The sequence below is a fragment of the Novosphingobium sp. PY1 genome, from assembly GCF_017312445.1.
GTDB lineage: Bacteria > Pseudomonadota > Alphaproteobacteria > Sphingomonadales > Sphingomonadaceae > Novosphingobium.
In genome coordinates this window covers 1-113,113 of record NZ_BLTI01000001.1, presented here as the reverse complement: position 1 = coordinate 113,113, position 113,113 = coordinate 1, and the positions used below count along the sequence as shown (strand labels likewise).

The window sequence follows — 113,113 nt, the reverse complement described above, 5'->3', positions numbered from 1 at the left end:
CTGTCATGCGCGACCGGACGCTGGCCCTCGGTGCCGAGCAGGCGCGCCTGCGACGGCCCGTAGATATCCGCATCGACGAGGCCGACCTTGCGCCCCTGCCGGGCGAGCGCGACCGCCAGATTGGTGGCCAGCGTCGACTTGCCGACGCCGCCCTTGCCCGATCCGACCGCGATGATCCGGCGCTCGACCTTGTCGGCCATCATTGCCACGCGCACCTCGGCAACGCCCTCGACGCCCGACAGGGCCTGCTTCGCTGCCGCTTCGAGCGCGCTGCGCGCCGACGAATCGAGACCGGTCGCATCGAGCACCAGCGTCGCCCGGCCGTCCGCCACCCGCAGCGACTGCAACCGCGTCGCCGCCTCCTGCGGCAGCAGCGCTTTCAGTCCCTCGGCTTGATCGTTCGACATGTCTACTCCGGCCCTAGTTCAGGGGCTCAGGTGGCAAAGGGAACGAAAAAGGGCAAGAGAGGCACTGTTTTTGTGGGGATAGGCTTCCTATAGATGGTCCCATGAAAGCAATCGGTGGTGCAATCGCACGAGCAGGCCTTGCCATGTCCGGACGCCGCAGTCCCTGGGGCGGAAGCGACAAGGGCGGCGAAGGGCCTTCGGACGAGTCCGGCAAGGACGGCGAAGACAACGACGGGGACAGTGGGCCCGAGGGCGATGGCGATCGCTCGGGGGACAAGCGCGGTCCGCGCAACCCATGGCTGCCCAGCGGCTCCACGCCGCCGCGCCGGTCCGCCAGCATCGAGGACATTTTCCGCACGCGCGATCCGCGCCGCCCCGGTGGCGGCTCTGGCGGCCCCGGCGGCGGCGGCAACTTCCCGCGCCTGCCCCAGCGCCCCGACGGCAAGTCGTGGCTGCCGCTCGGCATCGGCGCGGCGGTCGTCGCGCTGCTTGCGCTGTCCAGCGTTCACATGATCGGCCCGAAGGAACAGGCGGTCGTGACCCTGTTCGGCAAGTATGCGCGCACGATCGATTCGGGCGTGAACTTCACCCTGCCCTGGCCGATCGAGCAGGTCGACGTGGAGGACGTACGCACCTTCACCGTGGACTCGATCCCCGAGGGCGAGACCGAGAAGCTGATGCTGACGAGCGACAAGAACCTCGTCGACCTCAGCTACCTGGTGCGCTGGAACATCAAGAACCTGGTGAACTACAAGTTCCGCCTCACCGATCCGAAGGAAACCGTGCGCGAAGTGGCCGAGGCGGCGATGCGCGCTTCGATCGCGCAGATCTCGCTGAACGACGCGCTTTCGGGTGCGGGCCGCGCCCAGGTGGAGCAAGACGTTCGCGAGCGCATGCAGCGCATCCTCGACTACTACAAGGCAGGCGTTGCGGTGCAGGGCGTGGAAATCAAGAAGGCCGATCCGCCCAGCAAGGTGGTCACCGCCTTCCAGCAGGTCACCGTCGCCCAGCAGGAAGCCGAGCGCGACCGGTCCGAAGCGCGCGCATGGGCACAGCAGCTGCTGGCCCGCGCGCAAGGTGACGCGGAAGCCTTCGACAAGGTCTATCAACAGTACAAGCTGGCCCCCGAGGTCACCAAGCGGCGCATGTATTACGAAACCATGGAGCGCGTGCTGCGCGACAACGACACGGTCGTGGCAGAAGCCAAGGGTGTGACCCCCTACCTGCCGCTGTCCGAAGTGAAACGCCGCGCCGCGGACGCTGCCCCGGATGCAGCCGCGAAGGGAGGCCAGTGATGTCCAACGTCTGGCAGGACTACAAGGCGTTCTGGATCGGCGCCGGGGTCATCCTCGTCGCCATCCTGATGAGCATGATCGTCGTTCCCGAAAGCGAACAGGCCGTCGTCATCCGCACCGGCAAGCCGATTGCGGTCTACAACGGCTACGATCCCAAGGCCGCCTTCGGACAGACCGACGCAGGTGTGCATTTCCGCATCCCGCTGGTCGACAAGGTCCAGCGCATCGACAAGCGCCTGCTCTCGGTCGACATGGAGCAGCAGCAGGTGCTCTCGACCGACCAGGACCGCCTGATCGTCGATGCCTATGCGCGCTATCGCATCATCGACCCGATCAAGATGGTCGAGACCGCAGGAACGACCGAGCGCGTGACCGAGCAGCTTGAACCGATCCTCTCCTCGGTGCTGCGCCAGGAACTGGGCAAGCGCACGTTCCAGTCGCTGCTCACCGCAGAGCGCGGCAAGGCGATGGAGAACATCCGCGACGGCCTCGACCGTGAGGCGCGCGAATATGGCGCCCAGGTCGTCGACGTGCGCATCAAGCGCGCCGACCTGCCCGAAGGGGCGCTTGCCAGCGCCTTCACCCGCATGGAAGCGGCCCGGCAGGAAGAAGCCAAGACGATCACCGCCAAGGGACAGAAGGACGCGCAGATCATCCGCGCCGGAGCCGAAGGGCAGGCCGCGAAGATCTACGCCGACAGCTTCGGCCAGGACCCCGGCTTCTATGATTTCTACCGGGCCATGCAGAGCTACGACGTTTCGTTCGCCAAGAGCGAAGACGGCAAGACCATCCTGCTTGGGTCGGACAATGCTTACCTGAAGCATTTCAAGGAGCCGTGAGAGCGGCCTTCAAGGCCGCAAACTGGCGGAAAACAGGCGCCATTCAAGGTCGGTTAAGCTCATGGAGCGTCAATCGGCAGGGGGTCGATGGATGGTGTCGAACACCGTCGAAATGGAGGAATCAAAGGACGTGAAGCCCGTGCGATATGCTTATGGATTGACCACAGCCCTCCTGCTTGGAGGCGCCACCCTGTCGCTCGCAACCGGCTATCCGGCAGGAGCGCAGGTCGCCCAGAACGAAGCCGGCCAGATGGCCCATGTCGTCCCGCGGGGCGGCGCTCCGGCCAGTTTCGCCGACCTGACCGAACAGCTTGCGCCAGCCGTGGTCAACATCTCGACCCGACAGCGAATCCAGGTCCAGCAGAACAGCAATCCGTTCGCCGGGACGCCGTTCGAAGGGCTGTTCGGCGGCGGCGGCGGCGCCGGCCCGCAAACGCGTGAAGCCCAGTCTCTGGGCTCCGGCTTCATCATCAGCGCCGACGGCTACATCGTCACCAACAACCACGTCATCACCGCCGAAGGTCGCGGCGAGGTGGAATCGATCACGGTGACCACCCCCGACGGCGAGGAATATCCCGCCAAGCTGATCGGCAAGGACGCGGCTTCCGACCTCGCCGTCCTGAAGGTCGAGCGTTCCAAGCCCTTCCCCTTCGTGAAGTTCGGCGATTCCTCGCACGCCCGTGTGGGTGACTGGATCATCGCCATCGGCAACCCGTTCGGCCTTGGCGGTACGGTGACCTCGGGCATCATCTCGGCGGTCTACCGCAACACCGGCGGCGGCGGCGCCTACGACCGCTACCTGCAGACCGACGCGGCGATCAACCGCGGCAACTCGGGCGGCCCGATGTTCGACATGAACGGACAGGTCATCGGCATCAACAACGCGATCTTCTCGCCCACCGGCGGCAGCGTCGGCATCGGCTTCGCCATCCCGGCGGAAACCGCGGCGCCGATCGTGCAGAAGCTGATCAAGGGTGAAGCGATCGAGCGCGGCTACCTGGGCGTGCGTATCCAGCCGCTCAACGACGACCTTGCCGAGTCGCTGGGCCTCGAACGCAACAAGGGTGAGTTCATCCAGTCCGTCGAACCCGGCGGCGCGGCTGACAAGGCCGGGGTCAAGGCCGGCGACGTCGTCGTCAAGGTCGGCGGTAAGGAAGTGACCAAGGAGCAGACGCTCTCTTACCTCGTTGCCAACACCGAGCCGGGCAGCCGCGTGCCGGTGGAAGTGATCCGCAACGGCCGCAAGATGACTCTCAACGCCACGGTCGCCAAGCGCCCGAGCGAAGACGAACTGCAGCAGAGCTTTAACTCTGAAGACGACCAGCAGAACGCCGATCCCTTCAACAACCCGCCCAAGCAGCAGGAGCAGGGCTACATCGAGAAGTCGATCGGCCTCTCGGTCACCCCGCTCACGCCGCAGATCGCGCGCCAGCTCGGTGCGTCGGATAACGTGAAGGGCCTCGTCATCGTCGCCGTCGATCCCAGCTCGGACGCCGGCCAGAAGGGCTTCGCACGCGGCTTCATCCTGCTCCAGGCCAACGGTCAGGACGTCAACACGCAAGCCGACCTCGAAAGCGCCATCCGCGCCGCCAAGGCAGACGGGCGTTCGGCCATCCTGCTGCGTGTACAGCCACGCGGCCAGCCTTCCGCCTTCGTGCCCGTCCGCATCCGCTGACGGGCCGCAGCGCCCCGGCCGCAAGGTCGGGGCAGCGGACATACAGAAACACCCGCCGGAGCGATCCGGCGGGTGTTTCTGTATGCGCTCGCGGCGCGGGGTGCGGGGCCTGACATCGTCCCCGGCAACGCAATGTAAGGATCACCCCGATCCCCCCTTGCAGTGCCTCAGTAGTTGGGAACGGGGGTCGGCGTGCGCGTTGCGGCCGGTGCCGGAGTGCGGGTTGCGCCCGGCGCGGGCGGGGTAACGATCTTGGGCGCAAGCCCCTGTCCGGGCCGAAGACCCGGATCATTGGCCGGGGCCCGGCCAGTCGCCCGGTCGAGGAAGTCGTCATTGGCGGCGGGCGGATTGCCGTAATCTGGCACCATAGCGGCGCCGGGGCCCGGTCCCGGGCCGATCGTGCCGTCCTCGTAGATCGGGGCATCGTCGCCCGAGCCGCTGCCCGGATGCACCAGGTTGCCGTTCTCGTCGACGTAGTAGTAGTCGTCCGGGTTGCCCTGGAGGTACTCATCGTCCGGCTCGAGCTGCCACTCGGGAAGTTGCAGCTTGGTGTCGAACTCCTCCACGGGACGCTTGGCGACGGCGACCTTCATGAAGTCGGCGAAAGCACGCGCCGGAGCGTGGCCGCCCGACAGCCCGGGAACCGCCTTGGCATCGTCGCGGCCCATCCACACGCCGGTAGTCACGCCGCTCGAGAAGCCGAGGAACCAGCCGTCCTTGTTCGAGCTCGTCGTGCCGGTCTTGCCCGCAACCGGCCGGCCGATCTGCGCCGCCCGGCCGGTACCGGTGGCCACGGCCGACTGCAGGAGGTCGGTGATCCCGGCCGCAACGTAGTGAGGCACCAGAACCTGCCCGCGCACCGACTTGTGCTGGTAGAGTACTTCGCCGTCAGTCGTCGTGACCTTGGTGATGCCATAAGGCTCCACCGAAGTGCCGCCGGCGCTGACTGCAGCGAAGGCGCGGGTCATGTCGATCAGGCGCACTTCCGAAGTGCCCAGCACCATGGCCGGCTGAGTGTTGATCGGCGTGGTGATGCCGAAGCGGCGGGCCATGCTGGCCACGGTACCGAAGCCCACCTCATTGCCAAGCTGCGCCGCGATGGTGTTCTTCGAATAGGCGAAGGCGGAGCGGATATCGATCTGCCCGGCATACTTGCGCCCGGAATTATGCGGGCTCCACCCGTCAATCGTCACCGGCTCGTCGACCACCGGATCGCTCGGCGTGTAGCCCGCCTCGAGCGCGGCGAGATAGACGAACAGCTTCCAGGCCGATCCTGGCTGACGCTCCGCGCTGGTTGCACGGTTGTAGTTCGAATTGATGTAGTCCGTGCCGCCGACCAGCGCCAGCACCGCACCGTCGTTGTCGAGGCTGACCAGTGCGCCCTGCGCGCCCTTGGGTGCATTGGCGATGATCGCCGCGGTCGCCGCTTCCTGCATCCTGGGGTCGAGCGTGGTCCAGACCTCGATCGGCTCGTTGGTCTCGGGCAGCAGCATGTCGAGCTGGGGCAGCGCCCAGTCGGTGAAGTAGCGAACCGAGTTCTGCCCCTTCTCCTTGGCAAGCTTGACCTTGGTAAGGTCGGTGCCGTCCGCCTCGCTCTGGGTAATGACGCCGTTGTCGGCCATCGTACCGAGCACGACGTTGCCGCGCGCGATGGACGCCTGGACGTCGGCCGTCGGCGAATAGTTCGACGGGGCCTTGACCAGACCGGCGATGATCGCCGCTTCTCCGGTCGAAAGCTCGGTCGCGGGATGGCCGAAGAATTTGCGGCTCGCCGCGTCGATGCCATAGGCGCCGCCACCGAAATAGACCTTGTTCAGGTAAAGCTCGAGGATCTGGTCCTTGCTGAACTTGCGTTCCAGCGCCAGCGCCAGGACCATCTCGCGCGCCTTGCGCCCGAACGTGCGGGCGTTGTTCAGGAAGATGTTGCGCGCCAGCTGCTGGGTGATCGTGGAGGCGCCCTGCTTCCAGCGACCGGCCTCATAGCGGACCATGACCGAGCGCACGATGCCGATGGGATCGACGCCATAGTGATCGCGGAAGCGGCGATCCTCGACCGAGATCATCGCGTCCTTCATGATTTGCGGGATCTGGTCGTAGCCCAGCCACTTGCCGTAGCTCGGCCCGAGCGAGACCAGCTCGCTGCCGTCGCGCGCGCGCACGACGATCATCTGCCCGTTCTGGCTGCTCTTGAGCGCGCTGAAGTCGGGCAGTTCGCGCATGGTAAACGTCACGGCCGCGGCAAGGAACAGGCCGCCCAGCAATGCCAGGGCAAGACCCCAGATCATCAGTGAGCGGATTGCGCGGAACCAGAGCGGTTTCCTGGTCGGCTTGGAGGAAGGGCCGCCCGATGTGCGGCGCCGGCCGGTATTCTTGGCCATCTTCTAGATGCAAACCCCTTTGACGGACCTTCTTGTCCGAACGCGTCGTACACTTTGTACGCCGGATTTGTAACCCGACCTTAACAACGAGATGTGCATGAAACGGCGCTTTACCGGGCGCCGCGCGCCGGTTCAGTCTTCCTTCGGCTTGAAGTCGAGCGAGGCACTGTTGATGCAGTAGCGCAGGCCGTCGGGCCCCGGACCGTCCGGGAACACATGCCCGAGATGTCCCTCGCAGCGGGCACAGGTCACCTCGGTACGCACCATGCCGTGCGACACGTCGCGATGTTCGTCGACGGCATCGCCCGCAACAGGGGCCGTATAGCTCGGCCAGCCCGAGCCGGAATTATACTTCGTTTCGGACGAAAACAGCGGCGCGCCGCAACCGGCGCAAGTGTACATGCCGGCCTGCTTGTTGCTTTCGTACTTGCCGGTGAAGGCCCGCTCGGTGCCAGCCTGCCGCAGCACCTGGTACTGTTCGGGCGTCAGCCGTTCACGCCATTCTTCTTCCGTGAGGTTGAGCTTGTCGGTCATGTCTGCACTTCTCCTTGGGCGCAGATATGGGGCGGTGGGGCGCAGGTTTCCAGTGCCCATCCCCGTGCCGGGCAGCTCACACCCAGGTTCAGGCCATCGGTTCGACGACCAGCACCACGCCGTCATGGCCGACGACTTTGAGGCGCGTGCCGACGATGGCATCTGCGCCCTTGGCAAGCCATTCGCTGTCACCCAGGCGCACGCGGCCGGAACCGCCCTCGATCGCCTGGGTCACCACAACCGTTTCGCCCACCACGCGCTCGCCGCGCTGGTTCATCTTGGGATCGGCGGCCACCACCGGGTGATCCTTGAGCACGCGCTTGCCGGTGAAGACGGCGATGATCGACAGCAGCGCGAAGATCACGATCTGCAGCGGCAGCCCGATCGGCAGCAGCCACGCGACGAGCCCCGTGATGAGCGCCGCCCCGGCCATCCAGATCAGGAACACCCCCGGGATCGCCATCTCGGCAATCGCCAGCACAAGGCCGATGGCCAGCCAGGTGTAATGCACCTCCAGGTTCATCAGGTCATCCATCAGCGGTCACCGCCGGCAGAGGGCGGCACGCTGGGTGCGGCGCGGCGCGTCTGGGCAGGAGGCGGCGGGGGCGAGGACGGCGGATTGCTGTTCAACGCTTCCTTCGCCAGTTCGCCGATCCCGCCCAGCGTGCCGATCAGCTGGGTCGCCTCGACCGGGAAGAGGATCGTCTTGGCATTGGGCGAGGTCGCGAACTTGGCCACCGCCTCGGTGTACTTCTGGGCGATGAAGTAGTTGATCGCCTGCGAGCCCGATTCCGCAATCGCCTGGCTGACCATGTGCGTCGCGCGGGCTTCGGCCTCGGCTTCGCGCTCACGCGCCTCGGCGTCGCGAAAGGCGGCTTCGCGCCGGCCTTCCGCTGACAGGATCTGCGATTCCTTTTCACCCTCGGCGCGCAGGATCGCCGAAGCGCGGCTTGCCTCGGCCTCGAGGATCTCGGCGCGCTTCTCGCGCTCGGCCTTCATCTGGCGGGCCATCGCGTTGGAAATGTCGAGCGGGGGCCGGATGTCCTTGATTTCGACGCGGGTGATCTTCACGCCCCAGGGCGAAGTCGCATGGTCGACCACCGACAGCAGGCGCGCATTGATCTCGTCACGTCTGGACAGCGTCTCGTCGAGGTCCATCGAACCCATGACCGTGCGCAGGTTGGTGGTGGTGAGCGCCATGATCGAGCTGTAGAGGTTGTGGACCTCGTAAGCTGCCTTGCCGGCATCGAGCACCTGGAAGAACACCACCGCATCGACACCGACCATGGCGTTGTCCTTGGTGATGATCTCCTGCCCGGGAATGTCCAGGACCTGCTCCATCATGTTCACTTTCTGGCCGACGCGGTCGACGAAAGGAATGATGACATGAAGCCCGGGCTGCGCCGCAAGCGTGAACTTGCCGAGCCGTTCTACCGTGTAAACATAGCCCTGACGCACGACGCGAACGCCCATCATCAGGAAGACGACCACGACGACAATCAGGGCAATGAGAAATTCAGTCACGGCGCAATCCCCTCATTACATGCCGATAAAGCACGATCCTAGCGGCAGGGACGTAAGGGACAAGTAAAACCGGAACTTGTTAAATTGCACCGAAAGCCCCGCTGCCAATCCAACTGAGCCTGGCGATGCCAGAACGCACCGGCGATGCGGAAGTTGTCCTCAGAGCCGGGCGAACAGGGCCAGCATCCGGTTCCAGGCCTTGTCGGCTTCGCTCGGATCCCAGGACGGCGAGTCCGGCACGCACCAGCCGTGATCGGCTTGATAGACCTCGATCTCGGCCGGGCGGCCTGCGGCGTCCGCTGCCTTGCGCAGCTCCACCTTGGCCTGCGGGTCGCGCGCATCGTCATTGCGGGCGATTGCAAAGAGATAGGACGCCTCGGTCTTCGCAAGCAGGCGATGCGGACTGTCCGGCTCCTCGGTCACGAGCCCGCCGCCATGGAGCGAGGCCGCCGCCCCGACGCGATCGGGCACGGCCGCCGCGGTGCGCACGGTGAACGGACCGCCCATGCAATAGCCGTTGCTGCCGATCCTGCGCCCCTTGTCCACTTCGCGCTGCCCATCGAGAAACGCGACATAGGCCCCGGCATCGCTGGTGATTGCCGCCGGGGTAAGCTGTTCGCGCAAGGGCGCGATCTTGGCCTGTCCCTCAGGCGTGCGCCACTCGGCAAAACTTTTTAGAAGCGGCGCCGGGCCACCGCGGTAGTACTGGTTCACCACCAGAACCGCATAGCCTTCGGCAGCCAGCGTGCGGGCCATGATCTTCTTGGCCTCCCGCAGTCCCGCGATGTCGGGCCACATGACGATGCCGGGATGGGCACCTTCGGACGGGTGGACGAAGAAGGCATCGGCAACGCCATCAGGCGTGGTGATCGAAACCATGCGCTCGGCAACCTGGCTGCCCCCGTCAGCCTCCACCGACTTCGAGCAACTGGCCAGGGCAATGGTTGCCCCCATGGCCGCGAACTGGCGCCGGCTCAGGCCGCGCCGGGCCAGATTGGCGTCTTCGCTTGCTTGGGTGAATTCATCGCACATGGGGACAGGCCTCCCGGATTGTCGAGATTTGCCGAGAGGTTACCAAGCCGCTAGCGAGATTGCGAGCGAATGGTTTCAACACGAGAATGAGTATCCATGCCGAGCGATCCTGACGACATACCCTGCTGGCAACGCATCGACGCACGCCTGACGACTTCGGGCAAGCTCTCGCCCGCAGACCCTGAGCGGCTGCGCGCCCTTGGCTTGCGACATGTGATCAACCTCGCGCTACCGGATTCTCCGGGTGCGCTGACGGACGAGGCCATACTGCTGGCCGAGGCGGGCATTGCCTACAGTCACATCCCGGTCCCGTTCGACGCGCCCGGCGACGCGCATTTCACCGCGTTCAGCGATGCCATGGCCGCGGCGGGCGATGCGCCGGTCCACGTCCATTGCATCCTCAACTGGCGCGTTTCGGCCTTCATATACCGGTGGAACCGGCAAGCGCGCGGCATGAGCCGGGACGAAGCGCGCGCCCTGCTTCGCGTGCAATGGGACCCGGCGCAAAGCGACCACAAGGACGCCTCCGCCTGGGCCCGCTTCATCGGCGACTAGGGATCAGGGATCAGGCCGCGACGATCTGGTTGCGGCCCTGTTCCTTGGCGGAATAGAGCGCGATGTCCGCCGCCTTGAGCGCATCGCGCGTGGTGGGATAGGCGAAGACATCGGCCACGCCGCCGGAAAAGGTGATCGTGCCGATCGGCTCATCGGTGCGCCGGTTCACGAATTTGCGACGTGCGAAGACCTCGCGCACCGAGTCGAGCTTTTCCTTGGCAGCCGTCTTGCCAAGACCGCGGAACAGCATGACGAATTCTTCGCCGCCGTGGCGCGCGACGTGGCAGTTGTCGTCGGTGATCTTGGCCAGCGTCGCCGCGACAGCCTGAAGCACGCGGTCGCCCGCATCGTGTCCGTGGGTATCGTTGATCTTCTTGAAGTGATCGATGTCGCAGAAGGCCACGCTCAGAGCGTCGAGTTCCTGCTGGGCTTCACGGAAGTGGCGTTCGAGCAGACCTTCGAAGGCGCGCCGGTTGGGCAGGCCGGTCAAGTGATCGTGTTCGGCATCGCGCCGCGCCTTGGCAAGGCTCACCCGCAGCGAATCCGCCTCGCTCTCGCTGCGGCGCATTTCCTGTTCAAGATGGCGCGTGCGCTCGATCATCGCCATGGCGACGGCGGCCAGGTTGCGGATTTCCTCGCGATCATCGCCGGAATCGACCTTGTCGACCTGAGCCTGCATCTCGGTATTGTACTGCGCTGCGGTGTCGCGCGCGCTGCGGCTTGTCTCAGCGAAGCTTTCAAGGGTTCGCTCCAGCTTGTCCGAGATGCGGTTGATGGCCTCGTCGCCATTCTTGCGCTGCTCGTCGAGCCAGGCCTGATCGATCGGCAGGCCTTTCGCCCGCCGTTCAGCGACGCGGTTGGCCAGGCCGATGTCGTTGCCCGAGCAAAGGCCGAGCGCCGCGGAGAGATTGGCTTCGGAGATCTCTAGGTCGTTGCCGAGCAAAAATTCGCCGATGTCTTCCATCAACTGCTTGCGCACGAGTTCCCGCGCGGAAAGACCGCCCTCGCCTGCTTGGGACCGTTCAACGAATTTATCGGCCGACGAAGCCGATTCCGAGCGAGCGCCCGCCAGAAACCGCATGATACTCAACGAATTGCCCCCCAACTTGCCATCACCCCCGAACTACCATGCACCGTCTAATTCGAACAGTTCGTTCAATTGGGCGCACTAAGTAGCAGCCCTTATATATAGAAAGAGTGAATGAAGAATTGCAATCGATTGCTTAAACCATGCGATGAAGCGAACAGGCAGGGTTCCGCTGGGGACTTCGCGCCCGTCGCGTTCAGAGGTCGGCGAAGTTCAACTCGAGGTTGACCGCATTGGGATCGCTCAGATTGATCTGCATGAGATTGATGTGGGACAGGTCATTGACGCGATAGGCGCAGCCCAATTCGTCCAGCCGCGCACATGTCGCAGCGAAACCTTCGCAGCGCAGGGCGACGTGATGCAGCGCATTGGTCGGCTCGCCCGGCCGATAAGCGTCGTAGCGTCCCGATACGGTCCCACGGTCTATGAGGTGCACGATGGGGGCACCAGTTGCGTCGCGCATCCAGAAGCCGGCAACGCCGCTGGCGATCGCCGGATTTTCGCTGCGCGTCAGGCCGAGGACAGTCTCGTAGAACGATGCCGTCTTCTCGAGATCGTCCGTAAGAATATTGACGTGGTCGATGCCACTGACTTTCATGGCCCTGCTCCGCTGGATTTCCAACCGATCATGGCCCCGCGGCCGGGCCCGGACAAGAGGAGCGTCGATCAGCTGCGGAAAACGACCGTGCGGCTGCCGTTGAGAAGGACCCTGTCCTCGAGATGCAGGCGCACCGCCTCCGCCAGCACTCGCCGTTCGATGTCGCGCCCCTTGCGCACCATGTCATCGGGCGTGTCGGCGTGGGTCACGGCCTCCACGTCCTGGTGGATGATCGGCCCTTCGTCGAGGTCTGCTGTCACGTAATGCGCAGTCGCGCCGATCATCTTCACCCCGCGCGCGTGCGCCTGGTGATAGGGCTTGGCCCCCTTGAAGCCGGGCAGGAACGAGTGGTGGATGTTGATGCAGCGGCCGGAGAGGAACGAGGCCATTTCGTCCGAGAGGATCTGCATGTAGCGTGCGAGCACCACCAGCTCGGCACGGCTTTCCTGCACCAGCGCGCGGACCTGCGCTTCCTGCTCGGCCTTGGTTTCCTTCGACACCGGCAAGTGATGGAAGGGAATGTCGCCGATCATCTGCGCCTTGATCGCATCGCGCGGATGGTTGCTGACGATGCCGACCACGTCCATCGCGATCTCGCCGATCTGCTGGCGATAGAGCAAGTCGACGAGGCAATGGTCGAACTTGCTGACCATGAGCAGCACGCGCCGCGCCCGGTCGCGGCGCACCATCGACCAGGCCATGCCGTATTCATGCGCGATGGCGCCGAAGCCCTCGCGGATTTCCTCACGATCGGCCGCCCCCGGATCGAAGGCGACGCGCATGAAGAACTTGTCCTCATCCAGGTCGTTGAACTGCTGCGCCTCGATGATGTTGCCGCCCATCTGCGCGAGATAGCCGGTTACCCGGGCAACGATGCCCGGCCGATCGGCGCAGGACAGCGCAAGGATCAGGGGCTGGGCCACGCGCACTAACCTCAGGCTGCCGCGGCGCCGCGATTGGAAAGTGCTGCTTCGCTCTCGGTCATCAGCTCGGCGATGATGTCGACGACCGGCTCTTCCTTGGTGACCATGCCCACCGACTGGCCCGCCATGACCGAGCCGCTTTCCACGTCGCCGTCGATCACCGCGCGGCGCAGGGCTCCTGCCCAGAAGTGCTCGATCTCGAGCTGCGCCGCACCCATGTCGACGACGCCTTCATCGAGCAGCCGGGCCACTTCCAGCTGCTTGGCCGTGAATTCCTCGGTGCCCTTGTTGCGCAGCGCACGCACCGGAATGACCGGCAGGCGCGGGTCGACCTGCACGGACGCAATGGCATCGCGGGCCGAAGCGCGGAAGAAAGCCTTCTTGAAAGCGGCATGGGCGATGGATTCGCTCGCACAGGCAAAGCGGGTGCCAAGCTGGACGCCGGCTGCGCCCATCTCGAGATATCCGGCAATCAGCTCGCCGCGGCCAATGCCGCCAGCGACGAAGACGAGATTTTCGGCAGCAAGGTTGGGCAGGATTTCCTGCGCCAGCACCGAAGTCGAGACCGGACCGATGTGGCCGCCCGCTTCCATGCCCTCGATCACCAGCGCATCGGCGCCCGAACGCAGCAGCTTCTTGCCCAGCGCCAGGGTCGGCGCGAAGCAGATGACCTTGGCGCCGCCCGCCTTGATCGCTTCCACGCTGCCCTTGGGCGGAATGCCTCCGGCCAGCACGACGTGGCCGACGCCGTGCTTCTTGCAGACTTCGATCAGGTCGAAGAGCTGGGGGTGCATGGTGATCAGGTTCACGCCGAAGGGCTTCGCGGTGAGCGCCTTCGTCCCCGCGATCTCGGCATCGAGCAGCTCGGGCGTCATCGCACCGCAGGCAATCACGCCGAAACCACCGGCATTGCTGATCGCCGAAACGAGGTTGCGCTCCGACACCCAGGACATCGCACCGCACAGGATCGCGTACTCGGTGCCGAGAAATTCACATCCCCGCGCCATCAGCGCAGAGGTCTTGGTGTAGGCGGCCATCGATGCTCCCGTAACCCGCTTTGGAACCGGGCATGGGCCATAGGCGGACGTACCCCGGCGCACAAGCGTCGAGAACGCCTCGCCTGCGGCTATTTCGCGTATTCAGCGCCTGCAGCAGGACCGATGGGGCCTGTCAGGCCCGCTGCGAAGCGGGGCTACCGACTTGATCTTGTCGCATGGCGGTGCGAGCCTTGCCCGCAATGGACGTCCAGGAACTCTATCGCTCGAAGCTGATGTCCGCGCACGACGCGGCGCGGCTTCTCGTTGCCGACAGCGACGTCGCCATGGGCATGGCCGTTGCCGAACCGCCGGCACTGCTTGCCGCGATCGCACGGCGCGTGGAGACCGGAGACCTGTCGGCGCTGCGCCTGTGGTACTTCCACTCGATGACCCATGCGGCGAGCAGCGTCCTGCGGCGCGACCTGCTCGACCGGGTACGCCCGCACTGCATGTTCCTGTCCAGCGTCGAGCGCGGCCTGATGAAGAACGATCCGGCACACTGCGACGAATTGATCGAGTTCGTGCCCACCGCCTTCAGCGCCTCGCCGCAGCTCCTGCGCGAGGATGTGACGCTCGACGCCTGCGTCACGATGGTCTCGCCGATGGGCAAGCACGGCTATTTCACCTTCGGCACGGCGAACGACTACACCTCGGTTGCCGCCCGATCTGCAAGGAAGCTGATCGTCGAGGTCAATCCGCTCATGCCGCGCGTCTTCGGCGAATCGCCGCTGCACGTCTCGGAAATCGACGCCATCGTCGAGAACCGGTCCCCCCTGATCACCGTGAAGGATCACGCCGCAGCGCCAGAGGACGAGGCAATCGCGCAGATCGTTGCCGAAATGATCGATGACGGGGCCTGCCTGCAAATGGGCATCGGCAACCTGCCCGCCGCCGTCTGCAGCCGCCTGAGGAGCCGCCGTGACCTTGGGATCCACACGGAACTGCTCACCCCCGCACTCGCCGGGCTGATGCAGCGCGGAGCCGTCACCAACCGCCGCAAGGCCACCTTCCCGGGCCGCACCGTCTTCACGTTCGCGATGGGCGATACCGCGTTCTATGAATGGCTGGACGACAACCAGGCGATCTACTCGCTGCCGGTCGACATCGTGAACGACCCGCGCCACATCGCCAAGAACGACAATGTCGTCTCGGTCAACGCAACGCTGCAGGTCGACCTGTCGGGCGCGTGCAATTCCGAGCACATGATGGGCCACCAGTACTCGGGATCGGGGGGGCAGCTCGATTTTGTGCGCGGCGCAAATGCCTCGAAGGGCGGTATCTCGATCATCGCCTGCCGCTCCACCGCCAAGGACGGAACCGTCAGCCGCATCGTCCCGTCCCTCGAAGGCCCGGTGACGACGCCGCGCAACGACGTCCACTGGATCGTCACCGAATTCGGCGCGGCCAACTTGCGCGGCAAATCGCTGAGACAGCGGGCCGAAGCGATGATCGCCCTCGCCCATCCACGCTTTCGGGACGAACTGGCAAGGTCACTCTAGCCATCCATGCTGCCGAGTGCGCGACGCGAGCGAGGCCGATTGAGCGCATCACGGCCACCCCGGGTCCGCGCCAGCGCGCGAAGCCGGGTCTGGCGGGAAATCAGGCCGCGGCGTCGAGCCCGTAGGCGGTGTGCAGGACGCGCACGGCCAGTTCGGTTTCGTCCGAGTCGATCAGCACCGATACCTTGATCTCGCTGGTCGAGATCGCCTGGATGTTGATGCCGCGGTCGGCCAGCGTCTTGAACATCGTCGAGGCTACGCCGGCGTGACTGCGCATGCCCACGCCCACGACGCTGATCTTCGCGACCTTGTCGTCCGCGATCAGGCGGAAGAAGCCGATCGTGTCCTTGCGTTCCTCGAGCATCGCCTGCGCGCGGGCGAGGTCCGCCTGCGGCACGGTGAAGGTCACGTCGGTCTCGCCCTTGTCCTTGGGGACGTTCTGGATGATCATGTCGACGTTGATGTTCGCTTCGGCAAGCGGCGCGAAGATCGCGGCAACGGCGCCCGGGTGATCGGGCACACGGGTCAGGGTGATCTTCGCTTCATTCTTGTCGGCGGCGATGCCGGTGATCAGCTGGCGTTCCATGTCGCTTCCTTCCAATTCCTCATCGCTGACGATCATCGTTCCGGGCAGGTCGTCGGCCGGCGGGGCGTTCTCGTCGATGAACGAGGAGAGCACCTGGACGCGGACGTTCTCCTTCATAGCAAGGGAGACCGAACGGGTCTGCAGAACCTTCGAGCCGACCGAAGCTAGTTCGAGCATTTCCTCATAGGTGACGAGCGGCAGCTTGCGCGCCCTGGCGACGATGCGCGGATCGGTGGTGTAGACGCCGTCGACGTCGGTGTAGATATCGCAGCGGTCGGCCTTGACCGCTGCGGCCACGGCAACGGCCGAAGTGTCGGAACCGCCGCGGCCCAGCGTGGTGACGCGGCCATCGGGCGAAATGCCCTGGAAGCCCGGGAAGACCGCGATTTCGCCGCCCGCCATCGAGGCCAGCACGGCTTCGGAATCCATTTCCTCGATGCGCGCCTTGGCGTGAGCATCGTCGGTGCGGATCGGCAGCTGCCAGCCCAGCCACGAACGGGCCTTGCAGCCCATCGACTGCAAGGTCAGCGCCAGGAGGCCGGCCGTGACCTGCTCGCCGCTGGCGACGACGACGTCATATTCGGCCGGATCGTAAAGCGCGTTGGCCTCGCGGCAGAAGTTCACGAGGCGATCGGTCTCGCCCGCCATCGCGGAAACCACCACGGCAACCTCGTGCCCGGCTTCCTGCTGGCGTTTGACGATGCCCGCCACGCGACGAATGCGCTCGGTCCCGGCCATAGAAGTGCCGCCGAATTTCATCACGATACGTGCCAAGGTGCCGGTGCTCCCGTCAAATTGCGCGAGTAGATAAGAGTTCGGCGCGCTGTTAGGGATGGTCCATGAACAATGCAACTGCCACGAGCACGGACGTGAACAAGCCTTCCGCAAGTGCCACGATTCGCCCGGAAGAAGCCGCACATTTCGGGGCTTTGGCGGCAGAGTGGTGGGACCCGAAAGGCTCCTCCGCGATGCTGCACAAGCTCAATCCGGTGCGCCTTTCGTTCATCCGCGAGGCGATCGACCTGCATTTCGGGAGTGATTCGCACGCGCTGCGTCCACTTTCGGGAAAACGCGTGCTCGATGCCGGGTGCGGCGCGGGGCTGCTGTGCGAACCGCTCGCCCGGCTGGGCGGACAGGTCACCGGCGTCGATGCCGCGGCCGAGAACGTCGCGACCGCCAGCGCCCATGCCGCGGCCATGGGCCTTGCCATCGACTATCGTCACGGCGAACTCGGCGCGCTGGGCCTGAAGGACCATGACCTCGTCTGCTCGCTGGAAGTGATCGAACACGTCGCCGACAAGGCGCAGTTCGTGGGCGAGCTGGCAGGAGCGCTGGCAGCTGAGGGGCTGATGATCCTCTCGTGCCCCAATCGTACACCTGCCTCGCGCCTGCTGCTGGTCGAGGCCGCCGAGCGTCTCGGCAAGGTGCCGCGCGGCACGCATGACTGGAGCCAGTTCGTCACGCCCGAAGAACTGCACGATCTGCTGGCAGCAGCCGGTCTTGTCATGGGCGAGCCGAAAGGGATTTCGTGGTCGCCGGTGAGCGGCATGCACCTCTCGTCGGACATGTCCCTCAACTACATCGTCATCGCGCGCGCGGCCTGATCCTTCCACCCGGAACCCGAAACCGATGATCGCCGGCATGATCGACATCGCCATGGCCGTGGCCGGCATCGCCGTGGCAGCCCTGCTGTTCTGGCCGCGGCTTGCCAAGGCCAAGCTGTGGCGGGCCACGGTGACGCCGCTCGCCTCGATCATCGGCAGCGGCTTCCTCATTCTCGGCCCGATCCTCACCGATACTTTCGGCACCTGGGGCATCGTCGCCATGGCGCTGCTGTGTTTCGCCGGTTACGCCTTCGGCTCGGCGATCCGCTACAACATCGCCCGCCTCGACGAGCCGGACCGCGACACCGATCTCGCCAATCGCGTCGAAGGGATCGCCAGCTGGGCGCTGGCCTTCGCCTACGTCATTTCGGTTGCCTATTACCTCAACCTGTTCGGCGCCTTCGCCGCGCGCATCTTCGGTGCGCCTTCGGACATCCTGGGACGCGCCATCACCACCGGCGTGTACCTGGTGATCCTGGCGGCGGGGCTGACCAAGGGCTTCTCGCTGCTCGAGCGGATGGAGCAGGTCACGGTATCGATCAAGCTGGTGGTCATCGCCGCCCTGATCGCCGCCCTCGCCGTCCATGCAGGGGTCGAATGGAACGGCCATCACCTCGAAACCAGCGGGATGAAGCTGGGCTTCATCGGCTCAGTCCAGCTGATGTTCGGCCTGATCGTGACGGTGCAGGGCTTCGAGACATCGCGCTATCTCGGCTCGCACTACTCGCCAGACGAGCGGCAGCGGTCCATGCGCCTGTCGCAGTGGATCGCGACCGGCATCTACCTCGCCTATGTCGCCCTGCTCGCCGTCAGCTTCGAAAGCGGTTCGTTCACGCTGGAGGAAACCGCGATCATCGACATGATGCGCGGCGTTTCGGTCGTCCTCGGCCCGCTGCTGATCCTGGCCGCGCTCAGCGCCCAGTTCAGCGCCGCCGTGGCAGACACCAACGGATCGGGCGGCCTCGTGCGCGAACTGACGCAAGGCAAGGTCGGCGGCAAGACGACTTACCTGATCCTGGTCGGCGTCGGCCTCGCCATGACCTGGCTTGCCAATGTCTTCGAGATCATCGCCTATGCATCGCGCGCCTTCGCCTTCTATTACGCGGCGCAATCGCTGCTGGCCGCCTTGCGCGCCTGGTATGGCGGCGCCAGGGATGGCCGCGACCGGCGGGTCTTGCTGTTCGGCGCGCTGGCCGTTCTCGGTGCCGCGGCCGCGGTGTTCGGCACCTCCGCCGAAGGGTGAGCCGGGGCCGCCTCAGCCCAGCGCGCTTTCCCACTCGGGCTGCTTGAAACCGACGAGAATGCCACCAGAATGCTCGACGATGGGCCGCTTGATGCAGCTCGGATTGGCCTCCATGATGCGCACGGCCTTGGCCGCATCGAGATCGGCCTTGTCCTCTTCGGGCAGCTTGCGGAAGGTCGTGCCTGCGCGGTTCAGGACCTTTTCCCAACCGGCTTCTGCAACCCACTTCTCCAGCCTGGCGGCATCCGCACCTTCCTTCTTGTAGTCATGGAAGGCGTAGTCGAGCCCCTGCCCCTCCAGCCACTTGCGCGCTTTCTTGACGGTGTCGCAGTTGGGAATGCCGTAGAATTCGAGGCTCAATGTCAGCTCCTTTCAAAGCGGTGGATGCGCGGCGAATCGCACGCGAAGAGGGTATAGTCCCGATAGTAGTCGTCGCGGCCGCGGCCCTGGACGATGGCGTGCTCGGCCTGGCGGCCCCAGTCGCGGGCGCTGGCTTCGTCCTCCCATTCGGACAGCGCGATCACCTCGCCGTCTTCGCTGGTGTAGCTCTTGAACGAGAGGAAGCCCGGCTGGCTGCGGGCGAGCGCTTCCATCGCCTCGGCATCGCGGGAATAGGCCCGCGCATCGATGTCGGCGCGCTTGCGGTTGCGGAAGACGACGAGAAACATCCTTGCCCCCTATCCCACTCGCCAACTTCGCGAAAGCTCGCAGGACGCAGTACAGGCATATGAGCGCGCCGCCAGACCCTGCGAAACGCTGGACAAACCGTACTTGTCGCGACAAAGCGCAACCCATGAGCGTCAACACCTTCGGCCATATCCTGCGTTTCACCACCTGGGGCGAAAGCCACGGGCCCGCGATCGGCGCCGTCGTCGACGGGTGCCCTCCGGGCATCGAGATCGACGAAGCACTCATCCAGCCCTTCCTCGATGCGCGCCGCCCCGGCCAGTCCAAGTTCACGACCCAGCGCCAGGAACCGGACCAGGTCCGCATCCTGTCCGGCGTGTTCGAGGCTCCCGACGGCGTGCGCCGCACCACCGGAACGCCGATCAGCCTGATGATCGAGAACGTCGACCAGCGCTCCAAGGACTATTCGGACGTCGCCAGGGCCTATCGCCCCGGCCATGCCGACTATGCCTACGACGCCAAGTACGGCTTTCGCGACTATCGTGGCGGTGGCCGCAGCTCCGCGCGCGAAACCGCAAGCCGCGTTGCAGCGGGAGCAGTCGCGCGGCTGGTCATCGACGATGTCTCGATCCTGGGCTACGTCGCCGAGATCGGCGGCGATGCCATCGACATGGCGAATTTCGATCCCGCCGAGATCGGCCGCAATCCCTTCTTCTGCCCCGATCCCCAAGCGGTCCCTCGCTGGGAGAAGATCGTCGACGATGCCCGCAAGTCCGGCTCCTCGGTCGGTGCAGTGGTGGAATGCGTGGCCACCAATGTCCCTGCTGGCTGGGGTGCCCCGCTCTACGGCAAGCTCGATGCCGATCTCGCTGCGGCGATGATGGGCATCAATGCGGTCAAGGGCGTGGAAATCGGCGACGGCTTCGCAGCCGCGCGCCTGACCGGCGAGCAGAACGCCGACCCGATGCGCCCCGGTGAGCACGGCCCCGACTTCCTCGCCAACCACGCCGGCGGCATTGCCGGAGGCATCTCGACCGGCCAGCCGGTGACCGTGCGCGTCGCCTTCAAGCCGACCAGCTCAATCCTCACACCGCAACCGACGGTCACGCGCGAAGGCGAAGCTACCGAGCTGTTCACCAAGGGCCGCCACGACCCCTGCGTCGGCATTCGCGGCGTCCCGGTAGTCGAAGCGATGATGGCGCTGGTGCTGGCGGACCACAAGCTCCTGCACCGGGGCCAGTGCGGCTGAACGAGGCCGCTTCGGCGCCGCGCGAAAGTGCGGCGCGGTCTAGATCACGCGGTTCCTGACCAGCGTCTTTTCGATCGTCTTGCGCTCGACGGCAGGCATGCAGATTCCCTGGCTGGCTTCGAAAGCGGGGGGCACCCGGCTCATCGTGGATCGCCACTCAAGCTCCAGACCGTGCCCCGAAGCGAATTGCTCGAACTGTGCCAGCACGTCCCGCGGCTCGGCGCAGAAGTCCACATAGTCGATTTCGTGGAAGCGGTTCCCCGACAGACTTTCCAGAGCTTCGCGCATGGCAATTTCGGTCATGGCGACCTGCTGGGCGACATACTCAACCGGGGGTAGATCGCCGAGATCCTCAAGCCCTCGCGGAATGACGGAATAATGCCCGCGCGCGTTTCCGCAGCGTTCACGGCGCGCCTTGAGCAGCGATTGCGCCACATCCATCAGGTCGCGCCGGACGACGACGAAGAGCGCATCCGGGAAGATCGCCTCCAGCGCGGAAATCCGCAGACTGTTGCAGGGGACCTTGGACAGGAAGGGCGCATCGAACTGTTCGCTCAGGCTTGCCACGGAGTTCACCAGCCAGCGCTCACGCTCCGGATCCACTTCCTCCGGCTCAACCGCCTCGTGCGTCTCGCTCGGGAAGGCGTGCTGCCAGAAGGCGATGCCCTCGCTCGGTCCGGACGGACCTGGCGTCCTGCCGACGTAGCTGGTGAATTCGGGCGGCACGCGCCAGGCATGCGCACGCAAGAGCCTGGAAACGCGCGCATTGCTGCAGGGGAAGCGCTCGGTGATGTTATTGATGTAGGCGAAGCGCCAGACCGTCGTCATTGCCTGGTAGACAACCGTGGTTCCGGATCGTGGCAGGCCAACGATGAAGATGGGGGGATGCTGCGACCGGGCCGAGCGGACGGGCACGAATGGCGCGAGCGAGGCATCCAGCAGCCTGATGGCCGAACCGGCAGCCCCGCGCGCGAAACGCCCCAACCTGGCGCGCATGTTCAGTTCCTCATCCCCATTCACACCGCGACTCCGAAACCGCTTTTTTAATCTATAGTTACAGGGAACAGGACCGGGGCACGGAGAGTCAATTACCCGTTCGGGATAGCGGATCGGTGCCGGACGCGGCGACAGGGTAACCCTTCCGGCATGATCGCAGCGGCCGTTTTCGAGGCCCGCGAAGCGCGGGGACACGCCTTATCGATGAAATCGGTCAACTTGACTGCGACTAATCGAGCAATCCGATCAAGCCAATCGAATCATCGCGCTACAAATCGTCATGCGCAGCGCCTATCTCCGTCTCGTCCATTCAACACCCAATCTAGAGGGAAACACGACCATGGGTATCATCGGCAGCACCATCAAGCCGTTCAAGAACACCGCATTCCAGGCGGGCAAGGACTTCTTCGACGTCACCGAAGCCGACATCGCGGGCAAGTGGGCCGTGTTCTTCTTCTATCCGGCCGACTTCACCTTCGTCTGCCCGACCGAACTGGAAGACCTCGCCGATCAGTACGACGTGCTGAAGGGCATGGGCGTCGAAGTGTTCGGCGTCTCGACCGACACCCACTTCAGCCACAAGGCCTGGCACGACACCTCGGAAAAGATCGGCAAGTGCGGATACGCTTTCCTGGGTGACCAGAACCACGCGCTGACCAACAACTTCGGCGTCCTGCGCGAAGATTCGGGCCTTGCCGACCGCGCCACCTTCGTCGTCGACCCGGACGGCGTGATCCAGATCATGGAAATCACCTGCGAAGGCGTTGGCCGCAACGCGTCGGAACTCGTCCGCAAGATCAAGGCCGCGCAGTACGTGCGTGCCCACCCCGGCCAGGTGTGCCCGGCCAAGTGGGAAGAAGGCAGCGAGACCCTCGCTCCCTCGCTCGACCTCGTCGGCAAGCTCTGATTTCCTCCGGGTCGTACCGGAGAACGGCGGCCTGAGGGCCGCCTGAAGGACGCGGCTCGGGGCGGATCCCTCCCCCCGAAAGCCCCGGGCCGCGGACCTTCGCAACCTCTCCCGACATTTTCACAGGACCCAACACGATGCTTGATGAAAACCTGAAGCAACAGCTTTCGCAGTATCTCGGAATGCTGCGCGAACCGATCGAACTCGTTGCCTCGCTGAGCGACGACGCGAAGTCGGCCGAAACCCGCGACCTGCTGACCCAGATCGCCGCGCTCTCCGACAAGGTCACCGCCCATTTCGACGGCGACGACGCGCGCAAGCCCAGCTTCATCATCCGTCGTGCCTCGAACACCGAGGCATGGGTCCGCTTCGCCGGCGTTCCGCTCGGCCACGAATTCACGTCCCTGGTCCTCGCTCTGCTCTGGACCGGCGGCCACCCGCCCAAGGTATCGGACGAGGTCCTTGACCAGATCCGCCAGCTTGAGGGCGACTTCGATTTCGAGATGTATTTCTCGCTCTCGTGCCACAACTGCCCGGACGTCGTTCAGGCGCTGACCCTGATGGCGCTCTACAACCCGCGCATCACCGCCACCCTGATCGAAGGCGGCGCGTTCAAGGACGAGGTCGAAGGCCGCGGCGTCCTCGCCGTGCCCGCCGTGTTCCTCAACGGTGAGATGTGGGGCTCGGGCAAGATGAGCATCGAGGAAATCCTCGGCAAGCTCGACAAGGGCGCCGACGCCAGGACCGCGGCCAAGCTTGCCGACAAGAAGCCCTTCGAGGTGCTAGTCATCGGCGGCGGTCCTGCCGGCGCCTCGGCCGCGATCTACACCGCGCGCAAGGGCTTCAGCACCGGCATCGCCGCCGAGCGCATGGGCGGCCAGGTAATGGACACCATGGGGATCGAGAACTTCATCTCTGTTCCCTACACCGAAGGTCCCAAACTTGCAGCCGCGCTGGAACAGCACGTGGGCGAGTATGACATCGACACCATGAACCTGCTTCGTGCCGAGAAGCTGATCCCGGCCAGCGAAGTCGGCGGCTATCACGAAGTGCAGTTCTCGAACGGCGCATCGCTCAAGGCCCGTTCGCTGGTTCTCACCACCGGCGCGCGCTGGCGCAACCTGGGCGTGCCCGGCGAGGCCGAGTACCGCACCAAGGGCGTGGCCTATTGCCCACACTGCGACGGCCCCCTGTTCAAGGGCAAGCGCGTGGCGGTGATCGGCGGCGGCAACTCGGGCGTCGAGGCGGCGATCGACCTGGCCAATATCGTCGGCCACGTCACCCTGATCGAGTTCGACGCCAGGCTGCGCGCCGACCAGGTCCTGCAGGACAAGCTGCGTTCGATGAAGAACGTCGACATCCTCGTCTCCGCCCAGACCACCGAGGTCACCGGCGACGGCGAGAAGGTCAACGGCCTGACCTACAAGGATCGCGACAGCGGCGAGGAACACCACGTCGAGCTCGAAGGCGTCTTCGTGCAGATCGGACTGGTGCCCAACACCGAGTGGCTCAAGGACTCGGGTCTCGAGATGACCCGCTTCGGCGAGATCGTGATCGACGGCAAGGCGGCGACCAACCTGCCCGGCGTCTTTGCCGCAGGCGATGCCACCACGGTGCCCTACAAGCAGATCATCATCGCCATGGGCGAAGGATCGAAGGCGGCGCTCTCCGCATTCGACTACCTGATCCGCAACGAGGCACCCGAAGAGATCGCGCAGGCCGCCCAGGCCGCCTGATCGCGCAGCAGCGGTGCCCGGATCATCCGGCGCACTGCACTGGATAACCGGAACGGGCGGGGATCGCAGGGTCCTCGCCCGTTCCTGCGTTCCGGCTTACATCCGGTGGAAGCGAAGGCTCGCCCGCCGGCCTGTGACTTGCAGGAAATGAGCATAGGGACCGGCGAAAAAAATGACGCTGAAATCGCGCAGGTCACATAAAAATAATGCAAACCGCTCCGGTTGAAAATTTCGCAATCTTCGTATATACTTCGCCACATGACCAACAATATATCGGACTTTCACCGCTTTACGTATAGAGAAGACAAATTCCATGAACTTCGCGACTATTGCGAAGACCATGGCATCTGGATTTGCCAGTCCCTGAGAAGATCTGGCCCCATGACTTACGCGCTCGCAAGAACTGACGCAGTCGCGTCGGATCTGCACAGTCGATTCGGATGAATTTGACTGGACCCTTTCGGGTTCAGCGCCTTCTTTTCAACACCACGTAGATAGCCCCCTGCCCGCCATGGCGGCGATGCGCGCCGCGAATGGCGACGATGTCGGAGGCATGTTCACTGGCGGCCAACCAGTCATTGATCTTGGCCCTGATAGCCCCGCGCCGCTCACCGCGATCCATCGCGTCGACCGGGCGGGGTTTTCCCGTCACCACCAGAACCACGCGCGCGCCCATGGCCTTGGCCTGTCCCAGCCCATGCATGAGGCGATGATAGGCGCTGTCGAGCGTGGAGCCGTGCAGGTCCAGACTGAAGTCGGGCACCAGCGTGCCCTTGGCGATGCGCTTCTCCCATGAACCGTCGAGGTGGAGCTGCGTCTCCCCCTTCGGTTTGGGCGGCAGAGGTTTCGGCGGGAGCGGCGCTGGCACCCGCCCCTTGATCTTCTTCGGCGGCGGCACTGGCGAAGACGAGATGCTGGGCCGTTCCGCAGGCGCGGGCGATGCGACCGGCAGCGGCTTGCGCTTCTCCAGCGGCGTGACCGTGCGCGCGACGCGGGCCCACACTTCCGCCTCGTCGGGCGACAGCTTGCGGCTGGGACGCCTCATTGCGCGCCAAGTCGCTTCAGCGTCCCCTTGGGCAGGAAGATCAGCGCACTGCCCCGGCCGCTCATGCCGCCAGCGGTGAGCCGGGCCTGCTCACCTGCCCCCCAGAACGTATCGAAGCGGTTGGCGCCCTTGATCGCGCCGCCGGTGTCCTGCGCAATCCAGAGCCCGCCAGCCTCGCGGCGATCAAGGTCCAGCCAGACCGGGGCACCGAGGGGCACGAAGCGCGGATCGGCAGCAACGGAGCTGAGCGGTCGTACAGGCACGTTCAGCGCGCCAAGCGGTCCGTCGCCCGTGAGCTCCCTGAAGAAGACCCAGGAGCGGTTCTCGCGCATGAGCGCTGCGCCCTCGGCCGGGTGATCGCGGATGTACTGGATGATGCCCTGCATCGAGCCGGGATACTGCCCGGGCCCGGAACCGATCAGCCCGCGCTCGCGCATGAGGCCGCCGATACCGGTGTAGGGCTGGCCGTTCTGCCCGGCATAGCCGATCCGCACCACCGATCCGTCCGGCGCACGCAGCCGTCCCGAACCCTGGACCTGCAGGAAGAACACTTCGACCGGGTCGGCCGCCCAGCCGATTTCCAGCCCGCGGCCCATGAGCGCACCCTGCTCGATCTCGGCGCGGTCGAAATAGGGCACGAAACGGCCGTCGCGATCGTACCGCCCCAGCGGCATGCGACCGTTCTCAAGCGGCTGCGCATCGCCGGGGTTCGCCCGCACGAGGTCCGTCGGCAGGCCGTAGATCGGCACATCGTAGCCGGGACGGCGAATGCGCGAGCCCGCGATCTCCGGTTCGTAGTATCCGGTCGCGAAGGCCGATCCGTCGCCGACGCGCGCGGCCTCGAAGAACGTGGTGAAGAATTGCGGCGCGGTCGCAGGCGCCCAGCTCGCCGCAGCGACGCAGGCCTGACGCCAGTCCTCTGGCCGGGTAAGCCCGCTGCCGTCGGCGCGCACCGTCACGCGCGGGCAGCTTTCGCGGAACGAGGCCAGCGCGGAAACCGCATCGGACTGTCCGAGTCGCAGTGCGGCGATGGCGGGCCCCTGCCGCACGCCGAGGGCAAGCGCCGATTCGGCGGTCGGTAGCGCGACAGGCGGCGTCACCGGACCACTGACGCTGCCGCCCGGGATCAGTCGCACGCACGAGGCCAGCAGAAAGGCGAGCGAGAGAGCGGCGATCTTGCGCGCGGGAACGCCAGTGTTGCCCAATGCGCACTTGCCCTCTGGCGCTCTACCTGCCGTTTGAAGTCCCTGCCCCAAGACCATGCTCCCAGACGGAACGGGGCCGGTAAACCGGCCCCGCGTAGTTCAGTTTCGAATGGTCATCATTCGAGCTGCCGCGATCCTGATCCTCAGGCCGCGTCGGTCTCGTCGAGCAGCCAGTCGGGATCGGGCGAATTGACGGCGCGCGAGAAGGTCCACACGTCGACAGCTTCGATCGCATCGTCGAGCGAGCCTGCCACGACATGCCCATCCGCGTCGCGCGTAACCGCGGCGATATCCGAACGGAAGCGCAGCGTGATGCGGGCAAGACCATTGTCGATGCCGGCTGCCGTGACGGCGCATTCCTCAATGCGGATCAGGCGGTTATCCATCGTTTCGCCAGCCTCGACGCGGGCGTCGATCGCTGCCGAGAAACTCTCGTAGACGTCATCGTCGCACAGGGCGCGAAGCTCTGCCTTGTCGGCCTTCCAGAAGGCCTCGAGGATCATGCGGTAGGCACTGCGCGCGCCTTCGAGGAAGGCAAGCGCATCGAACCGGCGATCGACTTGCGCGATTTCGGCGAGGCCCCGCTCGACCGAAGGCGGGGCCAACGGCATTTCACGCAGGCGCTGGGCCTGGCGGGCGGGGTTGCGATCGTCCGTTTTGGCGTCGGGCTTGGGAGCCGGAACGCGCGCTGCACCCGGCTGCCCCTGGCGGCCTTCGAAGCGCCCCTGAATGGGCTCTTCTTCGTGCTCGGCACGACGCCCAAGCACGGAATAGAGCCGCAAGCCCAGGAAGGCTGCGATCATGGCCAGGATCACGATTTCCGGTGTCACGTTCCTTATTCCATCCCTTCTTCGCTTTGAGGGAAACCTGTAAAACAGCGATTGCGCCATGTTCCGGCAAACAACCCTTCAGGCATTCAACTCGAAGGACGAGCCCCTGTTCCAGCGATTCAACATAACCTGAGATAGGTAGCCTTTACAAATGAACAACGCGTGAGTGGCCCGGTCGGGGCATTTTTTCGCCCGTCCGTTGCCCGATAGCCCGCCGGCGACACCGATCTTCACGAAAATCCCCTGCGCGAATCCGTTCCGGAAGGCAAATTCACGCGCTTCGGGTGTTCCACAGGGGGGCAAAATGCTTTAGGCGCGCCGCCAGAGTTCATTTCAGACCTACTTGCGGGAAGACAGCAAAATGGCCGACGACGGCAACATCATCTCCGATCTCAATCTCGGCAATGGCGAGGACACCGGTCCGTCCGCGGGCATCATCACCCAGTACGTCAAGGATCTCTCGGTCGAGAACCCGAATTCGCCGCAGAGCTTCCAGTGGCAGGACCAGCCGCAGGTCGACATCCAGTTCAACATCGGCGCACGCCCGATCGACGGCGAAGTCCATGAAGTCGAACTGAAGATCACCTGCACCTCGAAGGCCGAGGCCGGCACCGCCTATGTCGTCGACCTGTCCTATTGCGCGCTCGTGGGCATGCGCAATCTCGACGAGGGCCAGGCGCACGCCTTCCTGTTCGCCGAAGCGCCGCGCATCCTGTTCCCCTTCGCGCGCCGCGTGGTTTCCGACGCCGTCCGCGATGCCGGCTTCGCGCCGCTGATGCTCGAGCCGATCGACTTCAACGGGCTCTACGTCCAGCAGCTTCAGGCTCAGCAGCAGGCTGCCGAAACCCAGCCCGCAGGCAACGCCTGACCCCTGCCGAAGCGCGGCTAACGGGCCGGATGCCGAAGGGCTGATGCCATGAGTCTCGTCCGCAACGTCGGCACGATCGGCGGCCTCACAGCCCTCAGCCGCGTCTTCGGTTTTGCCCGCGACATGCTGCTGGCCCGCGTCCTTGGCGCCGGGCTGGCCGCGGACGCGTTCCAGCTTGCCTTCGTCCTGCCCAACACCTTCCGGCGCCTGTTCGCCGAGGGCGCCTTCTCGGTCGCCTTCGTGCCGATGTACACCCGGACGCTGGCCGGCGAAGGCGGCGAGGATGCCGCCGACCGTTTCGCCAGCGACGTCCTTGCGGTCTTTGTCTGGGTCCTTCTGGGCTTTTCGGCAATCGCCATGCTGGCGATGCCGCTGATCGTCTGGCTGCTCGCGGGCGAATACCAGGCGATCCCAGGCAAGTTCGAGCTCGCGGTCACGCTCAGCCGCGTGACTTTCCCCTATCTCGGCCTCGTCAGCCTGGTGGCGATGCTCTCGGGCCTGCTCAACGCGCACTCGAAGTTCGCGCCCGGCGCCTTCGTGCCGGTGCTGCTCAACATCGTGCTGATCACCGGCATCCTCACCGGCTATTTCCTGCGCGAACACGGCGGCAGCGACGTGACGGTCGCCTGGTCGATCGCAGTCGCAGTGACGGCATCGGGCGTGGCGCAGCTCGCCTACATGGCCTGGGCCACGCGCAAGGCCGGCGTGAAGCTGAAGCTCACGACGCCCAGGTTCACTCCCGAAGTGAAGCGCCTGGGCATGCTGATCCTGCCTGCCACCTTTGGCGCGGGCGTCTACCAGATCAGCCAGTTCGTCGATACCTTCTTCGCCACTTCGCTGGCGCAGGGTTCGCTCACGCTGCTCAAGTACGCCGACCGCCTCAACCAGATGCCGCTCGGCATCGTCGGCATTGCCCTGGGCACCGCGATCCTGCCGATGCTGGCGCGCCACATCCAGAGCGATGACAGGGCCGGAGCCCAGCGCCTTCAGGCCAATGCGGTCGAAATCGCAACCCTGCTCACGCTGCCCGCGGCCACTGCGCTGGCAATCTGCGCGCCCGCCTTCGTCACGGCCTTCTTCGTGGGCGGCAAGATGACCGGCGCGAACGGGGCGATCATGGCCGACATCGTCGTGGCACTGGTCATCGGCCTGCCCTCCTACGTGCTGGTCAAGGTGTTCCAGCCCGCCTTCTTCAGCCGCGAGGACACCCGCACCCCGGTCTGGATCGCGGCCGGCGCGCTGATCGTGAACATCGCCATCAACATCGTCGTCGTGCCGATCTACGGCATCATCGGCCTTGCAGCGGCCACTGCGTTCACTTCCACGCTCAACGTGATCACGCTCTACACGATCCTGCAACTGCGCGGCTGGTTCCACTTCACCGGCAAGCTCGGCTCGCGCATCGTGCGCCAGATCATCGCCAGCGCGGCGATGGGCGCGGTCCTGTGGCTGCTCGTGCCGACGATGGCCTCGCGCTATGGGGGCAACGTGTTCGAGAAGATCTGGTCGCTCGGCGCCCTGTGCACGGCGGGCCTCGTGGTCTTCTTCGGCGTCGCCTATGTCGTCGGCGCTCTCGACAAGGACCTGCTTGCCCAGCTACGGCGTCGCCGGCCGGCCGCGAAGGCGGAACCGGTCGATCTTTCGGAATAACATCAGGCTTCATCCATCATGCGTATCGTCTCCGGCATCCAGCCCACCGGCAACCTGCACCTCGGCAATTACCTGGGCGCGATCCGCAACTGGGTGAAGATGCAGGACGACATGGCCGCGCAGGGCGGGCAGAGCCTGTATTTCCTGGCCGACCTCCACGCGATCTCGATGCCCTTCGAGCCCGAAACGCTGTCGTCAAACACCCGCGAGATGGTCGCCGCGCTGGTCGCCTGCGGCATCGACCCGGACCGCTCGATCCTGTTCAATCAGGCGCAGGTTCCCCACCATGCCGAGCTGCAGTGGCTGCTCAACGGCACGGCCCGCATGGGCTGGCTGAACCGCATGACGCAGTGGAAGGACAAGGCCGGCAAGAACCGCGAAGGCGCCTCGGTCGCGCTGTTCACCTACCCGGTGCTGCAGGCCGCAGACGTGCTGCTCTACCAGGCGACCCACGTTCCGGTGGGCGAGGACCAGAAGCAGCACCTCGAGCTTGCCCGCGACATCGCGCAGAAGTTCAACAACGACTTCGCCTCGGAAGAGAACCCGGTGTTCACCCTGCCCGAACCGATCATCCCGCCCGAGGCGGCGCGCATCATGTCCCTGCGCGACGGCACGGCCAAGATGAGCAAGTCCGACCCCTCGGACATGGCGCGCATCAACCTGACCGACGATGCCGACACGATCATGAAGAAGGTCAAGAAGGCCAAGACCGATCCCGAACCGCTGCCTTCCGAGAAGGCCGGGCTTGTGGGCCGCGCGGAAGCCGCGAACCTCGTCGGGATCTACGCGGTGATGACCGGAAGCACGGTCGATGGCGTGCTAGCCGATTTCGGCGGCGAGGGCTTCGGCAAGTTCAAGCCTGCACTGGGCGAACTGCTGGTCGAGAAACTGGCGCCGATCAATGCGCGCTTTGTCGAACTGCGCCAGGACCGCGGCGCACTCGACGCGATCCTGCACAAGGGTGCCGAGAAGGCCCGCGCCCTGGCCGTGCCGACGCTCGATGCGACCTACAAGGCGCTCGGCCTCGTCAGGGGCTGAGCGCCCCCCAGCGGAAAGGCCGTCAGCCCAGGAGTTGCGTACGCCGCCGGGCCCAGGGTTCGGCGAGCGGCGCGACATCGCCCAGTGCTTCCAGGCTCGCCCGGTCGCGCTTGTGATCGCCTGCGATGAGTAGGCCGAAGACGCGCAGCACCGTCCAGTCCGGATAGGGCCGCTGCTCGAGTGCCATGAGGTCGCCGGCAGCGACCTCGCCCTCTTCGATCACCCGGTAGTACCAGCCCGGCCGCCGGGCCCTGACGGTGCCGGCGTTGACCCGCGCACCGTCGAAGCGGTGGTCGAGCTTCCAGCATGGCTGGCGCCCCTGGCTGACCTCGACGAGTGCAGTGCCGAGCCGCCATCGGTCGCCGATGCAGACCATGTCCTCGGTCAATCCCCGGGTCGACACGTTCTCGCCAAAAGCGCCGAAGTCGTCGAGAAGCGGGTGCGCGCCGATTTCACCCCGCCAGTAGGCGTAGTGGTCGTGCGGATAGTGGTGGATCGCCTTGTCCGGCCCGCCATGCACGGCAAGGTCGGCCTGCTCGTCGCCGTCGAGGCCGAGGCGGCCGACACCCACCCTCCCTGCAACCGGACGCTTGCCGATTGCGCTCGGCTCGTCCGCGCCGCGAAAGCTGCGCACCTTGCCGCGCTGGACGGAAAGAACCGGAATGGTCAACGGGGACATCAGACTCGCCATTTGCCTTTGTCTTCCTACATATAGACCGAAGCGCGCACGCCAAGGCGGTTTGAACAAGGCCAACGGCCCGTCGCGGCTGCGCCTCCATTCAACAGCTATTCAGGCCGTTGAATCTAGTACAGTATCGCAAGGAATCGCGGGTCGCGTCAGGCGGGGCAAGACAGACCCCGCATGGATCGTGGAGAAAACCAGGATGTCACATCAATCCGGATCATTTTTAGGCAGATTGCGCTTCGTCGCCGCTGCCATGCTGCTGATGGCGGTCGCCGCCTGCGCCACGCCGTTCAAGGCGGACGTCTCGCGCTTCCAGTCCCAGCTTCCGGCCCCCTCGGGCCAGACTTTCGCCGTCGTCGCAGACGATCCCAAGCTGGCCGGCGGTCTCGAATTCGCCCAGTATGCTGGCCTCGTGCGCGATCGCATGGCCAACCTGGGCTATGTTCCGACCGAAGACCCGGCAAAGGCGGACATGATCGTGCGCTTCGACTACGGCGTCGACAATGGGCGCGAACGCATCCGTTCGACCGGCATCGGCCCGTCGTCCTACTGGGGCCCGTGGTATGGCTACAACCGCTTCGGCTACTGGGGCCCGTCGCGCTTCGGCTATTGGGGCGGACCGTGGCGCTATGGCTTCTACGACCCGTTCTTCGATGGCGGCGTCGACAGCTACACCGTCTATACCAGCGGCATCAGCCTGAAGATCGACCGCGCGGCCGACGGCCAGCGGCTGTTCGAAGGCAAGGCAGAGGCCCTCTCGACCTCCAATCGCCTGCAGTATCTCGTACCCAATCTCGTCGAATCGATGTTTACCGGATTCCCCGGGAACTCAGGCGAGACCGTGCGCATTACAGTCGCACCGGAAAAGAAGTGATCTGACAGGCTCCCTGCGAAAAGAGGGAGACACCGAGGGGCGGGTCCGCTGCGACATGCGGGCCCGTCCTTTTTTGCATCCGCTGGCTTGCCATTTGCCCACCCCCGGAGGGTGAGCTTGCTCCAGCCGATTTGCATGCCCAGTAAGACCTGCCCGCGCGGTTCATGCGTTCAGGCAGCTTGACGCGCCCGCCGCGAACCCGGACAAGCCTGAGCCATGAACACGTTCATGGCCATCATGTCGCAGCTCTTCTGGGGCGTGACCGTCGGCGCGCTTTCGGCAGCCTTCTCCTCGCTCGCCAAGGGGTTCGCGACTGTGGGCACGCTCGGCCTTGTCGGCTGGTATGGCATGAAGCGCCGCCGGGCCAGACGCGAAAGCTCCGGCAGCAACGACTGACGCAGGTCAGTTGCCGAGGGCGACGACCCCGCCGGTCGAACCGAAACCGCCTTCACCGCGCTCGGTCTCGTCGAGTTCCTCCACCGGCAGCCACGAGGCCAGCGTGACCGGCGCAAGAACAAGCTGGGCGACGCGGTCGCCGCGCCGGATTTCGAAAGGCGCGTTGCCGTGGTTGATGAGGATAGCCTTCACTTCGCCGCGATAGTCCGAATCGACCGTGCCGGGCGCATTGGCCACAGTGATGCCGTGCTTGAGCGCAAGGCCGGAGCGCGGACGCACCTGAATCTCGAATCCGTGCGGGATCGCCACGGCAATGCCCGTCGCCACGGCATGACGCGCGCCCGGCGCGATCGTCACGTCCTCGGCCGAGACGACGTCCATGCCGGCAGCGCCCGACGTCGCATAAGCGGGGAGCGGCAGCCCCTCGCCATGCGGCAGGACCTTGATCGGCACGGGAACGTTACTGGGCGAGTGCATCTGCAAACCTTTCTACGAGGATGCGCGCGACATCCTCCTTGGGCATTTCGGGGAGGCTGACGACGTCGCTGCCGGTAACGATGTGCACGGCATTTGCATCGCCGCCCATCACATCGCCAGACACGTCGTTGGCAATGATCCAGTCCGCGCCCTTCCGCTTGCGCTTCTCCTTGGCATACTGGAGCACGTTGTCGGTCTCTGCAGCGAAGCCGATCAGAAGCGGCGGCCGGTCGGGCCGCGCGGCAACGGTGGCCAGAATATCGGGGTTCTCGGTCAGCAGCAGCGCCGGCGGGGCCGAACCGCGCTTCTTGAGCTTTTCCTTGGCGGTATTGACCGTACGCCAGTCCGCGACCGCCGCGACCATTACGGCGATGTCGGCCGGGAGCGCGTTCTTCACGGCATCGGCCATTTCCAGCGCGCTCTCTACGTCGACGCGGTCGACGCCCGGCGGAGTGGGCAGGTGTACCGGCCCGGCGACCAGCGTTACGCGCGCGCCCGCTTCCGCCGCAGCGGCGGCGATCGAGAAGCCCTGCTTGCCCGAAGAGCGATTGGCGATGTAGCGCACCGGGTCGATCGGCTCCCAGGTCGGACCGGCCGTGACCAGCACGTGGCGACCGGTCAGCGGCCCTTCGACAGGGAAAGCCTGCTCCGGCGTCCCGGCCCCGCGGTGATTGTGAACCTCGCCCATGTCGGCGACCATCTCGACGCCGCCATCGAACGGTTCGGGGCGTGCAAAATCCGAGGCGCCGGTGACAAGGTGATTGATCGCGTCCGGGTCGGTCGGCGGCGCGGCGCGGGCAGCGCCCTTCCTCGATACCAGGAGCGAGGACGCAGGCGACGGCGCAACTGGCCGCGTGGCTGCGGGGTCCTCGTCATGGTGCCCGAAGGAAATCGCCTTCTTGGCCTTCTTCAGCCCGCGCGAGATCATCGAACCCGACAGTCCGCCCAGTCCCTGTCCTTCACCTTCGGAAAGATCCGCTTCAGACTCATGGAACTGCGGCTGCCACTGAAGCGGATCTTCCTGCGGTTCGGGCAGGGCCCGGCTTGGCATGTCGCCGGGCAGCGGCGCGACTTCGACGGGACCGAGGCCAAGCGCCCAGGCGATACGCTGCCAGATCGCGATCGGATCGGGCAGCCGCCCGGGTCCGAATTCGCCGCAAGCCATAGTGCCCTCGTCTGGCTCCATGACATCGACACCCGCCTCGCGCAGGGCCTGGACGTTGCGCACCGTGGCGGCATGCTGCCACATGCGCACGTTCATCGCAGGCACGGCCATCACCGGCTTGTCCGTCGCCAGCATCATCGTCGTGGCAAGATCGTCGGCAATGCCCGAGGCCATCTTGGCGAGCAGGTCGGCCGTAGCCGGGCAAACCACCACGAGGTCCGCCTCGCGGCTGAGCTGGATGTGTCCCATCTCGGCCTCGTTCTTGAGGTCCCAGAGCGTGGTATAGACCGGCTTCTCGGACAGCGCTGCGAGCGCCATCGGCGTCACGAACTTCGATCCGCCTTCGGTCAGAACACAGGTAACCTCGCCACCCTCCTTGCGGATGTGGCGGACTAACTCACAGGCCTTGTAGGCAGCAATGCCGCCGCCAATGACCAGAAGAATCCTGGGTCCACTCATCGTCGGCGCTTGTGCAACAGCATCGAAGTTCACGCAATTACTTTACCGCGACTAACCGCGGCCTTTCCCCTGATCCGGCTGCTTCCAACAAGGCGGCAATGGCACGCGGAGCGAAAACGATGCCAGCGAACATCGCCGGCGCGATCATCGCGCCCCAGTAGAAGTTGTCCCAGCGTCCGGCGAGCATGAAGGCGAAACCATACCCCGCGCTGAGCAGGAACCCGAAGGTCCCGGCCCGCGAATTCCAGCCCAGCCAGCCAAATGCCATGAGCACCACGGCGGGCCCCGCCAACCAGTGCGGCAGGAACCGCAGGTTGCTGGCCTGCACGATATTGGCAAGCCAGCCCGACAGCCCGCGCATCACCAGCCATGGGGCGGAATGCGGGTCGCTGGGCAGGACATCGCGCGAGACGATGGCAAGGTGCCAAGACAGCGCGGCGAGGAAGACCGAGACCAGAGCGATCCATGCCGCGGCCTCGCGCCAGTTACGATAGTAAAGCGCAGTGGCCGCCATCAGCAGTACGAACGGCAAGCTGTGCTCCCGGATCGCCAGAGCCAGCGCCGCGGCAAGGAAGGCCCCTCCCCAGCGTCCGCCCTGCCCGCCTGTGCCGATGCGGTGCAGTCCGAAGGAAAGCGCAACGAGCATGCCTGCCCACAGCTCATGCAGCGGGAAATAGTGGCGGTTCAGCCCCAGCGATGCGCCGACGAAGACCATGGTCGTTGCCATGCGCGGCAGGCGGCCGAGCGAGGCGTCCTCGCGGAACCGCGACCACCACGCGGCGATCACTGCGAGCATCAGCGCAATCGCGGCGACGATCTGTCCCGCCTCGCCCAGCCAGGCATCGAGATAGGCCAGCGTCGGCAGGCGCACGGCAAGGCCCGGGTTCACCGGATAGTTGCGCGCCCGCTGCTCGGGAACGATGAAATCGTAATAGTTCTCGCCATGCCGAATGCGGTCGATGGCCGCTTCGTACAGAGCGATGTCCTCGTCGTACGGCTCATCCGCAGTGTCGACCGGCTTCGTGTGCGAGGCCACGATGGCCCCCGGCGTGCCTTGCGGTCGGCCGACCGGCACCACGGCCGAGGCAACGAGCAACAGGCCAAGGATCGCCAGCACGAGCCGGGCGAGCATCGGCGACCAATCGGAAAAACGCGGCGCAGCAGGAGCACGAGCCGCGGCGGGCGCAAGCCCCCCGGCTCTCGGGTCTAGCCCAGAATGCTCCAGTACGTGACGGCCCATGCAGCAATGCCCCCAGCAAGCGCTGCCACAACATAGCCACCCCAATGGTTAACATCAGGTTTGCCTGAAGCCTCACGCGCCGATCTCCCGGCCCAGATCAGGTCCACTTCGGGCAGGGGCGCCTGTTCGGGCGCGCCGCCCTTGGGCGGGAACTTCTCCTCGATCCGGCGGACCAGGTCGGGCAGACGCGCGAGTGTACCGAGGTCTTCGCGCAGGCGGTCGGCGATCTTGGCTTCCGGGCCCAGTTCGTCGCGCAGCCAGTCCTTCACGAAAGGCCCGGAGACGTCCCACATGTTGATCTGCGGATCGAGCGCGGTCGCGAGACCTTCGACCATGACCATCGTCTTCTGCAACAGCAGGAGGTGCGGCTGGACCTGCATGTCGAAGTCGCGGGTGATGGCGAAGAGCCCGTCGAGCATCTGCCCGACCGAAAGCTCGGACACCGGCTTGCCGCGCATCGGCTCGCCCACCGCGCGCAGCGCCGTCGCGAACTCCTCTACCGTGTGATAGCTCGGCACGTACTGGGCTTCGAAGTGGATCTCGGCGACGCGGCGATAATTGCCGGTGGTCAGGCCGTAGAGGATTTCCGCCAGCCACAGGCGCGCCTGCCGATTGATCCGGCCCATGATCCCGAAATCGATGGCGACGATAGTGCCGTCATCGCGCACGAACAGGTTCCCCTGGTGCATGTCTGCATGGAAGAAACCGCTGGAGATCGCCTGGGTCAGGAAAGTCAGCACCAGCTTGCGGGCGAGCCTGGGCAAGTCGTGCCCGGCGGCGCGCAGCGCTGCGAGGTCGCTCATCTTGACGCCGTCGACCCATTCGACCGTCAGCACCGAACCATTGGTGCGGTCCCAGTCGATGTCGGGAATCGCGTAGCCTTCGATGCCCTTCATCGCTTCGGCCAGCTCCGAAGCCGAAGCCGCCTCGCGGCGCAAGTCCAGCTCGCGCAGGGTCCAGCGCTTGAGGTTGTCGATCACCGCGCGCGGACGCAGGCGCATCGCCTCGCCGCCCAGCGCCTCGAGGTGCGCCGCGGCCCATTCGTAGGTGCCTACGTCCTGGGCGAACTTCTCGCGGATACGCGGGCGCAGCACCTTGACCGCGACGTGGCGGCCGTCTGTGGTCACGGCGCGATGCACCTGGGCAATCGAAGCCGCACCGATGGGTTCTTCATCGAATGAGGAGAACAGGGCCTCTATGGGCCTGCCGAAGCTTTCCTCTACGCGTTCGCGAATCAGCGCAAAGGCGACGGGCGGAAGGCTGTCCTGCAAGGTAAGCAGATTGCGCGCCGGACCTTCACCGACAAGATCGGGCCGCGTTGCCAGCGCCTGGCCGAGCTTGATCGCCGCGGGGCCGATTTCCTGGAAGGCACCGGCATAGTCCGGCTCCCTGGGCTGGCGCGTCCCGAAACGGGCGATGCGGCACAGGCGCTTGACCGGCGCCGGGGCATTGCGGTCCTTCTCGATGCCGCGCAGCGCACCGTGGCGCGCCAGCACCCGCCCCCATTTGAGCAGGCGGGCGATATGGGTCACCTTGCTGGTCACGCGGCGGCATCCGACTGCCGCGTGCCGTCGGCCCGCACCGTGGCTTTGCTCATCGCAACCATGGCTGGCTTACACCTTCCAGCCCGAGTGAATCGCGACGAGACCGCCCATGATCGGCTCGACCTTGGTGTGCCGGAAACCCGCACCTCGGATCATCGCCTCGAATTCGGGCATCGGCGGGAAGCGCCGGATCGATTCGATCAGGTAACGATAGGAATCCGCGTCGCCGGCAATCGCCTGCCCGATCCGGGGGACGAGATGATGCGAATAGGCATCGTACACTTCCTTGAAGCCCGGCCATTCGGTCGTCGAGAATTCGAGGCAGAAGAAACGCCCGCCGAACTTGAGCACCCGGTGCGCCTCGGCCAGTGCCTTGTCGATATGCGTGACGTTCCGGATGCCGAAGGCAATCGTATAGGCATCGAAGAAGCGGTCGGGGAACGACAGTTCCTCGGCGTTCTGGCGTGACCAGACGAGACTGTCGATGCCGCGCTCCATGGCGCGCTCGATGCCGACGTCGAGCATGTCCTGGTTGATGTCGGAAACCGTGATCGCCGCGCCCGAAGGCTCCATACGGAAGGCGATGTCACCGGTGCCGCCCGCCATGTCGAGGATCTGCTCGCCCGCCTGCGGCTTCACGCGGCGCACGAACTTGTCCTTCCACAAACGGTGCATGCCGGCGGACATGGCATCGTTCATGACGTCGTACTTGCGCGCGACGCTGGAGAAGACCGCACCGACGCGGCCCTCCTTGTCCTCGGGGGCGACTTCTTCGTAGCCGAAGGAAACCTTATCGTTCATGCGCCGTCCTCTAGCGTCGTGCCGGCCCGGGCGCCACCGGAGTTTTGCCCGCCGCCCCGCTGCGCAACGCGAGGGCCGAGAGAATGATCCCGGCGAGAATCAGGACGATACCGGCGAAGTGGTAGCCATGAAGCCGCTCGCCCAGGAGCAGCGCCGAAAGCAGGGCCCCGAACAAGGGCATGAGCGTGATGCCCTGCCCGGCGCGCGCCGGTCCGATCGTGGCGGTCGCGGCATTGTAGATGAAGTAAGCGATAATCGAGGGAAACACGCCGACATAGGCAAAGGCACCCAGCACCGGCAGGCCCCAGTTCACCCGCTGCCCCTGCAGCCATTCCATCGCGGCCAGGGGCGCAAGCACTACCGAGCCCAGCGTAAAGGTCAGCAGCAGGAAGACCGGCGCACTGACCGGCGGCTTCTTGCGCAAGAGTACGGTGTAGAGCGACCAGGCGGTGACCGCGCACAGGATCAGCGCATCGCCCTTCCCGCCGATCTCCAGGTTGAGGACCGCGGAAAGCTCACCGCGAAAGACGATCGCCGCCACCCCCAGGGTCGATACGATAACGCCAATCGCCTGCATCTTCTCGGGCCGCGACTTGAAGATGATTCGGTCCAGCAGAAGTACCACAGCCGGGACCGAGGCCTGCAGCAGCAGGGCATTGGCCGCCGTCGTGTAATGAAGCCCGGAATAGACCAGCGAATTGAAGCACACGATGCCCAGCACGCCCAGCGCGACGATCCAGCGCCAGCCCGCCCGTACCGCCTCACGCTCCAGCAGCAGCTGGCGCCAGGCGATGGGCAGCAGGATCAGCACCGCGATAGTCCAGCGCCCGAAGGCCAGCGTGAGCGGCGGGATATCGTCGCGCACCGCGCGCCCGATGATCGAATTGCCTGCCCAGCAAAGCATGACGATGCCCAGCATCAGGAATGCGCGAAGGTGCGACCGGTCGTTGCCCATGCCCGCGGCCTTAGCCGGGACATGCCGGATTGGCGAGCGCGGCCCTGCCGAACGATCACGAAGCGATGACAGGAGCGCATCGCGCGCCTATCTGCATGGTGATGCCAGAGCTACCCGAAGTCGAAACGACCGTGCGCGGCCTTGCCCGCTTTCTCGAGGGCGAGAGGATTGCCCGCATTGCGGTCAACCGCCCCGACTTGCGCCGCCCATTCCCGCCCGATCTCGTGCAGGTAATGACCGGCGCGACGGTGACCGCGATGGGACGCCGGGCGAAATACGGGTTGATCCATAGCGACCGCGGCCAGACCATGGTCTTCCATCTCGGCATGTCGGGGCGCTGGCGGATCGAGCCGGAGCGGCCGGAAAAGCACGACCACCTGGTGATCGAAACGGGCTCCGGCCATGTCCTTGCACTCAACGACGCCCGGCGTTTCGGCTCGGTCGACCTTGTCGCCACGGATGGGCTGGAAACATGGGGCCCGTTTGCCGACATGGGTCCGGAACCGCTGGGAGACGCGCTCACGGCCGCGCACCTTCGCGCTGCCTTCAAGGACCGGACCGCGCCGATCAAGCAGCTCCTGCTCGACCAGTCGATCGTGGCCGGTCTGGGCAACATCTATGTATGTGAGGCGCTGTTCCGGTCCGGCATCCGCCCTGACAAGGCAGCGGGCCGGGTTTCTCTGGCCGCCCTCGCCCGCCTCGTCCCGGCGATCCGCGAAGTGCTGACCGAATCGATCGCGGCCGGCGGGTCGACCATTCGCGACTATGCGCAGCCGACCGGCGAACTGGGTTACTTCGCCACTTCCTGGCAAGTCTACGGCCGCGAGGGGCTAGCCTGCACCTGCGGCGCGCCGGTCCTGCGCTTTGTGCAAGGCGGGCGCAGCACCTTCTGGTGCAGGCGCTGCCAGAAGTAGAGCGGGGCCGCATGCCATTGCGAGTCTGCGTCGAGTCCGCGGACATCAGGCATGGCCATGTTCGCCGGAAGGGCCGATATTGGGCCAAAGCTGCAGAATCGGGCGGTTTGCAGCCATGCCTGCGGCTTGACGCAAGCACCGCCTGCCGCTAAGGGGCGCGCTTTCCGGCGAGTCCGCTCGCCAGCAGCAGATTCGACAGGCAATTGGGCCGCCCGGCGGCCAGACAGAGGAAAGTTCATGGCCAACACGCCGCAAGCCCGCAAGCGCATCCGTCGCAATGAGCGCCGCGCCGAGATCAACATCAACCGCGTCAGCCGCATCCGTACCTTCGTCAAGAAGGTCGAAAGCGCCATCGCCGGTGGTGACAAGACTGCAGCTGCGGAAGCCCTGAAGGCTGCCCAGCCCGAGCTGGCCCGTGGCGTCGCCCGTGGCGTGCTCCACAAGAATACCGCTGCGCGCAAGATGTCGCGCCTCAGCAAGCGCGTCGCCGCTCTCTGAGTCGCCGCGAATCGCCTGAGACTGGAGTCGCGACTCCAAACGCAGGGTGAAGCAGGCACGAAACAAGAACGGAGCCGGAGAGATAATCTCCGGCTCCGTTCTTGTTTGCGCTGCTGCAATGCGGAAGAATCTGCAAGTGCGCGGAATAGCTGCGATTCGTCATAGGCATCTTGTTAAGATACTGAAATTGCAGAATTAAAATTCTTCATGACGCTTTTCCGGCAGTCTTCCGTGAGTCAAGCCGAGATAATTTTATTTATTTGGAGCGACCGTCTTGCCTGTCGGGCCAAGGCCTCCTTATGAAGGTCCTCGGCCGTTGCGGAACTGGCCGGGGAATATCGAAAGCATGTAAGACAATTGCCGCAAACACGCGTTTGCGGTGACGGGGTCGTTTTGCCTTGCAATCGTGTGAGACCAGTTCCGTTTCCGGCCCGAATATCGGGGGTTGGTTGCGGGCAAGGGGAGTTCGACCAAGTGACAGGTAATTCGGCGGGTCAGGGCGCTAATCAGACAGTGAAGAAATCGAAGGCAGGAAAAGTGGTGATGGAAGAGGATCAGGAAGCCGTGAATTTGGCGGCGGACTGGGCAGACATCAGCCAGGGCCTGCGCAAGGACCTGGGACACCAGGCTCACAGCCAGTGGATCAAGCCGATCCAGCCCGGCAATTATTGCAAGGAAACGGGTACGCTCGATCTGTACCTGCCGACCGAGTTCTCGGCGAATTGGGTGAATGACCGATTCGCCGATCGCCTCTCGCTGGCATGGAAGATCGCCCGTCCCGACGTGCGCCACGTGCGCATTCTCGTTCACCCGGGCCGCCGCCAGCTGCCCGAGCTGCGCCTCGGCCATGGCGGTCGTCCCAGCCACGCGCCGGCGAACGATTCGGTCGTGGGTGCAAGCGATGCCATCTCGGCGGCGTTGAACGGCGATGCCTTCGCATCGCTGGGCCAGGGCCCGGCCGGCATCGATGCCTCGCAGACTTTCTCGACTTTCGTGACCGGCACTGCAAACGTGCTCGCCTGCAATGCGGCACAGCGCATGGCAGCCGGCGAAAAGCCGCAGTTCTCGCCGCTTTATCTCAAGGCGGCGACCGGCCAGGGCAAGACGCACCTGCTCCACGCAATCGGGCATGCGTACCTTGCGAACCACCCGCATGCGCGGATCTTCTACTGCTCGGCAGAGCGCTTCATGGTCGAATTCGTCCAGGCGCTGCGCCAGAACCAGATGATCGAGTTCAAGGCGCGCCTGCGCGGCTTCGACCTTCTGCTGGTGGACGACATCCAGTTCATCATCGGCAAGGCTTCGGCACAGGAAGAGCTGCTCTACACGATCGATGCCCTGCTTCAGGAGGGCAAGCGCCTCGTCTTCGCAGCCGATCGTGCGCCCCAGGCACTCGACGGCGTCGAGCCGCGCCTGCTGTCGCGCCTGTCGATGGGTCTTGTCGCCGACATCCAGCCGGCCGACATCGAACTGCGTCGTTCGATCCTCGAGAATCGCCTTCAGCGTTTCGCCTCGATCGACGTGCCGGCCGACGTCATCGAGTTCCTTGCAAGGACGATCAACCGCAACGTGCGTGAACTCGTCGGCGGCCTCAACAAGCTGATCGCCTATGCCCAGCTTACCGGTCAGGCCGTCTCGCTGCAGCTGGCCGAGGAACAGCTGACCGACATCCTCTCGGCCAATCGACGCCGGATCACCATCGACGAGATCCAGCGCACGGTCTGCCAGTTCTACCGGATCGACCGGACCGAGATGAGCTCGAAGCGCCGCGCGCGTGCCGTGGTCCGCCCGCGTCAGGTTGCCATGTATCTCGCCAAGGTGCTGACGCCGCGCTCCTACCCGGAGATCGGCCGCAAGTTCGGTGGCCGCGATCACTCCACGGTCATCCACGCCGTGCGCCTGATCGAGGAACTGCGCACCCGCGATGCCGACATGGACGGCGACGTCCGTTCGCTGCTGCGCCAGCTGGAAAGCTGAGTTTTCCCGGGCCTGTCCCGAGAAATGCACAGGGTTCCCAACAGGGATATCCCATGAGGAGCGCGAAAGGTTCGAGCCTTTCGCGCTCCTTGCAACTGGGTAGTTGACGGTCGCATTGCGCCAATCTGTGAAAACGCCCAGCCACCTTACAAGAAGTTAATCCCTATTTTTCAGACGTTTCTGAAATTCGATTAACTATTGGCAAAGCACTTCCCGTTACCTTTCGAGTATAAAGCCCGAATTGCAACGAGAAGGCACCCCCCCATGCGCTTCTACCGAGCCACGACATTCTTGTTCCCGCGCAACTACGAATGGCGGATTCTCCTGATCTGCTTCGGCGCGGTACACGTTCCCCTGATTGCCTGCGTCAGCCTCCAGGTCGTCACCGGTGAATGGCACCCCGCCACCCTCATCACCCTGCTCCTGGCGACATTGGCCGGCACCGGCCTCGGGATCGCGGCGATCCACGGCCTGCTCTCCCCGATCACGCGCGCAACCGCGATGCTGGAGGCGATCCAGAACGGTGAGCGCATCTCGCATATTCCCGACGGCGGCGCCGATCTCGTCGGCCGCCTGCTCCACGGCGTGGCCACTGCCGCCAACGAATCCGCGACCAGGATCGAACAACTGATCACCGCCGCCGAACGCGATGCCCTGACCGGGATCCGCAATCGCAGGGGCTTCCTCGATGCGGCCGAAGGCATCCTGCAGGGCAAGACCAATGCCGTGCTCGCTATCATCGACATCGACCATTTCAAGCTGATCAACGACCAGTTCGGCCACGACGCCGGCGACTCGCTGCTGCGCGCGTTGGCCAAGCGCCTTGAGGGTGGCTTGCGCCGTACCGACATCGCGGCGCGCTGGGGCGGCGAGGAATTCGCGGTCCTGTTCCCCGACACCCAGCTCGACGAGGCCCGCCTGGTGCTTGAGCGGCTGCGCGCCTCGGTTGCGCTCGACAGCGAGCTGGGGCACGACAGCTGGCCGGTCACCTTCTCCTGCGGGCTGGCGCCGCTGCGCAGCTTCCCAGAACTGGGCGATGCGACACGACGGGCGGATGCAGCGCTCTATGTCGCCAAGGCGCGCGGGCGCAATCGCCTGCAGATCGCCGAGGAGGAACAGGTGGAGGAGAACTGATCGCCCTGCAGGCCTGCCCAGCCCCCGCGCGTTCATCCTTTCCCCGGCCTCGCTCCTGCTCTAAGCGGGCCGCATGGCTCCCGGTCTCACCCCTTCGCTACCTGCCACTTTCTGGCAGGCCGCCCTGCGCGGAATTCGCAGCAGGTGCCCCCGCTGCGGGGAAGCGCCGCTGTTTCGCAAGTGGCTCAAGCCGCTCGACGCCTGTCCGCATTGCGGAGTCGACTGGAGCCCGCAACGCGCCGACGATTTCCCTGCCTACATCGCCATCATCGTCACCGGCCACCTGATGGCGCCGCTGATCATCGCCTTGTCCAAGGACTTCGACCTGGGCCCCGCCGGCATGTTCGCGATCCTGGTGCCGCTCGCACTGGTGATGATGCTGGGCTTGCTTCAACCCTCGAAAGGCGCGGTCATCGCCGCGCAGTGGTGGTACGGACTGCACGGCTTCAGCAAGGAAAGACTGCCCGAAAATGAGGGCACAGAGGCAGGTTCGGACCAGGTATGACGCTTACACCGGATCGGCTTGAGCGGTTCGCCCGTCACATCGTGCTGCCCGAAGTGGGCGGCACGGGACAGATGGCGCTGGCCGAAGCCCACGTGGTGCTTGTCGGCTGCGGCGGGATCGGCAGTCCTGCCCTTCAGTATCTCGCCGCAGCCGGCATAGGCCGACTGACCCTGGTGGATGACGACGTCGTCGACGTCAGCAACCTCCAGCGCCAGACGATTTTCACGCCGTCTGATATCGGCAAGCCCAAGGCGGAAGCGGCGGCCGAATGGGTGCGGCGTTTTGATCTTGGCCTTGAGGTTCGTGCGATCGTCCAGCGGGTGGGAATTGAAAACGTCGCACAGATCCTCGCCGGCGCGAGCCTCGTACTGGACGGTTGTGACAACTTCGCGACTCGCTTGCTGGTGTCAGATGCCTGCGTCAAACTGGGGCTGCCGCTGACGAGCGCCGCGGTGGGACGATTTCAGGGCCAGGTCGCGAACTTCGCCGGCCACCTGTCCGACCAGCCTTGCTACCGCTGCTTCGTGGGCGATGCCTTCGATGCCGAGGATTGCGACACTTGTGCCGCCGACGGCGTACTGGGCGCGATGGTCGGCATGGTCGGCACTTTCGCAGCCATGCATGCCATGCGCGTCCTGCTTGCCGGCCGCGCCGCGCTGGGCGAGCCGCAGTTCGGTACGCTCCAGCTCATCGACGGCCTTGCCCCCTCGATGCGCCCGCTGCGAATCGCCAAGGACCCCGGTTGCAAGGGCTGCGGCACCCCAGCCTGACGCTGCGCCGCCCCCGGGCTCATTTCCGGGTCAGCAGCTCGTCCACCCAGGCCGGCACCACTTCGGTCGCCGGGCCGTGCCGCGACTCGTCGAACCAGCTGCTGCCCTGGCTCGGCTCCAGGTTGAGTTCGAGCGTCGCCGCCCCCAGCTCCCGCGCATTGCGCACGAAGCCTGCTGCAGGATAGACCGCACCCGAAGTACCGATCGAGACGAACAGGTCCGCCTCGCGCAGGGCCGCGAAGATCTCTTCCATACGATAGGGCATCTCGCCGAACCACACGACGTCGGGCCGCAGCGCGGCCACCCCGCATTCGGGGCAGGCCGGACGATCCAGCAACGGACCGGTCCAGGGCGAGCGCTCGTCGCAGGCAGTACACCAGGCGTTGAGGTGTTCCCCGTGCATGTGCAGGACCCGCGTCGCCCCGGCCCGCTCGTGCAGGTCGTCGACGTTCTGGGTGACGATCAGCAGTTCCCCCCGCCACTCGGCATCGAGCCGGGCAAGGGCGTGGTGCGCGGCATTGGGCTGCTTGGTCTGGATCGCCTCGCGCCGCATGTCGTAGAAGCGCAGGACAAGCTCGGGGTCGCGGGCAAATGCCTCGGGCGTCGCCACGTCTTCCACCCGGTGCTGCTCCCACAGCCCGCCGGCATCGCGGAAGGTGTCGATGCCGCTTTCGGCCGAAACCCCGGCACCTGTGAGGATCACGATATTGCGGATCTGGTTCATGCAAATTCCCGTAGCATCACCCCGACCTTGTTTCAGGGGCCGTTTTTCGCCATGCGCAGGACGATGTCTGGGGCACGAACCACGCCGAAACAAGTTCGGCTTGCCGCCCCCATGGAGATTGTAACGTGGCACGTATCGGAATCATCGGCAGCGAAGGTCGCATGGGACGCGCAATCGCGGAAGCGATCGGTGCGGCGGGCGAGGAACTGGCGGGCGGAGTGGACAAGGACGGCGACGTCGCCGCGCTGGCCGCCAAGGCCGATGTCCTGATCGACTTCTCCAGCCCCGGTGCGCTCGAAGGCAACCTCGAGGCGGCGATCGCGGCGGACACCCCGATCGTCGTCGGCACCACGGGGCTCGAGGAACGCCACCACTGGCTGATCGACACGGCGGCCGAATCGATTCCGGTGCTGCAGACCGGCAATACCTCGCTGGGCGTCACACTGCTGGCGCATCTCGTGCGCGAGGCCGCGAGCCGCCTGGGCGAAGACTGGGACATCGAGATCGTCGAGACCCATCACCGCATGAAGGTCGACGCGCCCTCGGGCACCGCCCTGCTGCTGGGCGAGGCTGCCGCCAAGGGCCGCGGCATTGCGCTGGCGGACAATTCCGAGCGCGGCCGCGACGGCATCACCGGCAAGCGCGAGGCCGGCACTATCGGCTTTGCCGCCCTGCGCGGCGGCACCGTGGCGGGCGATCACACGGTTCATTTCCTGGCCGAGAACGAGCGCCTCGCCCTGTCGCACATGGCCGAGAACCGCGGCATCTTCGCGCGCGGCGCGGTCAAGGCGGCGCAGTGGATGCTGGAGCGCAAGCCCGGCCGCTACACAATGCCCGAGGTCCTCGGGCTCTAGGGCGCAATCCGGTGAAGAAGGACAACGTCTTCGAGTTCTTCCGGCGCCTGGCCGAGCTGAACCCCTCGCCCGAGACGGAGCTGGAATTCGGCAATACCTACCAGCTCCTCGTCGCCGTGGTGCTCTCCGCGCAGGCGACCGACGTCGGCGTCAACAAGGCCACCCGCGCCCTGTTCCGGGAGGTGAAGACCCCCGCGCAGATGGTCGCGCTGGGGGAAGAGGGGCTAAAGGAGCACATCAAGACGATCGGCCTGTTCAACTCCAAGGCGAAGAACGTCATCGCCCTGTCCGAGATCCTGGTCGAGCGTTACGACGGCGAAGTGCCGCAGGACCGTGACGCGCTCGTCGAATTGCCGGGCGTCGGCCGCAAGACCGCGAACGTCGTCATGAACTGCGCCTTCGGAGCCGAGACCTTTGCTGTCGACACGCATATCTTCCGCGTCGGCAACCGCACCGGGCTCGCCAAGGGCAAGACCCCGCTCGCGGTCGAAAAGCAGCTTGAGAAAAAGGTGCCGGCCCCTTTTCGCGTCGGCGCGCACCACTGGCTGATCCTGCACGGCCGATACATCTGCAAGGCTCGCAGCCCCGAATGCTGGCGCTGCCCGGTCGTTGACTTGTGCGGCTACAAGCCCAAGATCATGGAGAAGGGAGCCGCGAAAAAGGCTTCCTGACAGGAGGTTGCCATGAAGCGTTCCATCGCATTGTCCATTGCCTTGCTGCCGCTGGCGCTCACCGCCTGCGCGAAGACCGCGCCGGGCGAGGCACCGCCGGCCTCACCGGCGGCAGAAGTGATCGGCAAGGCCGTGAGTTGCCTGCCGCTCACCAGTTATTCGACCACCCGCATCCGCGACGACTGGACCATCGATTTCATCGGCGGCGCCGGAAGCAAGGTCTGGCGCGTCACGCTGCCCCACAAGTGCTCTGGCCTGAAATCCGCGGACAGCTTCAGCTTCGAAACTTCGCTGACGCAGCTGTGCAGCAACGACATCATCTATCCCATCCGTCAGTACGGCGGCCAGTACCAGCGCGAAGGGGCCTGCGGGCTGGGCGACTTCGTACCGGTCAAGCTGCTCGACAAGTAAGCCGGTCCGGCAGACGCGGCGCCACGTAGCCACCTAGACGTCGTCGGCGCTGATCATTTCGGTCAGGTCGATCTCGTTCGTCATGACCGCAACCGCCGTCGTCACCGCCGAATCGCCGGTGACGTTGGTGGCAGTGCGCATCATGTCCATGATCCGGTCCACCCCGGCGACGAAGGCGATGGTCTCCAGCGGGACGCCGACGGCCCCGAACACCAATGCCATCATGATCAGTCCGGCCCCCGGAATGCCGGCCGCGCCGACCGAGCCGAGCGTCGCAAGCACGGAGATCACGATGTAGTCCGAAAAGCCGAGATGAATGCCGAAGATCTGGGCGCCGAACAGGGTGGCCAGACCCAGGTACATCGCCGTGCCGTCCATGTTGATCGTCGCCCCCAGCGAGACGACGAAGCTGGCGGTCGGACGGCTCACGCCCAGGTTGCGTTCTGCGCAGCGCAGCGTCACCGGCAGGGTCGCATTGGAAGAGGCTGTCGAATAGGCAACTGCCATGGCGTCGATGATGCCGCGGAAGAAGTGGCGTACCGGCAGACGGGCCAGGAACTTGATGATCGCGGTGTACATGACGCCGATGATCAGCAGGCAGCCCAGGTAATTGAGCGCGACGAGCTTGGCCAGCGCGACGAGGGCATCCTGCCCCAGCGTCCCTGCGACCCACGCCATCAGCGAGAAGACGCCGAACGGGGTCAACTCCATGACGATCATCGTCACCTTCTGCATGACGATCGAGCCGCTATCGAAGACGCGGACGAGCGGCTGGCCTTCCTCCTTGGCCATGACGATGCCGATGCCGATCAGCAGGGCGAAGACGATGAGCGGCAGGACCTGCGCATCGGCCATCACCTTGACCGGGCTTTCCGGCACCATCGAGAGGATCATGTCGACCGCGCTGGTTGCCACGGGCTCGGGCGTCGCGCCCGCTGCAATCGCGCTCGTATCGACGCCGATACCCGGCGCGAAGATCGTGCCGAGGGCAAGGCCAAGCCAGACGGCGATCTGGCCGGTCACCACGAACAGCACCATCGCCCGCCAGCCGACCGCGCCCAGCTTGCGCAAGTCGCCGATTGAAGCGACGCCGCCGACGATCGAGACGAAGATCAACGGCACGACCAGCATCTTGATCGACTTGATGAAGAAGTCGCCGATCCACTTGATCGATTCGGCTTCGGGGCCCCACAGCAGCCCGGTGATCACGCCCAGGACCAGTGCAGCGACCACGCGCTGCCAGAGGGGCACGGCAAACCAGAAACGCAGCATCGATTACCCCTTCCGGCACTGCGGGAGGAAACCCGCAGGCCACTGGCCGTCACCGCGAAGGGGCGACGCGATCAAGATCATCGCCCAAGGCTCGCAAGCGCAGGGCGATAATTCAAGCCTTCAGGGCGTTTTGTACCGTCCTTCGATAGATCCGGGCCAGAACCTCGAGATCTTCCAGTGCCACGGCCTCGTCGCGCTTGTGCATCGTCGCGTTGCACAGGCCGAATTCGATGACCGGCGAAATGTCCTTGAGGAAGCGCGCGTCGGACGTCCCGCCGCTGGTCGACAGTTCCGGTTCGACGCCGGTCTCTGCGCGGATCGCGTCGGCAAGGAGGTCGGAGAACGCGCCCGGCTCGGTCAGGAATGCCTCGCCAGAGATCACCGGGCGGGCGGTGCCGCCGTGCTTCTCGGCAATCTCCGTCACGCGCGCGCCCAGCTGCGCGCCCGTATGCAGGTCGTTGAAGCGGATCGAGATGCGTGCCATCGCCTTGGCGGGAATCACGTTGTGCGCGGGATTGCCGACAGTGATGTCGGTCACTTCGAGGTTCGAGGCCTGGAACCAGTCGGTCCCCTCGTCGAGCAGCAGCCCGTTGAGTTCGGCCAGCATCGCGACGAGCGGCGTGATCGGGTTATGGGCGAGGTGCGGATAGGCGACGTGGCCCTGCGTCCCTTCGACCTCGAGGAAGATGTTCACCGAGCCGCGGCGACCGATCTTCATCATGTCGCCGAGGCGATTGACGGACGTCGGCTCGCCGACAAGGCACAAGTCGGGAATGTCGCCACGCTCGCGCATCAGCTCGATCAACGCAACGGTGCCGAAACGCGCCGGGCCTTCCTCGTCGCCAGTAATGACAAAGCTGATCGTGCCCGCATCCTGCGGAATTTCACCCACGGCCGCGACCATCGCCGCGATCGAGCCCTTCATGTCGACGGCCCCGCGGCCATAGAGCAGCTCGCCGCGTCGCTCGGGCATGAAGGGCGCGCTCGTCCAGCCCTCGCCCGGCGGAACGACATCGAGATGCCCGGCGAAGGCGAAGTGACGCGAACCTTCCGGCCCCTTGCGGATCGCGAAGAGGTTCTCGACCGGACCGTCCGGCGCCTCCCCCGCGACGAAGCGCACGACTTCGAAGCCCAGCGGCTTGAGCTGGCCTTCGAGACAGTCGAACACCATCCCCGCGGCAGGGGTGACGCTGGGGCAGGCGATCAGGGCTTCGGCAAGCTCGGCAACGCTTGCAGTGGAAGGCGCGGTCTGGGACATATCGCGGCCCATCGCATATGCCTGCGGGCTTGACCATAGGTGGTAAAGAGGAAGCCATGCCGAAAATCGATCTCGATGCGATTCCGCAGTCCAATGCCACCGGCTACCCCGACCCTTTCGACAAGGCCGTAGAAGGCCGCTGGTGGAAGCGCCTTGCGCCTGCGGGCGGGCTGACCGAGATGGGCGCAAGCCATGTCGTCCTGAAGCCCGGCGCGTGGTCCAGCCAGCGCCACTGGCACGAAGGCGAGGACGAACTGCTCGTCATGCTGAGCGGCGAGGCCGTGCTGATCGAGAACGAGGGACGCACCGTACTGCGCGCGGGCGACATCTGCGCCTGGCCCAAGGGCGTCGAGAACGGGCACCACCTCGTCAACGAGAGCGGGGAAGACTGCGTCTTCGTCGCCATCGGCGCGGGCAAGGACACATGCGGCTCCTATCCGGACATCGACATGATGTGGAACGAGACAGGCTACGTCCGCAAGGACGGGACGCCTTACTGAGCGCGCGCAGGTCCGCTCCCGGGGCCGATCAGGTCGCGGGGACCTCGAACTGCTCGATCACCCAGTCCTCGGATTCGGCGGCGCTGACCCACTGCTGCATCCATTCGTGTTCCCAGACTGCCTGCATGTAGGCCTGGGCGAAGCCGGGTACGCCGACGCCGTAAGTCAGGAAACGGCTGACGACAGGGGCATAGAAGACGTCGGCGGCGCTGAACGTGCCGAACAGGAACGGCCCCCCGCCGCCGAAGCGCGCCCGCGCCTCGGCCCAGAGCGTCAGGATACGCACGATGTCGCCGCGCACCTCGTCATCCACCTGCGCGCCTTCCACCCGCGCACGCACGTTCATCGGCAGCGAGCGCCGCAGCGGCAGATAGCTGGAATGCATTTCGGCGACCATCGAGCGAGCCATCGCGCGGGCATCGTCCGGCTTGGGCCAGAAACGGTCACGGCCCACCTTGTCTGCCAAATAGTCGACGATCGCCAGGCTGTCCCACACGACCGCCTCGCCATCCCACAGGATCGGCACCTTGCCGTGCGAAGGCGCGAGTTCGCCCTCGATCTTGCGCTGGTCCCAGTCGTCGCCGTAGATCGGGACCGTCAGCTCCTCGAAATGCAGGCCGGATTGCTTGCAGGCCAACCAGCCGCGCAGCGACCAGCTCGAATAGTTCTTGTTGCCGATGATCAGCTTCACAGGCGGCGGTCCCTCTCGCTTGAAGGCCGGACCTAGAAGTTAAGGCGTGCCGTGTCGAGGGTGAAGCGGGGCGCAACGCCCCTTCCGGCGCTTCAACGGCGCGATCAGAACAGCAGCGTCAGCCAGTAGAACAGGGCGCCGACGATCGCGCTGGCGGGGATGGTGATGAACCACGCCACGATCACCCGGCTCGCCACGCTCCAGCGTACCGCGCTGGCACGACGGGCCGCGCCGGTACCGACGACCGATCCGGTGATGGCATGGGTGGTCGAGACCGGAATGCCCAGCGCGCTGGCGCCGAAAACGACGATCGAGCCCGCCGACGAGGCGCAAAAGCCCGAGTGATGGTTGAGCTTGGTCAGCTTGGAGCCCATCGTCTTGATGATCTTCCAGCCGCCCGAGAGCGTGCCCAGCGCAATCGCGGTGTAGCACGAGAGCACGACCCATTCGGGAACGTGGAAATCGCCCGAGAGGTGGCCCGTCGAGTAGAGCAATACGGCGATGATGCCCATGGTCTTCTGGGCATCGTTGCCGCCATGGCTGATCGAATAGGCCGCCGAGGACAACAGGTGCAGCCCCTTGAACACACTGTTCGATCCGCGCGGGGAAGATCCCCTGAACAGCCAGCTGGTCACCAGCATCAACGCCATGGCGATGGCAAAACCGATGATGGGCGACAGGAAGATGGCAACGATCGTCTTGGTCGTGCCCGAGCTTTCGACGACGCCGGGCCCCGCCGCTGCGATACCGGCACCCAGCAGGCCACCGATCAGCGCGTGGCTGGAGCTGGAAGGGATACCCTTGAGCCAGGTCACCACGTTCCAGAACATCGCCCCGACAAGCGCCCCGAAAACGACGGCAGGCGTTACTGCATCCTTGTCGATGATGCCCTTGCCCACTGTCTCGGCGACATGGAGGCCGACGAAGAAGTAGGCCGCGAAATTGCCCAGCGCGGCGAACAGGACGGCCACGACCGGCGAAAGCAGGCGCGTCGCCACCACCGTGGCGATCGCGTTGGCGGCATCGTGCAGCCCGTTGAGAAAGTCGAAGGCCAGCGCAAGCGCGACGAGGCCGATCAGCAGCGGCAGGGCGAGACTATGATCCATGAGGGCAGGAAATCGGCGTCAGGCGTGATCGATGACGAGACCGTCGATCTCGTTGGCGAGGTCCTCGAAACGGTCGACCACGCGCTCGAGGCGCTTGAACATCTCCTGGCGGACGATGAAGTGCAGCGGGTCCTTGCCGGTGCTCTGCTTGAACAGGCGCTTCATGCCAGCGGCGTGGATCTCGTCGGCATGGCCTTCCATGCGCACGAGGCGCTCGGTCAGCTCGTGAAGGCGATGGCCGTTATCGGCAACCTTGCGCAGCAGCGGCATGGCCTCGGCGGTGAGACGCGCCGAATCGACGATGATCGCAGCCATGTCGCGCATTTCCGGCTCGAAGTCGGTAATGTCGTAAAGATCGCAGGCGCCGGCCACCTGCTGCATCTCGTCGATGGCATCGTCCATCGTCGTGATCAGGCTGGTGATCGAGGAACGGTCGAACGGGGTCAGGAAGGTACGGCGCACCGCATGGAGCACTTCGCGGGTGATCTCGTCGGCGTCGTGCTCGCGCTCCTCGATCTCGCGGATGTGCTGGTTGCGGCCCGCGCCGCCCTGGGCAAGGCGCGCAAGAGCGTCGGCACCGGCGACCAGCGTGGCGGCCTGCTGCTCGAACAGCTCGAAGAAGTTCCCCTGCTGCGGAAGCAGCTTCTGGAACCAGGCAAACATGGCATTGACCCCTGTCTTGTCGGCAACCGTTTCGAACAGCCGGCTACCTTGGGTAGCGGCGCGAAACTCCCGGGCGCCGAAACTGCGGATGAGTGCGGCGAGGTCTTCCTCGTCCACGGCATTGGCGGCGTCTGTCAGCGAAAACCAGCGGCGATCGCGCTGGTGCTGCTCGTCCCAGGTCGGAAGCTCTTCCGTCACCGCGAAAGGAAAAACGTCGACGTCGGCCCAGACCGAGGCGCCCGAATTGCGGCGCTTGCGATAGCGATAGGACCCCAGCGGCGTCGGGCAGACCGCGCCGAGCACGCCGGCCTCTTCTTCTGCCTCGAGGGCAGCGGCGGCATGCGGCTGGAGGTTCTTCATGAGGTTGCCCTTGGGCATCACCCAGCGACGCGTCTCGCGCGAGGTGATCAACAGGATCTCGATCGGTGCATCCACCGCGGGTCCCTGTGTGCGATAAGGCAGAACGGCAATCTGGCGCAGCGGCAAGACTATCCTCCTTCCTCAACACGCACTGGCGGGCCCACTAGGGGACTCTTGAGTGTCACGCAATCGTCATATTCCGGGATTTCCCCGGAGTCGCCCTGCGGCACGGCGCGCCGGGCTGGCGGGACTATCGCACATGATAGACCGCCGAACCCGATAATTCGATGAATGTCAGTAACGTAGTCCTCGCGAGGACCCGATTCAGATCTCTGAGTCGGCCAGAACTGCCGCGCGCAATTCGGCGATGCCCATGCCCTTTTCGGAAGACGTGATATGCACTTCCGGGAAAGCGGCGGGATGCTTGCGCGCCTCGGCCACGGTCTCGGCATGGACCTTTTCCAGCTCTGTCGCCTTGATCTTGTCGGCCTTGGTCAGGACGATTCGGTAACCGACGGCAGCCTCGTCGAGCATCTTCATCATCTCGGCGTCGACGGCCTTCACGCCGTGGCGCGCATCGACGAGCAGCAGCGTGCGCTTGAGCACCACCCTGCCGCGCAGGAAGTCGCGCACGAGGCGCCGCCACTTCTCGACGACGGCGGGGGGAGCCTTGGCAAAGCCGTAGCCCGGCATGTCGACGAGGCGGAACAGCAGCGGCTCGCCGACCTCGAAGAAGTTCAGCTCCTGCGTGCGCCCCGGCGTCACCGAGGTGCGCGCGATCGCCTTGCGCCCCGTCAGCGCGTTGAGCAGCGAGGACTTGCCGACATTGGAGCGGCCGCAGAAGGCGATCTCCGGCACGTCCGGGTCAGGCAGGAACTTGAGCGCGGGCGCGCTCTTCAGGAACGTCACCGGTCCTGCAAAGAGCTTGCGCGCGCGCTCGGTCAGTTCTTCGAATTCCTCGCTCACGGGGTCAGTCCGATCAGGCCTTCACGCGCTTCTTGTCGCCCGCGTCCTTCTCGGCCTGAGCCTTGAGCTGCGGGTGACGGCTGTAGAGGAACTTCTGCTGCGCGATGGTCAGAAGGTTGGAGGTGATCCAGTAGACCAGAAGGCCCGAGGCGAAGGGTGCCATGATGAACATCATGAACCACGGCATGATCATGAAGATCTGCTGCTGGGTCGGGTCCATCTGCGCCGGGTTCAGCTTGAACTGCAGGAACATGGTGATGCCCAGCAGAAGTGCGAGCACGCCGATGGCCAGGAAGCCGGGCGGGTCAAACGGCAGCAGGCCGAACAGGTTGAGGATGTGCAGCGGGTCAGGCGCGGAAAGATCCTTGATCCACAGCACGAAGGGCTGGTGGCGCATCTCGATGGCCAGGATCAGGGTCTTGTAGAGCGCGAAGAACACCGGGATCTGAAGGAACATGGGGAGGCAGCCCGCGAGCGGGTTCACGCCTTCCTCCTTGTACAGCTTCATCACTTCCTGCTGCTGCTTCTGCTTGTCGTCCTTGTAGCGCTCCTGCAGCGCCTTCATCTTCGGCTGGATCGCGCGCATCGCGGCCATCGAGGCGAACTGGCGCTGGGCGATGGGGAACATGATGCCGCGCACGATCAGCGTGAGCAGGATGATGGCGACACCGAAGTTGCCGACAAGGCTGAACAGCTTCACCAGCAGCCAGAAGATCGGCTTTTCGAACCAGCGGAACCAGCCCCAGTCGATGGCAAGGCCGAAGTTGGTGATGCCCTGCTTTTCATAGGCGTCGAGCACGTTGTGCTCCTTGGCGCCCGCAAAGAGCTTGGTGGTGCGCGAAAGGCGCTGGCCGGGCTGCACGATGCTCTGGTCGTAGATCAGGTCGGCGCGGAACAGGTTGTTGCCGAGCGAACGGAACGTGCCTTCGGCTTTCGAACCGACCGGAGCGAGGGTCGACATCCAGTAGACGTCGGTAAAGCCGATCCAGTCGGTGTTGCCGGCTTCCTTGACCGTGCCCTTGCCGGACACGTCGCTGTAATTGGTCGAGAAGCTTACCGAGCCGTCGAAAGCGCCGATCGGACCGGAGTGGACGTTCCAGGTGTCGAGGCTGGCGGTCTGGTCGGTGCGGTTGACGAGGCCGAAGGGCTGGACCGTGATCGGCGCCGAGCCCTTGTTGTCGACCGTCTGCTCGGCCGTGATCATGTAGTTCTTGTCGATCGCGAAGCGGATCGAATAGGTCTGGCCGCTGCCGTCGTTCCAGCTCAGCGTGACCGGGCTGGACGGTGTCAGCCTTGCGCCCTTCTGCGCGGTCCACACGGTCTTGGCATTGGGCGTGGCGACGCCGCTGCCGACCCAGCCGAACTGGGCGAACTGCTGCGCGGGAGTGCCGGCGGGCGAGAAGATGCGGACCGGGCCCGAATCCTTCTTCACCGTCTCACGGTGGCGATTGATGACAAGGTCGTCGACGATTGCGCCGGTAAGGTTGATCGAGCCCGAAAGACCCGGTGCCTCGATCGGCAGGCGGCCGCCTTCGGCCAGTGCCGACTTCAGGTCCTGCTTCTCGAGCGCGACGTCGGCCGCGTCACGCAGACCACCCTCGCGAGTCGGCTTGATCGAGCTGGACGGGCTGGATGCCTGTTCGGCGCCGCCAGCCTGCTCGACCTTCGTCGGCGTCTTGGCCTGCGGGTAGAAATAGCCGACTCCGGCTTCCCACCCGAAGAGGACAAGCGCGGTCAGGAGGACCGCGAGGATGATATTACGCTGATTTTCCACGAAGACGTTTTCCTGTCGAGTTCCCGCCAGTGGCGACGCGAGACGCGCCGCCTGTATTGCATCGTTCAGTCCGGGACGGGGTCATAGCCGTGCCCACCCCACGGTTGGCAGCGCAATAGACGCTTGAACGCGAGCCAGCCACCCTTAATCGCACCATGTTTTTTCACCGCCTCGATCGCATATTGCGAACAGGACGGCGAGTAGCGGCAGGTTGGCGGCATGATCCGCGAAGGCCCCCACTGCCAGGTCCGGGCCACGGCAATGAGAATGAAGCCTGGAACCGCTGCGATAAAGGCCAGCGCCCTTTTCATGTCGTCCCTGCGCCCCCCGGCCTCGCGGCGCTCCTGTTGCCACCTCGACCTTTGCCGCCACCCTTGCGCCCCCTCGCACCGCGAGGCGGATCGCCCTTGCCCTCGCGCGCACGGCCGAGAGCGGCTACGAGTTCCTCGCGCAAGCGCGCGAATTCGCGCTCCACACCGTTATCGCGCCCGATCAGGACATGGTCGGTATCGGCAAGGCCATGATCGGGCAGCAGCTCGCGCAGCAGCGCACGAAAGCGGCGCTTCATGCGGTTGCGCACCACTGCGTTGCCGATTTTCTTGGTAACGGTGATGCCTGCGCGCTGCCCCTTGCCGCCATTGGCATTGGCCAGCAGGACGAAACCCGGCCGCGCCACCCTGATACCGCGATTGGCGGCCAGGAAGTCCGCTCGGCGGGACATCGTGGTGTAGGCGGCGCTCATGACAGGGGTCTATCGCAATCCGGGGCGCTGCGGAACCGCGTCAGGCGATTCGCGAATCCCTTCCGGTTCCAAACGGCGCCAGCTCCAAACGGCATCGGCCCGCGCCTCCGCCCGGTTCCCCGTCTAGCGGGAAGCCGGATGGAGGCGCGGGCCGGTGCGAGTCCAGCCGTGAGGCTGGATCAGGTCAGGCCGAGAGCTTCTTGCGGCCGCGGGCGCGGCGAGCGCGAAGCACCTTGCGGCCGCCAACGGTCGCCATGCGGGCGCGGAAGCCGTGACGGCGGGCGCGGACAAGGCGGCTGGGCTGGAAAGTGCGCTTCATGTCAGTCCTCGAAATTCAACAAACGGCCCCGGGAGGCCCGAACAAAATCCGATCGCCCATGCAGACGACCGCTAAACAGAAGCGCGCCGTTACTGGAGGCCCGGAACAGAGTCAAGGCAAAGGCGGCGGCAGAGGTATCGAATTCGTCGCCCGTACCTGCCCGATATACCCGGCGCACATGGCAGTCCCGGCTTTGCATGACAATACTGGCCCAAACATGATAAGTTATTAACTAACGGTTAGTCGGCACGGCGACCAGCTGCTCCATTCGGTCCGGGGGGACAAGAATTGAAAAAGTATCTTGCTCTCGCTTCCCGCGACCCCTGAACTGTGGGTGAAACAGTACCGATGCAACAGAAAGAAGACATTGGCGTCTTGGTGGGCTGGTCTTCTCAGGACCTGGGCACCAACATCGTCGTCGACCTCCAGACGTTTGAGAAGACAAGCTGGAAAGCTGGTGAAGAACCTGATCACACACGGATTTTCCTGACCAAGAGCCAGGCCGCAGTGCTGGCCAACTACCTGCTGAAAGCCTCCGGCTCGCTCACCCCGGCCAAGCGCAAGGGGTTCCTGCAATCGCTGTTCGACTAATCGCCGATTGGTCGAAGGGGCGCCGCATTCAGGAAGGTCGAATGGCTCAGGCTCCGACCCTGTCCAGCGAAACCCAAAGCCCCATTTCGTTCGCGCCGAACCAGCGGGCCGATTCGAACGGGACCGAATTGGTCATGGCATAAAAGGCCTGGGCTTCGATCGGGCTCATGCCCATCTGCTCGTAATAGACGATGTAGCGGCGATTCTCCGGCGCATTGGCGGCATAGTCGTCCGGTTCCAGTCCAGTGTCGTCCATCCACGAATGGACCGCGAATTCGGCGCCGGCATCGGCATATCGCCGCGCTCCTGCCAAAAACAGCTCGACGCCGCCCGACCTGACCGAGCCGCCCGCAGGAACATGAGTGGCAATTCCCTTGTCGCGGATCATCCGCCCCAGCCGCAGGTTGGCGAGGTCGTCTTCGGTGCCCGGGCATTCGATCATCTCGATCATGCCGATGCCCGGATAGTCCTTGAGCATGGCGGCGAACTGGGCGGGGCTGCGGGCATCGGTGACGTCGACCAGCGCGGCATGGCCATCGTCCAGCACGCGGAACGGGCCATAGGCGGCGATACCCTGCGGGATTGCGGCAACCTCGCCATGCAGTATGCGCTCGCCGCCGTCGCCGGCATGATCGGCATCCACATCGACGACCTCATAGGTGATCTCTTGTGCCGACAGGGGGGACAAGACAGTCAGAGCCACCAGGGCAAGGATCGCAGCGGTCGAGCGCATGCCCGCGAAAATGCGGCTCCGCCACTTACCCAAGCCCTGCGCGATTCGGTTAAAAGCGTGTAAGGGATAAATTCCCTGGCTGCGCCCGCCCTCCGCTTCTGCAAGGATCGCATCGTCCAACACGCGGATTTGCAAGGAAAAAGGGTAAGGGAGTGGTCTCACTCGTCGCGACGGTCGCCTACCTCGGGCTGGAGGCGCGCGCTGTCGAAGTGCAATGCCAGGTCGCTCCCGGGATGCCCGGCTTCCATCTCGTCGGCCTGCCCGACAAGGCAGTGGGCGAAAGCCGCCAGCGGGTGAACGCCGCGCTCACATCGATGGGCCTCGCGCTTCCTCCCAAGCGGATCACGATCAACCTCTCCCCTGCGGACCTGCCCAAGGAAGGCTCGCACTACGACCTGCCGATAGCGCTTTCGCTGCTGGCGGCGATGGGCGTTGTCGATGCCGAACACCTGGCCGACTTCGTGGCCGTGGGCGAACTTGCGCTCGATGGCAGGGTAATCCCCTCACCCGGGGTGCTGCTCGCCGCGCTCCATGCCAGCGAGACAGAGAAAGGACTGATCTGCCCGGCCGCGCAAGGCAGCGAGGCCAGCTGGGTGAGCGGCGGCAGCAACGGCGTGCCGGTGCTGGCAGCGCCGGATCTCGTCAGCCTGCTCAATCACCTCAAGGGCACGCAGGTCCTGCGCCCGCCCGAACCGGGCCGCGCCGACCCGGTGCCCAGCGGGCCGGACCTCAGGCAGGTGAAGGGCCAGGAAACCGCCAAGCGCGCGCTCGAGATCGCAGCGGCCGGGTCGCACAACCTGCTGATGGCAGGTCCGCCGGGTGCGGGAAAGTCGCTGCTTGCCTCGTGCCTGCCCGGCATCCTGCCCGAGCTGACCGCGGCCGAGGCGCTGGAAGTCTCGATGGTCGCCTCGGTCGCCGGGACGCTTGAGGAGGGCCGCATTTCCCGTGCCCGGCCCTATCGCGCGCCGCACCACTCCGCCTCGATCGCGGCGCTGACCGGCAGCGGGCTGAAGGTCAGGCCCGGAGAGATCTCCATGGCCCACCTTGGCGTGCTGTTCCTCGACGAACTTCCGGAATTCCAGCGCGCCGTGCTCGATTCACTGCGCCAGCCGCTGGAAACCGGCGAAGTCACCGTCGCGCGGGCCAATGCCCATGTCACCTTTCCCGCGCGCGTCCAGCACCAAATGCACGTATGCAAAATCCTAACGCACCTGACGTATGGGATTTTTTATGAGCACTACCACCGCAAAGACAGCGATCTGCTATGGACGATTCTCAACCCTAGAGCAGTCCAAAGGCTACTCGCTAGAACGGCAGAAAACCAAAGCTATTGAGTTCGCTACTCAGCAAGGCTGGACGGTAGAGAAAACGATCTTTGACGAAGGCAAGAGCGCCTATCACGCGAAGAACCGCGCTGAGGGGTCTGCCCTATACGAGTTTGAGTTAGAAGCCCGCAACGGCCTCCACCGTGGCAAGGTGCTTGTTTGCGAAAACATCGACCGTTTGAGCCGTCAGGGTGCCAAGGCAGCAGCCCAACTTATCTGGGCGCTCAACGAGGTGGGTGTTGACGTAGCCACCTTCCACGATGGCTACAGCTACAAGGCGGGCAACAATGGCGATATGATGGAGTTATTCTCGGTCATCATCAAAGCTCAGTTGGCGTTTGAGGAAAGCGACAAAAAGAGCCGCCGCGTAAAAGCTTCGTGGGATAAACGGAGGGAGGAAATTGCATCAGGTGCACAGGGTGTTCCAGTCCCCAACACTCCGCATTGGCTCAAGCGTGTCGATGGCAGATATGTTCTGGACGAATATCGAACCAAGGTGCTGAACGAGATTTTTGACCTCTACATCAACGGAATGGGCATTAGTTCAATCGCGCATATGCTGAATGAGCGCGGCGAACCCGTCTGGACCACCTACAAAAATCGAAATCAGAACGGATGGTTTTACGGCTACATCTGGCGCTTGCTGACCAAGCGGGCTGCTCTTGGCGAATATGTCACGAACGAAGGCCAGACCATTTCCACGGACTTCTATCCGCAAGCTGTTAGCACGGACAAATGGAATCAGGCACAAGCTACGCTCGCAATGCGGAAAGCCAATCAGCCTGCGCGGACACGGAACAAGAACCATAACCTGCTGGCTCAGATCGTGTTCTGTGATGAATGCGGCGGCGGTGCCAATTTCGAGCATACCCACCCTGCCTATCAGACTTACAAAAAGGTAAGCGGCGAGGTCGTCACCTATAGGCGCAAGACCTACCGCCGCCTCAGGTGCGATCGATCAAGACGGAAGCATCAATGCGATAATCCGACCATCCTCAACTATGACGTAGTTGAGAAGGTCGTTTTAGACGAACTCCTGCCGCGTCTGGTGGATAGGCAGAACGAGGATGTTGAGGCCATCAAACTTCGCGAAAAGATCGCTGAGGTTGGCCGTCAGCGTGACGCAAACCAAACCCGCCTCAACAACCTGATCGATGCAATCGCAGATGGAGGTAGCAAAGCCCTAGTTCAGCGTGTCGCGGAATTGGAAGGCGTTGTTGAACAACAGAATGCGGAAATCGACGCCTTAGAGAAGCAGCTTGCGGTGGAAACGTCCAAGCCATCCAGCGACGATGACCTTGCCTTGGTAGAGAGCCTGAGGGCTGAGCTTACCAGCGAGGATGACGACATACGAATTTATACTCGTGGGCGGGTCAATATGGCCTTGCGGCGGATGCTCAAGCGCATCGTTCTCCGCTCGACCAATACGTTCGAAATCTGGACGGACGAACACACTTGGTGGCTGTTTGATGAAGATGGGGTGATGTTGGAGGGCGAGAGCCAATTGCAGACTGGCCTGAGCGCTGAGGGCCTTGCGTTGTTGAAGCAGGGTGTCAGCGGCTAATCAAACATGGCCGCGAACTCGCGCTCATAAACTGGCGAATAGCCTTCGCCACACGATCCAAGATAGTCACGATAATACACCCACCATTGTTGGTAGAGCCTGTCCCAATCCATAGGCAAAGCGTGTTCGCATTTCTCATAGCTTGGGAAAATGCCGCGAGCCGCATTCTCTGCTATCATGTGTCCACGGTTCAGCGCGCGGCTGGCAGCCTCTTTCAAAGCTATGCGGTCCTCAGTCTGATCGTAGCCAGGTTGCTTGCGACTTTTACGATATAGGTTGCTACGAGCCACACTTAGGTTGGCCAAAACGCCAATCTGCCAGTTTTTCAGGCTCTTCCGCCTCTGCTTGTATCGCAGCGCATCCAGATAACGCTCAACACTGCTGAGATCGACGCGCTTGTCGAGAATCTGGTATTTGGGCGAACCATCAGACGTAAGATGGCTGTCAGGCGGGAATTTATCCAACATGGCGGTTATCCGCTTGATTAGCTCAGCGCGCGGCATCCCAATGGGGATAGCTGCAATTACGGCAGTTGGTTGGCCTTCAATAATCCACTGCTTGGTCATGTAAGCTTCCAGCCCGTCCATGACGTCAGTGTTCTTTGCATCGTTGCCAACTCGAACAACACCCAATTCCGCAGGCTGTGACAGCTTTCCAAAATGCCCCATCCAGCGAAACTGTGCCTCTTGCACCTCGTCGTGATCGCGACTTGTCACAGAGCCAAGGTCGTCAAAGACCTCAAGCACACGCCCTATGTCTGCTGGAACAACCGCCCCCTCAGGCAACGTCCCTGCCCTGATTTGGCGAGCGACCTCAAAGCTGGGGCTAAAATCAAGGACGCTGAACCAAGCGTCAGCCGCCCGCGTTTCAGTCGTATCCATCCAGCGACCAACTGATTGGTGCTGCCAGATTTCGTCAAGGTCAGGCTCTCGTCGCTTCCGTCTACCAATGGTGGTCATAGGGTTGTATCGATAATCTCAAAACATCAATGCAATCACATATCGACGCAACCCTGCCGTATCAACTCCTCACGGCGCCGCAATTCAGCCTCGCCGCTTTAGGAGAAGTCGTAATGGAATTTGGAAATCAGCAGCCTGCAACCGCAGGTAACTACACCTCGCGCTGGGATCGCGAGGAGCGTCGTATTGGGTTTACGCTGTCTAAGCTCACGGCAAATGCCAAGCTCAGCAATCTCAACAACACGGAGCGCTTGCTTGCTTGCCTTGGTCAGGAAAGTGCGGGTCTCAACGGCATCAAAGTCGCCGCCGCCGCCCGCTGGTGCAGCACTGTCTACACCAACCTCACTATGCAGCAGCTTAACTCAGTGGTTGCTGCTTGCCGCACCGACGAAAATCTCGCTGCTCTTGTCGCCGATCCTATCGCGTATTTTGACGCAATCGCCGGCTACAAGCACGTAAAGCCTACCAGCAAAACTCACCAGCCTATCAACACTGGTGTGTTCGCTAATCTCAACGCTGCTGCCATCTAACAGCACTCACCAACATTAGCACCAATCCCAAGCGTAGGGACGGCCGCCTTACGCAAGGGATAGGTGCGTCCAATTAAAAGGTCTTTTTTATGCAGTTAAGTTCGTTTCCCACCCTTTCCAACACAGTCGCTTGGATGGCCCCGCTGATCCGCCATCTACAAGAGTCTGACGTTCAGCAGCGCCCTTTTCAAAAGCACGTTGACTATCGTCGTCTTCATCAGCCCGTTGTTATGACTCTAACTGACGAGCCAATCAAAGCGGTAACTAAGGTAATGCCGCTTTACGCCACTCGTGAAAAGCAACTCGCAGATGCCCTAACTACAGCCCTTGGTGCTGAGTGGTTGGTTCAACCAGTCTTAGATCGCACTGCTCAGCGGAACCAAGCAGTCAATTACATCGGCGGTAACGTTGCAGACGGTGACGTAGTCGTCTGCCCCTACATGACTGCATTTATATACGACCTTCAAAACGGCTTTTTCGTTCCGGGTAAATCCAAAAAATCCGGCGCTCAGTTCGAAATGCGGCTTCACGCACGGCGATTTGAATCTCCGTCAGACAAACTCGCATATCTCATCTGCAAGTAAGGACAATATCGTGCAAATTATCAAAACTGCGACCCAATACCACTACACATCGTTCATATTGAGAGAGGAAGACGTTAGACAACTAACAATGCGACATAACACACTGGACGAGGCAATGCGTCAGACCCTCAGGGCAAGATTCGCAACTTGTGCCGTCGCTCAAACAGATCAGCAATTAACCAGCGACGCGAGCTTTCAAATATCATCTATTTGTGATTTAGGAAAACAGGTCGGCCTAAATCACCGCATCGAAATGCACATAATTGATTTCGAAACAATCCAAGATGAGGATGAATATAATTTCATATTCGAATTCATCGGTAGATATCGCCTGCTGGTAATCAAGTGGGATGACCCATTTGAAGCAGCCTTACATCAGCTCAACCACTTTATTCTATTTGAGGCCTAAAATCATGGAGGTAACTGAAATTATAAAGCCATATACTGAAGTTAAATGCATCCTGACCAAACAGCAAATGACAACGTTCTACGGCAAGATGCCCGCGCACCAAGGCAACGTATCTGTCATTGAGGCCGCGTTACCAAATCGCACACTGCTGATGGCCCATTTGGATAGCGATATCGATGAGCACAGTCTCAAATACAAATGTCCTGACGGTTTTGCCCAACGTCTAACGTATACCTCCGAGCGCGTTCACATTAGGATTTACGATCCGTCATTCAACGAAATTTATGACGACGTTGTAGATGCTGTTGAGTGGAGCGATCTTGTCGCTGCCGCCATATTAGGTCTGCACGGCTACAAGCACTGACGCTATGACCAAACAAAAAGCCCCGCTGGTTTCCCAACGGGGCTTTTGTGCGCCTCAGGCAGCCTCAGCTTATTTTGCGGCAGCTTTGGACGCTGCCATACGCTGACCGCGTTCCTTTGCCTTCTTCTCCAAGGGGGCAAGCTGATCGTCAAACTCACCTGCCAGAACGGCACCCTTGATAGCGAGGTAGATTTCCTCGAACTTTGCTGCTGGCACAACGAACTCGCTGTCCTTGCCATCCAGCTTGAGGGCCTGATTGGCGTAGCGCACGGTGAACTTCACCTCATCGCCCTTCTTGACGATGGTAGGGCGCTTCACATCCTTGTTACCCGCTTTGTATGCGGCAAGAGCCTTATCCATACCCAGCGCAGCACGAGCGCTTGCAGACATTGCACCAGCAGAGCCAGGCTTGAATTCCTTGCTCTGAGAAACGGGCTTGATTGCGGCTTTCCAGTTGACTGCCATATCGTAAACTCCTTCTGTGTCGTTGGTATCAAGCTGATATATAGGTCGATCAAAGGGTCAAGCTGCTTTCTGCATCCACTTGCTTACCATACTGTCAGTGACCCCAATATAGTGCATTGTTGAAGTAAGGTTCTTATGCCCGAGAATGCGCTGAACCACTGGCAAAGGCGCACCTTCATCAACAAGTCTCGTAGCCAATCCACGACGCCCGCTATACGCGCTGCCCTTTATCCCTGCACCTGCATAGAGCTTCTTAAAGCGCTCAGAGAGAGAATGCGGCGTGTAGGGCTTATTTTGACGCCCCAACACGAGAGCACCAGAAACACGATCCTCTGCAAGAACCTTAACAGCCTGCAATGCAGCTTCCGTTAGAGGAAGCTCACGCGCTTCTCTCGTTTTGGAAATAGCAGCGCGCACAACTAGCTTGGGATTATCTGAGTAGATAACGTCCGTCACGAGCAGGCCTGCAATCTCAGCACAACGCAAGCCAGTCGTCCAAGAAAGCTGCAACAGCGCTCTCGCCTGCTCAGGTTTATGGCCCTTGATGCGCTCAAGGATGAGTGCGCGTTCTGCATCACTATGGATAACGGCTTTCATCTATGCCTCCTGCGTTACAGAAGGAACGATAAAGCCTGACTTTCCTATTGCGATACTGAAAGCGAACAATCTGCCACCTTTTTCAGCACCAAACGCTAAATACAAATGGATGCTAAAAGAGGAATATAAGCATGGAAGAAAGCAAATTAGAATCGGCTCTTACCGAAATGGAAGCGCGTATGGCCCAATTGGAGAACACAATCGCGGTCCTGACCTACCAAATTCAATGCGTGATGGACGAAGCCCGCAAATGGAATGGCCCTGACCTGTTCACCAAGGAGGGCTGATGACCGAACGGATAGAATACAGGAAGGCCACGGAAGACGAAAAGAAGCTCATTGAGCAATTGGCCGCAAACGGAAAGACTCTCGCTCAGATAGCCCGGGAAGTCGGCTTCTCAGAAACCTACGTGGGCAAGATCGTCCGCCAGAGCAAACAGCGCCTCTGGATCGAACACAGGCGAGCAATCGACAGCCACGAGCGGTCCTTAGGCAAACTGGCCGACGCAATCGACCGCAACACACGTGCCATCGAGCGTCAAACGAAATATCTGAAGCTGGTAATGGGCCGCGTATCGATGGCCATCAACGGTGTCGCGAAGACCCGCAATGTGCTGAAGAACATTCAAGGACGCATCACGAAGCTCATCCAGAACGAGGAAAAGCAGCAGACTCTCAGGCAGAGCATATGGGGGAAGAAGGGGTGAGAAAACTCATTAAGGCCTTAAGCTATTCTAACCCCTCAAACCGTCGCTGCTGACGGCTGCACTCCCTTATGATCTGAAATTGAGCGTCATCGCTCAGGTCTTCCATAGCGACCTGAGAGCCATATCGCGCCTCAGTCTCCCGCCACCAGCATTCGTGTAACTTGAACTTTGGCCTATCATAGCTTGGCGGAGTGTATGTAGAAGGTGGCAATATCCCAACTGCCCGCAAACCGCCCATCGCAAAGGCCACAGCCAGAAACAGTAGGCCCGGCGTCATGAACAGCAAGAACCCTCGCTCAAAGCCCGATAGCTTGCCCCACCACGCCTTCATTGGACCTCCGTGAATTCACCCAGCCAGATTGCTAAATGCGGGTAAAAATGGCCCTAAGACAGTGGCATAATCCGCCAGATACCCCACCCATTTCTGGAAGAGCGGCTTGTAGTCTGCCGTCCCTTGAGCACTCTGCATCGCCTCAACGAGTTCAACAATCTCCCTACGGTCATTCTCGTTGCCGATGCTGCTGTTTACGGCATCGATGACCTGCTGAAAGACGTTTTCCGTCGAGATGGTGTTGGTTGAGTTATCCGTTGAACCGATGACGGTCTTGTTCTGGTGGCCGTGCGTATCGCCCTGATGGAAATGGCCATAGTTGTTGATAGTCAGATGCGACTCTTTCGCTAGTTTTTTCTCCTCTTTTGAGAAGCTGATTCCTTCACCAAGGATCCCCTCCTGCTCCAATGCCAAGGACCATTCCAGCACGAGATTTCTGACATGATCAATCACAGCAACAACAGATGATTTTGTTATGTGATTGTTTATGTCACAATGATAACCGCCATTGCTGTTATTGATCTTTTCCACGATACCACGAGGTAGAGGAACCATGAGATCAGAGTTTTCTCCAGACGTCACTTCCTCCAGAGCGCTTATCGACTCTCGGAGCGGCGCTTTTCCTAATTTATCTATAATTCTGCTATTACCAGCCAGAGGGTATAGACCCTTATATGGATCATGCACCATTACACGGCCAGTGATGTGCCTATAGCTAGGAATGCTATCTACGGCAACGTATCCATTAAGTTCGCTGTCCACCCACTCAATCGCGTCTTGCAGATTGAGCTTCACAGCGGCCAGCTTCACGCGGCGCAACAGGTCCGCGACGTTGACCGTAGGATCAAGCGCCAACGCCTGAATTTCTTCAACTAAACCAGCCATAGGCCCCTCAAATCGTCGCGCTTAAATTGAGGAACAAAAACGCAACAATCAATGCGAAAGAACGATACCCTCTTCACTTCCCGTGGACAAATCAGCGATACAAGACCTCGAACCGACAACCGAAAGTTGACTGAGTGGTAGACGAACATCCCCAAATCACATTGGCGTCTCCAAATGCGACTACGCCACTTACCGAATTCGCCCAGCAAGTCCCTGCCTTCATTGATGGACTGAAAAAGCTCGGCACCGCCATCGTGCAGGGTCTGACCACTCTCTATGAGCACGTAACAACCGGGGAACTGATCGAGAGCGCTGGATGGCTACCGCATTACACATCGCCATTCGATCAGATCACTCTCGATGACGATCCAAGCGCTGTCCACGACCTCCTTGATCGCCATTACCGGGAAAACTGGGATGCTGTGAAAGCTCAGTTTCTGACTAAACTGGCCACCTATGACGTCGATGACGAAGCCAAAGAGACATTCACGGAAGCTCTCGAACTCCACGAACTTGGCCACTATCGCGCAGTAGTCCGCCTTCTTTTCCCTGAAATCGAACGCGTGGCTCGCATCGAACTCTATGAAGGCAAATTGAATATAGCGAGCCTCAAAGAGCTTAGAGAGGCAGCGGGAAGGAACCTTGGATTAAGCAGCTTTGGCTCCACGCGCTATTCGTTCAATCTCTATCGCCGGGTATCTGAGCATCTTTATGAATATGTGACCAGTCCAGACGCCATAGAGAAATATACCAACGATCCAGTGCCCAACAGACACGCGAGCCTACACGGCGTCGTCATCTACAAGAATGTAAACAGCTCCTTGAATGCCATCATTATGGCCGAAATGATGCTCGCGCTCATAAGCGACCTCAAGGAATTGATTAGAAATGACGACCTTGAAAATGAGAGCGCTAAGGAAAGCTAAGACAACAAAGCGGACAAGCTAAACTGAAGCAGCGTGACTTAGCGGTAGGTTTCGTCGATCTGGGCGGCCCTTTCCGCGAACCTGTCAACCAGAAAAGGCATCTTTTTTGCCTTCTTTCCAGCCTTGAAACCACGATTCCATATCCTGTCTACCACGGTAGGGGTTCTTGGATTCTGGTAGCCCCTCAGCACCAGCCCGCTTACCTTCTAACCACGCTTTAGAATTCACCATTGAAGCACCTTAACTAACCGACACATCTGTGTCATTGTAGTTAGTAAAATATGGCAATTAATTCAATCACATTGTCTGTTTCTGGATCGACTGCCATCAGGTTCCACTATAATGGAAGTGATGCCTTCACGGTCCTGACTGCCATTCAGGCTCTTGATTGATGGTCAGACTTCCACACATAATGTCTACACTGGCCTTTTGTCGAATCGACCACAAACAGACAGATTTATCTTTTTTCTGTCTAATTAATCGATTGACACGGTTCTCGTGGAGATTCCGACCATCATTCAGGTCATTCTCTGGAGGTCATTCCTCCATATCTTCTACCTATATTCTGATATGTCAAAGTCGAGCCATACGGGCAAAATATCAGGCATTGACTTCTGATTGTTTGCTATATGGTTGCGTAAGGCTGCGGTATGACAAGCCTGATACCTATGGCAAAGTCAGGCTTCTTCTGATTTAGATTGACAGGGTTTGGTATGGTGGAGGGAGAAGACATAGGCTGCGCCGGGCAATTGGATGGGGAGGACATCCTGTCTGACACACGCCAAGGTTCAGCCTTTTGGGGTTGATCGCAGGCCTTCACCGTAGAGAATTGCTAATCCTCCTTGGACTTTTCTTTCGTTTTTTTGAGAAGATTGATTTCCTCTCTTATACATCTCTGACAATACCAGATCAATTTAGCGTATAAACCGCGCTCCCGAGCGTTCATTCTACTCTTACCACGATGCACGATGTGACTTCGAACATCATAAATCTCCTTAAAATCTCGCAGTATTTCAGCTCGCTCGGTGGATGTCTTGCCGATAAGGTAGGCGCATCGATTCCTTAGTAGCTCACCCAGGCCAATTTCTCCGATGAGCGATGCATCGCCGAGGATGATCTCCAAACAGACCATTGCCTGAACATACGCGAGAAGCTCATTATCCGTGGCATAAGAATCAAACAACCACCTCGATGCTAACCTGAGCCTTGTAGCCTCTTCGCTCTCCCCGAATATCAGATCAATCTCATTAAGATAGAGCTTATAAACCTCCACTTTAGTTTCCATAGGATGCCCAGCAGGAAGCCAGTCGTTGAACGCAATTTGGTCTACCAAGCTACTTGTCGCTCCATCGAGCTCAAGCCGCATCTGGAGTCTTAATGAATCTCCCGTTGATTGGTGAACAATAAGTTTCCTTTTAACAGGATAGGCGCTCCAGGAGTTGCGGCGTTTTGCAATTCCTAAGGCGAGTTGAACACCCCATAGCGCCTTAAAATCTCCCACGACCTCGTGCGACGTGTTCGTTTCGATAAACCTCCCGATATAACCTTGTTTTATGATTTGGAGATACCCGCCTTCCCACTTGTAGTTATTATCGGGCGACGACACCAAGCTCAGAAGGGAATGCTCCCATATACTTCTATCGCGAACATCGTCTCCCGTTGTAACAGGATGATGTTCCACAAATTCATCATCAGCTAAGACAATCCGTGCGCGATTAGCCAGACGCATTTGGCCTTCTGTTGCACGGAGGAATTCGTCCATACCGCTCGGCGCCGAGATGGACACGAAATAGGTCTTCGGCAGCCTTTCGAACTCCTCGACTATAATGGCTGCTTGGGCGTTTGCGTCTTCCCAGCCAGGAACGGACATCAGCGGAACAACGCTGCCATCAACATAGCTGTCCGCCATCAAGGCGTCGTTGATATATCCGGCTACGAAGTCTGAGAGAGGTTGGTCCGAGACCCACGCAGTCAGCTTATCTCGAATATCGCCGTGCCCGGGCAAACTGGAGTTCAATTCCACAAGTCTCGATATGGATGGACTACTGAGTGCAATGCCTCGGGTAACTTCAAGATAAGGTATCACTTGAGCGAGATCGTTGATCAGCTTGGTCTGCAAATTCTGATGGAGACCGACAGGCATTGGCAACGTAACTCCTAAGGCGTGGACAAGTTTGCCATCTTTCGCTGCGGCTTAGTGTGCCGTCAAATCCCGATCTTAATAAATATGGGATGACAGACAAAGACAATCCCCGCGCCATCGAGCGCCGAGAGCGCCGCAATAGCCCAAAATCGCCCTTCGCAGCGCCAAACGAGCGCGATCCCTTGCACACATACATTCCTGACGAGGAAAGCGGTCGTGAGCTTGTCAGGGCGATAATCGAAGACCCTGTTGCGCCTGTGGTGCCCCACGTGCGCCTGCATACGCCAGCAGCGTGGAAGAACGAGGCGGAAGATATCGTTGTCTCAGTCAGGAAGAAGATCAAAGCCGCCTACGTGCAGGGCTTAAGCCGTGAGGAATTCGCTGAGAAGCACGTTGAAACCAGCCTCGATATCGCGCTGATGGAACTGCTCTACGGGGATATGAAGGCCAAGGATCGTGCTGCCAACGCCATCAAGGTCGAAGAGGCCATTCTCAAGAAATACGAAGCTGAAGAAAAGCGCATTCAGCATCTTGAGAAGATGGAAATAGCCAAGGCCAAAACCCTCACCAAAGCACTTAACGTTATTGATGCTCAGATTGCTGAGTTTGACAAGGAGAACCCTATCGATTGAGTCAATTTGAACAACGAAGGAAAGTTAAGGAGTGGATTAAGGGACATATACGAAACGGGCGAACAGGCAATCAGATACTCGCCTTAGCCTATGATCTATCACCAGACTTACACCAAGCAGTCCTCTACGAACTTGAAGACCCAGCTTTCACCCTGCGACCAAAGCAGGAAATGCCAGACGGTGACTGGTATATCTGGTTCCTCAGGACTGGCCGTGGATTTGGCAAGAACCACGCAGCATCAGCAGGTATCAACCGCCTCGCCAGATACGAATTCCCCGGTCAACAAGGCCTGATCGTCGCTGCCACGCACAAGGACTTCTGGGCAACAATCTTCAACGGGCCGTCAGGGCTAAAGGCTCTCGCTCCACCAGATTTCCAGCCAGTTTACAGCGAACGAAAGCTCGAAGTTCAGTGGCCAAATGGCTCAACGGCTGTGGTCCGCACTGGTGACAACCCAGAGGATATTCGCGGTCTATCCGTGCCGTGGGCTTACGCGGATGAGCTTATCAAATGGCCAAAGGGCGAAATCAGTTGGGGGAATATCCAGAACTGTGTTCGTGAAGGCACAAACCCCAAGATCATCCTCACTTCGACCCCGCTTCGTGGCGCTGAATGGCTCAAGAAGGTCGAAGAGCTACCAGATACCATCGTCACCACAGGAAGCAGTGGCGAAAACAAGAACCTGCCAGACACGTTCTTTCGCGGTCAAAAGGCCAACCTCTCGATCAAGAAATTCGAGGAAGAGAGCCTTGGTGAATGGACTGGCGCAGACGATTATCTCTGGACGCAGGACCAGCTTGAACAGGTAACGCGCGAACCACGAGTATCCTTGCTCAAGTTCGCTGAGACAATGGACGAGCGGATGATTTCGATCGACCCGTCTGGCGGCGGTCGAGACGAAAACGGCATCATCCTGCTTGGTCGCAAGGGGGATGATTTGTGGGTTCTCGCGGACCTCACCTGCAAGGGGAAGGCGTCCATATGGCGGCAGGTCGTGATTGATGCTTGGCGCACCTACTGCACTGCTGGCGACCGCGTTTTGGTGGAAACCAACGCGAACCAAGGCATCGACGAATATCTGCGCGATGGCGAGCCTCAGATGTGGGTTGAAGGCATCCAGCAAACTGCCAAAGCGAGCAAGAAGGATCGCGCTGAGCAAGCACAGGCCCTCTACGAACAAGGCCGCGTCCAGCACTTCACGCGCTTCCCCGAACTAATGCAACAGATGGTCGATTTCTATGATGTTTTGGGTGATCGCAATGCCTCACCAGACCGTGTTGACGCACTTTCAACAGGACTTCGTGAGTTAGCAAAGCCAAGGCCGTTCTATGGATTGGGTTTCTCTCTGCCAAACTACAGGTTCTAATCGAAGCATAATCCCTTTGCCCAGCTAAATACTGAAAAGATATTTCAGGGCTAAGTGATGGGATTATTAAACGCACTCATAGGAGCATATGAGGGATTTACAAAAGAGACTCTGGCAGACCTTGACGTCGAGCAAAAGAGCTATGACTATTCACAATACGAGCCGCAAAACGATCTTGCCTACGATCTAAGCTCTCTCACGCTACCAAATGTCACCAAACAAAACTGGACCACTGCCAAGACGTTCGCAGAACGCGCAGACAGGTTCTATTTCAAGTGCAGTGTCAGCCGTGCTTGCATCGACAAGCGCGCTCAGGGCGTCGCCAACATTGATGTGCTGACCGAGGGCAACGAAGCAACTCAAAAGCTGCTCAAATCCCCGAATCCCACGGATAAGACGCTCTCCAACGCGCTTCGCGTATGGGAAACCAGCTTGTCGATCGGTGGCGACGTTTACCTGTTCTACGACCTCAGAAACCCATTTGATCCATATATCTGGGCGCTCCGTCAGGACCTCATCGTCAACAACGTCAAGGAACAGCGATACGAGTATCGACCTGCTGCATTGAGCGGGAAATCCTCCCTCCCCCAGCTTATTTTCAAGTATGACAGCTTGGGCAACACCACGAGCTGCCTCGAACTCAATGGCAAGAGCTACAAGCCCGCTGAAGGCTACCTACAGCGCATTTCCTATCACAACCCGCTCTCAGCAAGCGAAGGCGCTGGCGCAGGCGATAGCGCTCTCCGTTCCGTCGATATCTGGCTCACCATCGAGGAACTGATTGCCACCAAGTTTGGCAACGGCGGCACCAAGAACGGATTACTCACTGCGCCCGCGATCAGGTCAGAGAAAGACCTCGCAGAGTCGAAGCACTTCATCCAACAGCTTAACGATCACAGGAATATCAACGTGCTGGCCAACGGTATGGATTTCATCAGCACACAGCTATCGTTCACTGAGTTGGACCTCATCAACGTCCGCGCCGCCGTAGCTGCATCCATCCAAGACGCATTCAAGGTGCCAGGCGTGCTGCTCAACAGCACGACGCAGACCACCTACGCAAATATGCGCGCCGGCGACAAGATATTCTACCGCACCTTCATTGGTCCTGAGGCGCATTGGCTCATCGGCCAGCTTGAGTGGGGCATCCGTAAATACGTCGATCCAACGGCGAAGCTCGCTGTCGATGAGACGCAGATAGACCACATCCAAGACGACCAGCTTCAAATGGCCAAAGATATGGCCTCGATGGGCTGCTTCACCGCGAACGAAGTGCGCGCCGTGCTTGGCAAAGCCGAAGTGGCAGACGGCAATGAGCTTATGAAGCCAGCCGCAGTGCAGAATGGTCAACCAGAAACAAAACCAAAGGGACCAGTAGGTTTCAACGCAGATTCAGGAAACAGGGGAGACGCGAACACGAATGACTAATGGACTTAGATTTAAGGAGTTCAAGATTGACTCCTACAATGACGAGAAAGGAACCGTAGAAGGCTACGCAAGCAAGTTTGGTAACATCGATCAGGTTGGCGACGTTGTAGAGAAAGGTGCCTTCACAAAGAGCATCCAACAAGGCGCACAGCGCGTTCGTTTCCTTTGGCAGCATAATAAGCAAGAGCCAATTGGTATCATCCAAGAGATACGCGAAGACGAACACGGCCTTTTCATCAAGGCTCAGTTCGCAAACACCCAACGCGCTCAAGAAACCCGCGAACTTATGAAGATGGGTGCGCTTGATTCCTTCTCCATTGGTTATCGCGTGCCCAAAGACAAGATCGTCGTCGAGCAAACCAAAGACGGCCAAATCCAGCGCTTGAAGGAAATTCACCTCTTTGAGGTCAGCGTTGTCACCTTCCCTTGCAACGTCGAAGCTCGCCTGACTGGCATCAAGAGCAGCTTGGAAGGCCGCTTTGGCGACCTCAGCCTTGAGCACCAGAAGGCTGTTTCAGACTATATGGATTTTCTCATCGCCAAGCAGGTTGATGACGCTGCCAACGACGATGAGATTGGCCTTGTGGACCTCTCATCGGAGGAACCCGCCCAAGAAGCGCCAGACGCGCCCGTAGACACCCAAAACGACGACGAGGCAGCAAAGGCCGCCGCTAAGGCAATCCAGAACGAGTTGGGCCGCCTGTTCAGGATATTGGGCAAATAGCCGCATAACAAAACGAAAGAAATAAATAATCCTGTAACCCACTCAATAAGTTTGAGCAGGGAGAAGGACTCTTATGTGAACAGCCTCGCGCATTCCGTGAGTCACCAAAAACATAATAATAATCGGAGACTCAAATATGAGCGATTTAACACCAGAACAAGTTAAAGCACTTGCTGACAGCGTAGAGGCTTTACGCACTGAAACAGAAAACCAAATTAAGAGCTACGATACCGTAACTCAAGAAAAAATCACCAGAATCGAAACCTCAGTTTCCGAGTTGCTTGCAGCTAAGAATGCTCCAGTAGCAATCGACGCAGAAGAACTCGTAGACCAAGCAAAGGAATTGGTTGGAGAGTATTTTGCAAAGGGCGACAGCACTTTTGAACGTCAAGGTATGGAGCTTTATAGCAAGGCAGTAGGCGATCAAATGTCACTTACAGTTTCCTCAGAAGGCGGCAACTTGCTTCCTAAGGTTATTGGTTCATTGGTTGACGGTTACATTCGTCAATCTGCCCCGATCCGTAACGTTGCTCGCGTTATCTCACAAGGTATGAACTACGTCCAACCAGTTAAGTTCACTGGTGGAACAGCAGACATTCGTGGTGAATTTGACGCAATCCACACCTCAGCAGCACCACAAATCGACACCATCACATTCACTCCAAAAGAAGTGAACGCAGAAGAAAAGCTCACAGTTTGGGCAACCGAAGGTGACGCAGTTGTTGATTTAGTGAACATCGTTTTGACCGATATCGCATCTGCTATCGGTGAAAAGGAATCAGAGATTTTCCTTACTGGCACGATCCAGAACCCATTAGCAGAAGGTGGTTCAATTAAGAACGGCCTCTTGGCTCAGACCAAGTTGGTCTCTGGCGTTACAAACCGCACTGCGACCTTAGGTTCAATGGCAGGTGCTGAAACCGGCACTGCAAGCGTGATTGATTTCACCGACTTCGCCACAGTCCGTTCATTGCTTCCAACCCGTCACACCGGCTCTTGGATGTTCTCAAAGGACGTTGAATTGAAGTTGATGACCTTAAAGGATGATATGGGTAACTATATCTGGTCAATGGGCAACGTTGCATCAGGCGGTAAGTCAACAATCTTCGGCGATTCCTACATCACCTCAGATTTCTTTCCAACTGTAGCCGCTGCTGGTGATGTTCCAGTCGCTATCTACGGCGACTTTAGCAAGTTCGTCATTGCGGACGCTTCACCACTTCGTTGGTTGGCTGACCCATACACCAGCAAGGGCTTTGTCAACTACTGGGCACGCCGCAGAACTTCCAGCTCAATCGTAGATTTCAGCGCATTCCGCGCCCTCTACGTCAAGGCTGCTTAATCTACTGCAAATCACGGAAATCAGGGGCTTTGGAGGCAACTCCAAGGCCCTTTTCCTTTGGGCAACACCCCTCTCCGCTAAATACTGAAAACAATCACAGGAACGCGCGGGGATGCCTATCGAAACCACGGGAACTAACCAAAATTCATACATCACTATCGCAGAGGCAAACGCCATTCTGCTCAATGTCCACGCCAGCTTTATGGCCAAGGGCACTCAGTTGGCCACGGACGAAACTGATGATGTATACCTGATCGAAGCTGCCCGCGATCTGGATCAGCTATTCTCGTGGACAGGCAAGCCAGCGACGGTTGAGCAAAATCTCGCTTGGCCGCGCAAGGAAGTCGTCAAACCGGGCTACAAGCGCGGTTACGATGCAACCTGGGACTTGAATGCATCAGACAGTGAAGTCCTGCTCTACAAAGCTCAGTATCTCTCAGGTTCCAGTGCTGCGCCAACCATCCCCGACGATGTTGTTCCCCTTGAGATAAAGGAGGCGCAGGCTCTTATCGCCGTGCTGCGCAAGCAGGGCTTGAACCTGATTTCAGACACACAGGGCGACAGTCAGGGCCTACAATTGCCGGGCGGCTTGAAGATCGCATACGTCAACGCAATCCGCGAGGCAGCCGACATTCTCAAGCGCACCGCGCAATACGGCGTGTTCGTTGGACAGCCAATCGTGGGGGCCTGAGTATGAGCCTCCAGCGAACGATAGAAAGGGCGATCAAGCTCAACAGCAAGCCAGCAAGGATCACGTGGCAAGCCACCACAGACTTGGGCAAAAAAGCACCCAAACCCAGCTACACTGATACCTTTGCCTACGAGGCGACCGTTCGCGTTGCCACACAGTCTGGTGCCCCTTCATACGAGAAGCGCATTTATCTCCCTGTGTTGGATCGCTCCATCGTCGGCGCCACCATCAAGATCGGCAACGCCACTTGGAAGGTGACAGCATCAAACACCTATGAGGCAGGTTCTCGCGGCGCGCTCTTACAGGAGGCGACCGTTGTATGAGCATCAGGGGGATAAACGTCCTCATTCGCCGTGCGAAGGACATCAAGCGGGCGATGGAGCGAGACGCCTTTCTTGGTGCTGCTCAGGATTGGGTGGACCAAGACGTTGTGCCCTACGCTCAATCAATCGCCCCTGTTGATACGGGCGAATTTCGTGACGGTATCGGCGGTGCCGTCAATCCAAATCAAATCCGTATTTACGCCAGCGCACCTCACTCAACGGAAGTCGAGGAAGGCACGATCAATATGCCTGCGCGTCCCACAATTGCACCAGCCATCCAGAAGATGCGCCGCAAGCTGCTGGCGAGAGTGCGCGCCAAGCTCAAGGAGTTCCTATGACGTTAGACGAGTTCATCACGACCATTACAGATACCATCCTCGCTGACCCAGAGGTCAAAGCGGTAGGAGCCTCCTTCCATCTGGGCATTCCCCCTGTCGATGACAGCGGCAAGCCGCTTCTGCCCTGTATCACATTGGATGGAGTTTACTGCCTCGACGACAAGATTGGTTCTTGGAGGGCTAACATTAACCTATGGTCAGATGACCTTAGCTTTGAGTTTATCAAGCTAAGCAAGCGCTTTCTCGCGATCCTCGACAGCACCCTCATCATCGAAACCAACGGGTTCATTCACAGACCATCACCCGAGCGAGGAAACAACCGATCTATCTATCCCATCAGGTTCTACATCAACTCCTAATCTAAGGGGCAACACAATTCCTCCATAAATAATCAAAACAATATATTGGAGGATTCCAGAAATGGCTCTTTTTAAGGGTAAGAACCTAAAGTTATTCATTTTGATCGAACGAGAAGATGCTGATACAGTTCCATACACCGATGATGACTACAAGATGATCGGCACTGAAAACGAAATCACCATCTCGTTGAAATCAGATAACGAAACATATAACACCAAATCCTATGGTAACGTCGTTGACGCTGGCCCGCGTCAGATGACCATCAAAGGCACCGCTGAAACTGTCGTCGAAAACGACGCTGGCCACGCTGCGCTCATCGCTGCTGACGGAACCACAATTGGCTTCCAAGTTCGTGACGTTAGCGGTCGTTCAGAAGCAAATCTCGCAGCCGCAACAGATGCAACTGACAAGGTCTACATCGAAGGCAACTTCCTCGTTTCAGAAACAGAAGAAAAAGCATCTGCAACAGGCTTGGTTGAATTCACCTTCACCCTTGAAAGCTCAGGTATCTTCACTCGTAACTTGCCTGCAAGAGCATACGAACCAGCAGCATAATTATAAATAAGTGAGAATGGGCGGCACTGGAATTCCTCTTCGCCGCCCAAAACTCAAAGGAACTTCTCACTTATGTTCAAAGATAGAATTGGGACTGCTACGTTCTCATTAACAGACAAAGAGACAGGCAAGACCTACACCATCAAACTACAATCGAACTTCATCAATCTCAAGAAGTTTGAAGCAGCTACAGGCACAGACAATCCGCTCTATTACGCTGCCTTAAATGCCAACTCGATGACAGCACCAGTCGAAATCCTCTACAGTTTTATGATCGATTTCTACGACGCCGCAGAACCAAAGAAATCCCTCGCCGACCAAATGGATCGAGACGCAATAATGGGTTGGTTGAAAGGCGCAGACGACCTCAATGAAACGACCCTAAAAGAGCTTCAAGAAGCCATCTGCACCATTATGGGCGTAGAGTATGAGGCCTTGCTTGCCGAGACTGAGAAGAAAACTAAAAAAAAGGTAGTCGCAAAAGCAAGCTAACATCAGGCAGTGATATCGCTTACGCGAGCCTGATTGAGTGGGGCATACCTCCCGGCGACATTTGGGAAATGACTGTTCCTGAATACCTCCTAATCATCATCAACAAACTTGAGATTATGGAGGAAGTCGAAAGAGAGCAATCAGGCATCGTTGAATTCGATGATTTGTCCGAGCTTGATGCTGCATTGAGCAAACTGGACAAGCAGTTAGCGGAAGGGGTTCCAGACAACGCGCATCCATAAATAAAAGAAAAAGGAGCGCGGCTTATACGTGGCAGACGAGAATCTTGAATTTAATCTGGATGGTAGCGCCTCAGGTGCCATCCAACAGCTAAACCTATTCATTTCAGCGGCTGAGAGCGCCGAGAGCAAGGCAAGCACTGCCTCCCGCACCATCAGGAATGCTCTTGGTAGCATTAATAACGTCAAGGTTAGAAACGCTCTCGTTGGCAGTCTGCCCGCTGAGGCTCAGAAATCCACCAACGCGCTAAACGGCACCCGTCAGGCGCTTCAATCCATCACTGGCGTAAAGGCTCCCAGCGATCCCCTTGGTTCGCTTCCTGAGGATGCCCGCGAAGCACAGGCGGAATTGGCTCGTCTGCGCCGTGAGCTTGAGCAGATTCGTGCTCAGAAAATCCGCAACCCGCTCGATCAGATAAAGCCAGGTCCAGTTAGGGACGTTAGCGGCTCATTGGCGACGTTGCGTGGAAACGCCGTTCAAGCTGCTGCCAGTATGACACCCCTTGGGGGTTCCATCGCGTCGTTGGGATCTGGTGCCCTTGCAAGTGGCCCTCTCCTTGTTGGCGCGGCAATTGCCGGTGTGGGAGTTGCGGCACTCAATGCTGCGGCACAGGTGCAGACCTACAAGGCCAGCCTTACAACAGTCGTTGGCGATGCTCAGAAGGCAGGCGTTGCGTTCGATGCACTGGCAAAGTTCGCTCAGGAAACGCCCTTCTCTCTCGACCAAGCCGTAGAGGGCTTCGTCAAACTCAAGGCGCTTGGCCTCACTCCGTCTGAGGCTGCCCTAACCAGCTACGGCAACACTGCCGCCGCTATGGGCAAAGACCTCAGCCAGATGATCGAGGCTGTTGCAGACGCAACGACCGGCGAGTTCGAGCGCCTCAAGGAATTTGGCATTAAGTCCAAGACTGAGGGCGATAAGGTCAAATTCACGTTCCAAGGTGTCACCACTACCGTCTCCAAAAACGCTGCCGACATTGAGAAATACCTTCAAGCCATCGGTAACACTCAGTTCGCGGGCGCAATGGAGCGTCAGACGGCTACCCTGTCAGGCGCTTGGTCCAGCTTAAAGGACCAGATTTTCCTCACATTCGCATCACTTGGAGAAGGTGATTTCGCGAATGCAATGACGGATATCGTCAACGGCGTCACCAATGGCCTACAAGCTGCAACTCCTGCGATCAAAGCCATTGGCTCAATCTTCTCAGGCATCGTCGACATCGCCGTTGAGTTAGCCCAAGGTGTGGTTGGCTTCTTTGACGCTTTCAAAGGTGGTGAAGATAGCCTCACTCTAATGGAAACTCTGGCCCTTTACTGGAATATCTTAGGTGAAGGCGCGTCTATAGCAGCCAATCTCATTGGCGAGGCTTTTGGCTTAATCAACTCAGTCGTTAAAGCCGTTGTTGATTTCGTTCGCGATAAATTCGGTGCGCTTTGGGATTGGCTTGGATTATCCAGCAACCAATCATCTCAAACGATGCAACAGGCTTTTATGGGCATCCTGCGTGCCGTTAAGTCTGTAGCATTGAACATACCAAAGCTGTTCAAGGCCGCTTTTGCGTCCGTGACAGGCATCTTCAAGGAAATCGGTGCCCGCATTGCATCATTCCTGAGCGGCAATTTCAATGCGTTCGATGGCGTAGGCGCTGCCCTTCAAGCCCAGATGGGCATTGCTGGAAAGGCGATCAGGGAAACAGCGGATGAAGCTGCCAGAGTCTACAAGGATGCGAAGGCAAACCAAGCTGCTCTGGATCGTGCGACAGGTAGAACCAAGAAGACCACTGCCAGCTTGGACGATGTTGCTGGCGGCGCGACACCTACAAGCGGCGGCAACGCAGGAACAGACGCCAGCAAGAAGCAGAAGGCGGCAGACGACGCGGCCAAGAAGGCCAAGAAGGAAGCTGAGGACGCTGCCAAGAAATACAACGACACCATCCGCGAGCTTAACGACAGCATCCTCCAACTCAGTGAGACCGAGGACGAGAAGGCAATCAGGGACGCGCTTGTTCGCGCGGGCCTCCCACGTGACATTGCTCTCACCAACGAAAAGGCCGCAGCCGTAGTCAAGTTGGTCAAAGCCCTACAGACTGGCCAGCAATCCAAGGGTATGACGGACGAACTCGCTGCCCTTGACCAAAAATACAAGGATATGCGCCTCAGCGAGGAAGACCTCTTCATTGTTGAAGCGCGTCGTCGTGCAGGCATCAAAGACGGCCAAGACCTCAACACTGCTGAGATTAAGGCATTCGACGATAAGACCCGCGCAATCTATCGTCAGATGGAAGCGCTTAAGGCCGTCGAAAAGCTCAAGCAGTTAGACAAGAGCATTGGTTTACAAGAGCAGGACACAAAGCTGGCTCTGCTTGATAAGGTCAATCCACAGCAAGCCCAGCAAGAACGCGACATTGCTCAAATCCAACAACGCTCTCAGGCACTCCGCGATGAGGCTTTAGCTTCGGGTGCATCGAACGACGAAATCCAGAAGCGCATTGAACGCATCGACGCCTTGGAAAAGGCCCAGCTTGAGAATGTCAGCATCACCACACAGCTTGAGCAAGCTGACCAGTTGCAGGGCATCTTAAGCGACCTCTGGGATGATCCAGACCGCGCAATGAAGTCCTTCTTCCAGAGCTTCCTGCAGAACATTGCCAAGGCCATCATTCAGTCGATCATTTTGGGCGACAAGATGAAGGAATTGAACAGCGGCGGCATTGGCGGTTTGCTCACTGGCGCGATCACAAGCGCCCTTGGCTTTGGCGGTTTCCGCGCTGGCGGCGGCTCAGTCGATGCAGGCACAGCATATATGGTTGGCGAACGTGGACGCGAGCTTTTCGTCCCCAACACCGCAGGCCGTATCATCAGCAACCGCGATATGGCCAATATGGGCGGCAACGGCCTCAGCATCGGCGGCACCAACATAAATATCTACGGCAGCGCGAACGACAACACATTGCAGCAGATGAAGAGTCAGTTGGACGCCTACAAGCGAGACATTCGCGCAGAAGTCAGACGAGAAATGGATAGGAGCAAGCGTATTGGATGACAGCATTACCGCATCAGGGATATTTGATTACACCGATTGATTGGCAAGGTTCGGTCAAAAAGATCACGATGGAAACAGGCTCATTGAAGATGAGTTCAACCGTCGGCATCAGACCTTGGACTGAGAGCGCAACGTTGCTTTGGGTATTGCCAAAGGCAGATGCCCTCGCCCTTTTGAACCAATTCAAGGCTGGATTCTTCAACGAGGTTTTCACCTACACCTGCAACATACGCGGAGAGATTAAGCTACGCCCAACAGACAGCTTTTCCTTGCAAGAACGCGAAGATGGGAGAGATAAAGTCACATTAGCAGTCGGGTTTGATGTTGTATGAGCCGATTGCATAAGACCACTGCGGACCAGCTCGTTGAGTTCCTGAAAATCGACCTGACGGCCTTTGGCGAGCAGCCCTATTTTTTCTGCAACAGCAGCACCTTTGAAGGCGACACGCCAGAGCAAGGCTATGTCACTTGGGATAGTCAGCAATGGGTGCCTGTGCCCTTCGTTTCCTCGGGCTGGCAAGATGGCGGCGAAAACCTCGTTCGCCCTACTGTCGATGTTCCAGACGTAAACGGACAACTCTATGTCACGCTGCGCCTTCTCAACCTTGCATCGGGCGCACCTGTAACTCGCTATCAGGCTCTCTATCAGGACGTTGTAGCCCAAAACCCCTATGCGGCGTTCAGCGAAGCCCGTTACCTGTTAAATTCTGTATCTGGCAATGGCCGATCATTGAGCTTGGAACTTGCGACGCACATAGACTTTCAAGTCGCTAAGATACCTCGTTTCAAAATGACGAGAGAGCATTACCCAGGGTTAGGATCACAGTTGCTTCGCTAAATATGTGATGAAGCACTTGATCACTGACGCACAATGGGAAGCCATTAAGCCAATCTTCCTCAAAGCATACCCTCGTGAAGCAGTCGTTGCCATCTGGGATGACAGCACTTGGGAAGAGATTCCAAACATCGCCGAGGGAACGGATGCAGCTTACGAGTTCAAGCTGTCCATCGAGGACCAAGCGAGATTGCTCAAGCGCAAACCGCGGTTATTCCTACACAGCCACCCCAACGGTAGCGCTGAGCCAAGCGACCGCGACACAGAGAGCCAGATTGCGACTGGATGGAATTGGGGCATTGTCGCAGTGCGTGGCAACCCAGATACCTGCCCTGTCAGCGTCTACAGCGCCTCATACCCAGAAATATGGGGTCCAGATGCCTATCAGGGCGAATTGCTTGGCAGAACGTTCCTTTGGGGCATCCGTGATTGCTGGACGCTCTGCACGGATTGGTATGCCCAGCACGGCGTAAAGATAGATCCCATTCCGCGCGTGAGAGAGCCGGGACCGCATCACCTACACCCACGCGGCCACGATCCATTCGCATACTGGCCTCAGCGCTTGGGGTTCAAACGCATCCAGCGACACGAGCGCCAATATGGTGACTTAGCACTGATGCACTGGCGCAGTGCAACCGCGAACCACTGCGCAATCTACTTGGGGCAATCAACCTACCTTCACCAGCCAAATATGAAGCTGAGTGAGCACTGGATAATGACCAATGAAGAGCTTCTGCTTCAACGATGGGCAGTGAGCTTTTGGAGACATTCGGAGAAACTTATGGATGCAGATTAAAGTTCAACTACACGGCGCATTCAAAGACAGAATGCCCAAAGGGCACAAAAAACCAAAGACGTTCTACGTCAATCGCATCAAGGACGTTTTTGATTTCCTTGAGCAGTATTACCCAATCAAACAGCAGTTGGACATAACGCCCGCAATGGTGCGTGTCGGTCCAACGCTGGCAAAATCCAGCAGCTTGAGCCGTGAGCAACTGCACGAGTGGTTCGTTCCAGATGGAGCCGTGATCCACATCGCACCGTTTGTCAGCGGCCACGAAATCACCAGTGCAATGCTCATCACTGCCCTTGTTTCAACGGCAGTTAGCATCGGCATCAGCTTGCTTATGAGCCTGCTGTTTCCACCAACGCAGACCAAGAACGATAAGCGCAAATCGGCGCTCTACGAGAACGGCCTCAACACGAACGAGGAAGGCGTCGTTCTTCCATACGTAGCAGGCGATGAAGTGCTCTGCGGCTTCAACGTCATTGAGACAGACGTAGACATTACCAACTCAGGTGGCGGTGCTGGCAGCAGCGGCTTTCGCGGACTGATGGAGCGAAAATCAGGCGCGCTCATTGACGCGACCACTGGCGTTTCCAACAACGACGGCACTTCCGTCTATGATCCAAGCGAAGGCGGTTACATTGCTGAGGTCGTCCAAGGCGAAAAGGGTGGTGGCAAGACCATCGCAAACACCACCTTCTCAGATGCGACATTACGTATCCTTGCCGCATATGGCGCTGGGGAAACTGGCGGCATCGTAGGTTCGACGTGGGAGGAAAAAGAGAAGAATATCCTCGTCAACGAGGTGCCGCTTCGTGACCGTGGCACAGGCGCGCGCAACTACAAGGGATTTAGCTGGACCGAGCGACGAGGCATCGAAGGCCAGACAGCTTCACCGATCACACCGGGCGTTACCAGCGTCTTTGATGCGAGCGTTGATCTAACCAAGCTCAATTCGGGCGGCTCACAGGTCTATGTGACCAACTCCGTCACTGACAATCAGGTCAACCGCGTCAAGATACGCATTCGCTACAATGCGCTCCTACGCACCACCAAGAAGGGAAACCAGAAGACAACGGACTGCTCTGTTGGTGCTGAGGTCAAGCGCGTCAACGACACAGTTTGGACGCCTGCTGGCACTTGGCGCATTCAGGAAAAGAGCAGCGATCCTTTCGACCGCGAATATGAGTTGGCGGCTCCTGAGGGCTACAAAGACGATGCTCAGGGCTGGATGTTCCGCGTTTATCGCATCACGCCAGACAGCACCGACGACAAGCTACAGAACGACACCGCATTCCGTGGTTGGGTAGAAATCCAAGACCGTGAGCTTGCCTATGATGGTAGCGGCGGCGAAGTTCCAACAGCCCTGTTTGGCGCAGCGATCGACCTCGCGCAGTTCGATGCAAACTCGTGGCCTGAGATTGCTCTCATCTGCCGTGGGCAGAAGGTCCGCGTCCCTGACAACTACAATCCTGTAACCCGCACATATACAGGCGCTTGGTCTGGCGCTTGGAGTTACGCAGTCACCAAAAATCCAGTCTGGCACTGGTATGAACTTGCAACCAACGTCGCGATGGCCTGCGGCCTACCAGAGACGTTTTTCAGCCCAATCTCACTCTATCAGGCGGCGCAGTATTGCGATCAGGACGTAAATGGCCGTCCACGCTTCACGCTCAACAAGCAATTCGTGGACGAAAAGGAAGGTTGGTCCGCTCTCAAGGAGTTGGCACAGACATTCCGTGCTTGGCCACATCACGCCGGCTCGCAAATCATCTTAGCGCAAGATCGCCCACAAAGTGCCGTTGACCACTTCGTCAACAACGCGGTCATCAAGGACGGCCTGTTCCGCTACAAAAGCACGAACATTCAAGAACGTGTCAACGAAACCATCGTTGAATACGACAATATGGATGACTACGGCAGAAAGGCCTTGGTCATCTACCGCGATGACGCGGCAATTGCCACCAATCGCGCCCTTGGACTGTCCAACAACGGTGTAGTCTCCAACAGGGTCTACAAGATTGGCTGCACCAACAAGCAGGAGGCATACGACTACGCTCGTATCCTCACCTTCATCAGCCAGAACGAACACGAAACCGTCGAGTTTGACACGATGTTGGCAGGCGCAGCCTATGCGCCAGGCCAATTGATTGAGGTCCACGACTGGAACGTCTCAGGTTTGGCCCCCACAGGGCGTGTTCTTGAGGTTACGCCGACCCACGCGAAGATGGACAACGCCATCACATTGAAGGCGAACACCAGCTACAATGCCCGCATCTACATTGGCGACAACGCAATGACCGTGCGCCCTGTTCTGGTTCAGTCCATTGACACGATCACTAACCAAGTGCCGTTCGACACAACGGACCTTGAAGCAGGAACGCCAATCAGCATCGTTGAGGTTGGCAGTGAGGCAATCCAGCCGCGCACATTCCGTATCATCGACATCAAGGAAAATGGTCCGTCGCAATACACCGTGACGGCGCAGCTTCACATTGAAGGCAAATATGCTTGGCTGGACGACAACGTCCCTGTTGCGGACATTCCTTGGTCACAGATACCAACAGCCATCCCGAAACCGACTGGATTGAAGGCAAGCAACAATAGCTGGATTGATGATCTAACAGGCATTCATCACGAGATTAACCTCTCTTGGGATGCTGTGAACGTTCTTCCAGTTGGCGAGAATGTCGGCCAGATAACTCCCATCAATGGCTACGTTGTTGAAGTCCTACGCCCATTCACCAGCGCTTGGGAGCGCATATACCAAGGACACAACACCTTTTGCACTTTGGATGATGCCCAGCCCGGAACCTACACGTTCTCAGTAAGAGCGATAAATATCTTAAACAGGTCAGGTGAAGCAGCACTTCTAACGCACGAGTTTTCCTACGGAGCAGGCGAAGAAGGCACTTTGCTACCGCCTATATTCGTGGGGCTTAATCAGTAGTGGCAAGCGTAGAATTTACAGGTGCAGATTTAACAGTCAGATTTGAAGAGAACCCAGCGAACGGACGCGAGTTTCAATACCGCGTCAGGTATGAATGTGCCAACGATACCGTGGTCCACTTCATCAATGCCGAGAACGCTGCGCAATACACCAACGGTGACGGAATGCGCGGCTATAAGGACGTTCTCACGTTTCAGGAAAATCTTGATGCTGGCCTAACTCGCTCTCCAAAAATCTATCTGGCCACCCAAGACGGCGCAGGCAACTGGTCAGCAGAGCTTGAGGTTGATGCTCTCAACCCAACACCAGACGTTCCGCCAATGATGTATTACAATGGCTATGATATGGTGCAGTTCAGCTTCACCAAGCCAGATGACACGGATTGGGCAGGCTTCTGCGTTTGGGCTGACACCCAGACACCTGTTCGTAAGGATCAGGTCACTTCCAAATACATCGGGCCGAACAACATCGTTCAACTGCAGATGCAGCCGGACACAGATTATTATGTGACCTACGCTGCATATGATGCTTTCGGGACTGACTTACTCAACGAAGCAACGATAGAAATTCATACACTCTCTCAGGAGAGTATGCTCCTGCCAGTCTTACACGAGCAGATTGAGCATTTGAATGCATTGCAGGTCAAACAAAGCACTGCATTCCTCAAAGTGTCTAACGCCTACTCTAACATCAATCACCGTGCGATTGAGGAACTGAAAACCTCCATTGAAGAGGATGGCACCCTCGTTGCCTCACGCTTTCTTGCGTTGGAAACTCGTGTCGGTGACGCCGAGAGCATCCTCACGGAAGAGCAGATTACACGAGCTAATGAGGACGAAGCCCTTAGCCAAAGTCTGACTTTGCTTGGTGCTCGGGTTGGCGATGCCGAGACGGCCATATCGCAGGAATTGATTGCTAGAGCGAACGCTGACGAAGCCCTAACGGCGATGAACACGCAACTTGCGAGCCGCATTGATAACAACGAAGCGCAGTTCAACGACCAGATACAGAACCTCGTGAACGCTGACAGCGCCCTGTCGCAACGCATCACGGACCAGTCCGCAGTATGGAACAGCGACATTGACGGTAAGATTACGGCGGCCACACAGAGCATCACTACGGCATATTCCAACGCGGACGGGGCATTGTCCCAGCGCATTGACCAACTCAGTGCGCAATTCGGCGATAGCGGCTGGGTCGCGGCCTTAAACAGCGAGCAAACTACCCGAGCGAATGCTGACAGCGCCTTAGGCCAGCGCATCGACCAGATTACCGCAGGCTATGACGGCCAGTTCGTTTCCATCCAGCAGACGATGACCGCACAGGGCAGCGCCATTAATGGCCTGAGTGCTCAATACACCCTGCGTATCAACAACAATGGCCGCGTGTCAGGCTTTGGCCTTGCCAGCGATCCTAATGGTAACAGTGAGTTTGCCGTGATGGCAGATCGCTTCCTGATTGCCCATCCCAATGGCGCTCAACCTGTTTTCGAAGTCGTTTCAGGTCAAGTCAGGATCAAGCAGGCCGTGATTGCCAATGCGGAAATCACCAATGCCAACATTCAGAACCTTACCATCGCGGGTGACAAGTTCGAGAACAAGGCGACCTACGATTTTGGCGGTTTCTTCGCCAACCTCAATGGCTTCCACGTCAGCAGCACAACGTGGAACACGATTGGCGGTTCTGTGAACCCAGCGCGAGTTACGCTCAGCACGGGCAACGGCGACAACGAAGTCCTGCTCCAACTCAACGCGACCTACGCTCGCGACGGCGGCGATGACGACAACTTGAACCTATCCGTCATTCGTTCTGACGGAGTAGTGTTGAGCCAAATCCATACGGACGTTCAGGTCCAGAGCGGCAAGCGCACAATGGCAGCTACGTTCTTTGATCCATCACCGAACATCAACACAACCTATACCTACACAGCAAGACAACAGAAGCTGGGAAACGACGGCGCACCTTATTGGTATAATGTAGCATTTTGGGGAGTTTGCTTTAAGAAATGACATTCATTCGATATGACATACAGACAGGAGAGATATTAGCTCAGATTCAATGCGGCGCAGATAACCTCAATGTTCTCGCGACTGACGGCACAGCCTTCCTTGAGGGTAATGTTGATCCACAAAGCTATTGGGTTGATGAAAGCGAATTCAAGGAGCGCGAAGCGGTAACGGTCGTTTCCCCTACCATTCCCTTTATGCCCTCAGAAGCGCCTGTCAGAGTATTAGACGAGCTTCCCGCTGACGCGGCTGTCAGGGTGCGGGGCACCAACAATATGCCCGTAGAAGCCCAAATTGCACAGGCACAAGGCGGCAGCTTATCCATAGTGCCAAACATCGTTGGGCGTTACGTGGCCCAGCTCGTAGGCCGCTATACTGGCCCTGAAATCTCCTTCGAGGTCCAACCCGTCGAAGTCGTCAAAGCAAGGCGTCAGGACGAAGTGACAGCCAAGAAGGCCGAGCAACTTGCGGGCGGCTTTCTTTGGAACGGCAAGCGCTGGGATGCTGACGCCCAGGCGCAGCAAAACGTCACGAGTATGGCAAGCGCCGTAGCGGCTGGAATGGCTTTGCCTGACGCGTTCTTTTGGACTTCATACCACAACGAAGACGTTGAGATCGATGGTGCGGGCATCTCAGCTTTGAGCGCGGCAATGATGACCTTCATTTTCAGCACCCACGCCCACGCTCGATCCCTGAAGGAAACAATCGAGGCCCAAGCATCAAACGCCGATGTTATGAACGTAGATATCGATAGCGATTGGCCATCCTGACCAGCGCATCGGGATAAATAATCCTGTATAAACAGGAGAATTTCACCGAATGGCTTGGAAGAAGACAGGCACAATCAACGTCACCAGCGGTTCAGATATTGTAACTGGTAACAATACTCAGTTCACCAACGCAATCAAGAAAGGTGATGCACTCAAGATTGGTAACTCGCTCTATGAGATTGGCGGATTTGTTAACTCAACACAGTTGACCTTAGCAGAGCAATATCCCGGAACCACTACCTCAGGCGTTGCCTATTCCATTATACCAACGCAAGCTAACACTCAGGACTTGAACAATAACGTTACTGAGCTTGTTGATATCGTAGGCGATATGCTTGAGAATGCAGGCGTCTTTACCGCAGAAGATGGCAAGTCCGCCTATGAGATTGCAGTAGACAACGGCTTTGTTGGAACTGAACAAGAATGGCTCGATAGCCTCAAAGGCACAGACGGAACAGTCTCCGAGGTTCAGCTACAATCTGTAGTCGAACTTACCCAATTCGCAGGCCAAGCTGCCGGTAGCTCGGGCATCTATCTGATTGTTCCAGTCGCGCCGGGCGATCCGGGCGTAACTTTGACACAGCAAGCCCAAGTAATTGTCCCTTTTGACAGCGTGAACGCTGGCATTGGTATGTGGGTCAACACCACCACCTCAGGCTTGGCTCTCACCATCGGCCTCACGAATGTTCCGTTGCCGCAACCCGGCGGCTCAGATGAGGATATCGACCTCAGCGGCTCAGCAACGTTCTACGCGCCGTTCAACGCAATCACCCCGCTTGGAATCGACCTCAACGGCTCCAGCGCGTCGTTCACCTTGTCACGCAATTTCACAGACGCTGATTTGGTCATCAAGCGCAAATACGACACCGACATTGTTGTGCCTGTTGCCTCGCAATGGACGACTGGCTCAAGCGGATCGCCATATGCTGTAACCGGCGACGCAGTTGCCTCAACGATGACAATGGAAAAGCGAGGTGAAGGCACGACTGGCTACACGAACGGGCATCTGGTCCTGAACAGGGACACTTACATCGCAACCCCTGCTCTGGCCATTGAGTTCCCATCAACATCTGATGATTTGACCACACAGCTTCCGCCGTCAGTTCGTCACTCGTTCAAAGGTATCGTTCCTGCTGGAACTGGCATTGGCGTGATCCTCGGTGAGCTAAATCACTACGGATATGGCCAGAGCGGCCTTTATCTCCATTGGAGCGAGAACACCTTACAATACTCATATTCCCGTGTCGGCGGCACTGGCGAAACCATCCTGTCAGACAGCTTTGCCTCTGCCTTGAGCGGCACTAACCATCTGCTTGAAGCTGAATGGGTGAACGACGAAAACGGCACCGGCGGCACCGTCACTTTCTATGTTGATGGCGTCCAACTTGGCGCACCGAAACCGACCTCAGGTAAACCAAGGGTCACTTCCAGCGCCGATTATGAGGTCAACGCCTCAGTGGGCAACACCTCCAACTCAGTCGATAACTTGGAAGTTGAATACGTGGGCCTTGGCTTCGGCAAGCCAGACATTGAAACCACATACGAGACTATCGCTGATGGTGCTGTCACACTGGACGACCTGCAAAATCTCGTCGTCGATGCAACTGGCGTCACGACCCAGCAGCCCGAACGCATCTTGAGCTATGTGGCCAACGGAACTCAGCAATTCGATCTTACGCTTGTTGTGGGCGAAATGGTCCTGCCCGCTGGCCGCCCTTACAAGGCCGTGTTGGAAGATTGGTCAACGGGCGTTGGCGTTCCTCATCCCAACGAACTGATAATGACCAAGCCTGCGGCGCAGAACTGCCGCTTTGAAGACAGTGTTCTCTATGGCTCTCAAGGGTCGTGGACGGAAGTTGTGCCTCAGGGCGCAGTGCCGATCATCGACGGCATACGCTATGGCTGTGAAGGCATCCGTCAGGGCAACTACGTGATGTTCCAGTTCGTCTATTCGCAGGACGTTCCTTCGTCCCCGTTTGGCGATCCTACCAATCTCAACACCTATATGCGCCCCCACAAGTGGATGATCTACGACAACCAAGGCACTCTCTTGCAGCGCATCGAAAAGCCAAACGGCGAACCACTGAATGCAGCTTCAACCAAGCCGGTCTGGGAAGGCACCTATGACGGCCGCAGCGTTCCAATCATCACGGACAACAACAAATGGTATCCGCACGGCACCGTCCGCTGCTCGATCATCTACCGCAACGGCACACCGCCAGCTTATGACCAGCAATTCGTCTACGACAACGTGCCTGTCTACGATCAGCGCGTTCCGTTCGCGTCGCACACGGGCTATTCCGTCAATGGCTTCGACCTTCGCATTTATGCAGGCAGCGCAGGTGGTGATGGCCAGTCTAACGGCTTCGCGAACTGGAAGATTATGCCGTGGACACCGCTTGAGCATACCTACGACAGCATCAAGACCTACGCGGCGAACACCCAAGATCCATATACCAATCTCTATTCCGACATTTCCGCCACGCCAAATGCCGCGCTTTGGCTGAAATACACGCCATTCAACACAATGGGCCGATGCCCAATCGTAGGACCGGGAGGCACACGCGATGACCGTCAGATTATGGCAGAGGTGGTTGCCCGCTATGCGCGCGACGTTACCTCAACCCGTCCTCACGATGGTAGGGCAATGGCTGACATTGCGCTGGATTACCTCACTGGATACGCCAGCGATCCGTTCAATGCGGTGTCCAACGGCAAGCTCAAGCCGCTGTTTAAGGGCAACGCTCGCCGCAACATCACAATGCGAAACCACTACTACGGCGGCGGTGAGGCAACTACACCTGAGGATCAGGCTTGGTATGCGCAGGTTGGCCGATTGTCTGAATGGACGAGCGGGACGAACCCTCTGCGCTGTAACGTGCCTGGCTCTGGTGCGACCGCTGACAAACCATATTTCGGCGGCTTCGAAATCGACAACCTCCACGCCCATCAATTCCCTCATTGGGGATCATTGCTTTTCCAGACTCCTGAGTTTGCTATGCTGGGCGTCAATTTCTCAGATCAGTCACGCCTTTACGGCAACTCCATCCTTGCCAGTATGTGGGGGCCTGAGACGTTTTCTCAGCGCGAAACAGCTTGGCCGTTTATGCACGCTGCCCTGCTTTGGAAAACGGCATCCGCGAACTCATCAAGGCTCTACAGCCGCGCGGAGGTGCTTGATTGGGTCGTCTACGATTTCGAGACATTCTACGATCAATGGTATGACGCAACACCGGGCTTCTTGAACCCGCCAACCAACATTATGCAGAATGGTGAGGTCGTTGGTAGCTTGGCCGTCTTAGCTGGCGCAGGCAAATTTGGTCCTTGTTACTACACAGACGGTGAAGGCCTACAGCTTTCCGAATTCCAAGCTGGATATTGGCTATCAGCCCTTCACGCTGCCCACAGGATAGGCTTCTTGGATGCTCTGCGTGCTGCATCCCCCAAAGCTGAAGCAATCGTCAATTGGCTGATCGCAATGCACCGAAAGCGCGTCGTTGGCCGTATCAACGATGGCTCGCTGATGAATATGGCAGGCTCAGACTATCAGGCCAGATATTGGACTGCGGCTGAGATAGTCGCTGCGAACGGCAACGTGTCTTCACTGCCTCAGAACTTCGCTGCGGTGGTATCTGCTCACGGTGCTGCGCCAAGCTGGGACCAATGGAGCGAGGGAGCAACCACCTACAGTCGTGACGGTCAGGCAATGGACCAGCTTTTGGCTGCGCCTGCATTGCTGAAAGATATGGGTCTAACTGGTGCTGATTTGGATCAGGCCGTTTCGACAGCAGAGAGCCGTTTCCAAGCGAAACTCACCAGTGAAGCGGCACGAGGAAATGCCTCGGCTGGTAGTGAGTGGTTCAAATACCACCAGACAACAAACAACAGACCATACAACCCAGCCTAAGGAGAATGCCTATCGTGTTAAACTTGAGATATTACCCTGATGAAGACGCAAGCGATATCGTTTTCCGAAAAGTCTATGTGATTGGCGGCAAAGACATTGATGGGAATCCAATCGATCGGACTGTCACAGACGCACACTTTAAGATCGCCGTTGACGAGGCCGAGATAGTGGACCTCACGATAGGAAACGGCATTTCGTGGGACGACATTACAAAGTCACTCGTCCTCACGCTAACCAATGGCGATCTCAGCGAGATATCCCAGTCAACCGATGGCCTGTTCCAGTTATACATCACGATAGAAACTGGAAGGATCATCACCCTTTTCTCAGGCCGAGCATATATGGAGAGAAGCCTATAAGATGCAGAACAACGAAGTTACCATTATCGAGCAAGTTGACGATACAACCACGATCATCGAGATAAACGACCTTGGCGGTTTGTCAGTCCAAGGCACACAAGGACCAGTGGGTCCACAAGGGCCAGAAGGCCCGCAGGGTCCAGCAGGACCCCAAGGAATTCAGGGATTGCAGGGCATTCAAGGCCCAGCAGGACAAACAGGTGCCACAGGCGCTCAAGGGCCAAAGGGCGACAAAGGCGACACTGGCGAAGTTGGTCCTCAAGGCGCTACTGGCCCTCAGGGTGCTCAGGGCATCCAAGGTCCCGTTGGCCCTACTGGCGCTGCTGGCGCAGGAATTCCTGCTGGTGGCATTGGCGGCCAAATCCTCGTGAAAGTGGATGGCCCAGACTACGTGACAGAATGGACGGACTTGCCCGAGCAGCAGGTTGGTATCACCGCCATACCAATCGATGGCTTCGACATTGATAGCGTGGAAACAGGGCTTGGCGTTGATCGCGTAGCCTTCACGGATGATTTCGTAGTGACCTTCACCAACGTTGCGGGCGAATATGTTGCCTCAGTGGACCTTCGCGCAGGCAGTGGCTCTGCTGGCGCTGATGGTGCTTCAGCATACGAGATTGCCGTAGCGAACGGCTTTGTAGGGACTGAGACTGAATGGCTCGCCAGCTTGGTAGGCCCTGCTGGCTCAGATGGTGCAGACGGTGCGGATGGACAGAATGCAATCTTAGGCTTCGTGCTGTCGTGTGTGGGTAAGCCAGCGGACGGCGAGATCGTCGTGGTCGCTGAGGCCCCATATGCCTTCACTGCGGCAGCCGCCAATTGCTCAGCCAAAGCCGTAACAGCCGCAACGGCGAGCGCAGTTTTCACGATCTACAACGGGGCAACCACTGTTGGGACTTTCACATTCACGGCAGGCTCTAATGTCGCCACAGCCAGCATCACAGCAGGTTCCATCGCACAGGGCGATTTGATCCGCATTGAAGCACCTGCGACCGCCGACGCCACGCTCTCTGATATCTCGTTCACAGTGAGGGCCTAAGCGATGGCGAATGTAGTTTGGAACTCAGAAGACGCGAATGAAAACATCGTCCTGAGCAACGGCGATGAGACTGCAACGAAATTAGGTGCTCAAGGCTATTTCGGGATCAGAGGAACGGTCAGCTACTCAGCAGGCTTACGCTATTTCGAGGCTACAGTGCCAGACGGTAACGAAGGCTCGACGGGTTTAGCAACTTCGGCAGCATCCCTCAGTGACCCGCTTGGATATGCCAGCAGCGAAGGTCTTGGACTGTATGGCGATGGCACTGTCTGGATGGGCGGCTCAGCATTTGGCTCATCAGAAGGTTCTGTTGGCAATACGAGGGTAGGTTTCCTCGTCGATCTCACAGCCAAGAAGCTATGGATACGTGCCAGCAATGGTAACTGGTCACACGGCGGCGACCCTGCTTCTGGTGGGGCTGGTATCGACATTTCGTCCCTGAGTAGCGCGCTTTTCCCGATGTTTACAGGGTATTACGACAACGACAGCAGCACGCTCTACAGCGACAGCGGCACGATCACCTTGGGCTTGCCGTCTGGCGCGACGTTGTGGGGAGATGAAGGTGGTTCAACGCCGTCAGCGCGCAAAGCCATTCGTTCAGTTTACTGGCTCTGACCAAACACCCGCCCTTTTTGTAAATTTCCTTAAATATAAGAAAAAAGGGGATATTTCACCAAATGGGAACTGAAAGCTACATCGCGGTCGATGCAACTCCACACGCTACCCAGCCAACACCATACGATACTGCCCTTGGATTTACGCCTCTTTTGCTCTTCATCGTAGCAGCTTTCACCATTATCAAAGGGTGGGCTTGGCTTACAGACAGAACCAAACAGGAAGGCCAAACATCCTCAGCCATCGAGACGAGACTTGACGAATTGGAAAAGCACACAAAACGAATATCCAAGAACGAAGATACCATCAGCAATCACGAAACGCGATTAACCGTGATCGAAACGAACAATGCTCACATCAACACAACGTTAGGCGAGCTAAAGTCGGATATAAAAACGCTGAATGATAACGTCTTGAAGCTCGTGACACTCCGCAAGGAAGATTAAAGCTGCCTGATCTGGTAGCGCGCCCGCCCTCGGAAAGTCTGCTTGGGGAAGCCCTCAAGTGCTGGATTGATGACAGCTTCGCATTCTCCAACGCCGTCAAAATCGAGAAAGCCCATTCGGCATAGCCAGTTGAGTTCCAGCCCTATGTGATTCCACTCTGGGCGCTCAATGAGGTCGTCCATATCAACGTCCTTGTCGCGATACAGGCGGTAAACGTGCCTGAGACGGCGCAGGCTCATCCCATCGAGAAACCCACTACCATCGAGGTCCAAAATGGCCTGCTCTACTGCTTCTGGTGTGGAATGCAGTTGGTTCGCGAAATAGGCCAACTGCCTATCGTTCTTGATGCCTTGGACGAAGCCTGAGCGCACATACAGGTCAACGAGGTTATGGGGGTGGACTGAGGGGACTGTCTTCATCCCGTATTTATGGATTTGCCCGGATTTCCGTATTCGCAGCGGGCCTGAAAACTGGGAGAAATCGGCCATTTTTCTGAATTTCTAAATCGCATTTCGAGCCATTTTTTGCTAAAAATAATAAATAACTTTGAAGCAAAAATAGTGTTGCCCGCTCGCCTGTTGCATTACCCAATAATCTCAAAATGAGCGCCAACATTATTTTTGCTCCACCGCATTTGGGTAGCGGTTTTGCAACAGAGCTTCTTTTTGAAAGCTACAGCGAAAAAATCCCAAGACATACTCAGCGTTACAACACACCCTCACATTGCTCGTGATTTGGCAGAGGGCGGCATAAGTAGCTGATGCGCGGCTGAGTGCGCGAACGGGAAGACAGAGCTACAGCAGCGTCTATATGGCGCAATTGTAGATGGCACCCCCTACGAAGCAATGCGCTTGCGTAGGAAAAGGCAGGCTTAAAGGCGCTTGCTGGCACTCTCTTTGGCAGCACTGCGCTGAAACGTCAGCTTGGTAGGCGACGGTGACTGGCTAAGACAGGACGCAGGAAACGAATTATAACCTGCAGGCCGATTGGACGCTAATGTAATGGTCTCAATTGGCTACCGCCGCATACCAGATGACTAACTGCAATGGGCAAGGCCAACAAGATTGGCTGACCAGCAAGCGACAGGCGCGACCCCGCTGCATCGATAAAACGATGTGTTAGATTACATAGTGTTGACGTGACGAACTCAAGTGAATGTCAAAACTCTCATCCCCCTTCTCATAAAGGACGAACTCAGCATCGTTTTTTGTGAGAGGGGGGATAAGAGTATATCTTCTCAGGCGCCTAAGTGAATAGGAATATATTCACTTCGTTCATCCGTTCATAAATCCAATCCAAATCACCAATTCACCTAATTTTAGACTTTCATAAAAACCACATCAAGCAGTGAGAAATGCAAACGAGTGAAAGCGAGTTTGTATTGAGCAATGCGTAGATGTTGGATTGCACGAGCGAAAGCGAATGCAAGCCAATCAACAGGTCAAACACATAGGCGAAATGGCGATTTTATAAATACCGATGAGGCAGACACCATTGGCTGACTTCAAGGAGTAAGACCATTTATTTTCTTCATCGAGAACCCCTTTGGTAATGCCAGAGGGGTTTTCTGCTGATCCATAAATACGGTATGTTCCAAGCAATCAGAGATAGACTCAAGAAAGTCATCGCGGCGCTCAGACCCTTGATGGATAATGACAGAGCCGCGACGGCGATAATGCGATGGCCCAGACCTGCCGCGTTCTTCCTGCTCGTCGTGCTGTTCGTGGTTGGTTGGTTCAACCCCCTGACATTGATGGCCTATGCGCAGGCATTGGCCGCATTCCCTCAGGATTTCTGGAACGTGATTTTCATCCTGCTTGGCTCAATCGCGGGCAGCAAAGGGATGGCTGATATAGCGAAGCTGCTCAAGCGATGAAGAAGACCCGCAAACTCATATTCCGCATCGAGGAAGATCATCAGCACTTGGACCTTATAAGGAAGCTATTGGATGAGCCATATCCAACCCCCTTTGTATCTGAGCTTGAAAGGGAGTTACTGAAAGACTGGCATTCAAAACATAGCGGAGACAGCCAGAAATAGCATAAGTCAATAAATATCCTTGAAAGCGTAGCACTTTGTTGCGCTGTTTGAGGATTTTTGAAATGACTATCAACCTAACAGGCTTCAAAGCCACAACTGAAATCAAACCATCATCCAATATGACTATTGAAGCTGCTGAGCTTCGTGAAACCCTACAAACGCTCTGCGATGTGATTGCAGCGGACGATAAGCGCGAGATTGCCCACTACTGGTCAATGGTCAGCTACAAGCACGGCGCGCAGCACAACAAGGACGGCGTAGCGGCTCTCTCAGGCATTATCTTGGAATACGACAAACGCTATGAAAGCGATCTGCTCAATGCCCTGATGCGCGCAGATTTCCCGTTTCAATACCTACTCGTCGAGACTGAGCGCAAGAATGGCCTCAGCTTGAGCTTGTTCTTCCCGCTCGCGTTCGAGCCAAGCGTCAACGACTATCTGCGCCTTGCTGGCGTTCTGGCGTATCAGATTGGCGTCTATGGCCTCAGCAAGGGCAGCGGCACACCAACCTTCCTCGTAAAGCTCGTGGGCGGCCAGACTGTAGGAGAGCACACTGGGCCAGCGATCAATCGATCTTACATTGTTGAGACAAAGGACATAGGGGAGGGAAGCAAGACGGCGCTTGAAGACTTTCAGGGGCCGAAGCCGCTCACTATCAACCTTGATGGGGTAAAAATCGCCAAAGCGCCTCTGCAGGGTAAGGAGAAGCAGATTGCTGCCCATTTCAAGGCTCTGGCCGATCTTTTCGATCCAGAATAACAGACATAACGAAGCCCGCTCCTGACACGACAGAAGCGGGCTTCTTTGTGAGTTTCAGGCTTTGATACGGCCCTCTCTACGAGCTTCCTCAGCATACTGAGACAGCGACTGAGTAGGGACAAACGAAACGTCCTGCTCAATGCCAACCAAACCGCCCAGCATCTTGATTTCTGCAAGCTCATCGAGGCTGATATAGCCCAACTCAGGCGAGCCAAATCCAAGGTCTGCAAGGCCAAAGGCCAGCCCATTCTCATCGCATTCCGTGATTAGCCACGTAGCAGCGCCGCAGGGGTTGAACAGCTTGCAGACAGGGATGAAGTCGATTTCCTTTTCCGTCCCCTTCAATGGCTGCTGTTGATCCCAATTCGCGCGCAAGCGCTGAAACGTAGCATCGTGGATCATATTCTTAAAAGACATCTGTTGGCTCCTTGTTTGTTTGCCAACAGACTCATCTATAGTCTTTCTTACATCATACGATAGAAAAAGGCATATATTGGCCAATCATATCGATCGACTTCAAGACTCGTTAGTTCAGACTGGCATTCTCAACAAATAGGAGAATGTTATGTTTAAGCCGTGGGAAAAGTGGGTTTTGTTTTTTGGAGCATTGGTTGCGCTCAGCAGTCTGACAGAGGCAGTCACTTGTGATGTTTCGTGCTATGCGGGACCTGCAGCTTACAATTCTGTAACCCAACGATAGCTTGTTGCGACTGAGCAAGCGCGATACGCTCAAGTTATGGAAATCGACGAAGGCCCCTTCTTCCAGCGCGCTCTTGAGCTAATCGAAGAGTATGGGGACGATGTGGTGGACTTCGTGAACGCCAAAGTCCGCGCTGTGATGGACGCACGAGACTTTGAGGGCGTCATTGAATGGACCACTATTCGCAATGCCCTTGCGAACATTCTCGATGGCAATGGCACCGCCACGAGGCAGTGAATTTGGTTGAAGAAAAAAGCTCGATTCTTAACAAAAAGCGATTTCGGCCCTTGATAAACCGCTGATTTCTGCGGGTTTGAAGAGCAGGAAAACTGCTGATTTCGCCTTCAGCTATACTACATGGGCCTTGTTTGCCGAACCTCGTGATTGGCGATTCCTGCTTGCCTAAATGTTCTATTTTTGTTCCCATGGCAGAATCGAACGCGATTCGATCACACAGATTATCCTCAATGCAAGAGACAGTGGCTCTTGCGGCCTTCCGGTGTGTGGCTAAGGTGAAAATCAGTGGCATAGTGGAATTGAAGAATGAGTTCAGCAGCAAACAGGTTAACAAACGCCCGCACGGCGAAGAAGGACGAGTTTTATACCCGATACATCGATATCCAGAAGGAAGTCGAAGCCTATCTTGAGTATGATCCGGACACTTTTCGTGACAAAGTGGTTTACTGCAATTGCGACGACCCGTTTGAAAGCAACTTCTTCAAGTATTTTGCAGCTAACTTCAACCGGCTTGGTTTGAAGAAACTCATTTCCACCAGCTATGATGGTTCACCCATTGCTGGCGCTCAATTGTCGTTCATTGAATACGCTGAGGACAAAGGCAAGCGCGATAAGCCTAATGCGCTGGCGATTGAGATAGAGGAAGTAAACGACCTCAACGGCGATGGCGCTAAGGATATCGAAGACGTCAAGCTGTTTTTGGAGAAGAATCCACATAACCGAACGCCGCTCAAAGAAGGTGGTGATTTTAGAAGCCAGGAATGCGTTGAGCTACTCAAACAAGCTGATATCGTTGTAACCAACCCGCCATTTTCATTGTTCAGCGAGTTTATCTCGCTTCTTGTTGAACACAAGAAGAAGTTCCTTGTTATCGGCAACACCAACGCCATCACCTACAAGGAGCTGTTTCATCTTGTGCAGGCGAACAAGCTCTGGATCGGTTGCACGAACTTCAACGTAGGTATGTTTTTTGAAGTTCCAGACGACTACGAGCAATTCCACCACCTGGATGAAGAGACAGGCAAAAAAATCGCCAGAGTATCAACCTCGTGTTGGTATACGAACTTGGATCATGGTCGCCGTCATAAGCCTCTCAGCCTTATGACAATGGCTGATAACCTCCGCTACAGCCGTGGCCTCAAGGGCAAAACTGCCTACGACCGCTATGACAATTACGACGCCATTGAAGTCTCAACCTACAAGGAAATCCCAAGCGACTATGATGGGGTGATGGGCGTTCCGGTCACGTTTTTAGACAAATATAGCCCGGAGCAGTTTGAGATCGTAGGCACACTGGAATCCAGCGATCCCGACAACCCATATCGGACGAAGTGGTATTCCGCGCAGGACCAGAAAGATGCTTTCTTCCGTCGCTTCGGCAAAAAAGGGAGCATCCCTCTAAACATGTCTGGCGTTATCAATGACGTCAAAGTCTATAAGCGCATCTTGATCCGCCATCGTAAGCCCGAAGGCACAGTTGGAGCAACGAAGTGAAAGCGACACTGAACACTGATCTTACTGTGGAAGATGTCTGCGAGGGCTTCGTTTACAATCAGCTTGAAGGCAAAGGGCTGTTCGGCCTTGGTGGTAAGCTAACTATCCAGCCGGAATACCAGCGGAATTATATCTATGCTGAAGGCGGCGGGAACCGTGAGCAAGCAGTTATTCACTCCTTGCTGAAGGGCTATCCGTTGGGGCTGATCTATTTCAACAAGGTCGCAGATGACCGGTTTGAGGTGCTGGATGGCCAGCAGCGCATCACCAGCATAGGCCGCTTTGTGACCAATAAGTTCGCCATCACGGACAATGGCAACCCGAAGAACTTCGATAGCCTTGCAGCCGACCAGCAGGCGCGCATCCGTGAAGCAAAGCTGCTGATTTACGAATGCGAGGGCGAGGAAAGTGAAATAAAGCAGTGGTTTGAAACCATCAACATCGCTGGTGTGCCGCTCAACAAGCAAGAGCTCTTGAACGCTATCTATTCCGGCCCGTTTGTAACCAAGGCCAAGGAAGAGTTCAGCAACAGCCAGAATGCTAATATTCAGAAATGGTCTGCCTATGTGAAGGGCAGTGCAAACCGTCAGGAGTTTCTTGAGCGGGCGCTGGATTGGGTCAGCAAGGGCAACATCGGCGCTTATATGAGCGCCCATCGCAGCGACACAAACGTCAACGAAATGAAGACCTACTTCAACACGGTCCTCGATTGGGTTTCAGCCGTGTTTGTTGACGTGCTGCCCGATATGCGTGGCTTGGAATGGGGAAGGCTCTATGAAGAGCATCATTATACGAGTTACGACCCAAAGAAGGTCTCTGATGAAGTCCGAGCGCTTTATGGCGATCCCGAGGTGCTGAACCGGAAAGGCATCTTTGAGTTTGTGCTGGGTGGATCGACAAATACCAAGCTACTGAACGTCCGTGTGTTTGACGATAAGGTCAAAAAGACCACCTACACAAAGCAAACGCAGGAAGCGGAAGCCAAAGGCATCTCCAATTGTCCTTTGTGTGCAATCGGGCACGACTCGAACAAGAGCCGCATCTACAAGCTGACCGAAATGGACGCTGACCACGTTGCAGCTTGGAGCAAAGGCGGGGATAGTTCAGGGAAGAACTGTCAGATGCTCTGCACCACGCACAACCGTGCGAAGGGCAATCGCTGAGAGGGACGTCTTAAATCGCGGATTTCTGAGAAACTGGCTGCTCCACCGTTCAGTCTACGTGCATTACATCTTGCGTCCAGCTTGTCGCCGCAATGAACCCGTGCCGCTGCGGCCACTTGGGCGATCCGGCGCTGGCCTGCTCACGCGCACCGAGATGCGCTGCGGATTACCAGAGCAAGGTTTCCGGCCCCCTGCTCGACCGCATCGACCTGCACGTCGACGTCGATCCGGTCCGCGCCGTCGACCTCGCCCTGCCACCACCTATGGAAGGTTCGGCCGAAGTCGCCCGGCGCGTCGGCCGCGCACGGGCAATCCAGTCGCAGCGCCTTGAGGGTACGCCTGCGCGCACCAATGCGGAACTCGGCGGAGACCTGCTCGAACAGCACGCGACACCCGACGAAGACGGGCGCAGGCTGCTGATGCAGGCGGCCGAGGCCATGCACCTGTCCGCCCGCGGCTATACCCGCGTCCTGCGCGTGGCGCGAACGATTGCCGACCTGGCCGGAGCGAAGCAGATCGGCCAGATTCATCTGGCGGAAGCCCTCAGCTATCGCCGACAGCCGCCGCGTGCCTGAAGTGCCCAGCGGCGCGCGCCTCGCTCTCAATCGGGAAGGTCGAGCTGGCGCAGAACCTCGGCGACGACCCTGGGATCGCTGGCGAAACCCAGGTGGGTGCAGCGCACCGATACGGCCCTGTCGCGCTCGTCGGCCCAGCCGCAGGCCGAACGGGGGTGGATCACCCCGTCGCGCGGGCTCCACAGGGCGATTGTCGGCACCGGCGGCTTGATCGCGAAGTCGACCTCGATCGGCGGCTTGTCCACCGCATGGCCGGTGATGACCTGATAGGCCCGCCAGGCATTGTTGTTGCGCGGGTCGCCCGAGAAGGGCGTGCCCATGGTGATCACCTTGGCGACGTTTTCGGGCTGGCGCTGCGCGATTTCACGGGCGAACAGTCCGCCAAGGCTCCAGCCGACCAGCGCCACCGGATTGCGGTGCTGCCGGGCCAGCGCGCCGACGCGGCGCATGAGATAGGCGAAATTGTGCTGGTTGGGGCCGAAGTTGAAACCCAGCCCCCATTCGTGAACCGAATGCCCGGCCTCGGCCAATGCATCGGCCATCGGCCTCATCCGGTTGGGATGCGCCCCGAAACCGGGCAGCAGCATGACCACCTGCGGATGCGCGGATTTCTCCACCGCTACAGGCTTGGGCCGTCCACGCCGGAGCGAGGCCAGTTCGGCAAGGAAGAGGCGCAGCGAAGGCGCGCGCGCACCTTCCGGCCGGGGCTGGCGGGCCAGAGCCGCGCGGCGGGCAAGCGCCTCGCGCAATCCCGCCAGTCCGTTCTCGGCCCGCCCGTCACTCATGTAATCCGCGTACTCCCTGCCTCGGTACCGCAGCGCCTCAGGATTCGCAGTCGCCGAGGCGCGTCGTCTTCATGTGCATCGACATCTTGGCCATCCGCTCACCCATGCCGGGCATCGACCGCTCCATGTCGAGATTTACCTCGGAGCCCTGCGGGCTGACGGTACCGACCATCGTAGCCATCGCTTTTGCACCGGACTTGTCCTTGCACTCCAACTGAGCGTTCAGAGTACCGCCACTGACGTCGAAGCGCGAATAACTGCACTGGCTGTCACCGGGTAGCGAATCGAGCATGTCCTTGTAGCCCTTGTCCGCCTCCGCCTGGGTCAGGCAGTAAGTGCGGGGCGGAACGTTCGCCATCATCGTCTTGAACTGGGCAGCGCCTTCCTTGCTCATCCCGGGAACTTCGAACTTCGTGAATTCCACCGTCTGGCGGTACTGGCCAGGCTGCGGAGGTTCGAGCTTGGCAACTTCCTGCTTCGCCGCCGAGGCCTGCTCTTCCGGGCTCCTGGCCGGTTCCTTTTCCGAGCCGCATCCCGCGAGCGTCAGCACCGCGATCCCGGCAGCGGCTATGGCGATAAGTGGTTTCATGTCCTGTCTTCCCTCTGGACCAACCCCATGGGCGAGGGCGTAACACCCGCCCTGTGAACTGCCAACGATTCACTCTCCCTCATTGCGGCGGGCCTTCATATACCCCATATGTTCCGCCATGGCCGAACTCGTCATCCGCCGCGGGCTCGAGGAACCCGATACCTCGGGCCACTTCGTCCCCCACAAGCCGCTGCGACCCGAAAAGTCTCTGCCGGGCAAGAAGTTCCGGATCGTCTCCGACTACGAACCGGCGGGCGACCAGCCGACCGCCATCTCGGAACTGGTGCAATCGGCACAGGAAGGCGAACGCACGCAAGTGCTGCTGGGGGTCACCGGCTCGGGCAAGACCTTCACGATGGCCAAGGTGATCGAGGAACTGCAGCGTCCCGCGCTGATCCTGGCGCCCAACAAGATCCTTGCCGCCCAGCTCTATGCCGAGTTCAAGGACTTCTTCCCGGACAACGCGGTCGAGTACTTCGTTTCGTACTACGACTATTACCAGCCCGAAGCCTACGTGCCCCGCTCTGACACCTACATCGAGAAGGAAAGCTCGGTGAACGAGGCGATCGACCGGATGCGCCACTCGGCCACGCGCGCCCTGCTCGAACGCGACGACGTGATCATCGTCGCCTCGGTCTCGTGCCTCTACGGCATCGGCTCGGTCGAGACGTACTCGGCGATGATCTTCGACCTCAAGGCGGGCGAAACCCAGGACCAGCGCGAGATCATCCGCAAGCTCGTCGCCTTGCAGTACAAGCGCAACGATGCCGCCTTCACCCGCGGCACTTTCCGCGTGCGCGGCGACAATCTGGAAATCTTCCCCTCGCACTACGAGGACATGGCCTGGCGCATCTCGTTCTTCGGCGACGAGATCGAGGAGATCTCCGAATTCGATCCGCTGACCGGCAAGAAGGGCGCGGCGCTGGAGAAGATCCGGGTCTATGCCAATTCGCACTACGTCACCCCCGGCCCGACGATGAAGCAGGCGAGCGAGGCGATCCGCTTCGAGCTGACCGAGCGACTCAAGGAACTCGAAGCCGAAGGCCGCCTGCTGGAAGCGCAGCGGCTGGAGCAGCGCACCCAGTTCGACCTCGAGATGATCGCCGCGACCGGTTCGTGCAACGGCATCGAGAACTACTCGCGCTTCCTCACCGGGCGCATGCCGGGCGAACCGCCGCCCACGCTGTTCGAGTACCTGCCCGACAATGCCCTGCTGTTCGTCGACGAAAGCCACCAGACGGTGCCGCAGATCGGCGCGATGTCCAAGGGAGACCATCGCCGCAAGATCACGCTGGCCGAGTACGGTTTCCGGCTGCCCAGCTGCATCGACAACCGCCCGCTGCGCTTCAATGAGTGGGATGCGATGCGCCCGCAGACCTTCGCTGTCTCGGCCACGCCCGGCAGCTGGGAGATGGAGCAGACCGGCGGCGTCTTCGCCGAACAGGTCATCCGTCCCACCGGTCTGATCGACCCGCCGGTGACCATCCGCCCGGTCGAGGACCAGGTGCAGGACTGCATCAACGAGTGCAAGGAAACCGCAGCCAAGGGCTATCGCACCCTCGTCACCACCCTGACCAAGCGCATGGCCGAGGACCTTACCGAGTTCATGCACGAGGCAGGTGTGCGCGTGCGCTACATGCACTCCGACGTCGAAACGCTCGAGCGCATCGAGCTGATCCGCGACTTGCGCATGGGCGTTTACGACGTGCTGGTGGGCATCAACCTGCTGCGCGAGGGCCTCGACATTCCCGAATGCGGGCTCGTGTGCATCCTCGATGCCGACAAGGAAGGCTTCCTGCGCAGCGAAACATCGCTGATCCAGACCATCGGGCGCGCTGCGCGCAACGTCGATGGCCGCGTGATCCTCTATGCCGACCGCATGACCGGCTCGATGGAGCGCGCCATCGCCGAGACCGACCGCCGCCGCGAAAAGCAGCAGGCGTTCAACGAGGCCAACGGCATCACCCCGCAGACGATCAAGCGCCGCATCGCCGACATCGTCGCCGATACCGCCAGCCGCGACGGCGTGGTCGTCGATCTCGAGGACGGCGAGCGCAATGAACTGGTCGGCCACAACCTGCGCGCCTACATCGAGGAACTGGAGCAGCGCATGCGTGCTGCGGCAGCCGACCTCGAGTTCGAGGAAGCGGGCCGCCTGCGCGACGAGATCCGCCGCCTCGAGGCCAGCGAACTCGGCCTGCCGGACGCACAGAAGAAGGCCCCGCTGGTGGGCCGGTCCAACGAAGGCAAGCCGGGGACGCGAAAGCTGCGTTACGGCAAGACGCAAAGAAAGTTTGGCCGCTGACGAAAGCGCGCAAGCTGAATAATGTCCGATCCTGGGCACTTGCCCTGTCCTGCGCGCGGCAGCGCGCGGAATATTTCCATCGACAGGAAACAAGTCGCGTACGATAGTGTTACCAGGTCACACGACGCCGCGCGCGACCACGAGTTAACTGACATCGAGACCCCGTCCGCCTGTGCGTTCGGGGTCTTCAGGTGATGCACCGGCTGACCGGAGAGAGCGCGAAGACCCCTATGCACCGACTGGCCAGCTTCGACGTCACGGCGAACATTCCCAGCGAAACCCGGCGAATCCTTGCCCAGATCGGCTTCGGCATCATCTGCGCCCTGGCGATGATCGCACTGCGCGCGGCCATCAACATGTGGGCGCCGACCTCGGGGCCCTTCGCGCTGGTCTATCCCACGATCCTGATCGCCACGCTCTACGGTCACTGGCAGGCCGGCGCGGTCGCCTACCTGATCAGCTTCTTCTGGGCCTGGTGGATCGTCCTGCCCACGGTCCATTCGTTCCGGTTCGTGGTCGCGACCGACCCGCCGCGCGTGGCGATCAACGCAATGGCGGTTCTGGTAGTGCTGGTGCTGGCCGAGATCTTCCGCCGCGCGGTCCGGCAGGTTACCCGCGCTCGCGATGCCGAACTGGAGCGGCGTCAGGTGCTGCTGCGCGAACTGGAGCATCGCACCAAGAACAATTTCGCCCTCGTCGCCAGCCTGCTCTCATTGCAGCGGCGGCGTCACGACAATCCCGAAATCGTCGAGGCGCTCGACCAGGCGATCGGCCGCGTCGACACCTTCGCGCGCGCCTACGAGAACCTCAAGCTGACCGACGCGGAAGGCTCTTACGTGCCGATGCGCCAGTATGTCGGCGACGTCGTCTCCCGGGTATCGGCCGGGTCCTTTCACGACCTTGTCGAAATCGAGGTCAGGTCCAGCGATTGCGAACTGCCGCAGCAGACTGCCGTCGCCATCTGCCTGTTCATCAACGAGGCGCTGACCAACAGCGCCAAGTACGCATTCCCCGACGGCGCCGCCGGCAAGGTCAGCGTGACGTTCACCGGCAACGAGGACAACTGGGAACTCAGGGTGGTGGACGACGGCGTCGGCGCCGCGGACGAATCGCGCCAGCAGAAGGCCGCGGGAACCGCCGGCATGGGAGTGGGCCTCATGGAAGCCTTCGCCCGGCAGGCCGAGGCGGAATATTTCGTCGGCGAGACCGCGCGCGGACGCAGCGTCCACTTGCGGCGCGGCAACGGCAACTAGGCGCGCGGCCAGCCCCTTGCAGGCGGCGCGACGGACGATAAAGTGCCCCGCTTCGGGTGCCCAAGGCACTGCAATCGAGGTCACTTCCCCCCATGCGACTTCTCGCTCTGGCCGCATCGGCCGCCATCTTTACCGCCGCTTCCACCCTCTCCCCCGTCGCGCTCCATGCCGAGGAAAAGGCCGCCGAGGCCAAGTCCGACGACAAGAGCGCCGAAGACCGGCTCGAACCCTTCCCCGCTCCGAAATCGATCAGGCAATCGGCCGTGATCGGCGGGAAGACCGTGAACTACACCGCCACGGTCGGCGCCCTTCCCGTCAAGGACGACAAGGGCAAGGTCATCGGCGAGGTCGTCTATACCGCCTATACCGTCCCCGGACGCGCAACCGACCGGCCCGTCACCTTCGCTTTCAACGGCGGCCCCGGCGCGGCCTCGGTCTATCTCAACCTCGGTGCGATCGGCCCCAAGCGCGTACCGTTCGGCGCACAGGGCGATGCCCCGTCCGACCCGGCGGTGCTGCGCGACAATCCCAATTCCTGGCTCGATTTCACCGATCTCGTCTTCATCGATCCCATCGGCACCGGGTTTTCGCGCTCACGCGTGGACGAAGAGCAGTCGAAGAAGGCGTTCTATTCGGCCGATGCCGACATCCACTACCTCAGCCGGATCGTCTATGACTGGCTCGTCGCCAACGATCGTCTGACCAGCCGCAAGTATCTCACCGGCGAAAGCTATGGCGGCTACCGGGTCCCGCGCCTCGCCTATTACCTGCAGACGCAGATGGGCGTCGGCATTTCCGGAATGACGCTGGTCTCGCCCTATCTCGACCCGCCCGCCATCGGCGAGGACGATGCCCTTTCACCCCTGCCCTGGATGATCGCCTATCCATCGATGGCGGCGGGGCATTTCGAGCGTCAGGGCCTGCACCTCGACGATGCGACGATGGGCCCGGTCGAAACCTACATGCGTACCCAGTTCGTTCAGGATTTCCTTGCCGGACCGCGCGACAAGGCCGCGACCGACCGGCTTTCGGCCAGGGTCGCGGAACTCACCGGACTGGACCCGGCGATGGTCCGTCGCATGAACGGACGCGTCGACATTGCCACTTACCTTCGCGAAATCCGCCGCGATCAGGGGCTCATCGGATCGGTCTACGATTCCAACTACACCGCCTACGACCCCTTCCCGGCCAGCGCTTCGCCTCAGTATAACGATCCGCTGCTGACCACGCTGATCGCTCCGACGACTTCAGCCATGGTGGACTTCGTCACCCGGCAGGTCGGCTGGAAGGTCGATGCGCGCTACAACGCGCTGTCCTACGACGTGAACGAGAAGTGGGACCGCGACGATACCGACAGCCCGGTTTCCGACCTGCGGCGCGCCATTTCCATCGACCCGAAGATGACGGTCGATATCGTCCATGGCTGGGACGACCTGTCCTGCCCCTACTTCGCCTCACGCCTCATCGTTTCGCAGATGCCGGACTTCGGCGTAGAGAACCGGGTGCGCCTGCACATGTACCCCGGCGGGCACATGTTCTATTCGCGCTCGGACAGCGGCGAGATGATGCGCCAGGATGTCATGGCCAGCTACCGGGCAAGGGGCTGAGCGCCAGCCGCTGCGACGACGCGAAGCTATCGATTCAACGCGACGAGGCAGCGCACGGGGCGTATGATCGCCCGGTCCAACCGGGAGAGAAACCGTGCGCCTGCCCCCGCTTGCTAACCGCGCCCTTGCAGCCGCGGCCCTTGCCGCCGCTGCGGTGACGATCCCGACATCTGCCGCCGCCGACGCCACTGCCGCGCCGCCGGCCGAGCGGATTACCGTCACGCTCAGCAACTTCGCTTTCGATCCATCGGTGATCGCCCTGCATCACGGACGCCCCTACGTCCTGCACATCGTCAATGGCGCCAAGGGAGGCCACAACTTCCAGGCCGGGGCCTTCTTCGCCGACGCCGCGCTTGCCCCGGACGACAGGGGCAAGGTGAGGGACGGCAAGATCGAACTGAAGGGCGGCGAGGCGGTCGATCTCAGGCTGACCGCCCCGCAGGCACCGGCGACCTACCCGCTCAAGTGCACGCATTTCCTTCATGCCGGGTTCGGCATGAAGGGGAAGATCGTCGTCGACTGACGCGCATCAGAGCTTGCCGAACTTGGCCTCGTAGGCGGCGCTGTCTCCGCTCGAGAGGAGCTTTGCCTGCTCAACCCAGTTGTCGCGGCGCGGACGTCCCGCGAAAGAGCCCAGCTTGGTGTCCAACTCGTCGAGATCCGCCTCGGTCCAGGCCGCGATCTGCTCGTAGCGGGTCACGCCGAGCGAGGTCAGGAGCGTCGCCATCTTGGGGCCGAGCCCCTTGATCTTGCGCAGATCGTCAGCCTCGCCAGCTGCCGTTTCGGCCTTCGGCGCGGCAGGGGCAGGGGCAGGGGCGGGAGCGGGTGCGGAAGTGGTTGTGGGAGTGGGCGCAGGCGCTGCGGGCTTTTTCACCGCGTCGACTTCGTCCTGCGCGGCGACTGCGATCACCTCGCCTATACCGGCCATCGTGCCCGCCATCGCGGGCGGATCGATATGGGCGGCAGGCGGCGCGTCGATCAGCGCCTGGTTGCGCTTGGCCGGAGCGGCCCCTTCATCGAGGACGTCGGGCCGGCGATCGCGCCTGCCCTGCTTCGAGCCATGCACGAAGAGCCAGTAGGCAACGACAATGCCGATCAGCAGAGCGGCAATAAAGATCAGCCAATTGGCTGCGATCATCTGCACCAAGATCTATCCCTTCCGGTTCCACAAGAGCCAGCCGATGCCGAAGCCGACGCAATATGTCAGCAGCACCGAGACGGCCATTTCAAGCCAAAGCGGCATCCGCGCATCCTTTCTGCCACGATCCCGTGGCCTCGCGGATCTGCCCATGACCAAAGTCGGGCGCGCGCTCAACAGACAAGTTCATATCAGCCCGGCCCCGGCGTATCGATCGGCGTCGGCTTGACCGGCGCGGACGTGATCACCGAGAATTCGATGCGGCGGTTGGCCGGATCGCGCGGATCGAGCCCCGGAATCGGATCGCGCGCCCCCACGCCAGCCGCCCGCAATCCATCGGCCGGAATGCCGCGGCCGACGAGAGCCCATCGCACCGCTTCCGCCCGCGCCTTGGACAGCGCGACATTGGCCTCGCTGTTGCCGACGCCATCGGTATGGCCGGTCACCGCAATAATGCTGCCCACGCAGGGCCGAAGGGCATGGGCGACTTCATCGAGCAGCCGCTCGCTGGCCGGATCGATGCGCGCGCTGGCCTCGGAAAAGCGGATCGTGCGTGTCCGCAGGATCGTCTGGACGTCGTCCTGGCAATGCAATGTGGTCACGGCCGGGACGCCTTCGCTATCGCGCGCCCAGCTTACACCGCCTATGCCCGGCACTTCGGCAACTGCCGATGCCACCCGCTTGCGCGTGGCCGCGTCGAGCTTGCGCCCTCCGGAAAGGATCGGGTGGCGCGTGTACCAGCCGTAGCGGTCGCGGAAAGCCAGGTCGATGCCCTGCCCGCCCGCCGCATCGCGGGCGGCCACCGCCTTGCGCTCCAGCCCGGCGATGAAGACCGGCCCGTAAAGGCGGGAGGCGGCGAAGGACAAGGCCAGGCACAGGGCAGCTCCGGCTGCAGCAATCGAGGCTCGGCGCGGGTTCATGCCCTCAAGCCTAGGGCGCAAACCCGGCGCTGTCAGCCTCCTTCGCGCGAATTGCCCCCAAGCGAATCGGCGACGTCGACAAGCTTGACGAACTCCTGCCGCCAGTAATCGTCCTGGGCACCGGCAAGCTGGCGGATCTGCGCGGGGGTGAAGCCGCCCAGCAGGTCGTCGCCGCGCAGCGACTGGCCGAAGGCGGCAACCGCGGCGGCAAAGGCGAAATCCCCGCGCGGCCGCGCGGCGGCGGCCATCAGGCGCGCAGGAACCGGGCGCTCGATCAGCTTCGAGATTTTGCCGCCGGGCAGCTTATAGCGCAGCTTGACGAAGGCCAGCTCGCCAGACTGCCTGGCCGCTGCGGGCAGCGGATCGTCATAGCGGCGCGGCGCGATCCAGCCTTTCGCACCGGCAGGCACGATCTCGTAGATCGCGGTGACCTGGTGGCCGGCGCCGATGTCGCCGGCATCGACCTTGTCGTTGTCGAAATCCTGTTCGCGCAGCGCCCGGTTCTCATAACCGAGCAGGCGATACTGGCTGACCTGGGCGGGGTTGAACTCGACCTGGATCTTCACGTCCTTGGCGATGGTGAACAGGGTAGAGCTCATCTGCTCGCCCAGCACCTTCTTCGCTTCCAGAGCACTGTCGATATACGCGTAGTTGCCGTTCCCGTGGTCGGCGATCTGCTCCATCAGCGCTTCATTGTAATTGCCCTGCCCGAAGCCGAGCGTGGTGAGCGTGATGCCGTTGTCGCGCTCCTTTTCGATCATGGCGATCAGGTCGTCGCGGTTGGTGACACCGACGTTGAAATCGCCATCGGTGCCGATGAGGATACGGTTCACCCCGCCTTCGATGAAGTTGTCCCGGGCAATGTTGTAAGCCAGCTGGAGCCCGGCGGCCCCGGCAGTCGATCCGCCCGCCTGCAATCGGTCCAGCGCATCGCGGATCTTGCGGGTGTCGTTGGTCGGCTCGAGCACCAGCCCGGCCGCACCGGCATAGACGACGATCGAGACCTTGTCCTGCTTGCCCAGTTCACCCGCGAGCCCGGCCAGTGCCGACTTGAGCAGCGGCAGCTTGTCGGGCGCGTTCATCGAGCCGGACACGTCGACAAGAAAAACGAGGTTGGCGGGCGGCCGTCCCTCGCGCGGGAGGTCATAGCCACGCAGGCCCACGCGCAGGAGCCGGGTGGCCGGGTTCCAGGGCGTGAGCGCAAGGTCGGTCGTCACCGAGAAGGGAACGTCCCGGCTTTCGGGCCGCGCATAGTCGTAGCGGAAATAGTTGATCATCTCCTCCGTGCGCACGGCCCGCGCCGGGGGAAGCTGGCCTTGCGCCAGGAAGCGGCGGGCATTGGCATAAGCGCCGGTGTCGACGTCGACCGAGAAGGTCGAGACGGGCTCCTCGCGCGCGAGATGGACGGGTGAGACCTCCTTGCCCTCGTATTGCTCACGCCCGGGGTCGGTCGCCACCTGGACCGGCGGAACGAGAAGCCGCGAAGAATAGGGTGGAGGAGGTGGAGGGGGTGGAGG

Annotated in this window: 117 protein-coding genes and 2 pseudogenes (1 of these 119 cut by a window edge); 70 read left to right on the top strand and 49 right to left on the bottom strand. The window is 60.3% G+C overall.

Annotated features, from left to right (window positions below):
* Positions 1–407 carry the 5' portion of an Mrp/NBP35 family ATP-binding protein gene (locus tag J3474_RS00585; RefSeq protein ID WP_207092749.1) on the bottom strand. 580 nt of this gene lie to the left of the window's left edge, so the window shows 407 of its 987 coding nt (coding positions 1–407); its start codon is at positions 405–407; the stop codon falls past the left edge of the window.
* Positions 408–550: 143 nt separating this feature from the next.
* On the opposite strand from J3474_RS00585, the gene hflK reads away from it, so the two are divergent.
* From hflK to J3474_RS00570, 3 genes are all read left to right on the top strand, one after another.
* Positions 551–1,702 carry a protease modulator HflK gene (gene hflK / locus J3474_RS00580; RefSeq protein WP_207092748.1) on the top strand — a complete coding sequence of 384 codons (1,152 nt, stop codon included), beginning with the start codon at positions 551–553 and terminating at the stop codon, positions 1,700–1,702.
* A complete protein-coding gene (gene hflC, locus J3474_RS00575; RefSeq protein WP_013834239.1) occupies positions 1,702–2,541 on the top strand; it encodes a protease modulator HflC in 840 nt (279 codons plus the stop codon). The genes hflK and hflC overlap by 1 nt, the downstream gene beginning before the upstream one ends.
* 91 nt (positions 2,542–2,632) lie before the next feature.
* Complete coding sequence (locus tag J3474_RS00570) at positions 2,633–4,216, top strand: Do family serine endopeptidase (protein ID WP_232512536.1); 1,584 nt, start codon at positions 2,633–2,635, stop codon at positions 4,214–4,216.
* Between the two features lie 167 nt (positions 4,217–4,383).
* On the opposite strand, the gene J3474_RS00565 is transcribed toward J3474_RS00570, so the two are convergent.
* The 5 genes from J3474_RS00565 to J3474_RS00545 form a co-directional block, all read right to left on the bottom strand.
* Positions 4,384–6,594, bottom strand: a complete 2,211-nt coding sequence (locus J3474_RS00565; protein WP_013834241.1) for a transglycosylase domain-containing protein — start codon at positions 6,592–6,594, stop codon at positions 4,384–4,386.
* Between the two features lie 132 nt (positions 6,595–6,726).
* Positions 6,727–7,128 carry a peptide-methionine (R)-S-oxide reductase MsrB gene (gene msrB / locus J3474_RS00560; protein ID WP_007012209.1) on the bottom strand — a complete coding sequence of 134 codons (402 nt, stop codon included), beginning with the start codon at positions 7,126–7,128 and terminating at the stop codon, positions 6,727–6,729.
* A gap of 88 nt (positions 7,129–7,216) precedes the next feature.
* Positions 7,217–7,663 carry an NfeD family protein gene (locus tag J3474_RS00555; protein WP_041559110.1) on the bottom strand — a complete coding sequence of 149 codons (447 nt, stop codon included), beginning with the start codon at positions 7,661–7,663 and terminating at the stop codon, positions 7,217–7,219.
* Positions 7,663–8,601: an SPFH domain-containing protein gene (locus tag J3474_RS00550; RefSeq protein ID WP_207092977.1), complete on the bottom strand. Its 939-nt coding sequence runs from the start codon at positions 8,599–8,601 to the stop codon at positions 7,663–7,665. The genes J3474_RS00555 and J3474_RS00550 overlap by 1 nt, the downstream gene beginning before the upstream one ends.
* A 210-nt stretch (positions 8,602–8,811) precedes the next feature.
* Complete coding sequence (locus J3474_RS00545; RefSeq protein ID WP_207092747.1) at positions 8,812–9,684, bottom strand: dienelactone hydrolase family protein; 873 nt, start codon at positions 9,682–9,684, stop codon at positions 8,812–8,814.
* 96 nt (positions 9,685–9,780) lie between these two features.
* Between J3474_RS00545 and J3474_RS00540 the strand changes: the two genes are divergently transcribed.
* Entirely contained in the window at positions 9,781–10,239 is a 459-nt protein-coding gene (locus J3474_RS00540; RefSeq protein WP_207092746.1) for a protein tyrosine phosphatase family protein, read from the top strand.
* Positions 10,240–10,249: 10 nt separating this feature from the next.
* Here J3474_RS00540 and J3474_RS00535 read toward each other — a convergent pair whose 3' ends face one another.
* The 4 genes from J3474_RS00535 to J3474_RS00520 all read right to left on the bottom strand — a co-directional run bounded on the left by J3474_RS00535 (position 10,250) and on the right by J3474_RS00520 (position 13,884).
* A complete protein-coding gene (locus J3474_RS00535; protein WP_207092745.1) occupies positions 10,250–11,320 on the bottom strand; it encodes a diguanylate cyclase in 1,071 nt (356 codons plus the stop codon).
* Between the two features lie 202 nt (positions 11,321–11,522).
* Positions 11,523–11,924, bottom strand: coding sequence for a VOC family protein (locus J3474_RS00530; protein ID WP_013834248.1), 402 nt, complete (start codon positions 11,922–11,924; stop codon positions 11,523–11,525).
* A gap of 68 nt (positions 11,925–11,992) precedes the next feature.
* On the bottom strand, positions 11,993–12,847 hold the full coding sequence (purU, locus tag J3474_RS00525) for a formyltetrahydrofolate deformylase (RefSeq protein WP_013834249.1): 855 nt from the start codon (positions 12,845–12,847) through the stop codon (positions 11,993–11,995).
* Positions 12,848–12,858: 11 nt separating this feature from the next.
* The gene (locus J3474_RS00520; protein WP_013834250.1) at positions 12,859–13,884 is read right to left on the bottom strand and encodes a nitronate monooxygenase family protein; all 1,026 of its coding nucleotides are present in this window, start codon (positions 13,882–13,884) and stop codon (positions 12,859–12,861) included.
* Positions 13,885–14,084: 200 nt separating this feature from the next.
* Between J3474_RS00520 and J3474_RS00515 the strand changes: the two genes are divergently transcribed.
* Positions 14,085–15,383 (top strand): acetyl-CoA hydrolase/transferase family protein, encoded by a 1,299-nt coding sequence (locus J3474_RS00515; protein WP_207092744.1) that lies wholly within the window; start codon positions 14,085–14,087, stop codon positions 15,381–15,383.
* Positions 15,384–15,483: 100 nt separating this feature from the next.
* Here J3474_RS00515 and J3474_RS00510 read toward each other — a convergent pair whose 3' ends face one another.
* The gene (locus J3474_RS00510) at positions 15,484–16,728 is read right to left on the bottom strand and encodes an aspartate kinase (protein ID WP_013834252.1); all 1,245 of its coding nucleotides are present in this window, start codon (positions 16,726–16,728) and stop codon (positions 15,484–15,486) included.
* Between the two features lie 80 nt (positions 16,729–16,808).
* Between J3474_RS00510 and ubiG the strand changes: the two genes are divergently transcribed.
* The gene (gene ubiG / locus J3474_RS00505) at positions 16,809–17,573 is read left to right on the top strand and encodes a bifunctional 2-polyprenyl-6-hydroxyphenol methylase/3-demethylubiquinol 3-O-methyltransferase UbiG (protein ID WP_207092743.1); all 765 of its coding nucleotides are present in this window, start codon (positions 16,809–16,811) and stop codon (positions 17,571–17,573) included.
* Between the two features lie 25 nt (positions 17,574–17,598).
* A complete protein-coding gene (locus J3474_RS00500) occupies positions 17,599–18,816 on the top strand; it encodes a hypothetical protein (RefSeq protein ID WP_051010095.1) in 1,218 nt (405 codons plus the stop codon).
* Between the two features lie 12 nt (positions 18,817–18,828).
* Here J3474_RS00500 and J3474_RS00495 read toward each other — a convergent pair whose 3' ends face one another.
* A complete protein-coding gene (locus J3474_RS00495) occupies positions 18,829–19,176 on the bottom strand; it encodes an arsenate reductase (RefSeq protein WP_207092742.1) in 348 nt (115 codons plus the stop codon).
* Positions 19,177–19,178: 2 nt separating this feature from the next.
* Positions 19,179–19,484, bottom strand: a complete 306-nt coding sequence (locus J3474_RS00490; RefSeq protein ID WP_207092741.1) for an antibiotic biosynthesis monooxygenase — start codon at positions 19,482–19,484, stop codon at positions 19,179–19,181.
* 125 nt (positions 19,485–19,609) lie between these two features.
* Between J3474_RS00490 and aroC the strand changes: the two genes are divergently transcribed.
* Positions 19,610–20,692, top strand: coding sequence for a chorismate synthase (gene aroC, locus J3474_RS00485; protein ID WP_007012225.1), 1,083 nt, complete (start codon positions 19,610–19,612; stop codon positions 20,690–20,692).
* 39 nt (positions 20,693–20,731) lie between these two features.
* On the opposite strand, the gene J3474_RS00480 is transcribed toward aroC, so the two are convergent.
* Positions 20,732–21,688 carry a sulfotransferase gene (locus J3474_RS00480; RefSeq protein ID WP_207092740.1) on the bottom strand — a complete coding sequence of 319 codons (957 nt, stop codon included), beginning with the start codon at positions 21,686–21,688 and terminating at the stop codon, positions 20,732–20,734.
* A 340-nt stretch (positions 21,689–22,028) separates the two neighbouring features.
* Between J3474_RS00480 and ahpC the strand changes: the two genes are divergently transcribed.
* Positions 22,029–22,595 (top strand): alkyl hydroperoxide reductase subunit C, encoded by a 567-nt coding sequence (gene ahpC / locus J3474_RS00475; protein ID WP_207092739.1) that lies wholly within the window; start codon positions 22,029–22,031, stop codon positions 22,593–22,595.
* Between the two features lie 137 nt (positions 22,596–22,732).
* Positions 22,733–24,331, top strand: coding sequence for an alkyl hydroperoxide reductase subunit F (gene ahpF, locus J3474_RS00470; protein WP_207092738.1), 1,599 nt, complete (start codon positions 22,733–22,735; stop codon positions 24,329–24,331).
* Positions 24,332–24,797: 466 nt separating this feature from the next.
* Here the strand turns inward: ahpF and J3474_RS00465 are convergent, their stop codons facing one another.
* The 3 genes from J3474_RS00465 to J3474_RS00455 all read right to left on the bottom strand — a co-directional run bounded on the left by J3474_RS00465 (position 24,798) and on the right by J3474_RS00455 (position 27,411).
* Positions 24,798–25,376 (bottom strand): Smr/MutS family protein, encoded by a 579-nt coding sequence (locus tag J3474_RS00465; RefSeq protein ID WP_207092737.1) that lies wholly within the window; start codon positions 25,374–25,376, stop codon positions 24,798–24,800.
* A complete protein-coding gene (locus J3474_RS00460) occupies positions 25,373–26,581 on the bottom strand; it encodes a murein transglycosylase A (protein ID WP_376706508.1) in 1,209 nt (402 codons plus the stop codon). The genes J3474_RS00465 and J3474_RS00460 overlap by 4 nt, the downstream gene beginning before the upstream one ends.
* Positions 26,582–26,724: 143 nt before the next feature.
* On the bottom strand, positions 26,725–27,411 hold the full coding sequence (locus tag J3474_RS00455) for a Tim44/TimA family putative adaptor protein (protein WP_007012232.1): 687 nt from the start codon (positions 27,409–27,411) through the stop codon (positions 26,725–26,727).
* Between the two features lie 361 nt (positions 27,412–27,772).
* On the opposite strand from J3474_RS00455, the gene secB reads away from it, so the two are divergent.
* From secB to trpS, 3 genes are read left to right on the top strand one after another with little or no spacing between them, the layout of a single operon-like run.
* On the top strand, positions 27,773–28,279 hold the full coding sequence (secB, locus tag J3474_RS00450) for a protein-export chaperone SecB (RefSeq protein WP_007012233.1): 507 nt from the start codon (positions 27,773–27,775) through the stop codon (positions 28,277–28,279).
* A 48-nt stretch (positions 28,280–28,327) separates the two neighbouring features.
* Positions 28,328–29,929 carry a murein biosynthesis integral membrane protein MurJ gene (murJ, locus tag J3474_RS00445; protein WP_207092735.1) on the top strand — a complete coding sequence of 534 codons (1,602 nt, stop codon included), beginning with the start codon at positions 28,328–28,330 and terminating at the stop codon, positions 29,927–29,929.
* An 18-nt stretch (positions 29,930–29,947) separates the two neighbouring features.
* On the top strand, positions 29,948–30,967 hold the full coding sequence (trpS, locus tag J3474_RS00440; RefSeq protein ID WP_207092734.1) for a tryptophan--tRNA ligase: 1,020 nt from the start codon (positions 29,948–29,950) through the stop codon (positions 30,965–30,967).
* Between the two features lie 22 nt (positions 30,968–30,989).
* Here the strand turns inward: trpS and J3474_RS00435 are convergent, their stop codons facing one another.
* The gene (locus J3474_RS00435) at positions 30,990–31,646 is read right to left on the bottom strand and encodes an MOSC domain-containing protein (protein ID WP_013834266.1); all 657 of its coding nucleotides are present in this window, start codon (positions 31,644–31,646) and stop codon (positions 30,990–30,992) included.
* Between the two features lie 259 nt (positions 31,647–31,905).
* On the opposite strand from J3474_RS00435, the gene J3474_RS00430 reads away from it, so the two are divergent.
* Positions 31,906–32,526, top strand: coding sequence for a DUF4136 domain-containing protein (locus J3474_RS00430; RefSeq protein ID WP_376706507.1), 621 nt, complete (start codon positions 31,906–31,908; stop codon positions 32,524–32,526).
* A gap of 216 nt (positions 32,527–32,742) precedes the next feature.
* On the top strand, positions 32,743–32,922 hold the full coding sequence (locus J3474_RS00425) for a hypothetical protein (protein WP_207092733.1): 180 nt from the start codon (positions 32,743–32,745) through the stop codon (positions 32,920–32,922).
* A gap of 6 nt (positions 32,923–32,928) precedes the next feature.
* Here J3474_RS00425 and dut read toward each other — a convergent pair whose 3' ends face one another.
* The 6 genes from dut to J3474_RS00395 form a co-directional block, all read right to left on the bottom strand.
* Complete coding sequence (dut, locus tag J3474_RS00420) at positions 32,929–33,399, bottom strand: dUTP diphosphatase (protein ID WP_013834268.1); 471 nt, start codon at positions 33,397–33,399, stop codon at positions 32,929–32,931.
* The gene (locus tag J3474_RS00415) at positions 33,383–35,023 is read right to left on the bottom strand and encodes a phosphopantothenate--cysteine ligase family flavoprotein (protein ID WP_207092732.1); all 1,641 of its coding nucleotides are present in this window, start codon (positions 35,021–35,023) and stop codon (positions 33,383–33,385) included. The genes dut and J3474_RS00415 overlap by 17 nt, the downstream gene beginning before the upstream one ends.
* Positions 35,024–35,060: 37 nt before the next feature.
* On the bottom strand, positions 35,061–36,155 hold the full coding sequence (locus J3474_RS00410; protein WP_207092731.1) for a hypothetical protein: 1,095 nt from the start codon (positions 36,153–36,155) through the stop codon (positions 35,061–35,063).
* A gap of 74 nt (positions 36,156–36,229) precedes the next feature.
* Positions 36,230–37,807: a 2-polyprenylphenol 6-hydroxylase gene (gene ubiB / locus J3474_RS00405; protein ID WP_207092730.1), complete on the bottom strand. Its 1,578-nt coding sequence runs from the start codon at positions 37,805–37,807 to the stop codon at positions 36,230–36,232.
* 69 nt (positions 37,808–37,876) lie between these two features.
* A complete protein-coding gene (locus J3474_RS00400) occupies positions 37,877–38,608 on the bottom strand; it encodes a class I SAM-dependent methyltransferase (RefSeq protein ID WP_013834272.1) in 732 nt (243 codons plus the stop codon).
* A 10-nt stretch (positions 38,609–38,618) separates the two neighbouring features.
* Positions 38,619–39,563, bottom strand: a complete 945-nt coding sequence (locus J3474_RS00395; RefSeq protein ID WP_207092729.1) for a DMT family transporter — start codon at positions 39,561–39,563, stop codon at positions 38,619–38,621.
* A 101-nt stretch (positions 39,564–39,664) separates the two neighbouring features.
* Here J3474_RS00395 and mutM point away from each other — a divergent pair, with 101 nt between their 5' ends.
* The 6 genes from mutM (at position 39,665) to J3474_RS00365 (ending at position 45,361) form a co-directional block, all read left to right on the top strand.
* Positions 39,665–40,477, top strand: a complete 813-nt coding sequence (mutM, locus tag J3474_RS00390; RefSeq protein WP_013834274.1) for a bifunctional DNA-formamidopyrimidine glycosylase/DNA-(apurinic or apyrimidinic site) lyase — start codon at positions 39,665–39,667, stop codon at positions 40,475–40,477.
* A gap of 237 nt (positions 40,478–40,714) precedes the next feature.
* A complete protein-coding gene (gene rpsT, locus J3474_RS00385) occupies positions 40,715–40,975 on the top strand; it encodes a 30S ribosomal protein S20 (RefSeq protein ID WP_007012246.1) in 261 nt (86 codons plus the stop codon).
* Between the two features lie 543 nt (positions 40,976–41,518).
* Positions 41,519–42,952 (top strand): chromosomal replication initiator protein DnaA, encoded by a 1,434-nt coding sequence (gene dnaA / locus J3474_RS00380; protein WP_013834275.1) that lies wholly within the window; start codon positions 41,519–41,521, stop codon positions 42,950–42,952.
* Between the two features lie 264 nt (positions 42,953–43,216).
* Entirely contained in the window at positions 43,217–44,086 is an 870-nt protein-coding gene (locus tag J3474_RS00375) for a GGDEF domain-containing protein (protein WP_207092728.1), read from the top strand.
* A gap of 73 nt (positions 44,087–44,159) precedes the next feature.
* On the top strand, positions 44,160–44,591 hold the full coding sequence (locus J3474_RS00370) for a DUF983 domain-containing protein (RefSeq protein WP_013834277.1): 432 nt from the start codon (positions 44,160–44,162) through the stop codon (positions 44,589–44,591).
* Positions 44,588–45,361: a HesA/MoeB/ThiF family protein gene (locus tag J3474_RS00365; protein WP_207092727.1), complete on the top strand. Its 774-nt coding sequence runs from the start codon at positions 44,588–44,590 to the stop codon at positions 45,359–45,361. The genes J3474_RS00370 and J3474_RS00365 overlap by 4 nt, the downstream gene beginning before the upstream one ends.
* A gap of 19 nt (positions 45,362–45,380) precedes the next feature.
* Here the strand turns inward: J3474_RS00365 and J3474_RS00360 are convergent, their stop codons facing one another.
* A complete protein-coding gene (locus J3474_RS00360) occupies positions 45,381–46,085 on the bottom strand; it encodes an NAD-dependent deacylase (protein ID WP_007012252.1) in 705 nt (234 codons plus the stop codon).
* 125 nt (positions 46,086–46,210) lie between these two features.
* On the opposite strand from J3474_RS00360, the gene dapB reads away from it, so the two are divergent.
* Genes dapB through J3474_RS00345 form a run of 3 tightly spaced genes read left to right on the top strand, consistent with a single transcriptional unit; the run spans position 46,211 to position 48,021 of the window.
* Positions 46,211–46,939 carry a 4-hydroxy-tetrahydrodipicolinate reductase gene (gene dapB, locus J3474_RS00355; RefSeq protein ID WP_041559114.1) on the top strand — a complete coding sequence of 243 codons (729 nt, stop codon included), beginning with the start codon at positions 46,211–46,213 and terminating at the stop codon, positions 46,937–46,939.
* 11 nt (positions 46,940–46,950) lie between these two features.
* Positions 46,951–47,610: an endonuclease III gene (gene nth / locus J3474_RS00350; RefSeq protein WP_207092726.1), complete on the top strand. Its 660-nt coding sequence runs from the start codon at positions 46,951–46,953 to the stop codon at positions 47,608–47,610.
* 12 nt (positions 47,611–47,622) lie between these two features.
* Positions 47,623–48,021 carry a hypothetical protein gene (locus tag J3474_RS00345; RefSeq protein WP_207092725.1) on the top strand — a complete coding sequence of 133 codons (399 nt, stop codon included), beginning with the start codon at positions 47,623–47,625 and terminating at the stop codon, positions 48,019–48,021.
* A 33-nt stretch (positions 48,022–48,054) separates the two neighbouring features.
* On the opposite strand, the gene J3474_RS00340 is transcribed toward J3474_RS00345, so the two are convergent.
* Both J3474_RS00340 and dapE read right to left on the bottom strand, forming a co-directional pair.
* Complete coding sequence (locus tag J3474_RS00340; RefSeq protein ID WP_207092724.1) at positions 48,055–49,293, bottom strand: dicarboxylate/amino acid:cation symporter; 1,239 nt, start codon at positions 49,291–49,293, stop codon at positions 48,055–48,057.
* Between the two features lie 112 nt (positions 49,294–49,405).
* Positions 49,406–50,551, bottom strand: coding sequence for a succinyl-diaminopimelate desuccinylase (dapE, locus tag J3474_RS00335; RefSeq protein ID WP_207092723.1), 1,146 nt, complete (start codon positions 50,549–50,551; stop codon positions 49,406–49,408).
* Between the two features lie 56 nt (positions 50,552–50,607).
* Here dapE and J3474_RS00330 point away from each other — a divergent pair, with 56 nt between their 5' ends.
* Entirely contained in the window at positions 50,608–51,051 is a 444-nt protein-coding gene (locus tag J3474_RS00330) for a cupin domain-containing protein (protein WP_013834285.1), read from the top strand.
* A 28-nt stretch (positions 51,052–51,079) separates the two neighbouring features.
* Here J3474_RS00330 and J3474_RS00325 read toward each other — a convergent pair whose 3' ends face one another.
* The 8 genes from J3474_RS00325 to rpmH form a co-directional block, all read right to left on the bottom strand.
* Positions 51,080–51,742, bottom strand: coding sequence for a glutathione S-transferase family protein (locus tag J3474_RS00325; protein WP_007012259.1), 663 nt, complete (start codon positions 51,740–51,742; stop codon positions 51,080–51,082).
* 104 nt (positions 51,743–51,846) lie between these two features.
* Entirely contained in the window at positions 51,847–52,848 is a 1,002-nt protein-coding gene (locus J3474_RS00320) for an inorganic phosphate transporter (RefSeq protein ID WP_007012260.1), read from the bottom strand.
* Between the two features lie 18 nt (positions 52,849–52,866).
* Positions 52,867–53,991 (bottom strand): DUF47 family protein, encoded by a 1,125-nt coding sequence (locus J3474_RS00315; RefSeq protein ID WP_083835268.1) that lies wholly within the window; start codon positions 53,989–53,991, stop codon positions 52,867–52,869.
* A 204-nt stretch (positions 53,992–54,195) separates the two neighbouring features.
* Positions 54,196–54,837, bottom strand: a complete 642-nt coding sequence (gene yihA / locus J3474_RS00310) for a ribosome biogenesis GTP-binding protein YihA/YsxC (protein ID WP_007012263.1) — start codon at positions 54,835–54,837, stop codon at positions 54,196–54,198.
* Positions 54,838–54,850: 13 nt separating this feature from the next.
* The gene (gene yidC / locus J3474_RS00305) at positions 54,851–56,611 is read right to left on the bottom strand and encodes a membrane protein insertase YidC (RefSeq protein WP_013834287.1); all 1,761 of its coding nucleotides are present in this window, start codon (positions 56,609–56,611) and stop codon (positions 54,851–54,853) included.
* 65 nt (positions 56,612–56,676) lie between these two features.
* Positions 56,677–56,922, bottom strand: a complete 246-nt coding sequence (gene yidD / locus J3474_RS00300) for a membrane protein insertion efficiency factor YidD (RefSeq protein ID WP_207092722.1) — start codon at positions 56,920–56,922, stop codon at positions 56,677–56,679.
* Positions 56,919–57,353, bottom strand: coding sequence for a ribonuclease P protein component (rnpA, locus tag J3474_RS00295; RefSeq protein WP_207092721.1), 435 nt, complete (start codon positions 57,351–57,353; stop codon positions 56,919–56,921). The genes yidD and rnpA overlap by 4 nt, the downstream gene beginning before the upstream one ends.
* A gap of 184 nt (positions 57,354–57,537) precedes the next feature.
* Complete coding sequence (rpmH, locus tag J3474_RS00290; RefSeq protein WP_007012267.1) at positions 57,538–57,672, bottom strand: 50S ribosomal protein L34; 135 nt, start codon at positions 57,670–57,672, stop codon at positions 57,538–57,540.
* Positions 57,673–58,020: 348 nt separating this feature from the next.
* Between rpmH and J3474_RS00285 the strand changes: the two genes are divergently transcribed.
* Positions 58,021–58,263 (top strand): hypothetical protein, encoded by a 243-nt coding sequence (locus J3474_RS00285; RefSeq protein ID WP_041559117.1) that lies wholly within the window; start codon positions 58,021–58,023, stop codon positions 58,261–58,263.
* A 46-nt stretch (positions 58,264–58,309) separates the two neighbouring features.
* Here J3474_RS00285 and J3474_RS00280 read toward each other — a convergent pair whose 3' ends face one another.
* Positions 58,310–58,996, bottom strand: a complete 687-nt coding sequence (locus J3474_RS00280) for an alpha/beta hydrolase (RefSeq protein WP_207092976.1) — start codon at positions 58,994–58,996, stop codon at positions 58,310–58,312.
* Positions 58,997–59,148: 152 nt separating this feature from the next.
* On the opposite strand from J3474_RS00280, the pseudogene J3474_RS00275 reads away from it, so the two are divergent.
* Together J3474_RS00275 and J3474_RS00270 are read left to right on the top strand one after the other, a co-directional pair.
* Positions 59,149–60,174: pseudogene (locus tag J3474_RS00275) on the top strand (YifB family Mg chelatase-like AAA ATPase); the annotation flags it as partial.
* A gap of 52 nt (positions 60,175–60,226) precedes the next feature.
* Entirely contained in the window at positions 60,227–61,885 is a 1,659-nt protein-coding gene (locus J3474_RS00270; protein ID WP_207092720.1) for a recombinase family protein, read from the top strand.
* Here J3474_RS00270 and J3474_RS00265 read toward each other — a convergent pair.
* Positions 61,882–62,766, bottom strand: coding sequence for a hypothetical protein (locus J3474_RS00265; RefSeq protein ID WP_207092719.1), 885 nt, complete (start codon positions 62,764–62,766; stop codon positions 61,882–61,884). The genes J3474_RS00270 and J3474_RS00265 overlap by 4 nt on opposite strands.
* A 107-nt stretch (positions 62,767–62,873) precedes the next feature.
* Here J3474_RS00265 and J3474_RS00260 point away from each other — a divergent pair, with 107 nt between their 5' ends.
* From J3474_RS00260 to J3474_RS00245, 4 genes are all read left to right on the top strand, one after another.
* Positions 62,874–63,374 (top strand): hypothetical protein, encoded by a 501-nt coding sequence (locus tag J3474_RS00260; protein ID WP_207092718.1) that lies wholly within the window; start codon positions 62,874–62,876, stop codon positions 63,372–63,374.
* Between the two features lie 134 nt (positions 63,375–63,508).
* A complete protein-coding gene (locus tag J3474_RS00255; protein ID WP_207092717.1) occupies positions 63,509–63,958 on the top strand; it encodes a hypothetical protein in 450 nt (149 codons plus the stop codon).
* 115 nt (positions 63,959–64,073) lie between these two features.
* Entirely contained in the window at positions 64,074–64,367 is a 294-nt protein-coding gene (locus J3474_RS00250; protein ID WP_207092716.1) for a hypothetical protein, read from the top strand.
* A 4-nt stretch (positions 64,368–64,371) separates the two neighbouring features.
* Positions 64,372–64,731 (top strand): hypothetical protein, encoded by a 360-nt coding sequence (locus tag J3474_RS00245; protein WP_207092715.1) that lies wholly within the window; start codon positions 64,372–64,374, stop codon positions 64,729–64,731.
* A gap of 69 nt (positions 64,732–64,800) precedes the next feature.
* On the opposite strand, the gene J3474_RS00240 is transcribed toward J3474_RS00245, so the two are convergent.
* Together J3474_RS00240 and J3474_RS00235 are read right to left on the bottom strand one after the other, a co-directional pair.
* Entirely contained in the window at positions 64,801–65,196 is a 396-nt protein-coding gene (locus tag J3474_RS00240; protein ID WP_207092714.1) for a hypothetical protein, read from the bottom strand.
* Positions 65,197–65,253: 57 nt separating this feature from the next.
* Positions 65,254–65,793: a tyrosine-type recombinase/integrase gene (locus J3474_RS00235; RefSeq protein ID WP_207092713.1), complete on the bottom strand. Its 540-nt coding sequence runs from the start codon at positions 65,791–65,793 to the stop codon at positions 65,254–65,256.
* Positions 65,794–65,924: 131 nt separating this feature from the next.
* Between J3474_RS00235 and J3474_RS00230 the strand changes: the two genes are divergently transcribed.
* Positions 65,925–66,080 carry a hypothetical protein gene (locus tag J3474_RS00230; RefSeq protein WP_207092712.1) on the top strand — a complete coding sequence of 52 codons (156 nt, stop codon included), beginning with the start codon at positions 65,925–65,927 and terminating at the stop codon, positions 66,078–66,080.
* Entirely contained in the window at positions 66,080–66,499 is a 420-nt protein-coding gene (locus J3474_RS00225; protein WP_207092711.1) for a hypothetical protein, read from the top strand. The genes J3474_RS00230 and J3474_RS00225 overlap by 1 nt, the downstream gene beginning before the upstream one ends.
* Positions 66,500–66,845: 346 nt before the next feature.
* Here the strand turns inward: J3474_RS00225 and J3474_RS00220 are convergent, their stop codons facing one another.
* A complete protein-coding gene (locus J3474_RS00220) occupies positions 66,846–67,715 on the bottom strand; it encodes a hypothetical protein (protein ID WP_207092710.1) in 870 nt (289 codons plus the stop codon).
* A 134-nt stretch (positions 67,716–67,849) separates the two neighbouring features.
* Between J3474_RS00220 and J3474_RS00215 the strand changes: the two genes are divergently transcribed.
* The gene (locus J3474_RS00215; protein ID WP_207092709.1) at positions 67,850–68,641 is read left to right on the top strand and encodes a hypothetical protein; all 792 of its coding nucleotides are present in this window, start codon (positions 67,850–67,852) and stop codon (positions 68,639–68,641) included.
* An 84-nt stretch (positions 68,642–68,725) separates the two neighbouring features.
* Here the strand turns inward: J3474_RS00215 and J3474_RS22990 are convergent, their stop codons facing one another.
* Together J3474_RS22990 and J3474_RS00210 are read right to left on the bottom strand one after the other, a co-directional pair.
* Positions 68,726–68,872, bottom strand: a complete 147-nt coding sequence (locus tag J3474_RS22990) for a ribosome modulation factor (protein ID WP_376706506.1) — start codon at positions 68,870–68,872, stop codon at positions 68,726–68,728.
* Positions 68,873–69,473: 601 nt separating this feature from the next.
* Positions 69,474–70,784, bottom strand: coding sequence for a HEPN domain-containing protein (locus J3474_RS00210; RefSeq protein ID WP_207092708.1), 1,311 nt, complete (start codon positions 70,782–70,784; stop codon positions 69,474–69,476).
* A gap of 89 nt (positions 70,785–70,873) precedes the next feature.
* On the opposite strand from J3474_RS00210, the gene J3474_RS00205 reads away from it, so the two are divergent.
* The 25 genes from J3474_RS00205 (at position 70,874) to J3474_RS00090 (ending at position 96,032) form a co-directional block, all read left to right on the top strand.
* Positions 70,874–71,416 carry a hypothetical protein gene (locus J3474_RS00205; protein WP_207092707.1) on the top strand — a complete coding sequence of 181 codons (543 nt, stop codon included), beginning with the start codon at positions 70,874–70,876 and terminating at the stop codon, positions 71,414–71,416.
* Between the two features lie 170 nt (positions 71,417–71,586).
* Positions 71,587–72,783 (top strand): terminase large subunit domain-containing protein, encoded by a 1,197-nt coding sequence (locus J3474_RS00200; protein ID WP_207092706.1) that lies wholly within the window; start codon positions 71,587–71,589, stop codon positions 72,781–72,783.
* Between the two features lie 57 nt (positions 72,784–72,840).
* Positions 72,841–74,211 carry a phage portal protein gene (locus J3474_RS00195; RefSeq protein ID WP_207092705.1) on the top strand — a complete coding sequence of 457 codons (1,371 nt, stop codon included), beginning with the start codon at positions 72,841–72,843 and terminating at the stop codon, positions 74,209–74,211.
* Complete coding sequence (locus J3474_RS00190) at positions 74,204–74,935, top strand: HK97 family phage prohead protease (protein WP_207092704.1); 732 nt, start codon at positions 74,204–74,206, stop codon at positions 74,933–74,935. The genes J3474_RS00195 and J3474_RS00190 overlap by 8 nt, the downstream gene beginning before the upstream one ends.
* 136 nt (positions 74,936–75,071) lie before the next feature.
* Positions 75,072–76,277 (top strand): phage major capsid protein, encoded by a 1,206-nt coding sequence (locus J3474_RS00185; RefSeq protein WP_207092703.1) that lies wholly within the window; start codon positions 75,072–75,074, stop codon positions 76,275–76,277.
* A 112-nt stretch (positions 76,278–76,389) separates the two neighbouring features.
* Positions 76,390–76,968 (top strand): DnaT-like ssDNA-binding protein, encoded by a 579-nt coding sequence (locus J3474_RS00180; RefSeq protein ID WP_207092702.1) that lies wholly within the window; start codon positions 76,390–76,392, stop codon positions 76,966–76,968.
* 2 nt (positions 76,969–76,970) lie between these two features.
* Positions 76,971–77,291, top strand: a complete 321-nt coding sequence (locus J3474_RS00175) for a hypothetical protein (protein WP_207092701.1) — start codon at positions 76,971–76,973, stop codon at positions 77,289–77,291.
* Positions 77,288–77,629 carry an HK97 gp10 family phage protein gene (locus tag J3474_RS00170; protein ID WP_207092700.1) on the top strand — a complete coding sequence of 114 codons (342 nt, stop codon included), beginning with the start codon at positions 77,288–77,290 and terminating at the stop codon, positions 77,627–77,629. The genes J3474_RS00175 and J3474_RS00170 overlap by 4 nt, the downstream gene beginning before the upstream one ends.
* Positions 77,626–77,988: a hypothetical protein gene (locus J3474_RS00165; RefSeq protein ID WP_207092699.1), complete on the top strand. Its 363-nt coding sequence runs from the start codon at positions 77,626–77,628 to the stop codon at positions 77,986–77,988. Before J3474_RS00170 ends, J3474_RS00165 begins: the two co-directional genes overlap by 4 nt.
* Positions 77,989–78,049: 61 nt before the next feature.
* A complete protein-coding gene (locus J3474_RS00160) occupies positions 78,050–78,544 on the top strand; it encodes a hypothetical protein (RefSeq protein ID WP_207092698.1) in 495 nt (164 codons plus the stop codon).
* A 72-nt stretch (positions 78,545–78,616) separates the two neighbouring features.
* Positions 78,617–79,036, top strand: coding sequence for a hypothetical protein (locus J3474_RS00155; RefSeq protein WP_207092697.1), 420 nt, complete (start codon positions 78,617–78,619; stop codon positions 79,034–79,036).
* Between the two features lie 68 nt (positions 79,037–79,104).
* On the top strand, positions 79,105–79,278 hold the full coding sequence (locus J3474_RS00150; protein ID WP_207092696.1) for a hypothetical protein: 174 nt from the start codon (positions 79,105–79,107) through the stop codon (positions 79,276–79,278).
* A 28-nt stretch (positions 79,279–79,306) separates the two neighbouring features.
* Positions 79,307–82,318 carry a tape measure protein gene (locus tag J3474_RS00145; RefSeq protein WP_207092695.1) on the top strand — a complete coding sequence of 1,004 codons (3,012 nt, stop codon included), beginning with the start codon at positions 79,307–79,309 and terminating at the stop codon, positions 82,316–82,318.
* On the top strand, positions 82,315–82,650 hold the full coding sequence (locus J3474_RS00140; protein WP_207092694.1) for a hypothetical protein: 336 nt from the start codon (positions 82,315–82,317) through the stop codon (positions 82,648–82,650). The genes J3474_RS00145 and J3474_RS00140 overlap by 4 nt, the downstream gene beginning before the upstream one ends.
* Entirely contained in the window at positions 82,647–83,156 is a 510-nt protein-coding gene (locus tag J3474_RS00135; RefSeq protein ID WP_207092693.1) for a hypothetical protein, read from the top strand. Before J3474_RS00140 ends, J3474_RS00135 begins: the two co-directional genes overlap by 4 nt.
* A 7-nt stretch (positions 83,157–83,163) precedes the next feature.
* Entirely contained in the window at positions 83,164–83,949 is a 786-nt protein-coding gene (locus tag J3474_RS00130; protein WP_207092692.1) for an NlpC/P60 family protein, read from the top strand.
* Positions 83,939–86,890, top strand: coding sequence for a phage tail protein (locus J3474_RS00125; RefSeq protein WP_207092691.1), 2,952 nt, complete (start codon positions 83,939–83,941; stop codon positions 86,888–86,890). The genes J3474_RS00130 and J3474_RS00125 overlap by 11 nt, the downstream gene beginning before the upstream one ends.
* Entirely contained in the window at positions 86,890–88,899 is a 2,010-nt protein-coding gene (locus tag J3474_RS00120) for a DUF1983 domain-containing protein (protein WP_207092690.1), read from the top strand. The genes J3474_RS00125 and J3474_RS00120 overlap by 1 nt, the downstream gene beginning before the upstream one ends.
* On the top strand, positions 88,896–89,666 hold the full coding sequence (locus J3474_RS00115; RefSeq protein WP_207092689.1) for a DUF4376 domain-containing protein: 771 nt from the start codon (positions 88,896–88,898) through the stop codon (positions 89,664–89,666). The genes J3474_RS00120 and J3474_RS00115 overlap by 4 nt, the downstream gene beginning before the upstream one ends.
* Before the next feature lie 49 nt (positions 89,667–89,715).
* A complete protein-coding gene (locus tag J3474_RS00110; protein WP_207092688.1) occupies positions 89,716–93,573 on the top strand; it encodes a hypothetical protein in 3,858 nt (1,285 codons plus the stop codon).
* Between the two features lie 5 nt (positions 93,574–93,578).
* On the top strand, positions 93,579–93,932 hold the full coding sequence (locus J3474_RS00105; protein ID WP_207092687.1) for a hypothetical protein: 354 nt from the start codon (positions 93,579–93,581) through the stop codon (positions 93,930–93,932).
* A 71-nt stretch (positions 93,933–94,003) separates the two neighbouring features.
* On the top strand, positions 94,004–94,303 hold the full coding sequence (locus J3474_RS22535; protein ID WP_242528107.1) for a hypothetical protein: 300 nt from the start codon (positions 94,004–94,006) through the stop codon (positions 94,301–94,303).
* Complete coding sequence (locus J3474_RS22530; protein ID WP_242528106.1) at positions 94,300–94,971, top strand: hypothetical protein; 672 nt, start codon at positions 94,300–94,302, stop codon at positions 94,969–94,971. The genes J3474_RS22535 and J3474_RS22530 overlap by 4 nt, the downstream gene beginning before the upstream one ends.
* A 3-nt stretch (positions 94,972–94,974) precedes the next feature.
* Positions 94,975–95,586, top strand: coding sequence for a hypothetical protein (locus J3474_RS00095; RefSeq protein ID WP_207092685.1), 612 nt, complete (start codon positions 94,975–94,977; stop codon positions 95,584–95,586).
* A 62-nt stretch (positions 95,587–95,648) separates the two neighbouring features.
* Complete coding sequence (locus tag J3474_RS00090) at positions 95,649–96,032, top strand: hypothetical protein (RefSeq protein ID WP_207092684.1); 384 nt, start codon at positions 95,649–95,651, stop codon at positions 96,030–96,032.
* On the opposite strand, the gene J3474_RS00085 is transcribed toward J3474_RS00090, so the two are convergent.
* Positions 96,029–96,520 (bottom strand): hypothetical protein, encoded by a 492-nt coding sequence (locus J3474_RS00085; RefSeq protein ID WP_207092683.1) that lies wholly within the window; start codon positions 96,518–96,520, stop codon positions 96,029–96,031. The two genes, J3474_RS00090 and J3474_RS00085, sit on opposite strands and share 4 nt — an antisense overlap.
* Positions 96,521–97,620: 1,100 nt before the next feature.
* On the opposite strand from J3474_RS00085, the gene J3474_RS00080 reads away from it, so the two are divergent.
* Together J3474_RS00080 and J3474_RS00075 are read left to right on the top strand one after the other, a co-directional pair.
* Positions 97,621–97,908, top strand: a complete 288-nt coding sequence (locus tag J3474_RS00080) for a hypothetical protein (RefSeq protein WP_207092682.1) — start codon at positions 97,621–97,623, stop codon at positions 97,906–97,908.
* Positions 97,909–98,134: 226 nt separating this feature from the next.
* Positions 98,135–98,830 carry a hypothetical protein gene (locus tag J3474_RS00075; protein WP_207092681.1) on the top strand — a complete coding sequence of 232 codons (696 nt, stop codon included), beginning with the start codon at positions 98,135–98,137 and terminating at the stop codon, positions 98,828–98,830.
* A 54-nt stretch (positions 98,831–98,884) separates the two neighbouring features.
* Here the strand turns inward: J3474_RS00075 and J3474_RS00070 are convergent, their stop codons facing one another.
* Positions 98,885–99,247: a DUF2958 domain-containing protein gene (locus J3474_RS00070; protein WP_207092680.1), complete on the bottom strand. Its 363-nt coding sequence runs from the start codon at positions 99,245–99,247 to the stop codon at positions 98,885–98,887.
* 319 nt (positions 99,248–99,566) lie between these two features.
* On the opposite strand from J3474_RS00070, the gene J3474_RS00065 reads away from it, so the two are divergent.
* The 4 genes and pseudogenes from J3474_RS00065 to J3474_RS00050 all read left to right on the top strand — a co-directional run.
* Positions 99,567–99,767: a hypothetical protein gene (locus J3474_RS00065; protein ID WP_207092679.1), complete on the top strand. Its 201-nt coding sequence runs from the start codon at positions 99,567–99,569 to the stop codon at positions 99,765–99,767.
* Positions 99,768–100,073: 306 nt separating this feature from the next.
* On the top strand, positions 100,074–101,261 hold the full coding sequence (locus J3474_RS00060; protein WP_207092678.1) for an adenine-specific methyltransferase EcoRI family protein: 1,188 nt from the start codon (positions 100,074–100,076) through the stop codon (positions 101,259–101,261).
* Positions 101,258–102,424 (top strand): DUF262 domain-containing protein, encoded by a 1,167-nt coding sequence (locus J3474_RS00055; protein ID WP_207092677.1) that lies wholly within the window; start codon positions 101,258–101,260, stop codon positions 102,422–102,424. Before J3474_RS00060 ends, J3474_RS00055 begins: the two co-directional genes overlap by 4 nt.
* Before the next feature lie 74 nt (positions 102,425–102,498).
* A pseudogene (locus J3474_RS00050) lies at positions 102,499–102,999 on the top strand (ATP-binding protein); the annotation flags it as partial.
* Positions 103,000–103,025: 26 nt separating this feature from the next.
* On the opposite strand, the gene J3474_RS00045 reads toward J3474_RS00050, so the two are convergent.
* Both J3474_RS00045 and J3474_RS00040 read right to left on the bottom strand, forming a co-directional pair.
* Positions 103,026–103,784 (bottom strand): triacylglycerol lipase, encoded by a 759-nt coding sequence (locus J3474_RS00045; RefSeq protein ID WP_007012271.1) that lies wholly within the window; start codon positions 103,782–103,784, stop codon positions 103,026–103,028.
* Positions 103,785–103,821: 37 nt separating this feature from the next.
* Positions 103,822–104,373, bottom strand: coding sequence for a DUF3617 domain-containing protein (locus J3474_RS00040; protein WP_207092676.1), 552 nt, complete (start codon positions 104,371–104,373; stop codon positions 103,822–103,824).
* A gap of 118 nt (positions 104,374–104,491) precedes the next feature.
* Between J3474_RS00040 and uvrB the strand changes: the two genes are divergently transcribed.
* The 4 genes from uvrB (at position 104,492) to J3474_RS00020 (ending at position 110,061) form a co-directional block, all read left to right on the top strand.
* Positions 104,492–106,678: an excinuclease ABC subunit UvrB gene (gene uvrB, locus J3474_RS00035; protein ID WP_007012273.1), complete on the top strand. Its 2,187-nt coding sequence runs from the start codon at positions 104,492–104,494 to the stop codon at positions 106,676–106,678.
* Between the two features lie 194 nt (positions 106,679–106,872).
* Positions 106,873–107,931, top strand: a complete 1,059-nt coding sequence (locus J3474_RS00030) for a sensor histidine kinase (protein WP_242528156.1) — start codon at positions 106,873–106,875, stop codon at positions 107,929–107,931.
* A gap of 92 nt (positions 107,932–108,023) precedes the next feature.
* Positions 108,024–109,538 (top strand): S10 family peptidase, encoded by a 1,515-nt coding sequence (locus tag J3474_RS00025; RefSeq protein ID WP_013834295.1) that lies wholly within the window; start codon positions 108,024–108,026, stop codon positions 109,536–109,538.
* Positions 109,539–109,632: 94 nt separating this feature from the next.
* Positions 109,633–110,061: a plastocyanin/azurin family copper-binding protein gene (locus J3474_RS00020; protein WP_207092675.1), complete on the top strand. Its 429-nt coding sequence runs from the start codon at positions 109,633–109,635 to the stop codon at positions 110,059–110,061.
* Between the two features lie 6 nt (positions 110,062–110,067).
* Here J3474_RS00020 and J3474_RS00015 read toward each other — a convergent pair whose 3' ends face one another.
* From J3474_RS00015 to J3474_RS00005, 3 genes are all read right to left on the bottom strand, one after another.
* Positions 110,068–110,676, bottom strand: coding sequence for a hypothetical protein (locus J3474_RS00015; RefSeq protein WP_207092975.1), 609 nt, complete (start codon positions 110,674–110,676; stop codon positions 110,068–110,070).
* A 191-nt stretch (positions 110,677–110,867) separates the two neighbouring features.
* On the bottom strand, positions 110,868–111,596 hold the full coding sequence (locus J3474_RS00010; protein WP_207092674.1) for an OmpA family protein: 729 nt from the start codon (positions 111,594–111,596) through the stop codon (positions 110,868–110,870).
* Positions 111,597–111,628: 32 nt separating this feature from the next.
* Positions 111,629–113,113: VWA domain-containing protein (locus tag J3474_RS00005; protein ID WP_207092673.1), on the bottom strand; the 1,485-nt coding region annotated here is incomplete at its 5' end.

Excerpts from the sequence above, each read along its gene's own strand:
- J3474_RS00225 (WP_207092711.1), top strand. The coding sequence starts at position 66,080 with ATGACCGAACGGATAGAATACAGGAAGGCCACGGAAGACGAAAAGAAG.
- yidD (WP_207092722.1), bottom strand. The coding sequence starts at position 56,922 with ATGAAAAGGGCGCTGGCCTTTATCGCAGCGGTTCCAGGCTTCATTCTC.
- hflC (WP_013834239.1), top strand. The coding sequence starts at position 1,702 with ATGTCCAACGTCTGGCAGGACTACAAGGCGTTCTGGATCGGCGCCGGG.
- J3474_RS00530 (WP_013834248.1), bottom strand. The coding sequence starts at position 11,924 with ATGAAAGTCAGTGGCATCGACCACGTCAATATTCTTACGGACGATCTC.
- murJ (WP_207092735.1), top strand. The coding sequence starts at position 28,328 with ATGAGTCTCGTCCGCAACGTCGGCACGATCGGCGGCCTCACAGCCCTC.
- secB (WP_007012233.1), top strand. The coding sequence starts at position 27,773 with ATGGCCGACGACGGCAACATCATCTCCGATCTCAATCTCGGCAATGGC.
- J3474_RS00015 (WP_207092975.1), bottom strand. The coding sequence starts at position 110,676 with ATGATCGCAGCCAATTGGCTGATCTTTATTGCCGCTCTGCTGATCGGC.
- J3474_RS00235 (WP_207092713.1), bottom strand. The coding sequence starts at position 65,793 with ATGAAAGCCGTTATCCATAGTGATGCAGAACGCGCACTCATCCTTGAG.
- J3474_RS00555 (WP_041559110.1), bottom strand. The coding sequence starts at position 7,663 with ATGGATGACCTGATGAACCTGGAGGTGCATTACACCTGGCTGGCCATC.
- J3474_RS00180 (WP_207092702.1), top strand. The coding sequence starts at position 76,390 with ATGCCTATCGAAACCACGGGAACTAACCAAAATTCATACATCACTATC.
- J3474_RS00345 (WP_207092725.1), top strand. The coding sequence starts at position 47,623 with ATGAAGCGTTCCATCGCATTGTCCATTGCCTTGCTGCCGCTGGCGCTC.
- J3474_RS00250 (WP_207092716.1), top strand. The coding sequence starts at position 64,074 with ATGCGTCAGACCCTCAGGGCAAGATTCGCAACTTGTGCCGTCGCTCAA.
- dnaA (WP_013834275.1), top strand. The coding sequence starts at position 41,519 with ATGGAAGAGGATCAGGAAGCCGTGAATTTGGCGGCGGACTGGGCAGAC.
- J3474_RS00570 (WP_232512536.1), top strand. The coding sequence starts at position 2,633 with ATGGTGTCGAACACCGTCGAAATGGAGGAATCAAAGGACGTGAAGCCC.
- J3474_RS00550 (WP_207092977.1), bottom strand. The coding sequence starts at position 8,601 with ATGGGCGTTCGCGTCGTGCGTCAGGGCTATGTTTACACGGTAGAACGG.
- J3474_RS00230 (WP_207092712.1), top strand. The coding sequence starts at position 65,925 with ATGGAAGAAAGCAAATTAGAATCGGCTCTTACCGAAATGGAAGCGCGT.
- J3474_RS00030 (WP_242528156.1), top strand. The coding sequence starts at position 106,873 with ATGCACCGGCTGACCGGAGAGAGCGCGAAGACCCCTATGCACCGACTG.
- J3474_RS00245 (WP_207092715.1), top strand. The coding sequence starts at position 64,372 with ATGGAGGTAACTGAAATTATAAAGCCATATACTGAAGTTAAATGCATC.
- J3474_RS00435 (WP_013834266.1), bottom strand. The coding sequence starts at position 31,646 with ATGTCCCCGTTGACCATTCCGGTTCTTTCCGTCCAGCGCGGCAAGGTG.
- J3474_RS00240 (WP_207092714.1), bottom strand. The coding sequence starts at position 65,196 with ATGGCAGTCAACTGGAAAGCCGCAATCAAGCCCGTTTCTCAGAGCAAG.
- J3474_RS00465 (WP_207092737.1), bottom strand. The coding sequence starts at position 25,376 with ATGAGGCGTCCCAGCCGCAAGCTGTCGCCCGACGAGGCGGAAGTGTGG.
- uvrB (WP_007012273.1), top strand. The coding sequence starts at position 104,492 with ATGGCCGAACTCGTCATCCGCCGCGGGCTCGAGGAACCCGATACCTCG.
- hflK (WP_207092748.1), top strand. The coding sequence starts at position 551 with ATGTCCGGACGCCGCAGTCCCTGGGGCGGAAGCGACAAGGGCGGCGAA.
- J3474_RS00070 (WP_207092680.1), bottom strand. The coding sequence starts at position 99,247 with ATGTCTTTTAAGAATATGATCCACGATGCTACGTTTCAGCGCTTGCGC.
- J3474_RS00110 (WP_207092688.1), top strand. The coding sequence starts at position 89,716 with ATGGCTTGGAAGAAGACAGGCACAATCAACGTCACCAGCGGTTCAGAT.
- J3474_RS00175 (WP_207092701.1), top strand. The coding sequence starts at position 76,971 with ATGAGCCTCCAGCGAACGATAGAAAGGGCGATCAAGCTCAACAGCAAG.
- ubiG (WP_207092743.1), top strand. The coding sequence starts at position 16,809 with ATGAACAATGCAACTGCCACGAGCACGGACGTGAACAAGCCTTCCGCA.
- J3474_RS00425 (WP_207092733.1), top strand. The coding sequence starts at position 32,743 with ATGAACACGTTCATGGCCATCATGTCGCAGCTCTTCTGGGGCGTGACC.
- J3474_RS00060 (WP_207092678.1), top strand. The coding sequence starts at position 100,074 with ATGAGTTCAGCAGCAAACAGGTTAACAAACGCCCGCACGGCGAAGAAG.
- J3474_RS00320 (WP_007012260.1), bottom strand. The coding sequence starts at position 52,848 with ATGGATCATAGTCTCGCCCTGCCGCTGCTGATCGGCCTCGTCGCGCTT.
- ahpC (WP_207092739.1), top strand. The coding sequence starts at position 22,029 with ATGGGTATCATCGGCAGCACCATCAAGCCGTTCAAGAACACCGCATTC.
- J3474_RS00025 (WP_013834295.1), top strand. The coding sequence starts at position 108,024 with ATGCGACTTCTCGCTCTGGCCGCATCGGCCGCCATCTTTACCGCCGCT.
- J3474_RS00085 (WP_207092683.1), bottom strand. The coding sequence starts at position 96,520 with ATGGCCGATTTCTCCCAGTTTTCAGGCCCGCTGCGAATACGGAAATCC.
- J3474_RS00160 (WP_207092698.1), top strand. The coding sequence starts at position 78,050 with ATGGCTCTTTTTAAGGGTAAGAACCTAAAGTTATTCATTTTGATCGAA.
- J3474_RS00010 (WP_207092674.1), bottom strand. The coding sequence starts at position 111,596 with ATGAACCCGCGCCGAGCCTCGATTGCTGCAGCCGGAGCTGCCCTGTGC.
- J3474_RS00075 (WP_207092681.1), top strand. The coding sequence starts at position 98,135 with ATGACTATCAACCTAACAGGCTTCAAAGCCACAACTGAAATCAAACCA.
- rpsT (WP_007012246.1), top strand. The coding sequence starts at position 40,715 with ATGGCCAACACGCCGCAAGCCCGCAAGCGCATCCGTCGCAATGAGCGC.
- J3474_RS00125 (WP_207092691.1), top strand. The coding sequence starts at position 83,939 with ATGCAGATTAAAGTTCAACTACACGGCGCATTCAAAGACAGAATGCCC.
- J3474_RS00540 (WP_207092746.1), top strand. The coding sequence starts at position 9,781 with ATGCCGAGCGATCCTGACGACATACCCTGCTGGCAACGCATCGACGCA.
- J3474_RS00400 (WP_013834272.1), bottom strand. The coding sequence starts at position 38,608 with ATGAACGATAAGGTTTCCTTCGGCTACGAAGAAGTCGCCCCCGAGGAC.
- J3474_RS00105 (WP_207092687.1), top strand. The coding sequence starts at position 93,579 with ATGCCTATCGTGTTAAACTTGAGATATTACCCTGATGAAGACGCAAGC.
- J3474_RS00515 (WP_207092744.1), top strand. The coding sequence starts at position 14,085 with ATGGACGTCCAGGAACTCTATCGCTCGAAGCTGATGTCCGCGCACGAC.
- J3474_RS00480 (WP_207092740.1), bottom strand. The coding sequence starts at position 21,688 with ATGCGCGCCAGGTTGGGGCGTTTCGCGCGCGGGGCTGCCGGTTCGGCC.
- J3474_RS00265 (WP_207092719.1), bottom strand. The coding sequence starts at position 62,766 with ATGGATACGACTGAAACGCGGGCGGCTGACGCTTGGTTCAGCGTCCTT.
- J3474_RS00375 (WP_207092728.1), top strand. The coding sequence starts at position 43,217 with ATGCGCTTCTACCGAGCCACGACATTCTTGTTCCCGCGCAACTACGAA.
- J3474_RS00535 (WP_207092745.1), bottom strand. The coding sequence starts at position 11,320 with ATGCGGTTTCTGGCGGGCGCTCGCTCGGAATCGGCTTCGTCGGCCGAT.
- J3474_RS00410 (WP_207092731.1), bottom strand. The coding sequence starts at position 36,155 with ATGCTCGCCCGGCTCGTGCTGGCGATCCTTGGCCTGTTGCTCGTTGCC.
- J3474_RS00130 (WP_207092692.1), top strand. The coding sequence starts at position 83,164 with ATGAAGCACTTGATCACTGACGCACAATGGGAAGCCATTAAGCCAATC.
- dapE (WP_207092723.1), bottom strand. The coding sequence starts at position 50,551 with ATGTCCCAGACCGCGCCTTCCACTGCAAGCGTTGCCGAGCTTGCCGAA.
- J3474_RS00255 (WP_207092717.1), top strand. The coding sequence starts at position 63,509 with ATGGCCCCGCTGATCCGCCATCTACAAGAGTCTGACGTTCAGCAGCGC.
- J3474_RS00135 (WP_207092693.1), top strand. The coding sequence starts at position 82,647 with ATGAGCCGATTGCATAAGACCACTGCGGACCAGCTCGTTGAGTTCCTG.
- J3474_RS00220 (WP_207092710.1), bottom strand. The coding sequence starts at position 67,715 with ATGGCTGGTTTAGTTGAAGAAATTCAGGCGTTGGCGCTTGATCCTACG.
- J3474_RS00430 (WP_376706507.1), top strand. The coding sequence starts at position 31,906 with ATGCTGCTGATGGCGGTCGCCGCCTGCGCCACGCCGTTCAAGGCGGAC.
- J3474_RS00155 (WP_207092697.1), top strand. The coding sequence starts at position 78,617 with ATGTTCAAAGATAGAATTGGGACTGCTACGTTCTCATTAACAGACAAA.
- J3474_RS00520 (WP_013834250.1), bottom strand. The coding sequence starts at position 13,884 with ATGGCCGCCTACACCAAGACCTCTGCGCTGATGGCGCGGGGATGTGAA.
- J3474_RS00545 (WP_207092747.1), bottom strand. The coding sequence starts at position 9,684 with ATGTGCGATGAATTCACCCAAGCAAGCGAAGACGCCAATCTGGCCCGG.
- ahpF (WP_207092738.1), top strand. The coding sequence starts at position 22,733 with ATGCTTGATGAAAACCTGAAGCAACAGCTTTCGCAGTATCTCGGAATG.
- J3474_RS00165 (WP_207092699.1), top strand. The coding sequence starts at position 77,626 with ATGACGTTAGACGAGTTCATCACGACCATTACAGATACCATCCTCGCT.
- J3474_RS00260 (WP_207092718.1), top strand. The coding sequence starts at position 62,874 with ATGCAATCACATATCGACGCAACCCTGCCGTATCAACTCCTCACGGCG.
- J3474_RS00140 (WP_207092694.1), top strand. The coding sequence starts at position 82,315 with ATGACAGCATTACCGCATCAGGGATATTTGATTACACCGATTGATTGG.
- J3474_RS00205 (WP_207092707.1), top strand. The coding sequence starts at position 70,874 with ATGACAGACAAAGACAATCCCCGCGCCATCGAGCGCCGAGAGCGCCGC.
- J3474_RS00500 (WP_051010095.1), top strand. The coding sequence starts at position 17,599 with ATGATCGCCGGCATGATCGACATCGCCATGGCCGTGGCCGGCATCGCC.
- aroC (WP_007012225.1), top strand. The coding sequence starts at position 19,610 with ATGAGCGTCAACACCTTCGGCCATATCCTGCGTTTCACCACCTGGGGC.
- J3474_RS00330 (WP_013834285.1), top strand. The coding sequence starts at position 50,608 with ATGCCGAAAATCGATCTCGATGCGATTCCGCAGTCCAATGCCACCGGC.
- J3474_RS00280 (WP_207092976.1), bottom strand. The coding sequence starts at position 58,996 with ATGCGCTCGACCGCTGCGATCCTTGCCCTGGTGGCTCTGACTGTCTTG.
- J3474_RS00490 (WP_207092741.1), bottom strand. The coding sequence starts at position 19,484 with ATGTTTCTCGTCGTCTTCCGCAACCGCAAGCGCGCCGACATCGATGCG.
- J3474_RS00195 (WP_207092705.1), top strand. The coding sequence starts at position 72,841 with ATGGGATTATTAAACGCACTCATAGGAGCATATGAGGGATTTACAAAA.
- J3474_RS00395 (WP_207092729.1), bottom strand. The coding sequence starts at position 39,563 with ATGGGCAACGACCGGTCGCACCTTCGCGCATTCCTGATGCTGGGCATC.
- J3474_RS00565 (WP_013834241.1), bottom strand. The coding sequence starts at position 6,594 with ATGGCCAAGAATACCGGCCGGCGCCGCACATCGGGCGGCCCTTCCTCC.
- J3474_RS00370 (WP_013834277.1), top strand. The coding sequence starts at position 44,160 with ATGGCTCCCGGTCTCACCCCTTCGCTACCTGCCACTTTCTGGCAGGCC.
- J3474_RS00045 (WP_007012271.1), bottom strand. The coding sequence starts at position 103,784 with ATGAGTGACGGGCGGGCCGAGAACGGACTGGCGGGATTGCGCGAGGCG.
- J3474_RS00415 (WP_207092732.1), bottom strand. The coding sequence starts at position 35,023 with ATGAGTGGACCCAGGATTCTTCTGGTCATTGGCGGCGGCATTGCTGCC.
- J3474_RS22990 (WP_376706506.1), bottom strand. The coding sequence starts at position 68,872 with ATGGTGAATTCTAAAGCGTGGTTAGAAGGTAAGCGGGCTGGTGCTGAG.
- rnpA (WP_207092721.1), bottom strand. The coding sequence starts at position 57,353 with ATGAGCGCCGCCTACACCACGATGTCCCGCCGAGCGGACTTCCTGGCC.
- J3474_RS00365 (WP_207092727.1), top strand. The coding sequence starts at position 44,588 with ATGACGCTTACACCGGATCGGCTTGAGCGGTTCGCCCGTCACATCGTG.
- J3474_RS00185 (WP_207092703.1), top strand. The coding sequence starts at position 75,072 with ATGAGCGATTTAACACCAGAACAAGTTAAAGCACTTGCTGACAGCGTA.
- J3474_RS00210 (WP_207092708.1), bottom strand. The coding sequence starts at position 70,784 with ATGCCTGTCGGTCTCCATCAGAATTTGCAGACCAAGCTGATCAACGAT.
- J3474_RS00360 (WP_007012252.1), bottom strand. The coding sequence starts at position 46,085 with ATGAACCAGATCCGCAATATCGTGATCCTCACAGGTGCCGGGGTTTCG.
- J3474_RS00090 (WP_207092684.1), top strand. The coding sequence starts at position 95,649 with ATGGGAACTGAAAGCTACATCGCGGTCGATGCAACTCCACACGCTACC.
- J3474_RS00170 (WP_207092700.1), top strand. The coding sequence starts at position 77,288 with ATGAGCATCAGGGGGATAAACGTCCTCATTCGCCGTGCGAAGGACATC.
- J3474_RS00190 (WP_207092704.1), top strand. The coding sequence starts at position 74,204 with ATGACTAATGGACTTAGATTTAAGGAGTTCAAGATTGACTCCTACAAT.
- J3474_RS00270 (WP_207092720.1), top strand. The coding sequence starts at position 60,227 with ATGAGCACTACCACCGCAAAGACAGCGATCTGCTATGGACGATTCTCA.
- J3474_RS00510 (WP_013834252.1), bottom strand. The coding sequence starts at position 16,728 with ATGAAATTCGGCGGCACTTCTATGGCCGGGACCGAGCGCATTCGTCGC.
- J3474_RS00040 (WP_207092676.1), bottom strand. The coding sequence starts at position 104,373 with ATGAAACCACTTATCGCCATAGCCGCTGCCGGGATCGCGGTGCTGACG.
- J3474_RS00080 (WP_207092682.1), top strand. The coding sequence starts at position 97,621 with ATGTTCCAAGCAATCAGAGATAGACTCAAGAAAGTCATCGCGGCGCTC.
- rpmH (WP_007012267.1), bottom strand. The coding sequence starts at position 57,672 with ATGAAGCGCACTTTCCAGCCCAGCCGCCTTGTCCGCGCCCGCCGTCAC.
- J3474_RS00340 (WP_207092724.1), bottom strand. The coding sequence starts at position 49,293 with ATGCTGCGTTTCTGGTTTGCCGTGCCCCTCTGGCAGCGCGTGGTCGCT.
- msrB (WP_007012209.1), bottom strand. The coding sequence starts at position 7,128 with ATGACCGACAAGCTCAACCTCACGGAAGAAGAATGGCGTGAACGGCTG.
- trpS (WP_207092734.1), top strand. The coding sequence starts at position 29,948 with ATGCGTATCGTCTCCGGCATCCAGCCCACCGGCAACCTGCACCTCGGC.
- dut (WP_013834268.1), bottom strand. The coding sequence starts at position 33,399 with ATGCACTCGCCCAGTAACGTTCCCGTGCCGATCAAGGTCCTGCCGCAT.
- mutM (WP_013834274.1), top strand. The coding sequence starts at position 39,665 with ATGCCAGAGCTACCCGAAGTCGAAACGACCGTGCGCGGCCTTGCCCGC.
- J3474_RS00200 (WP_207092706.1), top strand. The coding sequence starts at position 71,587 with ATGCCAGACGGTGACTGGTATATCTGGTTCCTCAGGACTGGCCGTGGA.
- J3474_RS00150 (WP_207092696.1), top strand. The coding sequence starts at position 79,105 with ATGACTGTTCCTGAATACCTCCTAATCATCATCAACAAACTTGAGATT.
- J3474_RS00115 (WP_207092689.1), top strand. The coding sequence starts at position 88,896 with ATGACATTCATTCGATATGACATACAGACAGGAGAGATATTAGCTCAG.
- J3474_RS00285 (WP_041559117.1), top strand. The coding sequence starts at position 58,021 with ATGCAACAGAAAGAAGACATTGGCGTCTTGGTGGGCTGGTCTTCTCAG.
- J3474_RS00095 (WP_207092685.1), top strand. The coding sequence starts at position 94,975 with ATGGCGAATGTAGTTTGGAACTCAGAAGACGCGAATGAAAACATCGTC.
- J3474_RS00065 (WP_207092679.1), top strand. The coding sequence starts at position 99,567 with ATGGAAATCGACGAAGGCCCCTTCTTCCAGCGCGCTCTTGAGCTAATC.